This is a genomic window from Pseudomonas putida (assembly GCF_050989985.1).
Lineage (GTDB): Bacteria > Pseudomonadota > Gammaproteobacteria > Pseudomonadales > Pseudomonadaceae > Aquipseudomonas > Aquipseudomonas putida_AI.
In genome coordinates, this window is sequence record NZ_CP158815.1 from 2,217,967 (window position 1) to 2,333,309 (window position 115,343).

The 115,343-nt window shown below is 61.0% G+C and carries 98 protein-coding genes (2 of these 98 only partly in view); 39 read left to right on the forward strand and 59 right to left on the reverse strand.

Annotated features, from left to right (window positions below):
- A protein-coding gene (locus ABTV29_RS10355; protein WP_433769977.1) for an isovaleryl-CoA dehydrogenase crosses the window boundary here: on the reverse strand, positions 1 to 755 show its 5' portion. It extends 409 nt beyond the left edge of the window; 755 of the gene's 1,164 nt are visible here — the first part of the coding sequence; its start codon is at positions 753 to 755; its stop codon lies beyond the left edge, outside the window.
- Positions 756 to 1,049: 294 nt separating this feature from the next.
- On the opposite strand from ABTV29_RS10355, the gene ABTV29_RS10360 reads away from it, so the two are divergent.
- Positions 1,050 to 2,747, forward strand: coding sequence for an AMP-binding protein (locus tag ABTV29_RS10360; protein WP_433769978.1), 1,698 nt, complete (start codon positions 1,050 to 1,052; stop codon positions 2,745 to 2,747).
- A gap of 678 nt (positions 2,748 to 3,425) precedes the next feature.
- Here the strand turns inward: ABTV29_RS10360 and ABTV29_RS10365 are convergent.
- From ABTV29_RS10365 to ABTV29_RS10375, 3 genes are all read right to left on the reverse strand, one after another.
- A complete protein-coding gene (locus ABTV29_RS10365; RefSeq protein ID WP_433769979.1) occupies positions 3,426 to 4,325 on the reverse strand; it encodes a hydroxymethylglutaryl-CoA lyase in 900 nt (299 codons plus the stop codon).
- 147 nt (positions 4,326 to 4,472) lie between these two features.
- On the reverse strand, positions 4,473 to 4,874 hold the full coding sequence (locus ABTV29_RS10370) for a MerR family transcriptional regulator (protein ID WP_110963769.1): 402 nt from the start codon (positions 4,872 to 4,874) through the stop codon (positions 4,473 to 4,475).
- Between the two features lie 206 nt (positions 4,875 to 5,080).
- On the reverse strand, positions 5,081 to 6,010 hold the full coding sequence (locus ABTV29_RS10375) for a LysR family transcriptional regulator (protein WP_433769980.1): 930 nt from the start codon (positions 6,008 to 6,010) through the stop codon (positions 5,081 to 5,083).
- Positions 6,011 to 6,186: 176 nt separating this feature from the next.
- Between ABTV29_RS10375 and ABTV29_RS10380 the strand changes: the two genes are divergently transcribed.
- Entirely contained in the window at positions 6,187 to 7,416 is a 1,230-nt protein-coding gene (locus tag ABTV29_RS10380; RefSeq protein WP_433769981.1) for an acyl-CoA dehydrogenase, read from the forward strand.
- A 155-nt stretch (positions 7,417 to 7,571) separates the two neighbouring features.
- On the opposite strand, the gene ABTV29_RS10385 is transcribed toward ABTV29_RS10380, so the two are convergent.
- Positions 7,572 to 8,912 carry a substrate-binding domain-containing protein gene (locus tag ABTV29_RS10385; RefSeq protein ID WP_433769982.1) on the reverse strand — a complete coding sequence of 447 codons (1,341 nt, stop codon included), beginning with the start codon at positions 8,910 to 8,912 and terminating at the stop codon, positions 7,572 to 7,574.
- 195 nt (positions 8,913 to 9,107) lie between these two features.
- On the reverse strand, positions 9,108 to 9,920 hold the full coding sequence (xthA, locus tag ABTV29_RS10390) for an exodeoxyribonuclease III (RefSeq protein ID WP_433769983.1): 813 nt from the start codon (positions 9,918 to 9,920) through the stop codon (positions 9,108 to 9,110).
- Positions 9,921 to 10,233: 313 nt separating this feature from the next.
- Between xthA and ABTV29_RS10395 the strand changes: the two genes are divergently transcribed.
- From ABTV29_RS10395 to ABTV29_RS10425, 7 genes are all read left to right on the forward strand, one after another.
- Positions 10,234 to 10,884, forward strand: coding sequence for a GNAT family N-acetyltransferase (locus ABTV29_RS10395; protein ID WP_433769984.1), 651 nt, complete (start codon positions 10,234 to 10,236; stop codon positions 10,882 to 10,884).
- A gap of 77 nt (positions 10,885 to 10,961) precedes the next feature.
- Positions 10,962 to 12,689 carry an autotransporter assembly complex protein TamA gene (locus tag ABTV29_RS10400; RefSeq protein WP_433769985.1) on the forward strand — a complete coding sequence of 576 codons (1,728 nt, stop codon included), beginning with the start codon at positions 10,962 to 10,964 and terminating at the stop codon, positions 12,687 to 12,689.
- The gene (locus tag ABTV29_RS10405) at positions 12,686 to 16,360 is read left to right on the forward strand and encodes a translocation/assembly module TamB domain-containing protein (RefSeq protein ID WP_433769986.1); all 3,675 of its coding nucleotides are present in this window, start codon (positions 12,686 to 12,688) and stop codon (positions 16,358 to 16,360) included. The genes ABTV29_RS10400 and ABTV29_RS10405 overlap by 4 nt, the downstream gene beginning before the upstream one ends.
- Positions 16,361 to 16,580: 220 nt before the next feature.
- Positions 16,581 to 17,063 carry a MarR family winged helix-turn-helix transcriptional regulator gene (locus ABTV29_RS10410; protein WP_433769987.1) on the forward strand — a complete coding sequence of 161 codons (483 nt, stop codon included), beginning with the start codon at positions 16,581 to 16,583 and terminating at the stop codon, positions 17,061 to 17,063.
- Complete coding sequence (locus tag ABTV29_RS10415; protein WP_433769988.1) at positions 17,053 to 18,525, forward strand: efflux transporter outer membrane subunit; 1,473 nt, start codon at positions 17,053 to 17,055, stop codon at positions 18,523 to 18,525. The genes ABTV29_RS10410 and ABTV29_RS10415 overlap by 11 nt, the downstream gene beginning before the upstream one ends.
- A 15-nt stretch (positions 18,526 to 18,540) precedes the next feature.
- A complete protein-coding gene (locus ABTV29_RS10420; RefSeq protein ID WP_433769989.1) occupies positions 18,541 to 19,755 on the forward strand; it encodes an efflux RND transporter periplasmic adaptor subunit in 1,215 nt (404 codons plus the stop codon).
- Positions 19,756 to 19,893: 138 nt separating this feature from the next.
- Entirely contained in the window at positions 19,894 to 21,426 is a 1,533-nt protein-coding gene (locus ABTV29_RS10425; protein ID WP_433769990.1) for a DHA2 family efflux MFS transporter permease subunit, read from the forward strand.
- A gap of 130 nt (positions 21,427 to 21,556) precedes the next feature.
- Here ABTV29_RS10425 and lpxH read toward each other — a convergent pair whose 3' ends face one another.
- Entirely contained in the window at positions 21,557 to 22,309 is a 753-nt protein-coding gene (gene lpxH, locus ABTV29_RS10430) for a UDP-2,3-diacylglucosamine diphosphatase (RefSeq protein WP_433769991.1), read from the reverse strand.
- Positions 22,306 to 22,809, reverse strand: a complete 504-nt coding sequence (locus ABTV29_RS10435) for a peptidylprolyl isomerase (RefSeq protein ID WP_085718299.1) — start codon at positions 22,807 to 22,809, stop codon at positions 22,306 to 22,308. Before ABTV29_RS10435 ends, lpxH begins: the two co-directional genes overlap by 4 nt.
- 248 nt (positions 22,810 to 23,057) lie before the next feature.
- Here ABTV29_RS10435 and ABTV29_RS10440 point away from each other — a divergent pair, with 248 nt between their 5' ends.
- Positions 23,058 to 24,755: a glutamine--tRNA ligase/YqeY domain fusion protein gene (locus ABTV29_RS10440; RefSeq protein ID WP_433769992.1), complete on the forward strand. Its 1,698-nt coding sequence runs from the start codon at positions 23,058 to 23,060 to the stop codon at positions 24,753 to 24,755.
- A 20-nt stretch (positions 24,756 to 24,775) separates the two neighbouring features.
- Positions 24,776 to 26,158, forward strand: a complete 1,383-nt coding sequence (cysS, locus tag ABTV29_RS10445; RefSeq protein WP_433769993.1) for a cysteine--tRNA ligase — start codon at positions 24,776 to 24,778, stop codon at positions 26,156 to 26,158.
- 132 nt (positions 26,159 to 26,290) lie between these two features.
- Here the strand turns inward: cysS and ABTV29_RS10450 are convergent, their stop codons facing one another.
- Positions 26,291 to 28,141: a sigma-54-dependent Fis family transcriptional regulator gene (locus ABTV29_RS10450; RefSeq protein WP_433769994.1), complete on the reverse strand. Its 1,851-nt coding sequence runs from the start codon at positions 28,139 to 28,141 to the stop codon at positions 26,291 to 26,293.
- A gap of 365 nt (positions 28,142 to 28,506) precedes the next feature.
- Here ABTV29_RS10450 and ABTV29_RS10455 point away from each other — a divergent pair, with 365 nt between their 5' ends.
- The 6 genes from ABTV29_RS10455 to ABTV29_RS10480 are packed head-to-tail and all read left to right on the forward strand — an operon-like array spanning position 28,507 to position 34,463.
- Positions 28,507 to 29,601: an ABC transporter ATP-binding protein gene (locus tag ABTV29_RS10455; protein WP_433769995.1), complete on the forward strand. Its 1,095-nt coding sequence runs from the start codon at positions 28,507 to 28,509 to the stop codon at positions 29,599 to 29,601.
- Entirely contained in the window at positions 29,601 to 30,716 is a 1,116-nt protein-coding gene (locus tag ABTV29_RS10460) for an ABC transporter ATP-binding protein (RefSeq protein WP_433769996.1), read from the forward strand. The genes ABTV29_RS10455 and ABTV29_RS10460 overlap by 1 nt, the downstream gene beginning before the upstream one ends.
- Positions 30,713 to 31,579, forward strand: coding sequence for a carbohydrate ABC transporter permease (locus ABTV29_RS10465; protein WP_175377395.1), 867 nt, complete (start codon positions 30,713 to 30,715; stop codon positions 31,577 to 31,579). Before ABTV29_RS10460 ends, ABTV29_RS10465 begins: the two co-directional genes overlap by 4 nt.
- Before the next feature lie 10 nt (positions 31,580 to 31,589).
- A complete protein-coding gene (locus ABTV29_RS10470) occupies positions 31,590 to 32,390 on the forward strand; it encodes a carbohydrate ABC transporter permease (protein WP_175377394.1) in 801 nt (266 codons plus the stop codon).
- A gap of 10 nt (positions 32,391 to 32,400) precedes the next feature.
- Positions 32,401 to 32,673, forward strand: coding sequence for a DUF2160 domain-containing protein (locus tag ABTV29_RS10475; protein WP_433771821.1), 273 nt, complete (start codon positions 32,401 to 32,403; stop codon positions 32,671 to 32,673).
- A gap of 47 nt (positions 32,674 to 32,720) precedes the next feature.
- Positions 32,721 to 34,463, forward strand: a complete 1,743-nt coding sequence (locus tag ABTV29_RS10480) for an ABC transporter substrate-binding protein (RefSeq protein WP_433769997.1) — start codon at positions 32,721 to 32,723, stop codon at positions 34,461 to 34,463.
- Between the two features lie 226 nt (positions 34,464 to 34,689).
- On the opposite strand, the gene ABTV29_RS10485 is transcribed toward ABTV29_RS10480, so the two are convergent.
- The 24 genes from ABTV29_RS10485 to ABTV29_RS10600 all read right to left on the reverse strand — a co-directional run bounded on the left by ABTV29_RS10485 (position 34,690) and on the right by ABTV29_RS10600 (position 61,891).
- On the reverse strand, positions 34,690 to 35,067 hold the full coding sequence (locus ABTV29_RS10485; RefSeq protein ID WP_433769998.1) for a type II toxin-antitoxin system VapC family toxin: 378 nt from the start codon (positions 35,065 to 35,067) through the stop codon (positions 34,690 to 34,692).
- Complete coding sequence (locus ABTV29_RS10490) at positions 35,064 to 35,495, reverse strand: type II toxin-antitoxin system Phd/YefM family antitoxin (RefSeq protein WP_433769999.1); 432 nt, start codon at positions 35,493 to 35,495, stop codon at positions 35,064 to 35,066. The genes ABTV29_RS10485 and ABTV29_RS10490 overlap by 4 nt, the downstream gene beginning before the upstream one ends.
- A 207-nt stretch (positions 35,496 to 35,702) precedes the next feature.
- Positions 35,703 to 37,166 carry an NADH-quinone oxidoreductase subunit NuoN gene (nuoN, locus tag ABTV29_RS10495; RefSeq protein WP_433770000.1) on the reverse strand — a complete coding sequence of 488 codons (1,464 nt, stop codon included), beginning with the start codon at positions 37,164 to 37,166 and terminating at the stop codon, positions 35,703 to 35,705.
- Between the two features lie 7 nt (positions 37,167 to 37,173).
- Complete coding sequence (gene nuoM / locus ABTV29_RS10500) at positions 37,174 to 38,706, reverse strand: NADH-quinone oxidoreductase subunit M (protein WP_433770001.1); 1,533 nt, start codon at positions 38,704 to 38,706, stop codon at positions 37,174 to 37,176.
- A 39-nt stretch (positions 38,707 to 38,745) separates the two neighbouring features.
- Positions 38,746 to 40,599: an NADH-quinone oxidoreductase subunit L gene (gene nuoL, locus ABTV29_RS10505; protein ID WP_433770002.1), complete on the reverse strand. Its 1,854-nt coding sequence runs from the start codon at positions 40,597 to 40,599 to the stop codon at positions 38,746 to 38,748.
- Entirely contained in the window at positions 40,596 to 40,904 is a 309-nt protein-coding gene (nuoK, locus tag ABTV29_RS10510; protein WP_007946416.1) for an NADH-quinone oxidoreductase subunit NuoK, read from the reverse strand. Before nuoK ends, nuoL begins: the two co-directional genes overlap by 4 nt.
- A 2-nt stretch (positions 40,905 to 40,906) precedes the next feature.
- Positions 40,907 to 41,410 (reverse strand): NADH-quinone oxidoreductase subunit J, encoded by a 504-nt coding sequence (gene nuoJ / locus ABTV29_RS10515; protein ID WP_085718312.1) that lies wholly within the window; start codon positions 41,408 to 41,410, stop codon positions 40,907 to 40,909.
- 9 nt (positions 41,411 to 41,419) lie between these two features.
- Positions 41,420 to 41,965 (reverse strand): NADH-quinone oxidoreductase subunit NuoI, encoded by a 546-nt coding sequence (nuoI, locus tag ABTV29_RS10520; RefSeq protein WP_178132024.1) that lies wholly within the window; start codon positions 41,963 to 41,965, stop codon positions 41,420 to 41,422.
- Between the two features lie 12 nt (positions 41,966 to 41,977).
- Positions 41,978 to 42,985: an NADH-quinone oxidoreductase subunit NuoH gene (gene nuoH, locus ABTV29_RS10525; RefSeq protein ID WP_433770003.1), complete on the reverse strand. Its 1,008-nt coding sequence runs from the start codon at positions 42,983 to 42,985 to the stop codon at positions 41,978 to 41,980.
- The gene (gene nuoG, locus ABTV29_RS10530; RefSeq protein ID WP_433770004.1) at positions 42,982 to 45,696 is read right to left on the reverse strand and encodes an NADH-quinone oxidoreductase subunit NuoG; all 2,715 of its coding nucleotides are present in this window, start codon (positions 45,694 to 45,696) and stop codon (positions 42,982 to 42,984) included. Before nuoG ends, nuoH begins: the two co-directional genes overlap by 4 nt.
- A 137-nt stretch (positions 45,697 to 45,833) precedes the next feature.
- Positions 45,834 to 47,189, reverse strand: coding sequence for an NADH-quinone oxidoreductase subunit NuoF (gene nuoF, locus ABTV29_RS10535; protein WP_433770005.1), 1,356 nt, complete (start codon positions 47,187 to 47,189; stop codon positions 45,834 to 45,836).
- Positions 47,186 to 47,683 (reverse strand): NADH-quinone oxidoreductase subunit NuoE, encoded by a 498-nt coding sequence (nuoE, locus tag ABTV29_RS10540; RefSeq protein WP_008020715.1) that lies wholly within the window; start codon positions 47,681 to 47,683, stop codon positions 47,186 to 47,188. The genes nuoF and nuoE overlap by 4 nt, the downstream gene beginning before the upstream one ends.
- Before the next feature lie 2 nt (positions 47,684 to 47,685).
- Positions 47,686 to 49,470 carry an NADH-quinone oxidoreductase subunit C/D gene (gene nuoC, locus ABTV29_RS10545; protein ID WP_110963737.1) on the reverse strand — a complete coding sequence of 595 codons (1,785 nt, stop codon included), beginning with the start codon at positions 49,468 to 49,470 and terminating at the stop codon, positions 47,686 to 47,688.
- 72 nt (positions 49,471 to 49,542) lie between these two features.
- A complete protein-coding gene (locus tag ABTV29_RS10550) occupies positions 49,543 to 50,217 on the reverse strand; it encodes a NuoB/complex I 20 kDa subunit family protein (protein ID WP_110963736.1) in 675 nt (224 codons plus the stop codon).
- A 10-nt stretch (positions 50,218 to 50,227) separates the two neighbouring features.
- Entirely contained in the window at positions 50,228 to 50,641 is a 414-nt protein-coding gene (locus ABTV29_RS10555) for an NADH-quinone oxidoreductase subunit A (RefSeq protein WP_077045930.1), read from the reverse strand.
- 559 nt (positions 50,642 to 51,200) lie between these two features.
- Positions 51,201 to 52,526 carry an isocitrate lyase gene (gene aceA / locus ABTV29_RS10560; RefSeq protein ID WP_433770006.1) on the reverse strand — a complete coding sequence of 442 codons (1,326 nt, stop codon included), beginning with the start codon at positions 52,524 to 52,526 and terminating at the stop codon, positions 51,201 to 51,203.
- Between the two features lie 458 nt (positions 52,527 to 52,984).
- The gene (locus ABTV29_RS10565) at positions 52,985 to 53,761 is read right to left on the reverse strand and encodes a secretin N-terminal domain-containing protein (protein WP_433770007.1); all 777 of its coding nucleotides are present in this window, start codon (positions 53,759 to 53,761) and stop codon (positions 52,985 to 52,987) included.
- Positions 53,762 to 54,023: 262 nt separating this feature from the next.
- The gene (locus ABTV29_RS10570) at positions 54,024 to 54,449 is read right to left on the reverse strand and encodes a GNAT family N-acetyltransferase (protein WP_110963733.1); all 426 of its coding nucleotides are present in this window, start codon (positions 54,447 to 54,449) and stop codon (positions 54,024 to 54,026) included.
- Positions 54,442 to 55,611, reverse strand: a complete 1,170-nt coding sequence (locus tag ABTV29_RS10575) for a JmjC domain-containing protein (protein ID WP_433770008.1) — start codon at positions 55,609 to 55,611, stop codon at positions 54,442 to 54,444. The genes ABTV29_RS10570 and ABTV29_RS10575 overlap by 8 nt, the downstream gene beginning before the upstream one ends.
- Positions 55,612 to 55,699: 88 nt before the next feature.
- Positions 55,700 to 57,070 carry an adenylosuccinate lyase gene (gene purB / locus ABTV29_RS10580; RefSeq protein WP_433770009.1) on the reverse strand — a complete coding sequence of 457 codons (1,371 nt, stop codon included), beginning with the start codon at positions 57,068 to 57,070 and terminating at the stop codon, positions 55,700 to 55,702.
- 127 nt (positions 57,071 to 57,197) lie between these two features.
- The gene (gene hflD / locus ABTV29_RS10585; RefSeq protein ID WP_433770010.1) at positions 57,198 to 57,821 is read right to left on the reverse strand and encodes a high frequency lysogenization protein HflD; all 624 of its coding nucleotides are present in this window, start codon (positions 57,819 to 57,821) and stop codon (positions 57,198 to 57,200) included.
- A complete protein-coding gene (gene mnmA, locus ABTV29_RS10590) occupies positions 57,818 to 58,963 on the reverse strand; it encodes a tRNA 2-thiouridine(34) synthase MnmA (RefSeq protein ID WP_433770011.1) in 1,146 nt (381 codons plus the stop codon). The genes hflD and mnmA overlap by 4 nt, the downstream gene beginning before the upstream one ends.
- Before the next feature lie 59 nt (positions 58,964 to 59,022).
- Positions 59,023 to 59,469: an NUDIX hydrolase gene (locus tag ABTV29_RS10595; RefSeq protein WP_433770012.1), complete on the reverse strand. Its 447-nt coding sequence runs from the start codon at positions 59,467 to 59,469 to the stop codon at positions 59,023 to 59,025.
- Positions 59,470 to 59,665: 196 nt separating this feature from the next.
- Complete coding sequence (locus ABTV29_RS10600) at positions 59,666 to 61,891, reverse strand: NADP-dependent isocitrate dehydrogenase (protein WP_433770013.1); 2,226 nt, start codon at positions 61,889 to 61,891, stop codon at positions 59,666 to 59,668.
- A gap of 506 nt (positions 61,892 to 62,397) precedes the next feature.
- Between ABTV29_RS10600 and icd the strand changes: the two genes are divergently transcribed.
- Entirely contained in the window at positions 62,398 to 63,654 is a 1,257-nt protein-coding gene (gene icd, locus ABTV29_RS10605; RefSeq protein ID WP_433770014.1) for an NADP-dependent isocitrate dehydrogenase, read from the forward strand.
- A gap of 84 nt (positions 63,655 to 63,738) precedes the next feature.
- Here the strand turns inward: icd and cspD are convergent, their stop codons facing one another.
- Entirely contained in the window at positions 63,739 to 64,008 is a 270-nt protein-coding gene (gene cspD / locus ABTV29_RS10610; protein WP_433770015.1) for a cold shock domain-containing protein CspD, read from the reverse strand.
- A 224-nt stretch (positions 64,009 to 64,232) separates the two neighbouring features.
- Between cspD and clpS the strand changes: the two genes are divergently transcribed.
- Both clpS and clpA read left to right on the forward strand, forming a co-directional pair.
- Positions 64,233 to 64,616, forward strand: coding sequence for an ATP-dependent Clp protease adapter ClpS (gene clpS, locus ABTV29_RS10615; protein WP_433770016.1), 384 nt, complete (start codon positions 64,233 to 64,235; stop codon positions 64,614 to 64,616).
- A 30-nt stretch (positions 64,617 to 64,646) separates the two neighbouring features.
- Positions 64,647 to 66,917 carry an ATP-dependent Clp protease ATP-binding subunit ClpA gene (clpA, locus tag ABTV29_RS10620; RefSeq protein WP_433770017.1) on the forward strand — a complete coding sequence of 757 codons (2,271 nt, stop codon included), beginning with the start codon at positions 64,647 to 64,649 and terminating at the stop codon, positions 66,915 to 66,917.
- Positions 66,918 to 67,175: 258 nt separating this feature from the next.
- Here the strand turns inward: clpA and infA are convergent, their stop codons facing one another.
- The 4 genes from infA to trxB form a co-directional block, all read right to left on the reverse strand.
- Complete coding sequence (gene infA / locus ABTV29_RS10625; RefSeq protein WP_002553999.1) at positions 67,176 to 67,394, reverse strand: translation initiation factor IF-1; 219 nt, start codon at positions 67,392 to 67,394, stop codon at positions 67,176 to 67,178.
- Between the two features lie 112 nt (positions 67,395 to 67,506).
- Positions 67,507 to 68,214: an arginyltransferase gene (locus tag ABTV29_RS10630; protein ID WP_110963723.1), complete on the reverse strand. Its 708-nt coding sequence runs from the start codon at positions 68,212 to 68,214 to the stop codon at positions 67,507 to 67,509.
- A gap of 56 nt (positions 68,215 to 68,270) precedes the next feature.
- Positions 68,271 to 68,951, reverse strand: coding sequence for a leucyl/phenylalanyl-tRNA--protein transferase (aat, locus tag ABTV29_RS10635; RefSeq protein ID WP_433770018.1), 681 nt, complete (start codon positions 68,949 to 68,951; stop codon positions 68,271 to 68,273).
- Positions 68,952 to 69,013: 62 nt separating this feature from the next.
- Positions 69,014 to 69,973 carry a thioredoxin-disulfide reductase gene (gene trxB, locus ABTV29_RS10640; protein ID WP_433770019.1) on the reverse strand — a complete coding sequence of 320 codons (960 nt, stop codon included), beginning with the start codon at positions 69,971 to 69,973 and terminating at the stop codon, positions 69,014 to 69,016.
- A 316-nt stretch (positions 69,974 to 70,289) separates the two neighbouring features.
- On the opposite strand from trxB, the gene ABTV29_RS10645 reads away from it, so the two are divergent.
- From ABTV29_RS10645 to cysG, 6 genes are all read left to right on the forward strand, one after another.
- Entirely contained in the window at positions 70,290 to 72,698 is a 2,409-nt protein-coding gene (locus tag ABTV29_RS10645) for a DNA translocase FtsK (RefSeq protein WP_433770020.1), read from the forward strand.
- 65 nt (positions 72,699 to 72,763) lie between these two features.
- Positions 72,764 to 73,387, forward strand: coding sequence for an outer membrane lipoprotein chaperone LolA (lolA, locus tag ABTV29_RS10650; RefSeq protein WP_433770021.1), 624 nt, complete (start codon positions 72,764 to 72,766; stop codon positions 73,385 to 73,387).
- Positions 73,388 to 73,533: 146 nt separating this feature from the next.
- Positions 73,534 to 74,856 carry a replication-associated recombination protein A gene (locus ABTV29_RS10655; protein ID WP_433771823.1) on the forward strand — a complete coding sequence of 441 codons (1,323 nt, stop codon included), beginning with the start codon at positions 73,534 to 73,536 and terminating at the stop codon, positions 74,854 to 74,856.
- On the forward strand, positions 74,856 to 75,233 hold the full coding sequence (gene crcB / locus ABTV29_RS10660; RefSeq protein ID WP_433770022.1) for a fluoride efflux transporter CrcB: 378 nt from the start codon (positions 74,856 to 74,858) through the stop codon (positions 75,231 to 75,233). The genes ABTV29_RS10655 and crcB overlap by 1 nt, the downstream gene beginning before the upstream one ends.
- Before the next feature lie 12 nt (positions 75,234 to 75,245).
- Positions 75,246 to 76,526 carry a serine--tRNA ligase gene (gene serS / locus ABTV29_RS10665; protein ID WP_433770023.1) on the forward strand — a complete coding sequence of 427 codons (1,281 nt, stop codon included), beginning with the start codon at positions 75,246 to 75,248 and terminating at the stop codon, positions 76,524 to 76,526.
- The gene (gene cysG / locus ABTV29_RS10670; RefSeq protein WP_433770024.1) at positions 76,527 to 77,921 is read left to right on the forward strand and encodes a siroheme synthase CysG; all 1,395 of its coding nucleotides are present in this window, start codon (positions 76,527 to 76,529) and stop codon (positions 77,919 to 77,921) included. It abuts the gene before it with no gap.
- A 115-nt stretch (positions 77,922 to 78,036) separates the two neighbouring features.
- On the opposite strand, the gene ABTV29_RS10675 is transcribed toward cysG, so the two are convergent.
- The 8 genes from ABTV29_RS10675 to ABTV29_RS10710 form a co-directional block, all read right to left on the reverse strand.
- Entirely contained in the window at positions 78,037 to 79,038 is a 1,002-nt protein-coding gene (locus ABTV29_RS10675) for a glutathione S-transferase family protein (protein WP_433770025.1), read from the reverse strand.
- Between the two features lie 90 nt (positions 79,039 to 79,128).
- The gene (locus tag ABTV29_RS10680) at positions 79,129 to 80,130 is read right to left on the reverse strand and encodes a glycosyl transferase family protein (RefSeq protein WP_433770026.1); all 1,002 of its coding nucleotides are present in this window, start codon (positions 80,128 to 80,130) and stop codon (positions 79,129 to 79,131) included.
- The gene (locus tag ABTV29_RS10685) at positions 80,127 to 80,462 is read right to left on the reverse strand and encodes a TusE/DsrC/DsvC family sulfur relay protein (protein WP_433770027.1); all 336 of its coding nucleotides are present in this window, start codon (positions 80,460 to 80,462) and stop codon (positions 80,127 to 80,129) included. The genes ABTV29_RS10680 and ABTV29_RS10685 overlap by 4 nt, the downstream gene beginning before the upstream one ends.
- Positions 80,459 to 80,752 carry a sulfurtransferase complex subunit TusB gene (gene tusB, locus ABTV29_RS10690; RefSeq protein WP_433770028.1) on the reverse strand — a complete coding sequence of 98 codons (294 nt, stop codon included), beginning with the start codon at positions 80,750 to 80,752 and terminating at the stop codon, positions 80,459 to 80,461. Before tusB ends, ABTV29_RS10685 begins: the two co-directional genes overlap by 4 nt.
- Complete coding sequence (gene tusC, locus ABTV29_RS10695) at positions 80,752 to 81,114, reverse strand: sulfurtransferase complex subunit TusC (protein ID WP_433770029.1); 363 nt, start codon at positions 81,112 to 81,114, stop codon at positions 80,752 to 80,754. Before tusC ends, tusB begins: the two co-directional genes overlap by 1 nt.
- A 1-nt stretch (position 81,115) precedes the next feature.
- On the reverse strand, positions 81,116 to 81,508 hold the full coding sequence (gene tusD / locus ABTV29_RS10700; protein WP_433771825.1) for a sulfurtransferase complex subunit TusD: 393 nt from the start codon (positions 81,506 to 81,508) through the stop codon (positions 81,116 to 81,118).
- A 205-nt stretch (positions 81,509 to 81,713) separates the two neighbouring features.
- A complete protein-coding gene (locus ABTV29_RS10705) occupies positions 81,714 to 82,418 on the reverse strand; it encodes a YoaK family protein (RefSeq protein WP_433770030.1) in 705 nt (234 codons plus the stop codon).
- A 25-nt stretch (positions 82,419 to 82,443) separates the two neighbouring features.
- Complete coding sequence (locus ABTV29_RS10710; protein WP_433770031.1) at positions 82,444 to 82,773, reverse strand: DUF6388 family protein; 330 nt, start codon at positions 82,771 to 82,773, stop codon at positions 82,444 to 82,446.
- A 91-nt stretch (positions 82,774 to 82,864) separates the two neighbouring features.
- Between ABTV29_RS10710 and ABTV29_RS10715 the strand changes: the two genes are divergently transcribed.
- The gene (locus tag ABTV29_RS10715) at positions 82,865 to 83,215 is read left to right on the forward strand and encodes a hypothetical protein (RefSeq protein WP_433770032.1); all 351 of its coding nucleotides are present in this window, start codon (positions 82,865 to 82,867) and stop codon (positions 83,213 to 83,215) included.
- A 127-nt stretch (positions 83,216 to 83,342) separates the two neighbouring features.
- Here the strand turns inward: ABTV29_RS10715 and ABTV29_RS10720 are convergent, their stop codons facing one another.
- Positions 83,343 to 83,768: a GNAT family N-acetyltransferase gene (locus tag ABTV29_RS10720; RefSeq protein WP_433770033.1), complete on the reverse strand. Its 426-nt coding sequence runs from the start codon at positions 83,766 to 83,768 to the stop codon at positions 83,343 to 83,345.
- A gap of 145 nt (positions 83,769 to 83,913) precedes the next feature.
- Between ABTV29_RS10720 and ABTV29_RS10725 the strand changes: the two genes are divergently transcribed.
- Positions 83,914 to 84,351, forward strand: a complete 438-nt coding sequence (locus ABTV29_RS10725) for a hemerythrin domain-containing protein (protein WP_433770034.1) — start codon at positions 83,914 to 83,916, stop codon at positions 84,349 to 84,351.
- A gap of 159 nt (positions 84,352 to 84,510) precedes the next feature.
- Here the strand turns inward: ABTV29_RS10725 and ABTV29_RS10730 are convergent, their stop codons facing one another.
- Entirely contained in the window at positions 84,511 to 85,032 is a 522-nt protein-coding gene (locus ABTV29_RS10730) for a methylated-DNA--[protein]-cysteine S-methyltransferase (protein WP_433770035.1), read from the reverse strand.
- A 146-nt stretch (positions 85,033 to 85,178) separates the two neighbouring features.
- On the opposite strand from ABTV29_RS10730, the gene ggt reads away from it, so the two are divergent.
- Both ggt and ABTV29_RS10740 read left to right on the forward strand, forming a co-directional pair.
- Positions 85,179 to 86,906, forward strand: coding sequence for a gamma-glutamyltransferase (gene ggt, locus ABTV29_RS10735; protein WP_433770036.1), 1,728 nt, complete (start codon positions 85,179 to 85,181; stop codon positions 86,904 to 86,906).
- Between the two features lie 67 nt (positions 86,907 to 86,973).
- Positions 86,974 to 87,507, forward strand: a complete 534-nt coding sequence (locus ABTV29_RS10740) for a cysteine hydrolase family protein (protein ID WP_433770037.1) — start codon at positions 86,974 to 86,976, stop codon at positions 87,505 to 87,507.
- 116 nt (positions 87,508 to 87,623) lie between these two features.
- Here the strand turns inward: ABTV29_RS10740 and ABTV29_RS10745 are convergent, their stop codons facing one another.
- The gene (locus tag ABTV29_RS10745) at positions 87,624 to 88,526 is read right to left on the reverse strand and encodes a LysR family transcriptional regulator (protein WP_433770038.1); all 903 of its coding nucleotides are present in this window, start codon (positions 88,524 to 88,526) and stop codon (positions 87,624 to 87,626) included.
- 201 nt (positions 88,527 to 88,727) lie between these two features.
- Here ABTV29_RS10745 and ABTV29_RS10750 point away from each other — a divergent pair, with 201 nt between their 5' ends.
- From ABTV29_RS10750 to ABTV29_RS10765, 4 genes are all read left to right on the forward strand, one after another.
- Positions 88,728 to 90,227, forward strand: coding sequence for a purine-cytosine permease family protein (locus tag ABTV29_RS10750; RefSeq protein WP_433770039.1), 1,500 nt, complete (start codon positions 88,728 to 88,730; stop codon positions 90,225 to 90,227).
- Positions 90,224 to 91,069 (forward strand): nitrilase family protein, encoded by an 846-nt coding sequence (locus ABTV29_RS10755; RefSeq protein WP_433770040.1) that lies wholly within the window; start codon positions 90,224 to 90,226, stop codon positions 91,067 to 91,069. Before ABTV29_RS10750 ends, ABTV29_RS10755 begins: the two co-directional genes overlap by 4 nt.
- Before the next feature lie 87 nt (positions 91,070 to 91,156).
- On the forward strand, positions 91,157 to 91,879 hold the full coding sequence (locus ABTV29_RS10760) for a gamma-glutamylcyclotransferase (protein WP_433770041.1): 723 nt from the start codon (positions 91,157 to 91,159) through the stop codon (positions 91,877 to 91,879).
- A gap of 317 nt (positions 91,880 to 92,196) precedes the next feature.
- Positions 92,197 to 93,450 carry a sterol desaturase family protein gene (locus ABTV29_RS10765; protein ID WP_433770042.1) on the forward strand — a complete coding sequence of 418 codons (1,254 nt, stop codon included), beginning with the start codon at positions 92,197 to 92,199 and terminating at the stop codon, positions 93,448 to 93,450.
- On the opposite strand, the gene ABTV29_RS10770 is transcribed toward ABTV29_RS10765, so the two are convergent.
- The 7 genes from ABTV29_RS10770 to ABTV29_RS10800 form a co-directional block, all read right to left on the reverse strand.
- Positions 93,353 to 94,069: a L,D-transpeptidase family protein gene (locus ABTV29_RS10770; protein WP_433770043.1), complete on the reverse strand. Its 717-nt coding sequence runs from the start codon at positions 94,067 to 94,069 to the stop codon at positions 93,353 to 93,355. The two genes, ABTV29_RS10765 and ABTV29_RS10770, sit on opposite strands and share 98 nt — an antisense overlap.
- The gene (locus ABTV29_RS10775; RefSeq protein ID WP_433770044.1) at positions 94,066 to 94,827 is read right to left on the reverse strand and encodes a M15 family metallopeptidase; all 762 of its coding nucleotides are present in this window, start codon (positions 94,825 to 94,827) and stop codon (positions 94,066 to 94,068) included. The genes ABTV29_RS10770 and ABTV29_RS10775 overlap by 4 nt, the downstream gene beginning before the upstream one ends.
- A 196-nt stretch (positions 94,828 to 95,023) precedes the next feature.
- A complete protein-coding gene (gene glyA / locus ABTV29_RS10780) occupies positions 95,024 to 96,292 on the reverse strand; it encodes a serine hydroxymethyltransferase (protein WP_433770045.1) in 1,269 nt (422 codons plus the stop codon).
- 159 nt (positions 96,293 to 96,451) lie between these two features.
- Positions 96,452 to 99,301: an aminomethyl-transferring glycine dehydrogenase gene (gcvP, locus tag ABTV29_RS10785; protein WP_433770046.1), complete on the reverse strand. Its 2,850-nt coding sequence runs from the start codon at positions 99,299 to 99,301 to the stop codon at positions 96,452 to 96,454.
- Between the two features lie 9 nt (positions 99,302 to 99,310).
- Complete coding sequence (gene gcvH, locus ABTV29_RS10790; protein WP_433770047.1) at positions 99,311 to 99,694, reverse strand: glycine cleavage system protein GcvH; 384 nt, start codon at positions 99,692 to 99,694, stop codon at positions 99,311 to 99,313.
- A gap of 385 nt (positions 99,695 to 100,079) precedes the next feature.
- Positions 100,080 to 101,588 carry a sigma-54-dependent transcriptional regulator gene (locus ABTV29_RS10795; protein ID WP_433770048.1) on the reverse strand — a complete coding sequence of 503 codons (1,509 nt, stop codon included), beginning with the start codon at positions 101,586 to 101,588 and terminating at the stop codon, positions 100,080 to 100,082.
- Positions 101,589 to 101,657: 69 nt separating this feature from the next.
- The gene (locus ABTV29_RS10800) at positions 101,658 to 102,581 is read right to left on the reverse strand and encodes a LysR family transcriptional regulator (protein WP_433770049.1); all 924 of its coding nucleotides are present in this window, start codon (positions 102,579 to 102,581) and stop codon (positions 101,658 to 101,660) included.
- A 151-nt stretch (positions 102,582 to 102,732) separates the two neighbouring features.
- Between ABTV29_RS10800 and speB the strand changes: the two genes are divergently transcribed.
- The 5 genes from speB to ABTV29_RS10825 all read left to right on the forward strand — a co-directional run bounded on the left by speB (position 102,733) and on the right by ABTV29_RS10825 (position 110,024).
- The gene (gene speB / locus ABTV29_RS10805) at positions 102,733 to 103,731 is read left to right on the forward strand and encodes an agmatinase (RefSeq protein WP_433770050.1); all 999 of its coding nucleotides are present in this window, start codon (positions 102,733 to 102,735) and stop codon (positions 103,729 to 103,731) included.
- A 10-nt stretch (positions 103,732 to 103,741) separates the two neighbouring features.
- Complete coding sequence (locus ABTV29_RS10810) at positions 103,742 to 105,250, forward strand: aldehyde dehydrogenase family protein (RefSeq protein ID WP_433770051.1); 1,509 nt, start codon at positions 103,742 to 103,744, stop codon at positions 105,248 to 105,250.
- 219 nt (positions 105,251 to 105,469) lie between these two features.
- Positions 105,470 to 107,038 (forward strand): purine-cytosine permease family protein, encoded by a 1,569-nt coding sequence (locus tag ABTV29_RS10815; RefSeq protein ID WP_433770052.1) that lies wholly within the window; start codon positions 105,470 to 105,472, stop codon positions 107,036 to 107,038.
- A 3-nt stretch (positions 107,039 to 107,041) separates the two neighbouring features.
- A complete protein-coding gene (betA, locus tag ABTV29_RS10820; protein WP_433770053.1) occupies positions 107,042 to 108,730 on the forward strand; it encodes a choline dehydrogenase in 1,689 nt (562 codons plus the stop codon).
- Positions 108,731 to 109,565: 835 nt separating this feature from the next.
- Entirely contained in the window at positions 109,566 to 110,024 is a 459-nt protein-coding gene (locus ABTV29_RS10825; RefSeq protein ID WP_433770054.1) for a GNAT family N-acetyltransferase, read from the forward strand.
- 46 nt (positions 110,025 to 110,070) lie between these two features.
- On the opposite strand, the gene ABTV29_RS10830 is transcribed toward ABTV29_RS10825, so the two are convergent.
- The 3 genes from ABTV29_RS10830 to ABTV29_RS10840 form a co-directional block, all read right to left on the reverse strand.
- A complete protein-coding gene (locus ABTV29_RS10830) occupies positions 110,071 to 111,723 on the reverse strand; it encodes an arylsulfatase (RefSeq protein WP_433770055.1) in 1,653 nt (550 codons plus the stop codon).
- 375 nt (positions 111,724 to 112,098) lie between these two features.
- On the reverse strand, positions 112,099 to 114,195 hold the full coding sequence (locus ABTV29_RS10835; RefSeq protein WP_433770056.1) for an HlyD family efflux transporter periplasmic adaptor subunit: 2,097 nt from the start codon (positions 114,193 to 114,195) through the stop codon (positions 112,099 to 112,101).
- A protein-coding gene (locus ABTV29_RS10840; protein ID WP_433770057.1) for an efflux RND transporter periplasmic adaptor subunit crosses the window boundary here: on the reverse strand, positions 114,195 to 115,343 show its 3' portion. It continues 198 nt past the right edge of the window; 1,149 of the gene's 1,347 nt are visible here — the last part of the coding sequence; the start codon falls outside the window, past its right edge — the gene reads right to left on this strand; it ends in the stop codon at positions 114,195 to 114,197. The genes ABTV29_RS10835 and ABTV29_RS10840 overlap by 1 nt, the downstream gene beginning before the upstream one ends.

Sequence of the window (115,343 nt, forward strand, 5' to 3'; positions counted from 1 at the left end):
GAGAGCACCACGCGCTCGTAGTCGAGGCCACTCATCAGCACTTTCACGCCACCGTTGAGCACGCCGAGGATGTTTTCTTCCGGCACTTCGACGTCATCGAAGAACAGCTCGCAGGTGTTCGAACCGCGCATGCCGAGCTTGTCGAACTTGTTGCTGCGGCTGAAGCCTTTCCAGTCGCGCTCGACGATGAAAGCGGTGATGCCGTGCGGGCCCTTTTCCAGGTCGGTCTTGGCGTAGATCACGTAGGTGTTGGCGTCCGGACCGTTGGTGATCCAGGTCTTGCTGCCGTTCAGCACATATTTGTCGCCACGTTTATCCGCGCGCAGTTTCATCGATACCACGTCGGAGCCGGCGTTCGGCTCGCTCATGGCCAGGGCACCGATGTGCTCGCCGCTGATCAGCTTCGGCAGGTATTTGAGTTTCTGCTCGTGGTTGCCGTTGCGGTTGATCTGGTTGACGCAGAGATTGGAGTGCGCGCCGTAGGACAGTGCCACCGAGGCCGAGCCACGGCTGATTTCTTCCATGGCCACTACGTGGGCCAGGTAACCCAGGCCGGCACCGCCGTACTCCTCCGGAACGGTGATGCCCAGCAGACCCATGTCGCCGAATTTGCGCCACAGGTCGGCGGGGAACAGGTTGTCGCTGTCGATCTGAGCGGCGCGGGGAGCGATCTCTTTGGCGACAAAGGCCTGAACCTGATCGCGCAGCATGTCGATGGTTTCACCGAGGGCAAAATTCAGGGATGGGTAGTTCATGGGGCACCTTTTGGCTTTTTTGTAGGGTGGGGAGGGCAGCGATCCGGCTCTCACCTTTACGTTAACGTAAGCCTGTGACGAATGGCTGTCAATCACCCTTTACGTTAACGTCAACTTGAGCGACAGTAGGGGCAGTTCAAGATAGAACGCGGATGTACTTTGTGGGAGCGAGCCTGCTCGCGAAAGCGTCGGATCAGTTAGCAGTAATGTTGAATGTGACGACCACTTCGCGAGCAGGCTCGCTCCCACAAGGTCACCGCGAGCAGCCCATAAATAAAGACAATAGGGGTCGTCATGGATCAACCCAGTGCAAATCCGCAGCGCAGCTACACCCGTGGTTCCCAGGACAAAGCCTTGCTGGCGATGACCATCGGCCAGGCGTTCGACAACACGGTCGCGCAGTACCCGACCGGGGAGGCGCTGGTCGTGCGCCATCAACAGTTGCGCTACACCTGGCAGCAATTGGCGGAGGCGGCGGACCTGCACGCCAGGGCATTGCTGGCGCTGGGTATGCAGACCGGCGACCGCCTGGGCATTTGGGCGCCGAACTGCGCGCAATGGTGCATCACCCAGATCGCCACCGCGAAAATCGGTGTGATCCTGGTCAACATCAACCCGGCCTACCGCAGCTCCGAACTCGAATACGTGTTGAAGCAGTCCGGCTGCCAGTGGCTGGTGTGTGCCGGGGCCTTCAAGACCTCCAACTATCACGCCATGTTGCAAGGCCTGGCGCCGGAGCTGGCCGAGCACGCCATCGGCAAGTTGCAGAGCGAACGCTTGCCGGACCTGCGGGGTGTCATCAGTCTGGATGCGCAACCTCCAGGCGGTTTCCTGCCGTGGTCGCAACTGGCTGATCTGGCCGCCAGCGTGTCGACGGAGCAACTGCGTGAGCGTCAGGACAGCCTGCATTTCGACCAGGCGGTGAACATTCAGTACACCTCCGGCACCACGGGTTTCCCCAAGGGCGCGACCCTCAGCCACTACAACATTCTCAACAACGGTTACATGGTCGGTGAAAGCCTTGGCCTGACCGCCGCTGACCGCCTGGTGATCCCGGTGCCGCTGTACCACTGCTTCGGCATGGTCATGGGTAACCTGGGGTGCATCACCCACGGTAGCACCATGATTTATCCCAACGATGCGTTCGATCCGTTGCTGACCCTGAACACCGTCGCCGAAGAAAAAGCCACGGCGCTCTACGGCGTGCCGACTATGTTCATCGCCATGCTCGATCAGCCGCAGCGCGCCGAATTCGACCTGTCGAGCCTGCGCACCGGCATCATGGCCGGCGCGACTTGCCCGATCGAGGTGATGCGCCGGGTCATCAATGAAATGCACATGAGCGAAGTGCAGATTGCCTACGGCATGACGGAAACCAGCCCGGTGTCGTTGCAGACGGGCCCGTCGGACGATCTGGAGTTGCGTGTTACCACGGTTGGTCGCACCCAGCCGCAGCTTGAAAGCAAGATCATCGACGAGGCGGGCAACCCGGTGCCCCGTGGCACCATCGGCGAACTCTGCACTCGCGGCTACAGCGTGATGCTCGGTTACTGGAACAACCCGCAAGGCACCGCCGAAGCGATCGATCAGGCGGGCTGGATGCACACCGGTGACCTGGCGAGCATGAACGATGAGGGGTATGTGTGCATCGCCGGCCGCAACAAGGACATGATCATCCGTGGCGGCGAAAACATTTACCCGCGGGAGCTGGAGGAGTTCTTCTTTACCCATCCGGCCGTGGCCGATGTGCAGGTGATCGGTATTCCGTGCTCGCGCTACGGCGAAGAGATCGTCGCCTGGATCAAGTTCCACCCCGGCCACAGCGCCACCGAGCAGGAGCTGCAAGCCTGGTGCAAGGAGCGCATCGCACACTTCAAGACGCCGCGTTACTTCAAGTTCGTGGATGAGTTCCCAATGACCGTGACCGGCAAGATCCAGAAATTCCGCATGCGGGAGATCAGTGTCGAGGAGTTGCGCATCAAGCAGGACTGATGAGTAACACTGTGGGAGCGAGCCTGCTCGCGATGACGGACTGCCATTCAGCACCATTGTTGACTGTGAGGCCCTCATCGCGAGCAAGCTCGCTCCCACAGTGCTTTGCATGATTTTCCAAATCGCAGACAGCACAAAGGGGAGCCGAAGCTCCCCTTTAATTTTCGTTGCGCGTGCTCTTTTTTTATTATTGAGGGTCGGTCTGTTGTTGTTTTTGGCAACCGTTGCCCTTTACCGCTGTTTTTGGCGATCCCCATCCGGGATCAAGAGCAAACGTATTTTTTTGAGCGCTGATCTACTTTTTCGCTAAGCGATCCAACCAGTTCGGGAGCTACCTGAAGGTAGTTTTATTGTTCTCTGCCTGATTGCGGGTAACTCCGGAAAGCACCCTGAAAAGCACATCTTCTCCAAAAAAATCTGTTAGCTGCGTCTCTGCCGTGTTGTTTTTGTTATGTCAGAGTCGTTACGTCTTGTTTTTATTAGTGGTGCCGCATTTTTTATTCTTGTTATGCCATAGAGATAGCAGGAGCCGTGCCAACTTTTAAAAAGCCTTTAAAATCAACAACTTAATATTTTGTAGGATTTTTCCCTCAGGCAAACCCTGACAATTTGTTTCCGTGTTACTCGTTTTTCCCCACGTTTCTGATGTCGCGGTAACACACGGCGGTGTCGTTGCCCTCACTGTGCGCTGAGGGCCTTGGCCACGCGGGAACCGCTCGGCCGACCCAGCACAGCGCTGATTTGCTGGCCGGCGCGGATCAGGGCGTTCAGGTCGATACCGGTCTCGATACCCAGGCCGTTGAGCAGGTACACCACGTCTTCGGTGGCCACATTGCCGCTGGCGCCCTTGGCGTAGGGGCAGCCGCCGAGCCCGGCGATGGAGCTGTCGAACACCGAGATCCCTTCCAGCAGGCTGGCATAGATGTTGGCCATGGCCTGGCCGTAGGTGTCGTGGAAATGCCCGGCCAGCTTTTCCCGGGGTACATCGGCCGAGACCACTTCGAACATCCTGCGGGTGGCGCCAGCGGTGCCGGTGCCGATGGTGTCGCCCAGGGACACCTCATAGCAGCCCATGGCGTAGAGTTCTCGGGCAACCCGCGCCACCTGCTCGGGAGCGACCTCACCTTCATAAGGGCAGCCCAGTACGCAAGACACGTAACCGCGCACAGTCACGCCGTGCTGCCTGGCCGCATCCATGATCGGCACGAAACGCTCCAGGCTTTCGCTGATCGAGCAATTGATGTTGCGCTGGGAGAAGGCCTCGGACGCAGCGGCGAACACCGCGACCTCCTTGACCCCGCTGGCGAGGGCATCCTCGAAACCGCGCAGGTTGGGCGCGAGCGCACCGTAGGTCACCCCGGGCTTGCGCTGGATCTGCGCGAAGACATCGGCGGAACCGGCCATCTGTGGCACCCATTTGGGCGAGACGAAACTGCCGACTTCTATATAGCCCAGGCCCGCGGCCGTGAGCGCATCGACCAGTTGCACCTTGTCGGCGACGCTGATGGGTTGGGCTTCGTTTTGCAGACCATCGCGTGGGCCGACTTCGACAAGGCGTACTTGGGTGGGGAGGGACATGGGGTTCGACCTGTGCTGATTTTCTGAATGCTCGTAGACCCCTGTGGGAGCGGGCTTGCCCGCGATGGCGGTGGGTCAGTCAGCATCAATGTTGAATGTTGTGCCCCCATCGCGGGCAAGCCCGCTCCCACAGGGTGCGTTGTTGATCTACTGGATTGATTCCTGGCTCTTGAGGGTTTGCTCCAGCGCCTGCACGCAGCGCTCTTCGGCGGTATCGAGCTCCAGTTTCATCTGTTCGATGTCCAGCAGCTGCTGTTCCAGCTGTGCCCGCCGCTCGCTGATTTTCGCCAGCATGCTGTGCAGTTGCTTGGTGTTACCGCTGGACGGGTCGTAGAGCTCGATCAGTTCACGGCATTCGGCCAGGGAAAAGCCGATGCGCTTGCCCCGCAGGATCAGCTTCAGGCTGACCTTGTCACGGGGCGAATAGATACGTTCCTGGCCCCGGCGCTCGGGGCTGAGCAGGCCTTGTTCTTCATAGAAGCGAATGGCCCGGGTGGTGATGTCGAGCTCGCGGGCGAGGTCGGAAATGCTGTAGGTCTGGCTGCTCATGGACGCGCTCACGAAAGGTCATGGCGCTAAGCTAAAGGTAGGTTGACGTATACGTCAAGGGGCGGGTTTTTTCAGTACCCTTGCGGGCCCCATCGCGAGCAGGCTCGCTCCCACAGAGGATCTCTGTCTGACACAAATGTCGTGTTCAGTGAAAATCCATTGTGGGAGCGAGCCTGCTCGCGATGAAGTCGCCGCGGTGTAGCGTCTTACACCTTCTCCAGCTTCTTCTCATGCGCCGTCACCTGCTGGCACAGTTCGATCATCTGCTCGCGCATCCAGCGGTTGGCCGGGTCCTGGTCAGTGCTTTCGTGCCAGTAAAGGTGGGTTTCCACCGGCGGCACATCGTTGACCGGCAGGTTGAAGGCGTGCAGGTCGTTACGCCGGGCGAAGCGTTCCGGCACGGTCATGACCATGTCGGTCTGCTGCATCACCTGGGAGGCCATGAGGTAATGCTGGGAGCGCAGGGCGATCTTGCGCTGGATGCCCATCTTGCCCAGCGCAAGGTCGACATAGCCCAGGCCGCTGCGGCGACTGGAAATATGGATGTGGGTCAGCCCCAGGTATTCATCGAGGCTGAGCTTTTCCTTGCCCGCCAGCGGGTGCCCCTTGCGCATGGCGCACACGTAACGGTCTTCCATCAGCTTGACGTGGCGCACTTGCGGGTCAGTGTTAAGCGGTGCGTCCACGGCGAAATCGAGTCGACCGGCCGCCAGTTCCTTGGTGGTCTCGCGGCGCTTGGACAGGAAGCTTTCGATGATCACGGTGGGGGCCAGGCGGCGCAGGCGCTGGAACAGCGGTGGCAGGATCACCGCTTCGGTGAGGTCGGTCATGCTGATGCGGTAGGTCTTGACCGCCTGCTGCGGGTTGAAGATGCGGCTTTCCTGCACGGAAATGCGCAGCAGCGACAGCGCGTTGCGCACCGGGCCAATGATGTTCTGGGCCATGGGCGTGGGCACCATGCCCTGGGCGGTGCGCACGAACAGCGGATCGTTGAAGGTCTCGCGCAGGCGGGCCAGGGCGTTGGATACCGCGGGCTGGGTAATGCCGACGATCTGCCCGGCGCGAGTCAGGTTGGCTTCGGTGTAGATCGCGTCGAAGACGATGAAAAGGTTGAGGTCGACCTTGCTCAGATTCATGCGCTGCACTCTTGTTATTAGGGCTTTTTGATCGGACCCGGGGGTCTTGGCAATCAGCCGATCATATATCGGTGATGAATGTTAATACACGCCGAGAATAGGCTAGGTAAATTTTCGTAGCTGTTCTAGCATCGATTGCATGATCTAAACAACCTCCCCCAAGAAGGTAACTGCTCATGGATTTCGCTTATTCGCCCAAGGTTCAGGAACTGCGTGAGCGCGTGACTGCGTTCATGGACAATTATGTTTATCCCGCCGAAGCCGTGTTCGAGCGCCAGGTTGCCGAGGGCGACCGCTGGCAGCCGACGGCGATCATGGAAGAACTCAAACTCAAGGCCAAGGCCGAGGGATTGTGGAATTTGTTTCTACCTGAGTCCGAACTCGGTGCCGGCCTGACCAACCTCGAATACGCGCCCCTGGCAGAAATCATGGGCCGCTCGCTGCTGGGCCCCGAGCCTTTCAACTGCTCGGCGCCGGACACCGGCAACATGGAAGTGCTGGTGCGCTACGCCAACGAAGAGCAGAAACAGCGCTGGCTCGAGCCGCTGCTGCGCGGCGAGATCCGCTCGGCGTTCGCCATGACCGAACCGGACGTGGCGTCCTCCGATGCGACCAACATGGCCGCCCGTGCGGTGCGCGATGGCGACGAGTGGGTGATCAACGGCAAGAAATGGTGGACCTCCGGTGCCTGCGACCCACGCTGCAAGATTCTTATCTTCATGGGCCTGAGCAACCCGGATGCACCGCGCCACGCCCAGCACTCGATGATTCTGGTGCCGGTTGATACCCCCGGCGTGAAAATCCTGCGCCCGCTGCCGGTGTTCGGTTACGACGATGCGCCCCACGGTCACGCCGAAGTGCTGTTCGACAACGTGCGGGTGCCGTACGAAAACGTTCTGTTGGGTGAAGGACGGGGCTTTGAAATTGCCCAGGGTCGCCTTGGCCCGGGCCGGATTCACCACTGCATGCGTTCGATCGGCATGGCCGAGCGTGCGCTGGAACTGATGTGCAAGCGTTCGGTGGAGCGCACGGCGTTCGGCAAACCGTTGGCGCGGCTGGGCGGCAACGTCGACAAGATTGCCGATTCGCGGATGGAAATCGACATGGCGCGCCTGCTGACGTTGAAAGCGGCGTACATGATGGACACCGTCGGCAACAAGGTGGCCAGGAGTGAAATCGCGCAGATCAAGGTGGTGGCGCCGAATGTGGCCCTGCGGGTGATCGACCGGGCGATCCAGATCCATGGCGGGGCAGGGGTGTCGAACGATTTCCCGCTGGCCTACATGTACGCCATGCAACGTACCCTGCGCCTGGCCGACGGCCCGGATGAAGTGCACCGCGCGGCGATCGGCAAATTCGAGATCGGCAAATACGTGCCGAAAGAGATGCTGCGCAGCGGGCAGTAAAACCTCTGTGGCGAGGGAGCTTGCTCCCGCTGGGTCGCGAAGCGGCCCCATTTCCAACAATCCGGTCGTATAAGTGGTACTTGATTGTCTGGTTTGCGACTGCTTCGCAGTCGAGCGGGAGCAAGCTCCCTCGCCACATTGGATCTCAGTTCAACTCAATACACCCAAACCTCAACCCGCCGATTCTTGATCCTTCCTTCGTCCTCGCTATTGGCCGCCACCGGCATTTCGGCGCCGAAGCCGCGAATCTCGCGCAACACCACGCCGCTTTTCACCAATTCCCGCCGTACCGCCATGGCCCGCAGTTTCGACAACAGGTCAGCGCGAGCCGGGTCGCTCTTGGCATCGCCAAAACCCACCAGCGAAACCTGGCGATCGTTTTTGCCATGCTGCTTTATATAGTCGAGCACCCGCGACAGATCCTGCCGGGCCTTGTTGTCGAGGCTGGCGCTGCCTTCTTCGAAACGGAAATTCACCGACAAGCGCTGGGCATGACGGCTCAGGCCCTGATAGCCCTCGGGCATCAGCGCATTCGGCGTGACGGACATGGCTTGCACGGTCTGGGCGATGAAGCCGTTGGCAGCGACAATCGCCTGGCCCTGGCTGCTTTGGGCGAACGCCACCAGCGCCTCGGCCCAGGGGTTATTCCCCGCGGGCGGGAGATACAGGAACAGGCGGCGGGACAAGGGATAGTCTTCGGTGGCGATCAGATTGCCCTGCGGGAGCATGGCCTGGGATTGGCCATCGACAATCGCCACCGCCTTGGCCTGGCGCACGTAGGGTAAGCCAATGAAGCCGATGCCTTGCGGGTCGAGGCTGATCGCGTCGGACAATTGTTCGCTGGATTCGAAGCGTTTCGCCGCGCTGCTCAGGGTTTTCCCGCGTCCGCTGAGGACCAGCTCCTTGAAAGTGTCATAAGTGCCGGACTGATCATCCCGCGCATAAAGATGAATCGTCCCGCCGCTGCCACCGACTTCTTCCCAGGTTTTGACTTCACCGCTGAAAATCCGCGCCAGTTGCACGGTGTCGAGCTGGTTCAGCGGGTTTTGCGGGTGAAGAATGATCGCCAGGCCGTCGATGGCGATGACCTGTTCGGCACCGGGGCTTTTCAGATCGCCCAGGGCTTGCAGGTCAGTCACTTCGCGATCCTTGATCGGCCGCGATGAAGCGGCGAGATCGGCAGTACCGGCTTTCAGCGCAGTGAAGCCGGTGCTGGAACCATGGGCCGCCAGCTCCACTTCGACCCGGCGTCCCTGGGCGGTTTCGCCGACAATGCGCAGCTCATTGGCCGAGTCCGGGGTTTCGCTGTGGATCTTGACCAGGCCCTGTTGGCGCATCAGCCCCTGGACCAGCGCGGGGCCCAAGGCTGCACCGATGGTGTTGGAACCGTGGATGCGCAGCACTGGGCCTTGTTCGGAGGTCGGCAAAACACTGGCCGAAGCCGTCAGCGGCAGCCACGCGCAGATCATCAACAGGAACAACACGCGCAGCGTCATGCCGGCACCTTATATAGCCAAAGGGAGTGCCGGCAGATTAAGTCAGTAAGATGTCCGAAATATGACAGATTGCAGTGGTGATCCATTGTGGGAGCGAGCCTGCTCGCGATGGCGGTTATACAGTCACTTCATCTGTGGCTGGTATACCGCTATCGCGAGCAGGCTCGCTCCTACAGGTGCGGGCTGTAGATCAGATCAGCTCAATTCAAGCCAGATCGGCGCATGGTCCGAGGGTTTTTCCATGCCCCGCAGTTCATAGTCCACACCCGCATCCTTGACCCGTGGCAACAACCCATGGGACGCCATGATCAAGTCGATGCGCAGGCCACGCTTGGGCTCGTCTTCAAACCCGCGGCTGCGGTAGTCGAACCAGCTGAAACGATCGGCCACCTCCGGGTTGAGGTGGCGGAAGCTGTCCACCAGGCCCCAGTTTTTCAGGCGCGCCATCCACTCGCGTTCTTCCGGCAGGAAGCTGCATTTGCCGGTTTTCAGCCAGCGCTTCATGTTGTCCGGGCCGATGCCGATGTCGCAGTCTTCCGGGGAAATGTTCACGTCGCCCATGACCACCAGCGCTTGATCGTTCTTGAACTGGCTTTCCAGCAAAAGCTGCAGATCGCTGTAGAAACGCTCCTTGGCCGGGAATTTGGTCGGGTGGTCGCGGCTTTCGCCCTGTGGGAAGTAGCCGTTCATGATGGTTACCGGCACGCCATTGGCGTCGGCGAAGGTACCCCAGATGAAACGCCGCTGGGCGTCCTCTTCGTCGGTGGCAAAGCCCTTGTGCACGGCAATCGGTTCCTGGCGCGAGAGCAGGGCGACGCCGTAGTGACCTTTTTGCCCGTGGAAATACACGTGGTAGCCCAGAGCCTTGATTTCATCGAGGGGGAACTGGTCGTCGTGGACCTTGGTTTCCTGCAACCCGATCACATCCGGCTGATGCTTTTCGATCAGCGCCGCCAACTGATGGGGACGGGCGCGCAGCCCGTTGATGTTGAAGGAGACGATCTTCATGGTCGGCAGTCCTGGCAAAAGGGCGATGCTAGCTGACCTGTAGGAATGGGGCCAGTGGTCAGTCAGATCTTCATCGACAGATCGGGCCTCATCGCGGGCAAGCCTTGCTCCCACAGGTAAAGCGAGACCGAGAACCTGTGGGAGCAAGGCTTGCCCGCGAAGAGGCCCGATCTGTCACAGCTGTATCGGCTGACAGAACCTGTTCCCACAATGAATGAGTCTGGTCTATACCTGTGGGGGAACTGTGTCGTCGCTCAATGCCTCTACCAACAAGAGCGCAGCCACTCGAGCTGTGCCGGGGAGATCAACCGTCATGCCCGAAACCTCCACCGCCATCGCCGATATCCACATGCTCGACAGCGGTTATTCCCGCGAAGCGCGTTCCTTGTTGTACCAGGCGTACCGGCATGAGCCGACATTCAGTTACCTGTTCGAAGCCGAACGCCCGGGCTATGAACAGCGGGTGCGGGCCACGGTGCGGGAACTGGTCACCCAGCACTTTCTGCAGGACTTGCCGGCGATCGGCCTGCTGCTCAACGACCGCCTGATCGGCATCGCCCTGATCGCACCACCGCAACGCCGTCTCGGTATCACTGAAAGCTGGGCCTGGCGTCTGCGCATGGTGCTCAGCACCGGTTTCCGTTGCACCCGTCGATACCTCGAATATCACGAGGCGGTCGCCGCCTGTGCGCCGTCCGACTCGGTGCACGTCCTGCCATTGCTGGGGATTCATCCGCAATTTCAGGGCAAGCATTTTGGCGAACAGCTTTTGCAGGCGGTGCATAACTGGTGCGCGGTGGATGAAAGCTCTCAAGGAGTGATGCTTGATACCGGCGATCCGCGCTATCTCGAGTTTTACAAGCGCCAGGGCTATGAGGAAATTGGCGAGGTGGCGGTAGGGCCTGTGCGCGAACACGTGTTTTTCCACCCCAACCCTCAGGTGGTCCAGAGCGCGACGGCCTGAACGCGAACTTTCCGGGCACGCAAGGCTCTATCACGCTCCCATGATCATGATCCACGCACGTGATAGCATCCGCGCCTATGAAGTTTCCAGGAAGAATTACCAGTGGCGTGCTCCTGCTGATCAGCAGTTGCACGGCACTGGCCCAAAGTGAATTGGATGTGCGGATCAAACCGTCCAACGATGCACTCAAAGCCAATATAGAAGGCTATATCGGCAGTCTCGGCGATCGTGATGAAGAAGCCCTCTTGCGCTTCAGTCGCGGCGCCGAAGAACAGGCGCGCAAGGCCGCCCAGGCCCTGGGTTATTACCAGCCGCAGATCGACAGCACCGTCACCGGCGGCAAAACCCCGCACCTGATACTCAATATCGAGCCCGGCGAGCCGGTGCATCTGCGTAATGTCACCATCCGCATCGACGGCCCGGCGGCCTCGCTCAAATCCTTTCGTGTGCCCAAGAGCCATGCACTGAAAACCGGCGCCGTGCTCAACCATGGCCAATACGATGACGCCAAGCGGCTGATCCAGAACCAGGCCTCGCGCTTCGGCTTTTTCAGCGGTCGCTTCACCCGCTCGAAACTGTCTGTCGACCCGCGGGCGGGTGTGGCCGACATCGAACTGATCTACGACAGCGGCCCGCGTTATTCCATGGGCAAGGTCAGTTTCGAAGGTGACACACCCTTCGACGAAGACCTGCTGCAACGCATGGTGCCGTTCAAGGCCGGTACGCCCTACGACTCCGAACTGATCGCCGAACTCAACCAGGCACTGCAATCGAGCGGTTATTTCGAGGGCGTGCGGGTCGATGCCGCGCCCACGGCGGCGAAAAACGAGGTGATCCCGGTGGAGGTCAAGCTTGAGACCCGCAAGCCGCGGACCATGGGCCTGGGGCTTGGCTATTCCACCGACGTCGGTCCGCGGGTCAAGGCCAACTGGACCCGGCACTGGGTCAACCCCCAGGGGCACAGCTATGGTTGGGAGACCGAAATCTCGGCACCCCGGCAGAACGTCGGGGTGTTCTACGACATCCCGCTGGACCCGCCGCTGACCGACAAGCTGCGTTTCGCCGGTGGTTACCAGAACGAGGAAATCGCCGACAAGGACAGCCTCAGCAAGCTGCTGACCCTGGGCCCAGAGTGGCACAGCAAATTGCCCAGCGGCTGGCAGCGCGTGGTGTCGCTCAAGTGGCAGCGCGAGGAATACCGGCTTGGCGATGACTCCGGGCTCAGCACCTTGCTGATGCCGGGGGTGAGTTACTCCTACCTCAAAAGTGACAACCGCATCGACCCGCACAACGGCTATCGCCTGGCCTTCGAAACCAAAGTGGCCAAGGAAGGTTTGGGCTCGGACAGCAACGTGCTGTGGGGAACAGCGCTGGTCAAAGGCCTGACCACGGTGTTCGACAAGCACCGTTTCCTCGGTCGGGTGCAGGTTGGCGGCAGTGCCACCAACGGCTTCAACTCGATACCGCCTTCGCTGCGCTTCTTCGCCGGTGGCGACCAGAGCGTGCGCGGCTACGACTATCAGAGCCTGTCCCCGGAGAACAATCAGGGCGACCGCATCGGCGGCCGCTACATGGTGGCCGGCAGTGCCGAGTACCAATACTCGGTCGCCGAGAAATGGCGGGTCGCGACCTTCGTCGACCAGGGCAACTCTTTCAATAATCTCGAATTGCCGAGCCTCAAGACCGGTGTCGGTATCGGCGTGCGCTGGGTGTCGCCGGTGGGGCCGATCCGCCTCGACCTGGCCCACGCGCTGGACGACGATGGCGGTATCCGATTGCACTTTTCCATGGGGCCTGAATTGTGAAGCGTGGTTTGAAGATAACGCTGCTGGCCATCCTGACGTTGGTGCTGCTGGTGGTCCTGACCCTGGCCACAGTACTGGGTACGGCGACGGGCAGCCGCTGGGCGCTCGGGTTTGTGCCGGGACTGACGCTGGACAATTTCCAAGGTCGTTTGGGTGGACAGTGGAGCGCAGACCATGTGCTCTGGCAGCAGGACGCCAGCAGGGTCGAGTTGAACAAGGTGATCTTCGCCTGGTCGCCGTTGTGCCTGACGCGCATGACCCTGTGCATCGAACAATTGAAGGCCGATCAGGTCAGCCTGCAGTTTCCGCCTGGTGCCGAAGAGGAAAGCAGCGGGCCGATCAGCCTTCCGGATTTACAGCTGCCCGTGGCGCTCGAATTGGGTGATGTCCAGGTCGGCAGCCTGCTGTTCAACGGCAGCGAACAACTCAAGGGCCTGCAACTGGCGGCGCACTGGACGACCAGCGGCTTGCAGATCGACTCGGTGAGCCTGCAACGCGATGAGCTGAGCCTGAATCTGTCCGGCCTGCTGCAACCCACCGGCAACTGGCCGCTCAAGGCCGAAGGCAAACTGACCCTGCCAGCACCCGGCACCGAGCCCTGGACGCTGGCCCTGAAAGTCGACGGCGATCTACTGAAAACCCTGAACCTGAAGGCCGACAGCAACGGTTACCTGAACGGCCAACTGACCGGCGAGCTGCAAGCCCTGGCAGAAAACCTGCCAGCCAAAGTGCGCATCACCGCTGATGGCTTCAAGCCAGACGCGGATCTGCCGGACACCTTGCAATTCAATCAGCTGGTACTCACCGGTGAAGGTGACCTGAAAAACGGTTACCAGTTGCTCGGTAACGCGACGCTGCCCGCCGAACAAGGCCCGGTAGCGCTGGCGCTACAAGGAAAGGTGGACGCCAATGGCGCGCAGATCGCCGCGCTGGACCTGACGGCCAGCGACAAGCAAAGCCTCAAACTCACCGGGCAGCTGGACTGGAGCAAGGGTTTGAGCGCAGAGGCGAAAGTCGACTGGCTGGATTTCCCCTGGCACCGTCTCTATCCGTTGATCGACGAGCCTGAAGTGACTTTGCGCACCTTCAAGGGCGAAGTCTCCTACACCGACGGTAAATACCTCGGTCATTTCGACGCCGCGGCGGACGGCCCGGCCGGGGCCTTCAGCCTGAGCAGCCCGTTCGCCGGCGACCTGACGAAAATCTACCTGCAACAGGTTCAACTGATTGCCGGGCAGGGCAAGGCCGAAGGGCACCTGAACCTGCAATTCGCCGATGGCATTGCCTGGGACACCGCGCTGGACCTGTCGGCGATCAACCCGGCGTACTGGGTTGCCGAATTGCCGGGCACCCTCGCCGGACCCTTGCGCAGCAAGGGCGAGATGAAGAATGAGAAACTCAGCCTCACCGCTGACCTGGATCTGAAAGGCAAGCTGCGGGGCCAGCCGGCCGTGCTGCAAGCCAAGGCCGATGGCGGCGGGGAGCAGTGGAACCTGAATGCACTGCAAATCCGCCTTGGCGACAACAGCATCAATGGCAAGGGCAGCCTGCAACAGAAGCTCGCCGGGCAGATCGATATCAAGCTGCCGCGCCTGGCTCAGCTCTGGCCGCAACTGCGCGGCCAGATCAATGGTCGGGTTGATGTCGCCGGCACGCTCAAGGCGCCACAGGGCAAGCTTGATCTGCAAGGCTCGCAACTGGCGTTCGCCGACAATCGCCTGCAAAGCCTGAACCTGGACGCCAATCTCGACAGTGCGCAACGGGCGAAAATCGAGCTCAAGGGCAGCGGTATCCAGACCGGCGACACTTCGCTGGGCACCCTGACCGCCAGTGGCCAGGGCGACATCAAGAACCAGAAACTCAACCTCGACCTGCAAGGGCCGAAGCTGAAACTGGCTCTGGGGCTTGACGGTGCACTGGACAAGGGCAACTGGCGCGGGCGCCTGGCCAGCGGCGATATCCAGGCCGGCGGCCAGGACTGGAAGCTGCAAGGCCCGGCCAAATTGGAGCGGCTGGCGGACGGCAAAATCAACTTCGGCGCCCATTGCTGGATGTCCGGCGCGGCCAGCCTGTGTGGCGAGGATCAGCGCCTGATGCCTGAACCGAAGCTGCGTTATCACCTCAAGCAATTCCCCATCGACAGCCTTGCCCAGTGGCTTCCCAAGGATTTCGCCTGGCAGGGCCGGCTCAATGCCGACGTGCAACTGGACGTGCCGGCCAGCGGTCCGAACGGCCAGATCAGCGTCGACGCCAGCGGCGGCACCCTGCGGATCAAGGAAAAGGACCAGTGGCTGGACTTCCCGTACCAGACCCTGAACCTCACCAGCAAACTCACGCCTAAGCGGATCGACACCACCCTCAATTTCGTCGGTGGCAAGCTCGGCGAGTTGATGGTGCAGGCACAGATCAACCCGCTGCCGAAAAACAAACCCCTGACCGGTTCATTCCGTCTGACGGGCCTGGACCTGTCGGTGGCGCGTCCCTTCGTGCCCATGGTCGAGAAAATCAGCGGGCGCCTGAACGGCAGCGGCACGATTGCAGGCACGCTGCTGGCGCCGCAGGTCAACGGCAATCTGCTGCTCAGCGACGGCGAAGTGTCCGGGCCTGAGTTGCCGATGGAGATTCAAGCCTTGCAGTTGCGGGCGGTGATCGCCGGCGAGACCGTGCAGCTCAACGGCGACTGGAAAAGCGGCAAGACCGGGCAGGGCAGTCTCAACGGCGATATCGCATGGGGCCAGGCGCTGGCCATGAATCTGGCACTCAAGGGGTCGCAGTTGCCGGTCACCGTCGAGCCCTACGCCAAGCTCGAAGTGGCGCCGGACCTGAAAATCTCGATCAAGGACGACAAATTGGCCGTCGCCGGCAAAGTGCATGTGCCCAAGGGCAACATCACCATTCGCGAGTTGCCGCCGTCGACGGTCAAGGTCTCCGATGACACGGTGATCGTCGGCCAGCAGACCGAGGAGGGTAAGCCACCGATGGCCACGGTCATGGACATCGATGTGGTGGTGGGCGAGGACAAACTGGCCTTCGCCGGGTTTGGCCTGACGGCAAACCTGCAAGGCCATGTGCACATCGGCGACAACCTCGACACCCGAGGCGAGCTGTGGCTCAACGACGGGCGTTACCGCGCCTACGGCCAGCGCCTGACCGTGCGTCGCGCGCGCCTGCTGTTCGCCGGTCCCATCGACCAGCCGTACCTCGATATCGAAGCCATTCGCCAGACCGACGACGTGATTGCCGGCATTCGCTTGAGCGGCAGTGCCGAGCAGCCGACCACGCAGATATTCTCCGAACCGGCCATGAGCCAAGAGCAGGCGTTGTCCTACCTGGTGCTGGGCCGTCCGCTGAGCAGCAACGGCGAGGACAACAACATGCTCGCCCAGGCGGCACTCGGCCTGGGCCTGATGGGCAGTTCCGGGGTAACCGGCGGGCTGGCGAAGAATCTCGGCATCGAGGACTTCCAGCTCGATACCCAGGGCAGCGGCAACACCACCAGCGTGGTCGCCAGCGGCAATCTTTCCGAGAAGCTCAGCTTGCGTTATGGCGTGGGCGTGTTCGAACCGGCCAACACCATCGCCTTGCGCTACAAGCTGAGCAAAAAGGTCTACCTCGAAGCCGCGGGCGGCGTGGCCAGTTCGCTGGACATCTTCTACAAGCGGGATTTCTAGATCCCGTTTCCTCTCTAAACCGCATCGCCTCAATCGCGAGCAGGCTCGCTCCCACAGGGATCTCACTGGACCTTGTGGGAGCGAGCCAGTGCGGTCGCATAAAACCCGACACCGTTGGTCAACTATTTAGCAAGCAACCTAACTATTACGTTGACATTGGCTGCCTAGGCAGTAACATCTCGACATACATTCCCTGCCTAGGCAGTTAATTGGTGATCAGATGAAGCATTTCACCCCGGACAACTTCCACAATTGCCATCTCGGTCTATTGCTCGGACGCGCCGCGCTGCTCAAGGACCGGATTCTCGACACGCACATGGAACCCCACGGCATCACCGCCGCGCAGTTCAAGGTGTTGATCATCATGGCCCAGTTCGGTGTCGATTCCCCGGGCGAGCTGTGCCGGCACCTGTCCCTGGACAGCGGCTCAATGACCCGCATGCTCGATCGTCTGGAACAGAAAGGTTTCCTCGCTCGCCAGCGCTCCGAGGCGGACCGCCGCCAGGTGCGACTGGTGCTCACGCAGGAGGGCCAGCAGTTGGCCGATCGCCTGCCGCACATCGGTGCCGACGCCATGAACGAACTGGCGGGGGCGGTGACGCCCGAAGAACTGAAAACCCTGGAACAGATCCTGAAGAAAATCCTGGTGGCAGCCGGTGACTCGATCACCCTGCTGCGGGTAGGTGGTAACGATGAACAGTAAGACCTTGCGCAGCGGATTGAGCCTGGTGCTGTTGGCCATGACCCTGGCCGGTTGCGCCAATTACAGCGGCCTGAACACCGAAGGCGTGAGCCTCGATGCGAAAAGCCTCAAGGCCGGGCAATCCCTCAACGGCGTAACCCTGTCGCCGGCGGCCTGGCCGAAAAGCGACTGGTGGAAAAGCCTCGGCGATCCGCAGCTCGACGGACTGATCCGTGAAGCTCTGCACGACAGCCCGGACATGCAAATTGCCGACGCCCGTGCCCATCAGGCCACTGCTGCTGCGTCCGCCGCCGATGCCGAACGGATGCCAACCCTCGATGCCAGCGCCGGTATCAGCCGTTCGCGACTGGCCCGGGATCAGGATCCGAGCGGCCAGGGCGGCCGTTACGCGACGTTGCGCAGCCTCGGCGCAAACTTCAATTACAACTTCGATCTCTGGGGTGGTCAGCGTGACGCCTGGGAAGCCGCGTTGGGCGAAGCCCGCGCCGCTGAGGTCGACCGGCAGGCCGCGCAATTGACCCTGTCCGCCGACGTGGCCCGCGCCTACAGCGATCTGGGCCAGGCGTACATCGTCCATGACCTGTCGGCCGAGGACCTCAAGCGCACCCGGCAAATGCTCGATTTGAGCAAGCGTCGCCTGGGTGCCGGGATCGACAGTCAGTATCAGTTCCAGCAGACCGAAAGCCTGGAAGCCACCTCGCAAGCCAACCTGATCGACGCCGAAAAGCGCCTGAACAGCGCGAAAATCGCGTTGGCCGTGTTGCTTGGCAAGGGGCCGGACCGCGGCAATGAAATCGCCCGGCCGCAAATCCTCAAGGCCAGCGCCGTGGCCTTGCCGTCGGTACTGCCGGCCGAGTTGCTCGGTCGGCGTCCGGACCTGGTGGCCGCGCGCTGGCGAGTCGAGGCGGCGAGCAAGAACATCGACGCCGGCAAGACCCGCTTCTATCCCAACTTGAACCTCAGTGCCGCTGCCGGTGCCGAATCCTTGTTGGGCGACGCGATGTTCGGTTCGGCGAGCCGCTTCTTCAACATCGCCCCGACCATTTCCGTACCGATATTCGACGGGGGCCGCCTGCGCGCCGACCTCGATTCGCGCGACGCCGACTATGACCTGGCGGTGGCGCAGTACAACAAAAGCCTGGTCAGGGCGCTGGGGGATGTGAGTGACAGCATCAACCAGTTGAGTGACATCGGCCGGCAGATCGCTGCTCAGCAGCACGCCACCGACATCGCGCAAGAGTCTTACAACACCGTGGTCCAGCGGTACGGTTCCGGCATCGGTAACTACCTGGACGTGCTCAGCATCGAGCAGCAATTGCTCCAGGCCCAGCGTCAGCTGGCTGACCTGAATGCCGAGCAGATCGACCTGTCGATCCAACTGATGCAGGCGCTGGGTGGCGGTTTTCAGCCCGAGGCCATCGCGGCCTCGACCGCAGCCGCTCCAGCCACGCTGACTCACTAATTCAAGGTATTTGCCATGGCCACTGCCGATACAACCCCAAACGAAACAACCCCAGCTGAGACAAGCCAGCGCAATCCCAACGCGGGCAAGCGCAAGTTCATGCTGTTGATCCTCGCCGTCGCGGTCGCGTTGAGCGGCGCGGGTGTCTGGGCTTATCACGAGTTTTATGGTCGTTGGAGCGAAAGCACCGACGACGCCTACGTCAACGGCAACGTGGTGGAAATCACCCCGCTGGTCACCGGTACGGTGGTGAGTATCGGCGCCGATGATGGCGATCTGGTGCAGGAAGGCCAGGTGCTGGTGAACTTCGACCCCAACGATGCCGAGATCGGCCTGCAAAATGCCCAGGCCACGCTGGCGCGCACGGTGCGTCAGGTACGCGGTCTGTACAGCAACGTTGATGGCATGAAGGCCCAGGTCAATGCGCAGCAGGCTGAAGTGCAGAAGGCCCAGGAGAACTTCAACCGGCGGAAAAACCTTGCCGCCGGCGGGGCGATTTCCCAGGAAGAACTGTCCCACGCCCGTGACGACCTGACCTCGGCTCAAAACGCCCTGGCCAACGCCCAGCAGAAACTCAAGACCACCAGCGCACTGGTGGACGATACCGTGGTTTCTTCGCATCCGGACGTGATGGCCGCCGCCGCGCAGTTGCGCCAGGCCTACCTGAACAATGCTCGCAGCACCTTGATCGCGCCGGTCACCGGTTACGTGGCCAAGCGCACCGTGCAACTCGGTCAGCGGGTGCAGCCGGGCACTGCGCTGATGGCGGTGATCCCGCTGGATCAGCTGTGGATCGACGCCAACTTCAAGGAAACCCAGCTGCGTGACATGCGCATCGGCCAGCCGGTGGAGATCGAAACCGACCTCTATGGCAGCAGCGTGAAATACAGCGGCACCATCGACAGCCTCGGCGCCGGTACCGGCAGCGCGTTTGCCTTGCTGCCGGCGCAGAACGCCACCGGCAACTGGATCAAGATCGTGCAGCGGGTGCCGGTGCGGGTTCACGTGGATGCCCGGGAGCTGGCCAAACACCCACTTCGGGTCGGCCTGTCGACCGTGGTGAATGTGGACCTGCATGACCAGAGCGGCCCGGTGCTGGCGCAACAACCGCCACAAAAGGCGTCGTTCAGCACCAGCATCTATGACCGTCAGCTGGCCGAGGCAGACGCCATGATCACGCAACTGATCCACGACAACAGCGCTTCGGTCAGCAAGACCGCGAACCGCTGATAACAGCCCTGTGGGAGCGAGCCTGCTCGCGATAGCGGACTGACATTCAATATCAATGTCGACTGAACTGACGCAATCGCGAGCAGGCTCGCTCCCACAGAGGGCTAGCTGCGATTGTCTGGTTTCATAGGAATTGCGATGAGCAATAACGCGTCATTCAGCCCGCCCAGCCTGGTGCTCAGCACCATCGGCCTGTCGCTGGCGACCTTCATGCAGGTGCTCGACACCACCATCGCCAACGTGGCGTTGCCGACGATTTCCGGCAACCTGGGCGTGAGTGCGGAGCAGGGCACCTGGGTCATCACCTCGTTTGCGGTGAGCAACGCCATCGCCTTGCCATTGACCGGCTGGCTCAGCCGGCGCTTCGGCGAGGTGAAGCTGTTTGTCTGGGCCACGCTGCTGTTCGTGCTCGCGTCGTTTCTGTGCGGGGTTTCCACCTCGATGCCGGAGCTGGTGGGCTTCCGGGTCCTGCAAGGGGTGGTGGCGGGGCCGTTGTACCCGATGACCCAGACCCTGTTGATTGCGGTCTATCCGCCGGCGAAACGGGGGATGGCCCTGGCGCTGCTGGCGATGGTAACGGTGGTGGCGCCGATTGCCGGGCCGATCCTCGGTGGCTGGATCACCGACAGCTACAGCTGGCCGTGGATCTTCTTCATCAACGTGCCGATCGGGCTGTTTGCCGCCTGGGTAGTGACGCAGCAGATGAAGAAAAGGCCGGTGGTGACCAGCCGCCAGCCCATGGATTACGTCGGCTTGATCGCGTTGGTCATCGGCGTCGGCGCCTTGCAGATCGTCCTCGATAAAGGCAACGACGCGGACTGGTTCGAATCGAGCTTCATCATTATTGGTTCGGTGATTTCCGTGGTCGCCCTGGCGTTCTTCGTGATCTGGGAAATGACCGACGAGCACCCGGTGGTGAATCTGCGGCTGTTTGCCCACCGCAACTTCCGCTACGGCACCATCGTGTTGATCCTGGGCTACGCCGGGTTCTTCGGGATCAACCTGATCCTGCCGCAGTGGTTGCAGACACGTTTGGGCTACACCGCGACCTGGGCCGGTTTCGCCGTGGCGCCGCTGGGCATTCTGCCGGTGCTGCTGTCGCCGTTCGTCGGCAAATACGCCCCGCGCTTCGACATGCGGGTGCTGGCGGGCGGGGCGTTCCTGGCCATCGGTCTGAGTTGCTTCATGCGCGCCGGCTTCACCAATGAAGTGGACTTCCAGCACATCGCTTTGGTGCAGCTGTTCATGGGTATTGGCGTAGCGCTGTTCTTCATGCCGACCCTGACCATCCTGCTGTCGGATTTGCCTCCGCACCAGATTGCCGACGGTTCGGGCCTGGCCACGTTCCTGCGGACCCTGGGCGGCAGCTTCGCGGCCTCGCTGACCACCTGGATCTGGATCCGCCGCGCCGACCAGCACCACGCCTACCTGACCGAAAGCATCACCCCGTTCGACCCGGCCACCCGCGAGGCGTTGACGCATCTGGGCGGGGCAGGGGCCAAGGCCTATACGCAGATGGAGCAGATGGTGGTCAGCCAGGCGTACATCATGTCCACGGTGGACTACTTCACCTTGTTGGGCTGGATGTTCATGGGCCTGATATTGATCGTGTGGCTGGCCAAGCCGCCGTTTACCGCGAAGGCCGGGCCTGCGGCGTCTGCCGGCCACTAAGCCAAACACTGTCCCCTGTAGGAGCGAGCATGCTCGCGATGAACCTGAGAACGACGCGGAGTATCAGGCCCCAAGCGTAATCGTTGACGTCCATCGCGAGCATGCTCGCTCCTACAGGGGGGGGTGAGTGTTAGAGGGTGGGCGCAGCCAATTGCGGCGGCGGGGCGAAATCAAACGGCGCCAGCGCAAACCCCTGCTCATCCACCTGCAACGCCCAACCCTGGCGATCCCAATCCCCCAGCACAATGCGTCGTGCCGCCTGGTCGCCAAGCTGCAACTTGTGGATGGCGGGCCGATGGGTATGGCCGTGGATCAGTGTTTTGACCCCGTATTGCTGCATGATCCGCGGAATTTCCTCCGGCGTGACATCGACGATGTCATTGGCCTTCATCCGCGTTTGCGCCCGGCTTTCACTGCGTAGCTTGCGCGCCAGTTTATGCCGCGTGCCCAGCGGCAGATGGCGCAGGATGAACAGGGTGACGGGGTTGCGCAGGTAGCGCCGCAGCTTCATATAGGCTTCGTCGCGGGTGCACAGGCTGTCGCCGTGCATCAACAGCACCGGCTCGCCGTTGAATTGCACGACACTCGGATCCTTCAGCAGGGTGCAGCCGGCCTGTTTGCAGAAGGCCTGGCCGAGCATGAAGTCGCGATTGCCGTGCATCAGAAAGATGGCCGTGCCGCTGTCGCTCAATTCGCGCAGGGCCTGGCAGATGGAGCGCTGGAAGGGCGTCATGGCGTCGTCGCCGATCCATGCCTCGAAGAAGTCGCCGAGAATGTACAAGGCACTCGCCGAGCGGGCGCGTCCGGCGAGCAAATCCAGAAACGCCCGGGTAATGTCCGGGCGCTCCTCTTCCAGATGCAAGTCTGAAATCAGCAATATCACTCAATGATCTCGGCTTTCTCGATGATCACGTCGTCTGCTGGTACGTCCTGGTGGCCGGCCTTGGAAGTGGTGGCCACGCCTTTGATCTTGTCGACAACGTCGGTGCCTGCGGTCACTTTACCGAATACCGCGTAGCCCCAGCCTTGAACGTTCTTGCCGCTGTGGTTCAGGAAGCTGTTGTCGGTCACGTTGATGAAGAACTGCGCCGAAGCCGAATGCGGCTCCATGGTGCGGGCCATGGCGATGGTGTATTTGTCGTTGGAAAGACCGTTGTCGGCTTCGTTCTGGATGCTTGGACGCTTGTCTTTCTTTTCTTTCATGCCTGGCTCGAAACCGCCGCCCTGGATCATGAAGTTACCGATGACACGGTGGAAAATGGTGTTTTCGTAGTGACCGGCTTTGACGTACTCGACGAAGTTGGCCACGGTGATCGGGGCTTTTTCGGCGTTCAGTTCCAGAACGATTTCGCCAAAGTTGGTAGTCAGTTTGACTTGGGTCATGATCGGTACTCTTTATAGGGAATTCGTGGGTATTGGAACATTTCGCTCCGCTACCGGTTCAGCCTGATCGGCCAAGGTGCGCAGTTTAGCGTGACAGGCGCGAATTTCGAGGCTGTTTTTTCTTTTGCCGCCGATTAAATGCGACCGATTGCCAGGCACGCTCTGTCAGGTACTTGACGGCATCGGCTATGATAGCGGCTTTGTTTTGTCCGGCCTCCACCCAGGCCACGCACTTCGCCAAGGATTCTATGAGCAAGCCCACTGTCGACCCTACCTCGAATGCCAAGACCGGCCCTGCCGTGCCGGTCAATTTCCTGCGGCCGATCATCCAGGCGGACCTGGACTCGGGTAAGCACACGCAGATCGTCACTCGTTTCCCGCCTGAGCCCAACGGTTACCTGCACATCGGCCATGCCAAGTCGATCTGCGTGAACTTCGGCCTGGCCCAGGAGTTCGGCGGCGTCACGCACCTGCGTTTCGACGACACCAACCCGGCCAAGGAAGACCAGGAATACATCGACGCGATCGAAAGCGACGTCAAGTGGCTGGGCTTCCAGTGGGCCGGCGAAGTGCGCTATGCCTCGCAATACTTCGACCAGTTGCACGACTGGGCGGTCGAGCTGATCAAGGCCGGCAAGGCCTATGTCGACGACCTGACCCCCGAGCAGGCCAAGGAATACCGTGGCAGCCTGACCGAGCCTGGCAAGAACAGCCCGTTCCGCGACCGTTCGGTCGAAGAGAACCTGGACTGGTTCGCCCGCATGCGCGCCGGCGAGTTCCCGGACGGCGCACGCGTGCTGCGGGCGAAGATCGACATGGCTTCGCCGAACATGAACATGCGCGACCCGATCCTGTATCGCATCCGTCACGCCCACCACCACCAGACCGGTGACAAGTGGTGCATCTACCCGAACTACGACTTCACCCACGGTCAGTCGGACGCCATCGAAGGCATCACCCACTCGATCTGCACCCTGGAGTTCGAAGGCCACCGTCCGCTGTACGACTGGTTCCTCGACAACCTGTCGGTGCCGGCGCATCCGCGCCAGTACGAGTTCAGCCGCCTGAACCTGAACTACACCATCACCAGCAAGCGCAAGCTCAAGCAGCTGGTCGATGAAAAGCACGTCAACGGCTGGGACGATCCGCGCATGTCCACGCTGTCGGGCTTCCGCCGCCGTGGCTACACGCCAAAATCGATCCGCAACTTCTGCGAGATGATCGGCACCAACCGTTCCGACGGCGTGGTCGACTTCGGCATGCTCGAGTTCAGCATCCGTGACGACCTCGACCAGAGCGCACCGCGCGCCATGTGCGTGCTTCGTCCGCTGAAAGTCGTGATTACCAACTATCCGGAAGGCCAGGTCGAAAACCTCGAACTGCCGTGCCACCCGAAAGAAGACATGGGCGTTCGCGTCCTGCCGTTCGCCCGCGAGATCTACATCGACCGTGAAGACTTCATGGAAGAGCCGCCGAAGGGCTACAAGCGCCTGGAACCGGCCGGTGAAGTGCGCCTGCGCGGCAGCTACGTGATCCGTGCCGACGAAGCGATCAAGGACGCCGATGGCAACATCGTCGAACTGCGTTGCTCCTACGATCCGGACACCCTGGGCAAGAACCCTGAAGGCCGCAAGGTCAAGGGCGTAATCCACTGGGTACCGGCCGCAGCCAGCGTCGAGTGCGAAGTGCGCCTGTACGACCGTCTGTTCCGCTCCGCCAACCCGGAGAAGGCCGAAGACGGCGCCAGCTTCCTGGACAACATCAACCCTGATTCGCTGCAGGTACTCACCGGTTGTCGTGCCGAGCCTTCGCTGGGCAACGCACAGCCGGAAGACCGTTTCCAGTTCGAACGCGAAGGTTACTTCGTCGCGGATATCAAGGACTCGAAACCGGGCGCCCCGGTATTCAACCGTACCGTGACCCTGCGTGATTCGTGGGGCCAGTGATTCAGCGTCAAGGAAATAACGTGCTTACGATCTACAACACGCTCACCAAGAGCAAAGAAGTCTTCAAGCCGCTCGATGGCAACAAGGTGCGCATGTACGTGTGCGGGATGACCGTGTACGACTACTGCCACCTGGGCCACGGCCGCAGCATGGTCGCCTTCGACCTGGTGACCCGCTGGCTGCGGTTCAGCGGCTACGACCTGACTTATGTGCGCAACATCACCGACATTGACGACAAGATCATCAACCGGGCCAACGAGAACGGCGAGTCGTTCGAAGCCTTGACCGAGCGCATGATCGCGGCGATGCACGAAGATGAAGCGCGCCTGAACATCAAGAAGCCGGACATGGAGCCGCGTGCCACGGACCACATCCCCGGCATGCACGCGATGATCCAGACTCTGATCGACAAGGGTTACGCCTACGCCCCGGGCAATGGCGACGTGTACTACCGCGTCGGCAAGTTCATGGGCTACGGCAAGCTGTCGCGCAAGAAGATCGAAGATTTGCGCATCGGCGCCCGCATCGAAGTCGACGAGTCCAAGCAGGACCCGCTGGACTTCGTATTGTGGAAAGCCGCCAAGCCGGGCGAACCGAGCTGGGAATCGCCGTGGGGCGCCGGGCGTCCGGGCTGGCACATCGAATGCTCGGTGATGTCGACCTGCTGCCTGGGCGAGACTTTCGACATCCATGGCGGCGGCAGTGACCTGGAGTTCCCGCACCACGAAAACGAAATTGCCCAGAGCGAAGCGGCCACCGGCAAGACCTACGCCAACGCGTGGATGCATTGCGGCATGATCCGGATCAACGGCGAGAAGATGTCCAAGTCCTTGAACAACTTCTTCACCATCCGCGACGTGCTCGACAAGTACCACCCGGAAGTCGTGCGTTACCTGCTGGTGTCGAGCCACTACCGCAGCGCCATCAACTATTCGGAAGACAACCTCAAGGACGCCAAGGGCGCCCTGGAGCGTTTCTACCACGCGTTGAAAGGCCTGCCGAACGTGGCCCCGGCTGGCGGCGAAGCCTTCGTCGAGCGTTTCACCCAGGTGATGAACGACGACTTCGGCACGCCGGAAGCCTGCGCGGTACTGTTCGAGATGGTGCGTGAGATCAACCGTCTGCGCGAGACCGATCTCGCGGCGGCGGCCGGTCTGGCGGCGCGCTTGAAGGAACTGGCCGGTGTGCTGGGTGTGTTGCAGCTCGAAGCCGAAGACTTCCTGCAGGCCGGTGCCGAAGGGCGCGTGGATGCGGCTGAAGTCGAGGCGCTGATCCAGGCTCGCCTGACTGCCCGCGCCAACAAGGATTGGGCCGAGTCCGACCGCATCCGCGACCAGCTCACCGCCATGGGCGTGGTGCTGGAAGATGGCAAGGGCGGCACGACCTGGCGTCTGGCTGACTGATTGCTGTGTTAGCTGCAAACAAAACCCGCCTTGTGCGGGTTTTGTTTTGAAGATCAAAAGATCGCAGCCTTCGGCAGCTCCTACATTGGCAAGGCGTACACCCTGTAGGAGCTGCCGAAGGCTGCGATCTTTTTATCCCTCTGACTGGCGCAACCGCTTGTACAGGGTATTGCGACTAACCCCCAACCGCCGCGCCAGATGGGATATGTTCCCCCCCACCGCCTGCAACTGCCGATTCAGATCCTCGGCATCATCCAGATCCACCGCCAACGGTTCCGGCGTCTCCACCGGTTCCATCTCCAGATCGACAAAAAAATCATCCGGCAAATGCTCCGGCCGCACCGGTTGTTCCTCGGCCATGGCCAGCGCCACCTGCATCACGCTGCTGACCTGTCGCAAATTCCCCGGCCACGGATGGCGGTCGAACAGCTCCAGTACCTCACGGCTCAAACCGGCCCACTGGCTGGTCTCGCGGTGTTGTTCCCACAAACGCTTGAACAGCGCTTGTTTGTCACTGCGCTCGCGCAACGGCGGCAATTCCAGGGTCAGGCCGCCGATGCGGTAGTACAAGTCTTCGCGGAAGCGCCCCAACTGCACCTGCTCGCGCAACGAACGGTTGGTCGCGGAAATGATGCGGATGTCCACCGGGAACAACTCGCTGCTGCCCACCGGCTGCACGCAACGCTCCTGCAATACGCGCAGCAATCGGGCCTGGGTCGGCAGCGGCATGTCGCCGATTTCGTCGAGGAACAGCGTGCCTTTGTCGGCCTTGCGGATCAGGCCGATGCTGCCTTTCTGGTTGGCGCCGGTGAACGCGCCTTTTTCGTAGCCGAACAGCTCTGACTCCACCAGTTCGGCGGGGATCGCCGCACAGTTGACGGCGATCAGCAACTGTTTGTTGCGAGAGCTGGCCTGATGCAGGGCCTTGACGAAGACTTCCTTGCCGACCCCGGTTTCCCCATGGATCAGCAACGGAATGTCCTTCTCCAGCAGACGCTCAGCCTGACGCACGGCCTTTTCCACGCGGCTGTCGCCAAAGTGCAGGGTGCTGAGGCTGATGGTGGCCGGCGCCGCCGCGACGGGTTCGGCGTTTTTGCTTTCAACAAACAACCTGGGCTGAATCGATGCCTGCTTCGGCCGTTTCAGCAGGCACTGAAAACGATTGCGCCCCGAGGCCTGGAGCGAGAAGGGCAGGCCTTCGGGTTGATTGAGCAGTTCCAGCAACGACACCTTGAACAGGCTCTCGACACTGACCCGAGACAAACGTACACCCAGCAGATTATCGGCGCGGCGATTGGCGGACAGCACCTGGCCACTCTCGTCGAATATCAGTAACCCGGCCCACTGACTGTCGAGGTTGTTCAGGCCGGTGTTGAACGTCAGTTGGAAATGCTGGCCGTGGAACAGGTTGAGGATCAGCCGGTTTTCCACGGTCTGGCTCATCATCTTGACCATGCCCAAGGTGTGCGATGGCGGCAGGTAACTGTCGCTGGACACATCCAGCACGGCGATGACCTTGCGCTCGGCATCGAAGATCGGCGCGGCGGAGCCGGTCATGAAACGGTTGGCCTTGAGAAAGTGTTCATCGTGTTCGATGTGCACCGCCTGCTCGCAAGCCAGTGCGGTGCCGATGGCGTTGGTGCCGCTGCAACGCTCCATCCAGCTGGCGCCGGCGCTGAACCCCCGGGCCAGGCCAGGCTCGATAAAGCGCTGGGTGCCCCAGGACGTCAGCACCTGGCCCTGATTGTCGGCGAGCATGATCAGGCAATTGGAATTGCTCAGGATGTTCTCGTAGTACGGCAGCACTTCCTGGTGGGTGGTCTGCACCAGTGAATGCTGGCTTTCCAGCAAATGCGCGATGTCGGCGGCCGGCAATTGATCGAACGCCGGAGTGCTTTGATGGCTCAGGCCGAACGCACGGCAACGGGACCAGGAGTCCTGGATGATGGCGTCGTGGGATAACGCGGGGGCAGGTGCGGCCATGGCAGTTGATCTCTGAACCAGCTCTTTTTGTTTTTATTTTTTTCATTCGCGGCGAAACAACACCTGTAGGAGCTGCCGAAGGCTGCGATCTTTTGATTTTTTGAAACAAGATCAAAAGATCGCAGCCTTCAGCAGCTCCTACAAGGGGCGCGAACAGTTCATAGATTGTTGTTCACTAATGTTCATTGTCAATCGCCGGGGTGTTCAATTGTTCAGTCTCGATTGTTCATTTGTGTTCAGCATCGAAAGCGAACAGCGCTCAGTTTTCAATAATCTTCATGTTTATCAATGACATGTGATTTCTGGCACGAATGTCGCTTTATTGCTCCGGTCGCTTGACTCCAAAAAATAAAAAAGGCCGAGCCATGTCATTAACCCTGGAGCATGTCAGCCGCACCGTCGAGGGCCAGACCTGGATTGACGATGCGTGCCTGCGTTTCGAACCTGGATCCTTCAACGTTTTGCTTGGGCGCACGCTGTCCGGCAAAACCAGTCTCATGCGTCTGATGGCCGGGCTGGACAAGCCTGACAGCGGTCGCATCCTGATGAATGGCGTCGACGTCACGCAACGCCCGGTGCGTTTGCGCAACGTATCGATGGTGTATCAGCAGTTCATCAATTACCCGACCATGACCGTCTTCGACAACATCGCCTCGCCGCTGCGCCAGGCCGGTGTGTCCAACGAGCAGATCCAGAGCAAGGTGCTGGAAACCGCGAAGATGTTGCGCATCGAGAAATTCCTCAAGCGCTATCCCCTTGAACTCTCCGGCGGCCAGCAACAGCGCACGGCCATGGCCCGGGCGCTGGTCAAGGATGCCGAGCTGATCCTGTTCGACGAGCCGCTGGTCAACCTCGACTACAAATTGCGTGAAGAGCTGCGCCAGGAAATGCGCGAGCTGTTCAAGGCTCGCCATACCATCGCCATTTACGCGACCACCGAACCCAACGAAGCCCTGGCTCTGGGAGGCACCACCACCATTCTTCACGAAGGGCGGGTGATTCAGAGCGGCCAGTCTTCCGAGGTCTATCACCAACCGCAGACCGTGTTGGCGGCCGAGCTGTTTTCCGAGCCGCCGATCAACCTGATGCCAGGCCGTATCGCCGGCAACGAAGTGAGTTTCGCCAATTTCGTGCACTTCCCGTTGAACGTCGATCTGCGTCCGGTGGGTGAGGGCGAATTTCGCTTCGGTGTGCGCCCCAGCCATATCTCGCTGGTGCCGAGCAATGACGATGACCTCGAATTGGCGGTAACCGTCGAAGTCGCCGAAATCAGCGGCTCGGAAACCTTCCTGCACGTGCGCAACGAGCATTTCCTGCTGGTGCTGCACCTGCCCGGGGTTCACGAATACGACGTCGATGCGCCGATCCGCATCTATATCCCGACCCATAAACTGTTTGTGTTCGATACGCAGGGGCGCCTGGTCCAGGCGCCGGGCCGGCGTGTCGCGAGGGTTGCCTGATGGCCGAAATCCGTTTGCAGAACCTCGCCCACAGCTACACCAAAACGCCGAACGGCCCTGAGGATTACGCGATCCGCGAGATGGACCATATCTGGGAGCAGGGTGGCGCCTACGCCTTGCTCGGCCCCTCGGGCTGTGGCAAGTCGACCTTGCTCAATATCATTTCCGGGTTGCTCAGCCCGTCCCAGGGGCATGTGCTGTTCGATGGCAAGGCGGTCAACGACCTGACGCCGGAGAAGCGCAACATCGCCCAGGTTTTCCAGTTTCCGGTGGTCTACGACACCATGACGGTGTTCGACAACCTGGCCTTTCCGTTGCGTAACCAGGGCATGGCCGAAGCGAAAATTCACACCAAGGTGCAGGAAATCGCCGAAGTCCTCGACCTGCAGAACCTGCTGAACAAAAAGGCCCGCAACCTCACCGCCGACGAAAAACAGAAAGTCTCCATGGGCCGCGGTCTGGTGCGCGATGACGTGTCGGCGATCCTGTTCGACGAACCGCTGACGGTGATCGACCCGCACCTGAAGTGGAAGCTGCGACGCAAGCTCAAGCAGATCCACGAGCAGTTCAACATCACCATGGTCTACGTCACCCACGATCAGCTGGAGGCCTCGACCTTCGCCGACAAGATCGCGGTGATGTATGGCGGGCAGATCGTGCAGTTCGGTACGCCACGGGAACTGTTCGAGCGGCCGAGTCATACCTTCGTCGGGTATTTCATCGGCAGCCCCGGCATGAACCTGATCGACGTACAGCCGCAACCGGGTGGCGTCGGCTTCGCCTCGACCCATTTGCCGCTGTCCGAAGCCATGCAGAAGCGCATCGCCGAGACCTCCTGGCAAACCCTGAAGGTCGGCATTCGCCCGGAGTTCGTCCACGTGTGGGAAGAACCGTTCGATGACGCACTGCGGGCAAAAGTCGTACACGTCGAAGACCTCGGTACCTACAAGATCATGACCCTGAACCTCGACGGCGTGCCGTTGAAGGTACGCCTGGCCGAAGACAAGCCGGTGCCCGAAGGCACGGCCTATATCAGTTTTCCGGCGCAGTGGCTGATGGTCTATGCCGACGAATTCTTGCTGGAGCCACAGGCCATGGGAGAGGTGCAGCCATGAACAAGGTGCAGAACAACAAGGCCTGGTGGCTGGTGTTGCCAGTGTTCCTGCTGGTGGCATTCAGTGCGGTGATCCCGATGATGACCGTGGTCAACTATTCGGTGCAGGACATCTTCGATCAGTCCAGCCGCTACTTCGTCGGTGCCGACTGGTACAAGCAGGTGCTGCTCGACCCGCGCCTGCATGATTCGCTGCTGCGTCAGTTCATCTATTCGGCTTGCGTGCTGCTGATCGAAATCCCCCTCGGGATCGCAATCGCCCTGACCATGCCGACCAAGGGGCGCTGGTCGTCGGTGGTGCTGATCGTGCTGGCGATTCCGCTGCTGATTCCGTGGAACGTGGTGGGCACTATCTGGCAGATCTTCGGGCGTGCCGACATCGGCCTGCTCGGTTCGGCCCTCAACGCCATGGGCATCAGCTACAACTATGCGGCCAATACCATGGACGCCTGGGTCACCGTACTGGTGATGGACGTCTGGCACTGGACTTCGCTGGTGGCGCTGCTGTGCTTCTCCGGCCTGCGGGCGATTCCGGACGTGTACTACCAGGCGGCACGCATCGACCGGGCCTCGGCCTGGGCGGTGTTCCGGCACATCCAGCTGCCCAAGCTCAAGAGCGTGTTGCTGATCGCGGTGATGCTGCGCTTCATGGACAGCTTCATGATCTACACCGAACCGTTCGTGCTGACGGGCGGCGGACCGGGCAATGCCACGACCTTCCTCAGCCAGACCCTGACACAGATGGCGGTAGGACAGTTCGACCTGGGGCCGGCGGCTGCGTTTTCGCTGGTGTATTTCCTGATCATCCTGTTGGTGTCCTGGCTGTTCTACACAGCCATGACTCACTCTGACGCCAACCGTTGAGGCCCGCGCCATGAGCAAGAGAAAGCTGATTCCATTGCTGCTGTACATTCTGTTTGTGCTGGTGCCGATCTACTGGCTGCTGAACATGTCCTTCAAGAGCAACACCGAAATCCTCGGCGGCCTGACGCTTTTCCCACAGGATTTCACCCTGGCCAACTACAAGGTGATCTTCACCGATCCGAGCTGGTACACCGGTTACATCAACTCGGCCTACTACGTGACCCTGAACACGATCATCTCCCTGACCGTGGCGTTGCCGGCGGCCTATGCGTTTTCGCGCTATCGCTTCCTGGGTGACAAGCACCTGTTCTTCTGGCTGCTGACCAACCGTATGGCGCCGCCGGCAGTGTTCCTGCTGCCGTTCTTCCAGCTGTATTCCTCGATTGGCCTGTTCGACACCCACATCGCGGTGGCGTTGGCCCATTGCCTGTTCAACGTGCCGTTGGCGGTGTGGATTCTGGAGGGCTTCATGTCCGGTGTTCCCAAGGAAATCGACGAAACGGCCTACATCGACGGCTACAGTTTTCCGAAGTTCTTCGTGAAGATTTTCATCCCCCTGATCGGCTCCGGCATCGGCGTGACGGCATTTTTCTGCTTCATGTTTTCCTGGGTCGAGCTGCTGCTGGCGCGAACCCTGACGTCGGTGAACGCCAAGCCGATCGCGGCGGTGATGACCCGTACGGTCTCGGCGTCCGGTATCGATTGGGGCGTGCTGGCGGCGGCGGGGGTATTGACCATCCTGCCGGGCATGCTGGTGATCTGGTTTGTTCGCAACCATGTGGCCAAGGGCTTTGCCCTGGGCCGGGTATGAGGAGCTGATGATGGAATGGATGAGCTGGACCGTCCCCACGGCGGCATTCTTCAGCGTGATCGCCGTGATCCTGGCGGTCATGACGACTTGGGAGTTGCGTTCGCCGAGCATTCTTCGGCGTGGTTTCTTGCCGATTGCCACCACCCGTGGCGATCGGTTGTTCATCGGTCTTCTCGGCAGCGCCTACCTGCATCTGCTGGTAATTGGCGTGACCGACTGGAGCATCTGGGTAGCGTTCGCGTTGTCCCTGGTGTGGCTGTTGGTGGTGATGCGTTGGGGCTAGTCGAATCGCTCGGCAATGTTGCTCCGAAAATTAAACAGGAGGTCTCTATGTTCGACAAAAACAATAAGCTGCGACATAGCATTTCATTGGCAGCCCTGCTGGCACTCAGCGGTTTGAGCGCTTCGGCCTGGGCCGACGCTTATGAAGAAGCTGCGAAGAAATGGATTGGAAGCGAATTCAAGCCGTCCACGCTGACGGCCGATCAACAGCTGGAAGAACTGAAGTGGTTCATCAAGGCGGCCGAGCCTTTCCGCGGGATGAACATCAAGGTGGTGTCGGAAACCATCGCGACTCACGAATACGAGTCCAAGGTGCTGGCCAAGGCTTTCAGCGAGATCACCGGGATCAAGCTGACCCACGACCTGCTGCAGGAAGGCGACGTGGTGGAAAAGCTGCAGACCGTGATGCAGTCGGACAAGAGCATCTATGACGGCTGGGTCAACGACTCGGACCTGATCGGTACGCACTTCCGCTACGGCAAGACCGAATCGATCACCGACCTGATGGCCAACGAAGGCAAGGACTTCACTTCGCCAACCCTGGATATCAAGGATTTCATCGGTATCTCGTTCACTACCGCACCGGACGGCAAGATCTATCAATTGCCTGACCAGCAGTTCGCCAACCTGTATTGGTTCCGCGCCGACTGGTTCGAGCGCCCGGAACTGAAAGCCAAGTTCAAGGAAAAGTACGGTTACGAGCTGGGTGTGCCGGTGAACTGGTCGGCCTATGAAGACATTGCCAAGTTCTTCAGCGAGGACGTCAAGGAAATCGACGGCAAGCGCGTCTACGGGCACATGGACTACGGCAAGAAAGACCCGTCCCTGGGCTGGCGCTTCACCGATGCCTGGTTCTCCATGGCCGGTGGCGGCGACAAGGGCATTCCCAACGGCTTGCCGGTGGACGAGTGGGGCATCCGGGTCGAGGATTGCCATCCGGTGGGTTCCAGTGTGACTCGCGGTGGCGACACCAACGGTCCGGCAGCAGTGTTCGCCACCACCAAATACGTGGACTGGCTGAAGAAGTACGCGCCGCCGGAAGCAGCGGGCATGACCTTCTCCGAATCCGGTCCGGTGCCGTCCCAGGGCAACATCGCCCAGCAGATCTTCTGGTACACCGCGTTCACGGCCGACATGACCAAGCCTGGCCTGGCGGTGATGAACGCCGATGGCACGCCGAAATGGCGCATGGCGCCTTCGCCACGCGGACCGTACTGGGAGGAGGGCATGAAGCTGGGGTATCAGGACGTGGGTTCCTGGACCTTCCTCAAGTCCACGCCTGAGAAGCAGAAACTCGCGGCCTGGCTGTACGCGCAGTTCGTGACCTCGAAAACCGTATCGCTGAAGAAAACCATCGTCGGCCTGACGCCAATCCGCGAGTCGGACATCAACTCGCAAGCGATGACCGACCTGGCGCCGAAACTCGGTGGCCTGGTGGAGTTCTACCGCAGCCCGGCCCGCGTGCAATGGACCCCGACCGGGACCAACGTGCCGGACTATCCACGTCTGGCGCAACTGTGGTGGAGCCACATCGCCGAAGCCGCCAGTGGCGAGAAAACTCCACAAGCAGCACTGGACGGGCTGGCCAAGGATCAGGACGCAATCATGTCCCGCCTGGAACGCTCGAAGGCCCAAGCCACCTGCGCCCCGAAAATGAACCCCGAGCGCGATGCGCAATACTGGTTCGACCAGCCGGGCGCTCCGAAACCAAAACTGGCCAACGAGAAGCCGAAAGGCGAGACCGTGGGCTACAACGAACTGCTGAAGTCGTGGGCGGAGGCGCGCAAGTAAAGCGCTGGACTGTGAAAGGCGAACGGCACCGGAAGGTGCCGTTTTTTTTGGTGTCTGTACCACCGTCTTCGCGGGCAAGCCCGCTCCCACAGTTGATCTGCGGCGAACCCGACATTTGTGTCTGATGCCGATCCATTGTGGGAGCGAGCCTGCTCGCGAAGATGGCATTCGGAACGACTAGGTTGTCTCGTCGAACAAACGTTCAGGTTTTACCGTAGCTGGAGAATCAAACCAAAACAGCCAAGTCCGTGTACTTGGCAATCAATGGGTCGGCGGTAAGTAGCTTCATGGGTTCTGTCATTGCGGTAGCAATGATGAGGCGATCAAATGGATCACGGTGATGATGTTCAAGGTCTTTCACGGCGATGGCATGTTCTGAGGTCACCGGCAGTTCGATGAACCCACTGTCGAGGCAATAACGGCGGATTTCTTCCAGATCAACATTGAGTTTTCCCAATCCGACCTTGATCGCCATCTCCCAGAATGTTGCCGCACTCACATAGATGTCGGCTGCGCTCTCAATGAGCTTCCTGGCTTTGCCGGACAATCTCGGATCGTCGCTGAGCGTCCACAGCAAAATATGTGTGTCGAGCAGTAGCCTCATGACTGGATACCCTCGAACGCATCGAGTACGTCGTCCGGCAGTGAGGCGTCAAAGTCTACAGGAAGCACCAGCTTGCCTTTCATCGCGCCGATGCGTTGCCCGCAAGGTTTTCCAACAGGAACCAGGCGAGCAAGGGCGCGACCATGTTTGGCAATTGTGATTACCTGGCCGGCGGCTGCGTCATCGACGAGTTTGGACAGATTGTTTTTTGCTTCGGCCAAAGGAACCACGATCATTTTATCTCTCCCATATTCTGGACAAATATAGCCAGAATTTATTAACGGGGCAAAGTTACGTAGCGCTTCAGTGCAGGAGAGTGGCAGTGCAGAGGGCTGTGCTTTATAGGGGAGTTGCATGACTTTACTTTGGCGTTCCGCCACCAAGGCATCAAAGCCCTCTATCAGTTCGGAAAAGCTGTCACGTTTCATTAGAACGTTCTCGTGTTGATTTAACTATCCAGATGTCATTCAAGATAAAACCTGGTGCTCAATGCTGGATGTAGGAGCGAACGGGTAATCACGCGAGAGCTTTCGGGAATTCTTGGAGGAGGGGAGAGCAGCAGTAACAAATCCCACAAAAACAAAAACGGCACCCGAAGGTGCCGTTTCTGTTTGTTACCGAGAGTACTTAAGCGATCAACCCGCCAGACCCGATTGCTGAACCAGGTTCAGCAGCGGTTGTGGGTACAGGCCGAGGAAGAAGGCCAGGACCGCGATGGCCAGCAGCATCACGCCGCCTGCACGTTGTTCCCAGTGCAGTTGCGCATCGTGGCGACGCAGGTTCGGTTCGATCAGGTACAGGGTGACCATGACGCGCAGGTAGTAGAACACGCCGATGGCGCTGCCCAGTACCAGGGAACCGACCAGCCACCATTGGTGCGACTCGACACCGGTGGCGATGATGTAGAACTTGCCGATGAAGCCCGCGGTCAGCGGGATACCGGCCAGGGACAGCATCATCACGGTCAGTACGGCGGTCAGGTACGGACGGCGCCAGAACAGGCCGCGGTATTCGTACAGGGCATCCGCGTCACGCCCGTTGTACGGCGAGGACATCAGGGTGATCACACCGAAGGCGCCGAGGCTGGTGATCACGTAGGTGACCAGGTACACGCCGATGGCTTCCACGGCCAGACCCTTGCTCGCCACCAGGGCGATCAGCAGGTAACCGAAGTGGGCGATGGACGAGTAACCCAGCAGACGCTTGAGGTTGCTCTGGGTCAGGGCCAGCAGGTTACCGAACAGGATCGACGCGATGGCGATGATGGTCAGCACGTTGCTCAGCACGCCGCTGCTGGCAGCAGGGGAGATCTGGAACAGACGCACCATCACTGCGAACACTGCCACTTTGGAAGCGGTCGCCAGGAACGCGGCCACCGGTGCCGGAGCACCTTCGTAAACGTCCGGGGTCCAGAGGTGGAACGGAACCAGCGACAGTTTGAACGCCAGGCCGATCAGCATCATGCCCAGGCCCAGTTGGGCCAGCGAGCTCGGCATGCCGGTGGCCGCCAGGGCCTGGCCGATACCGACGAAGCTCAGGGAGCCGGCGTCAGCGTAGAGCAGGGCCATACCGAACAGCAGGAACGCGGAACCGGCAGCCGACAGCACCATGTACTTGATACCGGCTTCCAGCGAGCGCTTGTTGAAGAAGGCGTAGGCCACCAGGCCATAGACCGGTACCGACAGCAGCTCCAGGCCAACGAACAAGCCAGCCAGGTGTTGCGCGCTGACCAGAACCAGGCCACCGGCGGCGGCCATCAGGATCAGCAGGTACAGTTCTTCACGGTTGCCCGGGTAACCCGAACCGCCATCGCCGAGGTAGGCGTGGGCGAGGGTTACGCAAGCCAGGGTGGCGACCAGGATCAGCGCCATGTACAGGCAGGCGAAGGTGTCGATCTGCAGCAATGGGGTCACGGCCAGAGGCGCGACTTTCAGGGCTGGCAGGATCGACAGCAATGCCAGGTTCAGACCCGCCACCGACAGCAGGAAGGTCTGGGAGTGGTTGCGGCGCCAGGCGATGGCCAGCATCACCACGATGACCGTGGCGCTGGTGATCAGCAGCGGCCCCAGCGCAATAAAGTGTTGAAGTGTGAATTCCATAGCGCTCTTACCGGGCCGAAGCGAGTTGAGTGAAGGCGGTGCCGAGCCATTGCTGCACGCCATGCATCGTAGCTGCAGAGGTATCGAGGAACGGTTGCGGGTAGACGCCGATGTAGATCAGCAGTGCTGCCAGACCGACCACCATGATCATTTCGCGGCCGTCCATGCCATGCATTACCGCGTCCGATTTGGCCGGACCGAAGTACGCACGGTGGATCATGATCAGCGAGTAGACCGAACCGAACACCAGGCCGGTCGTCGCGATGACGGTGACCCATGGGGCGAACGGGAAGGTGCCGATCAGGATCAGGAACTCGCCGACGAAGTTACCGGTACCCGGCAGACCCAGGGAGGCGGCTGCGAAGAACAGGCTCAGGGCCGGCAGGTAGGCGATCTTGGACCACAGGCCACCCATTTCACGCATGTCGCGGGTGTGGGTGCGTTCGTACAGCTGGCCACTCAGGATAAAGAGTGCGGCAGCGGACAGACCGTGCGCCAGCATCTGCATCACTGCGCCCTGCAGCGCCAGTTGGCTGCCGGAGTAGATGCCGATCAGTACGAAGCCCATGTGGGAAACGGACGAGAAGGCGATCAGACGCTTGATGTCGGTTTGTGCGAACGCCAGGAACGCACCGTAGAAGATCCCGATCAGACCCAGGGTCATGGCGATTGGCGCGAACTCGGCCGAAGCGTTCGGGAACAGCGGCAGGGCGAAACGCAGCAGACCGTAGGCCGCCGTTTTCAGCAAGATACCGGCCAGGTCCACGGAACCTGCGGTCGGCGCCTGGGCGTGAGCGTCAGGCAACCAGGAGTGGAACGGTACGACAGGCAGTTTCACCGCGAATGCGATGAAGAATCCGAGCATCAGGATGTACTCGGTGGTCGTCGACATCTTGGTTTTCAACAGGTCGGCGTAGTTGAAGGTAATCACGCCGGTGTCGTTGAAGTTGACCAGTACCAGGCCCAGGATCGCCACCAGCATGATCAGGCCGGAAGCCTGAGTGAAGATGAAGAACTTGGTCGCCGCGTAGATCCGGGTTTTCTTGCCGTCCGAAGAACTGTGACCCCAGAGCGCGATGAGGAAGTACATCGGCACCAGCATCATTTCCCAGAAGAAGAAGAACATGAACAGGTCGAGGGCGAGGAACACGCCGACGACGCCGCCCAGGATCCACATCAGGTTCAGGTGGAAGAAGCCAACGTGACGCTGGATCTCTTTCCACGAGCAGAGTACCGAGAGGACACCCAGCAGACCGGTCAGCATGATCATCAGCAGCGACAGGCCGTCGAGGGCCAGGTGCACGCTGATGCCGAAACGCTGGATCCAGATGTGCTTGAACTCAAGCACCCAGGTAGGGTCGGCGCCAGGTTTTGGTGCAAACGAATAGTCGCCGTGGGCCCACAGCCAGAGGCCGAGGGCGAGCAACAGGGACATGGTGATCAGCGCAATCCAGCGGGGGAGGGTGGCGCCGAAGCGCTCACCCAGCCAGCACAGCAGGCCGCCGATGAAGGGGATCAGGATTAGCCAAGGCAGAATCATGACGGGCTCAATTCCTTTCGCAAGTTCGCAAGGTTCATATCAGACCGCTACCAGCACGACGGCGCCAATTACCAGCACGGCACCAGCAGCCATCGAGGCGGCATACCAACGCAGTTGACCGGTCTCGGTACGGCTCAGGGCGGTGTGACCGCCTTTGGCCATGCGCGGGATCAGACCGATGGTCTGGTCGAGCGGGTCTTTGCGCAGGATGTGGCTGATCGCCAGGTATGGCTTGACGAACAGTTTGTCGTAGATCCAATCGAAGCCCCAGGCAGCGAACCACCAGGCCGACAGGATACGGCCGATGCCGCTGTTGGCGACGGCGGTAACGAAGCGACGCTTGCCCAGGAACAACAGGGCAGACAGCAGGATACCGGCCAGGGCGATGGCGCCCGAAGCGATTTCCAGGCTGTGCTTGGCTTCGCCGCCGGCATGGCCGACGCTTTCCGGCAGCACGCCGTGCAGTGGTGGAACGATCATCGCGCCGATGGCGGTGGACAATACGATCAGCACCGACAGTGGCAGCCAGTGGGCAATGCCGTGACCGGCGTGGGCTTCGGTCTTCGCTTCACCGTGGAACGCGATGAAGATCAGGCGGAAGGTGTAGAGCGAGGTCATGAACGCGCCGACCAGACCTGCGTAGAGCAGACCGTGGTTACCGCTGGCAAACGCTTCCCAGAGGATTTCGTCCTTGGAGTAGAAGCCTGCGGTCACCAGTGGCAGGGCCGCCAGGGCCGCGCCGCCGACGATGAAGCTGGCGTAGGCCAGAGGCAGTTTCTTCCACAGGCCACCCATCTTGAAGATGTCCTGCTCGTGGTGGCAGGCAACGATCACCGCACCGGAAGCAAGGAACAGCAGGGCCTTGAAGAAGGCGTGGGTCATCAGGTGGAAGATCGCGCCGTCCCAGGCACCAACGCCCAGGGCCAGGAACATGTAGCCGATCTGGCTCATGGTCGAGTAGGCGAGGATACGCTTGATGTCGGTCTGAACCAGGGCAGCAAAACCGGCCAGGACCAGGGTCACGCCGCCAACGATGCCCACCAGGTGCAGGATTTCCGGCGCCAGGGTGAACAGGCCGTGGGTACGGGCGATCAGGTAGACACCGGCGGTCACCATGGTTGCGGCGTGGATCAGTGCCGAAACCGGGGTAGGACCGGCCATCGCGTCCGCCAGCCAGGTTTGCAGCGGCAGCTGTGCGGATTTACCAACGGCACCACCGAGCAGCATCAGGGTGGCCAGGACCATCCATGGGTTGCCGGCCTGGAATTTCTGCGGAGCCAGCACCAGCAGTTCCTGAACGTTCAGCGTGCCCAGCTGGGCGAACAGAATGAACAGGCCGATGGCCATGAACACGTCACCGATACGGGTCACGATGAAGGCCTTGAGTGCGGCGTTACCGTTGTTGCGGTTGCTGTAGTAGAAACCGATCAACAGGTACGAGCACAGGCCCACGCCTTCCCAGCCGAAGTACAGGAACAACAGGTTATCGCCCAGCACCAGGAACAGCATGCTGGCGATAAACAGGTTGGTGTAGGCGAAGAAGCGCGAGTAACCGGCTTCGCCACGCATGTACCAGGAGGCGAACAGGTGGATCAGGAAGCCGACGCCAACCACTACACCGAGCATGGTCAGGGACAGACCATCCAGGTACAGGGCAAAGTTCGGCGTGAAGCCTTCCACCGCCATCCACTGCCACAACACCTGGGTGTAGTGACCGCCTTCAGGCGGGGCGACGTTGAATTGCCAGATCACATAAGCGGCAACGATCGCCGACAGGCCGATGGAGCCGACGCCGATAAGGGCCGCGAGGTTTTCCGAGATGCGTCCACGGGAGAACGACAGCAGCAGGAAACCGATCAGAGGGAATACGAAAGTCAGAAAGAGTAGGTTCATCCGCGCATCTCACTGGCAGCGTCGATATCGAGCGTGTGGAAGCGGCGATACAGTTGCAACAGAATCGCCAGGCCGATACTGGCCTCGGCGGCTGCCAGGCTGATCACCAGGATGAACATGATCTGTCCATCCGGCTGCGCCCAGCGGCTACCGGCAACGATGAACGCCAGTGCGGAGGCATTCATCATGACCTCCAGGCTCATCAGCACGAAGAGAATGTTGCGGCGGACCATCAGGCCAACCAGACCGAGGCAGAACAGGATGCCGGCGACCGCCAGACCATGCTCCATAGGGATAGCAGGCATCGTCATTGCTCCTTGGCTTCGTTGCGGCCCAAGTGGAACGCCGTGACGGCTGCGGCGAGCAGCAGCATCGAGGCGAGTTCGACCACCAGCAGATAAGGACCGAACAGGCTGATGCCCACGGCCTTGGCGTCTACGGTGGTGTGGCCGACGGCCTGACCGCTCTGGTGGGAGAACAGCACATACAGCAGTTCAACCAGCAGCAGCGCGGCGAGGGCGACCGGGCCGCCCCATATACCGGGCTTGAGCCAGACGCGCTCCTGCTGAACCGAGGCCGGGCCCAGGTTCAGCATCATGACCACGAACACAAACAGCACCATGATGGCGCCAGCGTAGGCGATCACTTCCAGAACACCGGCAAACGGTGCGCCGAGGGCAAAGAACGTCATGGCCACGGCGATCAGCGAAATGATCAGGTAGAGCAGGGCGTGCACAGGGTTGGTGTTGGTGATCACGCGAAGCGTGGACACCACAGCGATACCCGATGCGAAATAGAAAGCGAATTCCATCTTTCTTCCTTAAGGCAGCAAGCTCTTCACGTTGATCGGTTCGGCTTCATTCTGCGCGGAGCCTTTCGGCTTACCGGCAATCGCCATACCTGCAACACGATAGAAGTTGTAATCAGGGTTTTTGCCGGGGCCGGAGATCAGCAGATCTTCTTTCTCGTAAACCAGGTCCTGACGTTTGAACTCGGCCATTTCGAAATCCGGCGTCAGCTGGATCGCGGTGGTCGGGCAGGCTTCCTCGCAGAGGCCGCAGAAAATGCAGCGCGAGAAGTTGATGCGGAAGAAGTCCGGGTACCAGCGACCGTCTTCGGTTTCGGCTTTCTGCAGCGAGATGCAACCGACCGGGCAAGCCACGGCGCACAGGTTGCAGGCTACGCAACGCTCTTCACCGTCGGGGTCGCGGGTCAGGACGATACGGCCACGGTAGCGCGGCGGCAGGTAGACCGGTTCTTCCGGGTACTGCAGCGTGTCGCGCTTGCGGAAGGCGTGGCCGAAAATCATCACCAGGCTGCGAAGCTGGGTGTAGAGGCCATGCACGATGTCAAAAATGTACTTCATGATTCTCTATCCTCACTGAGCCGCGACGGCGGACGTGTTGAGCAACACGATCGCAGCGGTCACCAGCATGTTGACGAGGGTCAGCGGCAGGCAGAACTTCCAGCTGAAATCCATCACTTGGTCATACCGTGGGCGCGGAATCGAGGCGCGCAGCAGGATGAACATCATGATGAAGAAACCGGTTTTCAGTGCGAACCAGATGAACGGGATCTGCGGCAGGATGCCGAACGGACCGTGCCAGCCACCGAAGAACAAGGTCACCAGCAGTGCCGAAATCAACACGATGCCGATGTACTCGCCAACGAAGAACATGCCCCATTTCATGCCGGCGTATTCAATGTGGTAACCGTCGGCCAGTTCCTGTTCCGCTTCCGGCTGGTCGAACGGGTGACGGTGAGTCACGGCCACGCCAGCGATGAAGAAGGTCAGGAAACCGAAGATCTGCGGGATGATGAACCACAGGTGCTGGGCCTGATAGTCGACGATGTCGCGCATGTTGAACGAGCCGACCTGAATCACGATACCCATCAGCGACAGGCCCATGAACACTTCGTACGACACGGTTTGCGCCGAGGCACGCAAGCTGCCCAGCAGGGCGAACTTGTTGTTACTCGACCAGCCGGCGAACAGCACCGCGTAGACCGACAGACCGGCCATGGCGAAGAAGAACAGGATACCGATGTTCAGGTCCGCGACACCCCAGGTCGGGGTGATCGGGATGATCGCGAAGGCAATCAGCAGGGCGCTCATGGCCACTACCGGTGCCAGGGTGAAGATCATCTTGTCGGCGAACGGCGGGGTCCAGTCTTCCTTGAAGAACATCTTGATCATGTCGGCGGCGATCTGGAACGCACCGAACGGACCGACACGGTTCGGACCGTAACGGTCCTGCCAGAGGGCGAGCAGACGACGCTCGACCCAGCTGAGCAGGGCGCCGCAGATCACCACGGCAAGCAGAATCACCACGGCCTTGAGGACCGCGATGATGATGTCGATCACTTCAGGAGTGAACCAGGTCATTGAGCTGCCTCCTGCAGACCGTCAACGGATTTGCCAAAGATTGCTGGCGGAATGCCGGCGATGCCCGCAGGCAGTGCCACCAGACCGGCGCCCAGCTCTTCATTGATACGCAGCGGCAGACGCAGGGTCTGGCCAGCCACGTTGAAGCTCAGCATGGCACCGTCGTTGACGCCCAGGCGGTCGGCTTCGGACTTGGCCAGTGCGACGTAGGCAGCTGGAATGCGTTCCTGAACCGGAGCGGCTTTCGAAGAGTTCTCTTCGCTGCCGAACAGGTGGAAGAACGGCACGACTTGCCAGGTACCCTGGGCCGGGTTGAACGCGCGCGGAACGCTGGCGAACCAGTTCAGCGAGTCACCGGCGCTTTCGATCAGGCGGGTGCCCGGGTCGCCAGCGCGGATGTGACCGCCGACTTCGTCCTGGAACTTGTTCCAGGCTTGCGGCGAGTTCCAGCCCGGAGACCAGGCGAATGGCACTTGCTGACGCGGTTCGGCCGAACCCGAGTAACCTTCCATGGAGAAGGCGAACGCGGTGTCCTTGTCTTGCGGGGTACGCGGTTCGTGCACGCTGATGTCGGCGCGCATGGCGGTACGACCGGAGTAACGCAGCGGTTCACGGGCCAGTTTCAGACCCTTGATGCGGAACGCGGCAGACGGCGCGGCGTCGACGATGGCCGCCAGTTGCGGGGTGCTCGAAGCGACCGCAGCGGTGACGTGGTCCAGCTGGGTCCAGTCGATTGCCTGGTTCAGCAGGGTTGCGCGCAGGGCATGCAGCCAGCGCCAGCCTTCGTGAACCAGGATGCTCGCGTCCATGTATTGCGGGTCGAATACCTGGAAGAAGCGCTGGGCACGGCCTTCCTGGCTGACCAGGGTACCGTCGCCTTCGGCGAAGCTGGCAGCTGGCAGGATCAGGTGAGCACGGTCAGTGGTAGCGGTCTTCTGATGGTCGGCGACAATCAGCACTTTCGCAGCGTTGAGGGCTGCGTCGACACGGGCCTTGTCGGTACGGGTGTACAGATCGTTTTCCAGCACGACGATGGCGTCGGCCTTGCCGTCGATGACTGCTTGCAGTGCGGCGTCAACCGATTCGCCACCGAGCATGGCCAGGCCGAGGCTGTTGGCCTCCGGCACGATCAGGCTGATGGAACCGTTCTTCTCGCGCAGCTTCAGAGCCTTGGCGATGTTCGCGGCGGCCTCGATCAAGGCTTTGGAGCCCAGGGAAGTGCCGGCGATGATCAGCGGACGTTTCGCGGCGAGCAGGGCGTCGGCGATGCGCTTGGCCAGTTCGAGGGCTTCGGCGTCCAGGCCTTCGACGGCAGGCGCGCTGGCATCGAGGGCGTGGGCCACGGCGAAACCGATGCGTGCCAGATCGTCGGGCGCTGCGTGAACGCATTCCTCGGCGATGTCGTCGAGCTTGGTTTCAGCCAGGCTGGCGATGAACAGCGGGTTCAGCGCGTGTTGACCGATGTTCTTCACCGCGGCGTCGAGCCAGGGCTGAACGCGCATGGCGTCGGCCATGTCTTCGGCCTTGCCCTTGACCGATTGACGCAGGGCCAGGGCCATGCGGGCTGCGGTCTGGGTCAGGTCTTCGCCGAGGACGAACACGGCGTCGTGATCTTCGATGTCGCGCATGTTCGGCACAGGCAGCGGGCTGTCTTTCAACACCTGCAGGACCAGACGGATGCGCTCCAGTTCAGAGGCTTCGATGCCGGAGTAGAAGTGCTCGGCACCGACCAGTTCGCGCAACGCGTAGTTGCTTTCGAGGCTGGCGCGGGGCGAACCGATACCGACGATGTTGCGACCACGCAGCAGGTCGGCGGCTTTATCCAGCGCTTCGTCCAGGCTCAGCTTGGCGCCGTTGGCGAGCAGTGGCTGGCGTGGGCGGTCGGTGCGGTTGACGTAGCCATAGCCGAAGCGGCCACGGTCGCACAGGAAGTACTGGTTCACCGAACCGTTGTAACGGTTTTCGATGCGACGCAGCTCACCGTAGCGTTCGCCCGGGGAGATGTTGCAACCGCTGGAGCAGCCGTGGCAGATGCTCGGCGAGAACTGCATGTCCCACTTGCGGTTGTAGCGCTCGGAGTGAGTCTTGTCGGTGAACACACCGGTCGGGCAGACCTCGGTGAGGTTGCCGGAGAACTCGCTTTCCAGGGTGCCGTCTTCAACGCGACCGAAGTACACGTTGTCGTGGGCGCCGTAGACGCCCAGGTCGGTGCCGCCGGCGTAGTCCTTGTAGAAGCGTACGCAGCGGTAGCAGGCGATGCAGCGGTTCATTTCGTGGGAAATGAACGGGCCCAGTTGCTGGTTCTGGTGGGTACGCTTGGTGAAGCGGTAACGGCGCTCGTTGTGGCCGGTCATTACCGTCATGTCTTGCAGGTGGCAGTGACCGCCTTCTTCACAGACCGGGCAGTCGTGAGGGTGGTTGGTCATCAGCCATTCGACAACGCTGGCGCGGAAGGCCTTGGATTCTTCATCGTCGATGGAGATCCAGGTGTTGTCGGTGGCAGGGGTCATGCAGGACATGACGATGCGACCACGGGTGTCGTTCTCGTCGGTGTACTGCTTGACCGCGCACTGGCGGCAAGCGCCAACGCTGCCGAGGGCAGGGTGCCAGCAGAAATAAGGAATATCGAGGCCTAGCGACAGACATGCCTGTAACAGGTTGTCTGCCCCGTCGACTTCGAGCGCTTTGCCGTCTACGTGGATAGTGGCCATGGTTCAAAGTTCTTCGTTGGCCCGGTGTCAGCGGGCGTGGCTAATGGAATCTTGTTATCCGCGCGAATCAACACAGCCGGTAAAGGCGTCATCGCACGAAAAGCGAAGGGCACGGACCCTTCGCTTTTTTTAAGCGTTTACGCGCCGACTACGATCGGCTTTGCCAGAGGCGGGACGGCTGCGCTGGTGGGCGCGATGCCGGCTTCGAACTCGTGGCGGAAGTATTTGATTGCGCTGCCCAATGGCTCCACGGCGCCCGGTGCGTGAGCACAGAAGGTCTTGCCCGGGCCGAGGAAACCGACCAGACCCAGCAGGGTCTCGATGTCGCCGGCCTGGCCTTGACCGTTCTCGATCGCCATCAGGAGCTTGACGCTCCATGGCAAGCCATCACGGCATGGGGTGCAGAAGCCGCAGGATTCGCGAGCGAAGAACTGCTCCATGTTGCGCAGCAGGGACACCATGTTGATGCTGTCGTCCACCGCCATGGCCAGGCCGGTACCCATACGGGTGCCCACTTTGGCAATGCCGCCGGCATACATTTGTGCATCCAGGTGCTCCGGCAACAGGAAACCGGTACCGGCTCCGCCTGGCTGCCAGGCCTTGAGCTTGTAACCGTCGCGCATGCCGCCGGCGTAGTCTTCGAACAGCTCGCGCGCGGTCACGCCGAACGGCAGCTCCCACAGGCCCGGATTCTTGACCTTGCCGGAGAAGCCCATGAGCTTGGTGCCCATGTCTTCACTGCCTTCACGAGCCAGCGATTTGTACCAGTCCACGCCGTCGGCAATGATTGCCGGCACATTGCACAGGGTCTCGACGTTGTTCACGCAAGTCGGCTTGCCCCACACGCCAACGGCGGCAGGGAAGGGCGGCTTGGAGCGCGGGTTGGCGCGGCGGCCTTCGAGGGAGTTGATCAACGCGGTTTCTTCACCGCAGATGTAACGCCCGGCGCCGGTGTGGACGAACAGCTCGAAATCGAAGCCGCTGCCCAGGATGTTCTTGCCCAGCAGGCCTGCTGCCTTGGCTTCTTCCACTGCACGGTTCAGGTGCTTGGCGGCGGTGGTGTACTCGCCACGCAGGAAGATGTAGCCACGGTAGGTTTTCAGTGCGCGGGCACTGATCAGCATGCCTTCGATCAGCAGATGGGGCAGTTGCTCCATCAGCATGCGGTCTTTCCAGGTGTTGGGCTCCATTTCGTCCGCGTTGCACAGCAGGTAGCGGATGTTGATGGATTCGTCCTTGGGCATCAGGCCCCACTTCACGCCAGTGGGGAAGCCTGCACCGCCGCGGCCCTTGAGGCCGGAGTCTTTCACGGTCTGGACGATGTCGTCCTGGGCCATGTCGGCGAAGGCCTTGCGCGCAGCGGCGTAACCGTTCTTGGCCTGGTACTCGTCGAGCCAGACGGCTTCGCCGTCGTCACGCAGACGCCAGGTGAGCGGGTGAGTCTCGGCCGAACGCTTGATGCGGTTGGCGGGACCGAAGGAAGTCAGGGTCATACGTAGCCCTCGAGCAATTTGGCAACGCCTGCTGGCTGCACATCACCGAAAGTGTCGTCGTCGATCATCAACGCCGGCGCCTTGTCGCAGTTGCCGAGGCAGCAGACAGGCAGCAGGGTGAAACGACCGTCGGCGGTGGTCTGACCCAAGCCGATGCCCAGCTTGCTCTGGATTTCGCTGACTACGGACTCGTGGCCGCCGATGTAGCAGACCATGCTGTCGCAGACGCGAATGATGTGGCGACCCACCGGTTGACGGAAGATCTGACTATAGAAGGTCGCAACGCCTTCGACGTCGCTGGCCGGGATGCCAAGGATCTCGCCGATGGCATACAGGGCGCCGTCCGGCACCCAGCCACGTTCCTTCTGAACGATCTTCAGGGCTTCGATCGAAGCCGCGCGCGGGTCTTCGTAGTGATGCAACTCGTGCTCGATGGCCGAGCGCTCGGTTTCACTCAAGGTGAAACGGTCTGTCTGGATAAGCGTGCTGTTCATGCTTAGCGGTCCACGTCGGCCATAACGAAATCGATACTACCCAGGTACGCGATCAAGTCCGCGACCATGCTGCCTTTGATCACCGAAGGGATCTGCTGCAGGTGGGCGAAGCTTGGGGTACGGATCCGGGTGCGGTAGCTCATGGTGCCGCCATCGCTCGTCAGGTAATAACTGTTGATACCCTTGGTCGCTTCGATCATCTGGAAGGATTCGTTGGCCGGCATGACCGGGCCCCACGAAACTTGCAGGAAGTGCGTGATCAGGGTTTCGATGTGTTGCAGCGTGCGCTCTTTCGGCGGCGGCGTGGTCAGCGGGTGATCCGCCTTGTACGGGCCTTCCGGCATGTTGCGCAGGCACTGGTCGATGATCTTGATGCTCTGGCGCATTTCTTCCACGCGCACGATGCAACGGTCGTAGGCATCGCCATTGGCAGCCAGCGGTACTTCGAATTCGAAGTTCTCGTAGCCCGAGTACGGACGCGCTTTACGCAGGTCAAAGTCGCAACCGGTGGAACGCAGGCCGGCACCGGTGACACCCCATTCCAGGGCTTGCTTGGTGTTGTAGTCGGCGACGCCGATGGTACGGCCACGCAGGATGCTGTTGTCCAGGGCGGCCTTCTGGTATTCGTCCAGACGCTTTGGCATCCACTCGACGAAATCCTTGACCAGCTTTTCCCAGCCGCGTGGCAGGTCGTGGGCGACGCCACCGATGCGGTACCAGGCCGGGTGCAGACGGAAACCGGTGATGGCTTCGATCACGGTGTAAGCGCGCTGACGGTCGGTGAAGGTGAAGAACACCGGGGTCATGGCGCCGACGTCCTGGATGTAGGTACCCAGGAACAGCAGGTGGCTGGTGATCCGGAAGAACTCGGCCATCATGATGCGAATGACGTCGACCTTCTCCGGCACCTTGATGCCGGCCAGCTTCTCGACCGAGAGCACGTACGGCAGGTTGTTCATCACGCCGCCGAGGTAGTCGATACGGTCGGTGTACGGAATGAAGCTGTGCCAGGACTGACGCTCGGCCATCTTCTCGGCACCACGGTGGTGGTAGCCGATGTCCGGTACGCAGTCGACGATCTCTTCACCGTCCAGCTGCAGGATGATGCGGAACGCACCGTGCGCCGAAGGGTGGTTCGGACCCAGGTTGAGGAACATGTAGTCCTCGTTCGGGCCGGAACGTTTCATGCCCCAGTCTTCCGGCTTGAAGCGCGCGGACTCTTCTTCGAGCTGCTGCTTGGCCAGGTTCAGGGTGAACGGATCGAACTCGGTGGCACGGGCCGGGAAGTCCTTGCGCAGCGGGTGACCTTCCCAGGTCGGCGGCATCATGATGCGCGACAGGTGCGGGTGGCCTTTGAAGTCGATGCCATACATGTCCCAGACTTCACGCTCGTACCAGTTGGCGTTTGGCCAGATGCTGGTGACGGTCGGCAAGCTGAGGTCGCTCTCGGACAAGGCGACCTTGATCATCACGTCACTATTACGCTCGATCGACATCAAGTGATAGAAAACGGAGAAGTCGACGCCGTTGGGCAGCCCTTGACGCTTGGTGCGCAGACGCTCGTCCACGCCGTGCAGGTCATAGAGCATGACGTACGGCTTGGGCAGGTTGCGCAGGAAGGTCAGGACTTCGACGAGTTTGGCGCGGGCAACCCAAAGCACCGGCATGCCGGTGCGGGTAGGCTGGGCGGTGAATGCCTCGGGGCCAAAACGGTTGTTCAGTTCGACGACCACATCCTGGTCGTCTGCCTTGTAAGGCGGGATGTACAGAGCACTGCCTGTAGTCATGGTTATTTATCGCTTTCGGTCAACGTAAAGAATGAAGCCAGTTTTTCGTTTCTTTGAAACAGCGGAACTGGATCAGACTTCGTCGGGGCTGCGCAGGTTGGTTACCTGAATACGCTGTTCGCGGCGCTTTTCCTTTTCCGATGGCATGTCGGCGCGATAAACGCCTTGATCGCCAACGACCCAGGAAAGTGGGCGACGCTCCTGGCCAATCGACTCCTGCAGCAGCATCAAGCCTTGCAGGAAAGCCTCAGGGCGAGGCGGGCAGCCAGGCACGTAGACGTCCACGGGCAGGAACTTGTCCACCCCTTGAACCACGGAGTAGATGTCGTACATGCCACCAGAGTTGGCGCACGAACCCATGGAGATAACCCATTTCGGTTCGAGCATCTGCTCGTAGAGACGCTGGATGATCGGCGCCATCTTGATAAAGCAGGTACCGGCGATAACCATGAAATCCGCCTGACGCGGTGATGCCCGGATAACCTCGGCGCCAAAGCGCGCGATGTCGTGGGGCGCCGTGAAGGCGGTGGTCATTTCCACGTAGCAGCACGAAAGACCGAAGTTATACGGCCACAGGGAGTTCTTGCGACCCCAGTTGATGGCGCCGCTAAGCACGTCTTCGAGCTTGCCCATGAAAATGTTTTTGTGGACTTGATCTTCTAACGGATCGGAAACGGTTTCCCGTTGGCCGATCGGATACTGCTCGTTAGGAGCATCGGGGTCGATCCGGGTGAGATTGTATTGCATTGCCAAAGCCTCATTGTTTCAGCTTCGCTTGCCGCTTGCGCCGAGCTTCCGGAGCCCAGTCAAGGGCGCCCACTCGGAATAGGTAGACAAGACCTGCCAACAGAATTGCTATGAAAACGAGAGCTTCGACGAATCCGGTCCAGCCGCTTTCGCGGACGGACACAGACCATGCAAAGAGAAAGAGGGCTTCGATATCGAAGATCACGAAGAGCATCGCGACCAGATAGAATTTGGCTGAGAGCCGCAAGCGGGCGCCACCTGTAGGTAGCATGCCGGACTCGAACGGTTCGTTTTTGCTGCGGCCCCAGGCTTTTGACCCGAGGAGGCTGGAGACGCCCAGCATGAAGGCACAGAGGCCGATGACGCCTAGAAGGAAAATGGCAAAGCCCCAGTTGTGGGCCATGAGTCCTGTCGCTTCGGGCATGCTGGTAATCCTTAAGAGAGAGCAAAGGTCTCTGAGCTTGAAAAGAAACAATGCAGTGACGATATGTCGCAGCAATCAATCCCGCTGATTTTATGGCTAAACACCCTGCAAGTAAAATTCCTATAGCGAAATTATTTATAGGAATAAGGACATAGCGATCCCCCAAAACCCCTGTAGCCCTTGCGTTGCGGGCATTAGCCGGCTTTTCGGGAAATATGTTTTGTAGGGAATGTAACGAACATAGTTTTTGTTAAATGATAATCAGTATTGTTTGGGTTGGTTTTTAATCTGTTTATCCGGCTGGGAGTTGGAAAGTTGCCTTATATGGGGATTTCTGTAGGAGCTGACGAGTGAAACGAGGCTGCGATCTTTTGATCTTGCTTCTAAGAAAAATCAAAAGATCGCAGCCTCGTTTCACTCGTCAGCTCCTACAGGATTTGGTGGTGTTTGTTGAGGCGCAGGCAAAAAAACGCCCCGAACCAGTCGGGGCGTCAGATGTGCAGCGTTGCGGTTAGCTTTCTATTCAGTCCGCAGCGGCCGTTGACTCAGGCGAAGCAGATCAGTGGAACTGTTCTTCTTCAGTCGAACCGGTCAGCGCGGTTACCGAAGACGAGCCACCCTGGATCACGGTGGTCATGTCGTCGAAGTAGCCGGTGCCCACTTCCTGCTGGTGAGCCACGAAGGTGTAGCCTTTGGATGCGTCCGCGAATTCCTGCTCTTGCAGCTTCACGTAGGCAGTCATGTCGTTGCGGGCGTAGTCGTGCGCCAGGTTGAACATGCTGTGCCACATGTTGTGAATGCCGGCCAGGGTGATGAACTGGTGCTTGTAGCCCATGGCGGACAGTTCGCGCTGGAACTTGGCGATGGTCGCGTCGTCCAGGTTTTTCTTCCAGTTGAAGGAAGGCGAGCAGTTGTACGACAGCAGTTGGTCCGGGTATTCCTTTTTGATCGCTTCGGCGAAGCGACGGGCTTCTTCCAGATCCGGCTTGGCGGTTTCGCACCAGATCAGGTCGGCGTACGGCGCGTAGGCCAGGCCGCGAGCGATGGCCTGGTCGAGGCCGGCGCGTACTTTGTAGAAGCCTTCCTGGGTGCGCTCGCCAGTCACGAATGGCTGGTCGTACGGGTCGCAGTCGGAGGTCAGCAGGTCAGCGGCGTTGGCGTCGGTACGGGCCAGGATGATGGTCGGAGTACCGGCAACGTCAGCTGCCAGACGGGCAGCGACCAGCTTCTGCACTGCTTCCTGGGTAGGAACCAGTACCTTGCCGCCCATGTGGCCGCATTTCTTCACGGAAGCCAGTTGGTCTTCGAAGTGAACGCCGGCGGCGCCTGCTTCGATCATGCTCTTCATCAGCTCGTAGGCGTTCAGTACGCCGCCGAAACCGGCTTCGGCGTCAGCCACGATTGGTGCGAAGTAGTCGATGTAGCCTTCATCGCCCGGGTTCTTGCCGGCTTTCCACTGGATCTGGTCGGCACGACGGAACGAGTTGTTGATGCGCTTGACCACGGTCGGAACCGAGTCCACCGGGTACAGCGACTGGTCCGGGTACATCGATTCGGCGGAGTTGTTGTCCGCAGCCACTTGCCAGCCCGACAGGTAGATTGCCTGGATGCCGGCTTTGACTTGTTGCACGGCCTGGCCGCCGGTCAGGGCGCCCATGCAGTTGACGAAATCTTTCTCAGGACGGAAGGCCGGCTTGGCACCCTGGGTTACCAGGTTCCACAGCTTCTCGGCGCCCATTTTTGCAAAGGTGTGCTCAGGTTGAACCGAGCCACGCAGGCGGACGACGTCAGCAGCAGAGTAGGTGCGTGTCACGCCTTTCCAGCGCGGGTTTTCAGCCCAGTCTTTTTCAAGGGCTGCAATTTGCTGTTCGCGTGTCAGTGCCATGGAGATAAACCTCGTCGCGTCTTTATGAAAAGTTGTTCTGCGGTGGAATATTCATGCGCTCGCTGACCAGAAGCTTAAGCGGTCAAGTCGGTTTCGGCGGGGTGGCGACGGGATGAACGATGGGCTCGAGGGGAAGTGAGCAGGTAAAGGCGAAACTGCGGGCGCATTCGGGCGTCGTGGGCCTTGGTACGAACATCAGTGTGGTGCCGGGTTACCTAATTACGCTTCCGTCCCTCGGGACAACTTCGTTCCAGTCGGCAACCTCGTCAAACACACCTTGTGGGCGGTACAGACACGAAGCGGTTCGCGGGGTAGGTGCGAACATCGCCTCGAAGGCCCTTGCCAGGGCCCCTGATTAGCGGGAGCGAGGCCATCATGCCTTCGCTTTTTTGCGTCGTCAAACAATTTGTAGTGCTTTTTTTTCAGCACTACATCTTTGGTCTAATACGACTTGCCAGTCAGTTTTTGGTGTCTGAGTCCAAAGTATCGACTTTCACCCGCAGGGTCATGTCGTTACGGCTCTGGGTAGAGTAGCTGCGGGCCAGCCCCTGTTTGTCGGCCTGTGTTTGGCCATTCACGCCGGCCAGCAGGATCCATTCACCCAGGCGGCCGGTGACGGTTGTGTCGGTACTTTGCACGTTCACTACATCGGGACGTTCCTGGCTCATGCGGTCATGGTTGGTACTGATCGATAGGTGGACGATCTCGCCGGTGACGTTGGCGGTGACGTAGAAACCCTGGGTGACGTTGCGGTATTCGGTCTGGCTGCTGTAACCGCCATAGGAATCACTCTGGCTGCTGGTGATCGGCACGCTCTGGCCAACCTGGATCAGTGCCGGCATGCCATCGGTGGCCTGCACTTGCTGGATGCCGCCGTCCCGGCTGTCGGTGCTGCGATTGATGATGCGGACCTGGCTCGGTTTGGCGCCGTTCACCGAATAACCCTGGTCGCCCTGAAAGTTGTTTTCGTTGGTGTCGACGGTGATCAACAGGCGTTTGGGGGCGGTGTCGAGTTGACCTATCAGGGCCTTAAGTTCGTCGATCTTGCGTTGATCGGCATTGACGATGAGTTGATTGCCGTAGGCGCTGACCTGGCCATCCTTGCCGATGAAATTCTGCGCCACCGGCAACATGTCGGCGCTGGTGTGGTAATTCAATGGCACGATCTCGGTGGCCGCCATGACTGAAAAACTGCATGCCACCAGCAACGTGGTGAGCAGGGTGCGTAGGGACATATCCGTTATCTCCGACTTCGAATTCTTGATCTGTAGGAGCGAGCATGCTCGCGATGGTCGTGAACGATTACGTTTGAAGCCTGACACCCCGCGGTGCTCTCAAGTGCATCGCGAGCATGCTCGCTCCTACAGGTGAATGTGTTGATAGTGCCAGTTTGTCGGCCCGTGTTGGCGCTAGTTGAATCCTAGACAGCAAAACGCCCCGGCATCCGAAAATGGCGGGGCGTTTTGTGGTGTGCTTCACAGCCTGTTCGCGATGGTCTCAGGCCGAATGGCGAACCATGTCGACATGGGGAATCCCTGCTTCCAGGAACTCCTCGCTGACCATGCTGAAGCCCAGGCGCTCATAGAACGCCGTGGCCTGAACCTGGGCGCTGAGCATTTGCTGCTTGAGCCCGCGCTTCTCGGCTTCGTCGATCACCGCGTGCATCAGCGCATCGCCGACTTTCAGGCCGCGCCAGTCCTTGAGGACCGACACTCGGCCGACGTGGCCGTCAGGCAGCAGGCGTGCGGTGCCAATCGGAAAGTCGCCTTCGAGGGCGAGGAAATGCACGGCCGTCACGTCGTCGGCATCCCATTCCAGTTCAGGCGGAACGGACTGCTCGGCGACGAACACCGCTTCACGAATGCGCCGGATCTCGGCGTTGTCCTTTTGCCAGTCTGCGACACGTACGTGAATCTTATTCATCGGCAAACCCCAGGCTTCCTTGCTTGACCAGTTCACACAGCAGGCCGCGGCCATCTTCGTCGCTCAGCCATGGGCCAAGGTTGTCGACGTGCAGGGCGTCGGCGGCGCAGATCATCTTCAGCAGCTCGCGCAGTTTGCCCGGCAGATAACGGCTCTGGCCACTGGCGAACAGCAGCAGGTCGTCATCGACTTCGGACCAGGCCAGGCGCGCGCTCGGGTTGCGGATCAGCACGGCGCCATCTTCCAGGGCGCTGAGGAAGTCGTCTTCCTCGACTTCTTCCGGACCAACTACCAGTTCCGGGTAGCGCGGCTCGGTCATGAACTGGCCGAACCAGGTCAGCAGCAGGCGCTCGTCGCTCATGTGCTCGGCCAGCAGGCTTTTCAGGCGGTCGAGGGCGTCGCGCTGGATCTGGTGCGGGTCGGCCACAGGCTGGGCGTCGGCATCGGTGTAGCGCTCTTCGTCCGACAGGAACTGGCTGAGGAAGTCGGTGAAGTGGGTCAGCACTTCGGAAGCGCTTGGCGCGCGGAAGCCCACGGAGTAGGTCAGGCAGTCATCGACCGCCACGCCGCAGTGAGCAAGGCGCGGTGGCAGGTAGAGCATGTCGCCCGGTTCCAGTACCCACTCATCGGTGGCTTCGAATTCGGCCAGGATGCGCAGGTCGGCGTGCTGCAGCAGCGGGCTTTCGGTGTCGCACATCTGGCCGATTTTCCAGTTGCGCTTGCCGTGACCTTGCAGCAGGAACACGTCGTAGTTATCGAAGTGCGGACCCACGCTGCCACCAGGTGCGGCGTAGCTGATCATCACGTCATCGATGCGCCAGCTCGGCAGGAAGCGGAAGTTTTCCAGCAGTTCGCTGACTTCCGGCACGAACTGGTCGACCGCTTGCACCAGCAGGGTCCACTCGCGTTCCGGCAGCTTGCTGAATTCGTCTTCGGCAAACGGGCCGCGGCGCAGTTCCCAAGGGCGTTCGCCGTTCTCGATCACCAGGCGCGATTCGACTTCTTCTTCAAGGGCCAGGCCGGCCAGCTCGTCGGCGTCGATCGGGCTTTCGAAATCAGGGATTGCCTGACGGATCAGCAACGGTTTTTTCTGCCAGTAGTCGCGCAGGAACTCCCGTGCCGTGATGCCGCCCAAGAGTTGAAGAGGGATGTCAGGATTCATGTGTAACCTATTGAAAAAATGCACTTTTCATACGGGAATAAAAACGCCCGGCGCGGCCGGGCGTCTTTTTAAAGGGTCTTGCGATGAATCAGATGCGTTTGGCTTGCGCCACGGCGTTGCCGATGTAGTTCGCCGGGGTGAGCAGTTTCAACTCGGCCTTGGCGGCGGCAGGCATTTCGAGGCCGTCGATGAAAGTTTGCAGCGCCTCAGGGCTGATGCCCTTGCCGCGAGTCAGTTCTTTCAGTTTTTCGTACGGGTTCTCGATGTTGTAGCGGCGCATCACGGTCTGGATCGGCTCGGCCAGGACTTCCCAGCAAGCATCCAGATCTTCGGCGATCTTCTGGGCATTTAGCTCCAGCTTGCTGATGCCTTTGAGGCTCGCTTCGTACGCGATCACGCTGTGGGCGAAGCCGACACCGAGGTTGCGCAGGACGGTGGAGTCCGTCAGGTCGCGCTGCCAGCGGGAGATCGGCAGCTTGCTCGCCAGATGCTGGAACAGTGCGTTGGCGATACCCAGGTTGCCTTCGGAGTTTTCGAAGTCGATCGGGTTGACCTTGTGCGGCATGGTCGACGAACCGATTTCGCCAGCGATGGTGCGCTGTTTGAAATAACCCAGGGAGATGTAGCCCCAGATGTCGCGGTCGAAGTCGATCAGGATGGTGTTGAAGCGTGCGATCGCGTCGAACAGCTCGGCAATGTAGTCGTGCGGTTCGATCTGGGTGGTGTACGGGTTGAAGCCCAGGCCCAGCTCGTCTTCGATGAAGGCGCGTGCGTTGGCTTCCCAGTCGATCTCGGGGTAGGCCGACAGGTGCGCGTTGTAGTTGCCGACGGCGCCGTTGATCTTGCCCAGCAACGGAACGGCAGCGACCTGAGCGATCTGGCGCTCCAGGCGGTAAACCACGTTGGCCAGTTCCTTGCCCAGGGTGGTCGGCGAAGCCGGTTGACCGTGGGTGCGCGACAGCATTGGCACGTCAGCGAAGCGCTGGGCCAGTTCGCGAATGGCGTTGGCGGTCTGGCGCATCAGCGGCAGCATCACGTCATCGCGGCCTTCACGCAGCATCAGGGCGTGGGACAGGTTGTTGATGTCCTCGCTGGTGCAGGCAAAGTGGATGAATTCGCTGACCTTGGCCAGTTCCGGCAGCTTGGCCGCTTGCTCTTTGAGCAGGTATTCGATGGCTTTGACGTCGTGGTTGGTGGTGCGCTCGATCTCTTTGACGCGCTCGGCGTGTTCCAGAGAGAAGTTTTCCGCCAGGGCATTGAGCACAGCGTTGGCTTCGGCGGAGAACGCCGGCACTTCGCTGATGGCAGGGTGAGCGGCCAGGCGCTGGAGCCAGCGCACTTCAACCAGAACGCGGGCACGGATCAGGCCGTACTCGCTGAAAATTGGGCGCAGGGCCTGGGTTTTGCCGGCGTAGCGGCCGTCAACAGGGGAAACCGCAGTGAGCGAAGAGAGCTGCATGGGGTGTTCTCGGACAGTCGGGCAACGAAATGGGGCGCGTATCATACATGAAAAAATCCGCTGGTCCGTTGCCAACTGACCAGCGTATTACGCGTTACAGGCTACAAAACGGTGTTGCCAATGCGTTTCAGCTGCTGCGCATCAACGGATAAAGCTCTTTGAGCAGTTTGCGGCGACTGATCACCAGCTGCCAACGGTGACCACCCAACTGCCGCCACAGGCGTGCCGAGCGAATGCCGGCCAGCAACAGGGCGCGAATTTTCGAGGCGTTGCTCGGTTGCTGCAGGTTGCGCATGTCGCCATGAACCTGAATGCGTTGGCGCAGGGTGCTCAGGGTGTCCTGGTACAGCGCGCCGCAAGCGGCGACCACGTTTTCGTGGGCCGGGCCGAAATGGTCGACCTGGGACTGAATCTGCGGCAGGCGCTTGCCGATGATTTCGAGCATGTCATCGCGCTTGGCGAGCTGTCGCTCTAGGCCGAGCATCGACAGGGCGTAGCGCAGTGGTTCGCGCTGCAGGGCGCTCGGGTCGCGTTCAAGGGCGCCGATCAATGCGCGGTAACCTTCGCGCAGATTGATGTCGTCGCCGCCGTAGACTTCCAGGGTGTCCTTGGGGTCGCGGATCAGCAGGCTGCCGAGCATGCAGCTCAGGCCAGCTTCGTTGGTCTGGCCGGTCTTGGCGATCCTGTCGACCAGCACGGCGGCGAGAAACACGCCGCCCAGTGCCGTCAGTTGCTCCTGAATGGGGCTCATTGCTGTTCGCCTTTGAGAGCGCCTTTGCTGGTCCATGGCTCGGCCACTTCGATCACACCGCCACCGAGGCAGATTTCGCCATCGTAGAACACCACGGACTGGCCTGGGGTGACCGCGCGTTGCGGGTCATCGAAGGTTGCGCGGTAGCCGGTGGCGGTTTTTTCCAGCGTGCAGGGCTGGTCGCTCTGGCGGTAGCGGACCTTGGCGGTCAGCTTGCGCGGCTGGCTCAGGTCGATCGGGTTGACCCAATAGATGTCCGAGGCGAGCAGCGCACGGGAGAACAGGTACGGATGGTCATTGCCCTGGCCAACGATCAGTTCGTTGTGTTCCAGGTCTTTGATCAGGACGTACCACGGTTCGTCGCCGGCATCTTTCAAGCCGCCGATGCCCAGGCCCTGGCGCTGACCGATGGTGTGGTACATCAGCCCGTGGTGACGGCCGATGACTTCTCCTTCGGTGGTTTTGATTTCGCCCGGTTGCGCCGGCAGGTACTGCTTGAGGAAGTCGGTGAAACGACGCTCGCCGATAAAGCAGATCCCGGTGGAATCCTTTTTCTTTGCGGTCGCCAGTTCGTACTTCTCGGCAATCGCACGCACCTGGGGTTTTTCCAGTTCGCCGACCGGGAACAGAGTCTTGGCGATCTGCTCGCCGCCGACAGCGTGCAGGAAGTAGCTCTGGTCCTTGTTCGGATCCAGGCCCTTGAGCAGTTCGGTGCGACCGTCGATGTCACGACGGCGCACGTAATGGCCGGTGGCGATCAGGTCGGCACCGAGCATCATCGCGTAGTCGAGGAACGCCTTGAACTTGATCTCGCGGTTGCACAGGATGTCCGGGTTCGGCGTGCGGCCGGCCTTGTACTCTTCAAGGAAGTGCTCAAACACGTTGTCCCAGTATTCGGCGGCGAAGTTGGCGGTGTGCAGCTTGATGCCAATCCTGTCGCAAACAGCCTGGGCGTCCGCCAGGTCATCCATGGCGGTGCAATATTCGGTTCCGTCGTCTTCTTCCCAGTTCTTCATGAACAGGCCTTCCACCTCGTAACCCTGCTCGATCAGCAGGAGAGCGGAAACGGAAGAGTCCACGCCGCCGGACATGCCGACAATGACGCGCTTCTTTTGTGTATCAGAAGGGGCTGGATCACGCATAGGAGTTCAATGAGTGTCTTGAAAAAGGACGCGATTCTAACAGGCTCGCGCGCGCAAGGCTAAAGGGAAGGGCGGATCAATTCGAGGCTGAAGTGATTGCCGGCCAGATAATCATCGATACAACGGATGATCAGCTCACTGCGCCAGTTGTCGCGCTGCTCGATTAATTCTTCGCGGGTCAACCACTTGGCGCCGACGATGCCGTCGTCCAGTTGATGCTCGGGGTGGTGTTTCAGTGCCTTGGCGATGAAACAGACCCGTTGATAGGTTACGCCGTTGCTGGGGGCGGTATAGAGGTAAATCCCCAGTACGCCGGTCGGCTCGACGTCCCAGCCGGTTTCCTCGAGGGTTTCGCGCACCGCGGCTTCGATCAGGGTTTCGTCCGGATCCAGGTGGCCGGCGGGCTGGTTGAGCACGTGACGGCCGCCCTTGGATTCTTCGACCATCAGGAAGCGGCCGTTGTCCTCGACGATGGTGGCGACGGTGATGTGGGGTTGCCAGTCCATGGGGTTCCTCAAGTGCAGAGTTATAGAAATCACTGTGGGAGCGAGCCTGCTCGCGATAGCGGTGGGTCAGTCGACATCAATGTTGAATGATAAACCGCTATCGCGAGCAGGCTCGCTCCCACAGGTAGCCCGGTTTTGGCAGGCAAAAAACAGAAACCCCGGCACGGGGCCGGGGTTTCTTTACATCTCTACAACCTTACACCAACGCAGCAATCGCCGCGTTGAGCGTGGCGCTCGGGCGCATGGCCTTGCTGATCAGCTCGGCATCGGCGTGGTAGTAACCACCGATGTCCACTGGCTTGCCCTGAACGGCGTTGAGTTCGGCAACGATGGTTGCTTCGTTCTCGGTCAGGGTCTTGGCCAGGGTCGCGAACTGCGCTTGCAGTGCAGTGTCTTCGGTCTGGGCGGCCAGGGCCTGAGCCCAGTACAGCGCCAGGTAGAAGTGGCTGCCGCGGTTGTCGATGTTGCCGACTTTACGCGATGGCGACTTGTTGTTGTCCAGGAACAGGCCGGTGGCCTGGTCCAGGGTCTTAGCCAGAACCAGCGCCTTGGCGTTGTTGTAAGTCACGCCCAGGTGTTCCAGGGAAGCGGCCAGGGCCAGGAACTCGCCCAGGGAATCCCAGCGCAGGAAGTTTTCTTCCAGCAACTGCTGAACGTGCTTCGGAGCCGAACCGCCGGCGCCGGTTTCGAACAGGCCACCACCGTTCATCAGCGGCACGATCGAAAGCATCTTGGCGCTGGTGCCCAGTTCCATGATCGGGAACAGGTCGGTCAGGTAGTCACGCAGAACGTTACCGGTGACCGAGATGGTGTCCTTGCCTTCGCGGGTGCGCTGCAGGGTGTACTTCATCGCGGCGACTGGCGCCATGATCTGGATGTCCAGGCCGGCAGTGTCGTGATCCTTCAGGTAAGCCTGGACTTTCTCGATCACTACGCCGTCGTGGGCGCGCATCGGGTCCAGCCAGAAAATGGCTGGAGTGGCGCTTGCGCGGGCACGGTTGACGGCCAGCTTGACCCAGTCCTGGATCGGCGCGTCCTTGGTCTGGCACATGCGGAAGATGTCGCCGGCTTCAACAGCCTGCTCCATCAGCACGGTGCCTTTGCTGTCGGTTACGCGAACCACGCCATCGGCCTTGATCTGGAAGGTCTTGTCGTGGGAGCCGTACTCTTCGGCTTTCTTCGCCATCAGGCCAACGTTTGGCACGCTGCCCATGGTGGTTGGGTCGAAGGCGCCATTTGCCTTGCAGTCTTCGATCACTGCCTGGTAGATGGTGGCGTAGCAACGATCCGGGATCACGGCCTTGGTGTCGTGCAGCTGGCCGTCGGTGCCCCACATCTTGCCGGAGTCACGGATCATGGCTGGCATCGAGGCGTCGACGATGACGTCGCTCGGCACGTGCAGGTTGGTGATGCCCTTGTCGGAGTTGACCATCGCCAGCGAAGGACGAGCGGCGTAGACCGCCTGGATGTCGGCTTCGATGGCAGCTTGCTGCTCGGCCGGCAGGGCCTTGATGCGGGCGTACAGGTCGCCGATGCCGTTGTTCAAGTTGAAGCCGATCTGTGCCAGCACGTCAGCGTGCTTGGCCAGGGCGTCTTTATAGAACTCGGCTACGATCTGGCCGAACATGATCGGGTCGGAAACCTTCATCATGGTGGCTTTGAGGTGAACCGACAGCAGCACGCCTTGTTGCTTGGCGCTTTCGATTTCGGCGGCGATGAAGCTGCGCAGAGCATTTTTGCTCATTACGGCGCAGTCGAGGATCTCGCCAGCCTGAACGCTGGTTTTTTCTTTCAGGACGGTGGTGGTGCCGTCTTGCGCGATCAGCTCGATCTTCACGGCGTCAGCGGCTTCGATCAGGGCGGCTTTCTCGCTGCCGTAGAAGTCACCGGTGCTCATGTGCGCTACGTGGGACTTGGAGTCCGCAGCCCAGGCGCCCATTTTGTGCGGGTGCTTGCGCGCGTAGTTCTTGACCGACAGTGGGGCGCGGCGGTCGGAGTTGCCTTCGCGCAGAACCGGGTTCACGGCGCTGCCCTTGACCTTGTCGTAACGGGCCTTGGCTTCTTTGTCGGCGTCGCAGGTCACGGTTTCCGGGTAGTCCGGCAGGTTGTAGCCCTGGGCTTGCAGTTCCTTGATCGCGGCTTGCAGTTGCGGAACCGAGGCGCTGATGTTCGGCAGCTTGATGATGTTGGCTTCAGGCGTAACGGCCAGTTCGCCCAGTTCGGCGAGGTGGTCGGCTACGGCTTTGTCGCCCAGTTGCTCGGGGAAGCTGGCCAGGATGCGCCCTGCCAGGGAGATATCGCGGGTTTCCATGGCGATATCGGCGGAGGCGGTGAAGGCCTCTACGATTGGCAGCAGTGAATAGGTGGCGAGGGCGGGAGCTTCGTCGGTGAAGGTATAGATGATCTTCGAGCGGGTGGGCATATTCGGATTAACTCTCTCTTCTTTGCTAAAGCGTGCGCAGAAACTCGAGGGGCGCCGGGTAAGCGCGTTCGTTCAAAGTCATCCATGAGCCGAATATCGAGGTTTCTATGCGGTGATGTTGGGTGCATCAGTCGAGCGTCAAGCAGTTGGGCTGAGGTAACAGCCCGGCTTTTGGCGGAAAGTCTCGGCTACGTTTTCCGGTAGCAGGAGAGGTCAGCCGTTGTGACCCGATGGTCAGCGGGCGGCATTATACATAGGTAGCTGGCAATCTGCCGATGGTTCATGCGGATCGATTCTCGTCCATTGGTCTAAAGGTCGCAGGGGCGACCCGAAAGCGGCGTCATCCGTCGTGCTTGAGAATGGCGGTTTTCCCTTTGATTTCAGGCTTGTAGCTCGCCAATCAGCGGGCTTTGCGGAAGATCGACGGAACATAGGGTTTGCGCGTTGATTTAACTGGGTTACGCTCGAACCAAGCCAGATGTTCAATCCAATCGATGGAGTTCAGCATGGGTTACAAGAAGATTCAGGTTCCAGCCGTCGGCGACAAAATCACCGTCAATGCAGACCATTCTCTCAATGTTCCTGACAATCCGATCATCCCGTTCATCGAAGGCGACGGTATTGGCGTCGACGTCAGTCCCGTAATGATCAAAGTGGTTGATGCTGCCGTGCAAAAGGCCTATGGGGGCAAGCGCAAGATTTCCTGGATGGAAGTCTATGCCGGCGAGAAAGCCACCCAGGTCTATGACCAGGACACCTGGCTGCCCCAGGAAACCCTGGATGCCGTGAAAGATTACGTCGTTTCCATCAAGGGGCCGCTGACTACGCCGGTCGGTGGTGGTATCCGTTCCCTCAACGTTGCCCTGCGCCAGCAGCTGGACCTGTATGTCTGCCTGCGTCCGGTGGTGTGGTTCGACGGTGTACCAAGCCCGGTGAAAAAGCCTGGCGACGTCGACATGGTGATTTTCCGCGAGAACTCCGAAGACATCTATGCCGGTATCGAGTGGAAGGCCGGCTCGCCTGAAGCCAATAAAGTCATCAAGTTCCTGAAGGAAGAAATGGGCGTCACCAAGATCCGTTTCGACCAGGACTGCGGCATCGGCATCAAGCCGGTTTCGAAAGAAGGTACCCAGCGTCTGGTGCGCAAGGCCTTGCAGTACGTAGTGGACAACGACCGCAAGTCGCTGACCATCGTGCACAAGGGCAACATCATGAAATTCACCGAAGGCGCCTTCAAGGATTGGGGCTATGAGGTAGCGAAGAACGAATTCGGCGCCGAGCTGCTCGATGGCGGCCCATGGATGAAGTTCAAGAACCCGAAAACCGGCCGCGAAGTCATCGTCAAGGATGCCATCGCCGACGCCATGCTCCAGCAGATCCTGCTGCGTCCGGCCGAATACGATGTGATCGCCACTCTTAACCTCAACGGTGACTACCTCTCCGATGCTCTGGCGGCGGAAGTGGGCGGTATCGGTATCGCACCAGGTGCCAACCTGTCCGACACCGTGGCCATGTTCGAGGCCACCCATGGCACCGCGCCGAAGTATGCCGGCAAGGACCAGGTCAACCCGGGCTCGGTGATCCTTTCCGCAGAAATGATGTTGCGTCATCTGGGTTGGACCGAGGCGGCGGACCTGATCATCAAGGGCACCAACGGCGCGATCAAGGCCAAGACCGTGACCTATGACTTCGAACGTCTGATGGATGGCGCCACTCTGGTTTCCTCTTCCGGATTCGGTGAGGCCCTGATCAAGCACATGTAAGCCCGTTCAGGCAGCCAAAAAATACGCCCGGCTCAAGCGATTGAGCCGGGCGGTTTTTTTATGACTGGATAACGGTCGGGTCGGTCAGCTCAGGGCTGTGTCATGGGCGCTGTTAGGCGCCGCGACTGCCGCCGCATCAGCACTCTTGACCGCAGCGTCATTAATCTCGACCGCATGCAGGCCCTTGGGCCCTTGAATAATATTGAAGGTGACAGCCTGTCCAGCCTTCAGGGTTTTGTAGCCGTCCATCTTGATGGCCGAGTAGTGGGCAAACAGGTCTTCTGTCTTGCCATCCTCGTTGATGAAGCCATATCCCTTGGCATTGTTGAACCATTTCACCTTGCCGAACGCCATGCTCATATCCCTCTGCAACAGACCCCATCACTGGAGTATCATCCAGTCCATCCGCAGTCGCTTCTTCGAAAAAAGTTGACTCCGCGGATCTTTTTTACCCACTGTGGGCTCTATTGGTTGTAACACCGTTTTGCCGATAGTCAAGTTGACTCGGCAGTCGGAGTTGAAATCGCCCAGGACCGCCCCCACCACTGTATTTGCACAACTGACGAACCTTTCTTTCCATGCATGCAATCAGCCAGATTCGACTAACATTCAATCAGGATCGCCCGTTTCTCCAAAAGGATCTTCCAGAGGAACACGACGACGATTCCGCAGGCGTTGCTGTTCAGGAGGCCAAGCCTGCTTTACAGGCGCCGCCGATGTACAAGGTTGTTTTGTTCAATGATGACTACACACCGATGGATTTCGTCGTCGAAGTGCTCGAGGTGTTTTTTAACCTGAATCGCGAGCTGGCGACCAAGGTCATGTTGGCCGTCCATACAGAAGGACGGGCAGTATGTGGAGTGTTTACCCGCGACATCGCCGAGACCAAGGCCATGCAGGTCAACCAGTACGCCAGGGAAAGCCAGCATCCGCTACTCTGTGAAATCGAGAAGGACGGTTAATCGCCGGACACTTGGGTATGAGGTGAAGCTATGTTAAACCGCGAGCTCGAAGTCACCCTCAATCTTGCCTTCAAGGAGGCACGTTCGAAGCGTCATGAATTCATGACCGTCGAGCATCTCCTGCTGGCCCTATTGGACAATGAGGCTGCCGCCACCGTTCTGCGTGCGTGCGGCGCAAACCTCGACAAACTCAAGCATGACCTGCAGGAGTTCATCGACTCCACCACGCCATTGATCCCCGTCCATGACGAGGACCGCGAAACCCAGCCAACCCTGGGCTTCCAGCGTGTCCTGCAACGTGCTGTGTTTCACGTACAGAGCTCGGGCAAACGCGAAGTGACTGGCGCCAACGTGCTGGTTGCGATCTTCAGTGAGCAAGAGAGTCAGGCAGTGTTCCTGCTGAAACAGCAGAGCGTTGCCCGTATCGATGTCGTCAACTACATCGCCCACGGCATTTCCAAGGTGCCAGGGCACGGCGATCATTCCGAAGGTGAGCAAGATATGCAGGACGACGAGGGCGGTGAGTCTTCTTCTTCAGGCAATCCGCTGGATGCTTATGCCAGCAACCTTAATGAACTCGCGCGCCAGGGTCGAATCGATCCGTTGGTGGGGCGTGAGCTGGAAGTCGAGCGCGTTGCGCAGATCCTGGCGCGTCGTCGCAAAAACAATCCGCTGCTGGTGGGCGAGGCGGGCGTGGGTAAAACCGCGATTGCCGAAGGCCTGGCCAAGCGCATTGTCGACAACCAGGTGCCGGACCTGCTGATCAACAGCGTTGTCTATTCCCTGGATCTCGGCGCTCTGCTCGCTGGTACCAAATACCGCGGTGATTTCGAGAAACGCTTCAAGGCGTTGCTCAACGAGCTGAAAAAACGTCCGCAGGCCATCCTGTTCATCGACGAGATCCACACCATCATTGGTGCGGGTGCTGCGTCCGGTGGTGTCATGGATGCCTCGAACCTGCTCAAGCCGCTGCTGTCGTCCGGTGACATTCGATGCATTGGCTCGACCACCTTCCAGGAATTCCGCGGGATCTTTGAGAAGGACCGTGCCCTGGCCCGGCGTTTCCAGAAGGTCGATGTGACAGAGCCTTCGGTGGAAGACACCATCGGCATTCTGCGCGGCCTGAAAGGGCGTTTCGAGACCCATCACAACATCGAATACAGCGATGAAGCCCTGCGCGCCGCAGCTGAACTGGCGTCGCGCTACATCAATGACCGGCACATGCCGGACAAGGCCATCGACGTTATCGACGAGGCGGGCGCCTACCAGCGTCTGCAGCCGGTCGAGAAGCGCGTGAAGCGTATCGACGTGCCTCAGGTCGAAGATATCGTCGCGAAAATTGCACGGATCCCGCCAAAACACGTCACCAGCTCCGACAAGGAACTGCTGCGTAACCTTGAGCGCGACCTGAAGTTGACCGTGTTCGGTCAGGATGCAGCCATCGACTCGCTGGCTACCGCGATCAAGCTGTCCCGCGCGGGCCTCAAGTCGCCGGACAAACCGGTCGGTTCGTTCCTGTTTGCCGGACCAACCGGTGTCGGTAAAACCGAAGCGGCGCGGCAACTGGCCAAGGCGTTGGGTGTCGAACTGGTTCGATTCGACATGTCCGAGTACATGGAGCGTCACACCGTATCGCGTCTGATCGGTGCGCCTCCGGGTTATGTCGGGTTCGACCAGGGTGGGCTGTTGACCGAAGCCATCACCAAGCAACCACATTGCGTGCTGCTGCTCGATGAAATCGAGAAGGCGCATCCGGAAGTCTTCAATCTGCTGTTGCAGGTCATGGATCACGGTACGCTGACCGACAACAACGGGCGTAAGGCGGACTTCCGTAACGTGATCGTCATCATGACGACCAACGCCGGTGCCGAAACCGCGGCGCGTGCTTCGATCGGCTTCACTCTTCAGGATCACTCGTCCGACGCGATGGAAGTGATCAAGAAGAGCTTCACGCCTGAATTCCGTAACCGTCTGGATACCATCATCCAGTTTGGTCGCCTCAGTCACGAGGTCATCAAGAGTGTGGTGGACAAGTTCCTTATCGAACTTCAGGCGCAACTGGAAGACAAGCGCGTATTGCTGGAAGTCACCGACGCTGCCCGCAGCTGGCTGGCAGCCGGTGGTTACGATGCAATGATGGGAGCTCGACCAATGGCGCGCCTGATCCAGGACAAGATCAAGCGTCCGCTGGCGGAAGAGATCCTCTTTGGCGAGCTGGCCGAACATGGCGGTGTGGTACACATCGACATCAAGGACGGCGAACTGACCTTCGACTTCGAGACCACGGCTGAAATGGCCTGACGTTCAGAAGCAAAACAAAAAGGCGCCGAGAGGCGCCTTTTTGCTGTCTATCAAATTGAGTGTCTCGCTCCTGTCAGTCGGGCAAATTCAGTACAAACAAAAACGCCCGGCAATGCCGGGCGTTCTGTATTGACTTGATTAGCGAGCGGGCTCTGCCTTTGTAGGAGCGAGCTTGCTCGCGATGGTCGTCAACGATGATGCGGGAGTCTGGCTTGACGCGGTGCCCTCAGGTTTTTCGCGAGCAAGCTCGCTCCTACCTTAGCGAGCGCGGTAAGTGATACGCCCTTTGCTCAAGTCATAGGGCGTCAGCTCGACGCGCACTTTGTCACCGGTAAGAATACGAATGTAGTTCTTGCGCATCTTGCCGGAGATATGCGCGGTTACGACGTGCCCATTTTCCAATTCCACGCGAAACATGGTGTTTGGCAGGGTGTCGACGACAGTGCCTTCCATTTCGAAGCTGTCTTCTTTCGACATGCAGTAAAGCCCTCGGTGTCCAGTGAATGGCCCGGTGCAACTGCGCCAGGCAAAAGCGGCGTGCATTGTGCCCGAAAAGTGGGGGGCAAGCCAAGGGGTTTAAGGGGCTGTGCTAGTTCAGGACGACCCAGCGCTGGTTTACCAGCAGCTCGATGGGGCGATATTGGGTCTTGTAGCTCATTTTTTTGCAGTTTTTGATCCAGTAGCCCAAATAGACCGCTTCCAGCCCCAGGCGTCGGGCCTCGGCAATTTGCCAGAGAATGGCGAATCGTCCCAGGCTGCGCCGCTCTTCATCGGGTTCATAGAAGGTGTAGACCGCCGACAGGCCGTTCGGCAAAAGGTCGGTGACGGCAATCGCTACCAGCCGTCCATCGAGTCGGAATTCGTAGAAGCGTGAAAACGGCAGGTCGCGTACCAGGAACGTGGAAAACTGATCGCGACTGGGCGGGTACATGTCGCCGTCGGCGTGCCGCTGTTCGATATAACGCTGATAAAGATCGAAGTACTCTTCGCTGAAACCGGGCCTGGCAGGGCGCACCTGCAAGTCTGCGTTGCGCTTGAAAATGCGTTTCTGCTGGCGGTTGGGCGTGAATTGCGCCACAGGGATGCGCGCCGGTACGCACGCATTGCAGTTCTGGCAATGAGGTCGATACAGATGGTCGCCACTGCGACGAAAACCCATTTCCGACAGGTCTGCATAGACATGCACATCCATGGGCTGGCTGGGGTCCAGGAACAGGGTCGTGGCCTGCTCCTCAGGCAGATAGCTGCAAGAGTGGGGCTGAGTGGCATAAAACTTCAAACGCGCCAACTCGGTCATGATCAACCCTCGGGATAAGCTTTTGATTAATTGTAAGCCACGCTGGGAAAAGTCGCTCAGCAAACCCAGGTCGCGCGATTGGGGCGATCCAGGTACTGCGCCAGGTAACCGGCGAACGCGCTACGTGGAATTGCCCGTGCGCCCAGGCTGTGCAGATGATCGGTCGGCATCTGGCAGTCGATCAGCACAAAACCCGACTCCTTGAGATGTCGCACCAGTGTCGCAAAACCATATTTGGAGGCATTGTCGGCTCGGCTGAACATGGATTCACCGAAAAACAGTTGCCCCATCGCCAGGCCATACAGCCCGCCGACGAGCACGCCATGGTCCCAGACTTCCACCGAATGCGCATACCCACGCTTGTGCAAATGCAGGTAAGCGTCCTGCATGGCGCCGGTGATCCAGGTGCCATCTGCGTATTCCCGCGGTGCGGCGCAGGCGTGGATGACTGCGGCAAAATCCCGATCGAAGGTCACCTGGAAGCGTTGTTGGCGCAACAATTTGTTCAGGCTGCGGGAGACGTGTAGTTCGTCGGGAAACAATACCGTGCGCGGGTCCGGCGACCACCAGAGGATCGGCTGGCCTTCGGAAAACCACGGAAAGCAGCCATGACGATAGGCCTGGATCAAGCGATCGGCAGACAGGTCGCCGCCTGCGGCCAGCAACCCATTGGGGTCGCGCATGGCTTTTTCCAGCGGCGGGAAAGTCAGGGAGTTGCGTTGTAACCAAGTCAGCATGGCGTCCGGGCTTGCAGAAGGGGAGGGGAGTGGCGGGCTCAAGGCCCGCCACCAGTTTGCCGTCAAGCGACGGGAATGTCGTCGAGGTATTTTTCCGCGTCAAGGGCCGCCATGCAGCCCGCGCCGGCGGACGTCACTGCCTGGCGATAAACATGGTCGGCCACGTCCCCGGCGGCAAACACACCGGCGATGGCGGTCGAAGTGGCATCGCCTTCGCTGCCACCCTTGACCAGCAGATAGCCATCGCGCATTTCCAGTTGGCCGACGAATAGATCGGTATTGGGCTTGTGGCCGATGGCGATGAACACGCCGGCCACCGCCAGCTCGCTGAGTTCACCGGTGTGACTGTCGCGCAGGCGGGCGCCGGTCACGCCGCTGGCATCGCCCAGCACTTCAGCGAGGTTCTGGTTCCAATGCAGGCGGATATTGCCGTTGGCGGCCTTGTCGAAGAGTTTGTCCTGAAGAATCTTTTCCGAGCGCAACTTGTCGCGGCGGTGGATCAGGTGAACTTCCTTGGCGATGTTTGACAGATACAAGGCTTCTTCAACCGCAGTATTGCCGCCACCGACCACCGCGACGATTTGATTGCGATAGAAGAAGCCATCGCAGGTTGCGCAGGCGGAAACCCCTTTGCCGGCAAAAGTTTCTTCCGACGGCAATCCCAGATATTGCGCGGATGCACCGGTGGCGATAATCAGTGCATCGCAGGTATAAGTGCCACTATCGCCGGTCAACTCGAACGGGCGCTGTTGCAACTTGGCAGTGTGGATGTGGTCGTAAACGATCTGTGTATCGAAGCGTTCGGCGTGCCGTTGCATGCGGTCCATCAGGACCGGGCCGGTGAGACCTTCGACATCACCCGGCCAGTTGTCGACTTCGACCGTGGTGGTGAGCTGGCCACCTGCCTGTATGCCGGTGATGACAACGGGTTTGAGGTTGGCGCGGGCGGCATATACGGCTGCACTGTAACCGGCGGGGCCGGAGCCGAGAATGATCAGGCGATGATGTTGCGCTGCGCTCATAAAAACACCTCATAAGCCTTTGTCACAAAAGAAAATGCATGCTCAAATTGAGCCGCATGTAATTGGCTTTTGACTATGCTGCATACAGTGTTTCAAACATGGCATCGGGCGAACAAACCCGTACAATGCCGGGTTGTAACAGTGTTTGTAACAGCGGTCGTAGCAAGAATAGCGTTGCGTCTCGTGTTTATAAATGCAGGGGCGCAGTGTTAAAAGTAGTCCCAGTTGAGCGTGTTCACTTTTTTACCTGCCTGGATTGGGCAGTTTTTAGACATTCATCAGATGGACGCGCCATTGGCGCAGGAATAGAAGCGTTTTGAAGAAATCCACCGAAGCACCCAAGACAGTCGTTCCGCTCTGGCGCCAGCAATTGCACTACCGCCTCAAGGAAGGTGCATTGATCGCCATCGGTGCCTTGTGCCTGTTCCTGATGATGGCCTTGCTGACCTATGGCAAGGACGATCCGGGCTGGAGCCATAACAGCAAGATCGACGACGTGCAGAATTTCGGTGGGCCGGCGGGCTCCTACAGCGCCGACATCCTGTTCATGGTGCTGGGTTACTTCGCTTATATCTTTCCGTTGTTGCTGGCGATCAAGGCCTATCAGATCTTTCGTCAGCGCCACGAGCCATGGCAGTGGAGCGGCTGGCTGTTCTCCTGGCGCCTGATCGGCCTGGTATTCCTGGTGCTGTCCGGCGCCGCTCTGGCGCATATTCATTTCCATGCCGCGACCGGCCTGCCTGCCGGGGCTGGCGGTGCGCTGGGCGAAAGCCTTGGCGATCTGGCCCGGAACGCCCTGAACATTCAGGGCAGTACGCTGCTGTTCATCGCCCTGTTCCTGTTTGGCCTGACGGTGTTCACTGACCTGTCCTGGTTCAAGGTGATGGACGTCACCGGCAAGATCACTCTCGACCTGTTCGAACTGTTCCAGGGCGCCGCCAATCGCTGGTGGGCGGCTCGTACCGAGCGCAAGCAGCTGGTCGCACAATTGCGTGAAGTCGATGATCGCGTGCATGACGTGGTCGCGCCGACCGTCACCGACAAGCGCGAGCAGGCCAAGGTCAAGGAACGTTTGATCGAGCGTGAGCAGGCCCTGAGCAAGCACATGTCCGAGCGCGAGAAACAGGTGCCGCCGGTGATTGCCCCGGCACCGGTCAAGCCGGCAGCGCCGAGCAAGCGCGTGGAAAAAGAGAAACAGGCGCCGTTGTTCGTCGATAGCGCCGTGGAAGGCACCTTGCCGCCGATCTCGATTCTCGACCCGGCGGAGAAGAAACAACTCAATTACTCGCCTGAATCCCTGGCCGCGGTCGGCCATTTGCTGGAAATCAAGCTCAAGGAATTCGGTGTCGAAGTCACTGTGGATTCGATCCATCCGGGTCCGGTGATTACCCGTTACGAAATCCAGCCGGCGGCCGGGGTCAAGGTCAGCCGCATCGCCAACCTGGCCAAGGACCTGGCGCGTTCCCTGGCCGTGACCAGCGTGCGGGTGGTGGAAGTGATTCCGGGCAAGACCACCGTCGGTATCGAGATTCCCAACGAAGACCGGCAGATCGTGCGATTCTCCGAGGTACTGTCGACCCCCGAGTACGACAACTTCAAGTCTCCGGTCACCCTGGCCCTGGGCCACGACATCGGCGGCAAACCGGTCATCACCGACCTTGCGAAAATGCCTCACCTGCTGGTGGCCGGTACCACCGGTTCCGGTAAGTCGGTGGGTGTGAACGCGATGATCCTGTCGATCCTGTTCAAGTCCGGCCCGGACGACGCCAAGCTGATCATGATCGACCCGAAAATGCTCGAATTGTCGATCTATGAAGGCATTCCGCACTTGCTGTGCCCTGTGGTCACCGACATGAAGGACGCGGCCAACGCCCTGCGCTGGAGCGTCGCGGAGATGGAGCGACGCTACAAGCTGATGGCGAAGATGGGCGTGCGAAACCTGTCTGGCTTCAACGCCAAGGTCAAGGAAGCCATCGAAGCGGGCGAGCCGTTGAGCGATCCGCTGTACAAGCGCGAAAACATCCACGACGAAGCGCCGCTGCTGCAGAAGCTGCCGACTATCGTCGTGGTCGTCGATGAATTCGCCGACATGATGATGATCGTCGGCAAGAAGGTTGAAGAGCTGATCGCCCGTATCGCCCAGAAGGCGCGGGCGGCGGGTATCCACCTGATTCTCGCGACCCAGCGTCCGTCGGTGGATGTGATCACCGGTCTGATCAAGGCCAACATCCCGACCCGTATGGCGTTCCAGGTGTCGAGCAAGATCGACTCGCGGACCATCATCGACCAGGGCGGCGCGGAACAACTGTTGGGCCACGGTGACATGCTGTACATGCCACCGGGCACCAGCCTGCCAATCCGGGTTCACGGCGCTTTCGTTTCCGACGATGAAGTGCATCGGGTGGTGGAAGCCTGGAAACTGCGCGGTGCGCCGGAGTACAACGACGACATCCTCAACGGTGTCGAAGAGGCCGGCAGCGGCTTTGAAGGCAGCAGCGGTGGCGGCGACGGTGACGACCCCGAGGCTGACGCGCTGTATGACGAGGCGGTGCAGTTCGTTCTGGAAAGCCGCCGCGCTTCCATTTCCGCGGTTCAGCGCAAGCTGAAAATCGGCTACAACCGCGCCGCGCGCATGATCGAGGCCATGGAAATGGCCGGGGTCGTGACGGCCATGAACACCAACGGTTCGCGTGAAGTCCTGGCCCCAGGCCCGGTGCGCGACTGAGCGGATTTTGAAAGGGTGGTGCCCCCGGCGCCACCCGCACTCCCACGAATGTTATGAGGACTCCCATGCGTCTTATCCGCATGTTGTTGCTGCCGGTACTGGCTTTGACCACGCTCTCGGCCCACGCCGATGACAAGGACGTGGCGCGTCTGACTCAACTGCTGGAAAAATCCCAGACGTTGACTGCGCGTTTCTCCCAACTGACCCTCGACGGCACCGGCACCCAATTGCAGGAAACCGCCGGGCAGATGTCGCTGCAGCGCCCTGGCCTGTTCTACTGGCACACCGACGCACCCCAGGAGCAATTGGTCGTGTCCGATGGCGCCAAGGTCACCCTGTGGGACCCGGACCTGGAGCAGGCGACCATCAAGAAGCTGGACGTGCGCCTGACCCAGACCCCGGCGCTGTTGCTGTCCGGTGATGTGTCCAAGATCAGCCAGAGCTTCGACATCAGCGCCAAGGAAGCCGGCGGCGTGATCGACTTCACCCTCAAGCCGAAAACCAAGGACACCCTGTTCGACAGCCTGCGCCTGTCGTTCCGCAACGGCCTGGTCAATGATATGCAACTGATCGACAGCGTCGGCCAGCGCACCAACATCCTGTTCACCGGCGTGAAGGCCAACGAGCCGATCCCGGCGTCCAAGTTCAAGTTCGACATTCCCAAGGGTGCGGACGTGATTCAGGAATAAAACGCAGACCCCTGTAGGAGCGAGCATGCTCGCGAAAAACCCGAGCACGCCGCGGGGTGTCAGATTCCCAACGTTATCCTTGACGACCATCGCGAGCATGCTCGCTCCTACAGGAGTTCGAACCAAGTGAGGTTTCAACAGTTGTGATGGACCTGTTTCGCAGCGCCCCGATCTCCCAGCCCCTGGCCGCCCGCTTGCGTGCGACCAACCTGGACGAGTACGTCGGTCAGGAGCATGTGCTCGCTCGCGGCAAGCCCTTGCGCGAAGCCCTGGAGCAGGGTGCCCTGCACTCGATGATTTTCTGGGGGCCGCCGGGCGTGGGCAAGACCACCCTGGCGCGGCTGCTGGCGGAGGTCTCGGACGCGCACTTTGAAACGGTCTCGGCAGTGCTGGCGGGGGTCAAGGAAATCCGTCAGGCGGTGGAAATCGCCAAGCAGCAGGCCGCACAGTACGGCCGGCGCACGATCCTGTTCGTCGACGAAGTGCACCGTTTCAACAAATCCCAGCAGGATGCGTTCCTGCCCTATGTCGAGGACGGCACGCTGATTTTCATCGGCGCGACCACGGAAAACCCCTCGTTCGAACTCAATAACGCCTTGCTCTCCCGTGCCCGCGTCTACGTGCTGAAAAGCCTCGACGAAACGGCGCTGCGCAAACTGGTGCACCGCGCCTTGACCGAAGAGCGGGGCCTGGGCAAGCGCAATCTGAGCCTCAGCGATGAAGGCTTCCAGATGCTGCTGTCGGCCGCCGATGGCGATGGCCGGCGTCTGCTCAACCTGCTGGAAAACGCTTCCGACCTGGCCGAAGACAATAGCGAGATGGGCGTCGACCTGCTGCAAAGTCTGCTGGGCGACACCCGTCGCCGGTTCGACAAGGGTGGCGAAGCCTTCTACGACCAGATTTCCGCCCTGCACAAATCGGTGCGCGGCTCCAACCCCGACGGCGCGTTGTACTGGTTTGCCCGGATGATTGACGGCGGCTGCGATCCGCTCTATCTGGCCCGGCGCGTGGTGCGCATGGCCAGCGAAGACATCGGCAATGCCGATCCGCGGGCGCTGAGCCTGTGCCTGGCAGCGTGGGAAGTGCAGGAGCGGCTCGGCAGCCCCGAAGGTGAGCTGGCGGTGGCCCAGGCCATTACTTATCTGGCCTGCGCGCCAAAAAGCAACGCGGTGTACATGGGCTTCAAGACTGCGTTGCGTGCCGCCGCCGAACACGGTTCGCTGGAAGTGCCGCTGCACCTGCGCAACGCGCCGACCAAGCTCATGAAACAGCTGGGCTACGGCGACGAATACCGTTACGCCCACGACGAGCCGGATGCCTACGCCGCCGGGGAAGACTATTTCCCGGAAGAACTCGACCCGATACCGTTTTACCAGCCAGTGCCTCGCGGCCTGGAACTGAAGATTGGCGAGAAGCTCAACCACCTTGCTCAACTCGATCGTCTAAGCCCCCGGCAGCGGAGAAAATAGTGGTTCCCTTGATCATTGCGGTTTCCGCCGGCGGGATAGCCGGCACCTTGTTGCGCTTCGCCACGGGTAACTGGATCAACGCTAATTGGCCGCGGCACTTCTATACCGCGACGCTGGCCGTTAATATCGTGGGCTGTTTGCTGATCGGCGTTCTATACGGCCTGTTTTTGATTCGCCCGGAGGTACCGATCGAGGTACGCGCCGGGTTGATCGTCGGCTTCCTCGGAGGGCTGACGACGTTTTCATCCTTTTCACTGGATACGGTGCGCCTGCTGGAAAGCGGGCAAGTGCCGCTGGCCCTGGGCTATGCGGCCATCAGCGTATTCGGCGGGCTGCTCGCCACCTGGGCCGGCCTGTCCTTGACCAAACTTTATTAACGAGAAACCGACATGCTCGATTCCAAACTGTTACGTAGCAACCTTCAGGACGTAGCGGACCGCCTGGCATCCCGTGGCTTTGCCCTGGACGTCGCGCGCATCGAAGCGCTGGAAGAACAGCGCAAGACCGTCCAGACCCGCACCGAAGCACTGCAGGCTGAACGTAACGCGCGCTCCAAATCCATCGGTCAGGCCAAGCAGCGCGGCGAAGACATCGCGCCGTTGATGGCTGACGTCGAGCGCATGGCGGGCGAATTGGCTGCCGGTAAAACCGAACTGGACGCGATCCAGACCGAACTGGACGCGATCGTGCTCGGTATCCCCAACCTGCCGCACGAATCGGTGCCGATTGGCGACGACGAAGACGGCAACGTCGAAGTGCGTCGCTGGGGCACGCCGACCGCCTTCGATTTCCCGGTCCAGGACCACGTCGCCCTGGGCGAGAAGTTCGGCTGGCTGGACTTTGAAACCGCCGCCAAGCTCTCCGGCGCACGTTTCGCCCTGCTGCGTGGCCCGATCGCCCGTCTGCACCGCGCCCTGGCGCAATTCATGATCAACCTGCACGTGACCGAGCACGGCTATGAAGAGGCCTACACGCCTTATCTGGTCCAGGCCCCGGCCCTGCAAGGCACCGGCCAGTTGCCGAAATTCGAAGAGGACCTGTTCAAGATCGGTCGCGAAGGCGAAGCCGATCTGTACCTGATCCCGACCGCCGAAGTGTCGCTGACCAACATCGTGGCCGGCGAGATCGTCGATTCGAAACTGCTGCCGATCAAGTTCGTCGCCCATACCCCGTGCTTCCGCAGCGAAGCCGGTGCTTCGGGTCGCGATACCCGCGGCATGATTCGCCAGCATCAGTTCGACAAGGTCGAGATGGTGCAGATCGTCGAGCCATCGAAGTCGATGGAAGCGCTGGAAAGCCTGACCGCCAACGCCGAGAAAGTCCTGCAACTGCTGCAACTGCCTTACCGCACCCTGGCGCTGTGCACAGGCGACATGGGCTTCAGCGCGGTCAAGACCTACGACCTGGAAGTGTGGATTCCGAGCCAGGACAAGTACCGCGAAATCTCATCGTGCTCCAACTGCGGCGACTTCCAGGCCCGTCGCATGCAGGCGCGTTTCCGCAACCCGGAAACCGGCAAGCCGGAACTGGTACACACCCTGAACGGTTCCGGCCTGGCGGTCGGTCGTACCCTGGTGGCGGTGCTGGAAAACTACCAGCAGGCCGACGGTTCGATCCGCGTACCAGAGGTATTGAAGCCGTACATGGGTGGCCTCGAGGTCATCGGCTAAATGAAATATCTGCCGCTGTTCCATAACCTGCGCGGCAGTCGTGTGTTGGTCGTCGGTGGGGGGGAAATTGCCTTGCGCAAATCCCGCCTGCTGGCCGATGCCGGTGCGCTGCTGCGGGTGGTCGCACCTGAAATCGAACAGCAACTGCGCGAACTGGTGGCCGCCAGCGGTGGCGAGTGCCTGTTGCGTGGCTATGTCGAAACGGATCTGGACGGTTGCGGGCTGATCATTGCCGCGACCGATGATGAAGCCTTGAATGCGCAAGTCTCCGCCGATGCCCATCGACGTTGCGTGCCGGTCAACGTGGTGGATGCGCCGGCCCTGTGCAGCGTGATCTTCCCGGCCATCGTCGACCGCTCGCCATTGATCATTGCCGTGTCCAGCGGCGGCGACGCGCCAGTGTTGGCGCGCTTGATCCGCGCCAAGATCGAAACCTGGATTCCTTCCACCTACGGTCAACTGGCCGGTCTGGCGGCGCGTTTCCGCAATCAGGTGAAGAACCTGTTCCCGGATGTCCAGCAGCGCCGGGCGTTCTGGGAAGACGTGTTCCAGGGCCCGATCGCCGACCGGCAACTGGCCGGGCAGGGCGCCGAAGCCGAGCGTCTGCTGCAAGCAAAAGTGGATGGCGAAGCACCGGTCGCCACCGGTGAGGTGTATCTGGTGGGCGCAGGTCCCGGTGATCCGGACCTGTTGACCTTCCGTGCCTTGCGCCTGATGCAGCAAGCCGACGTGGTGCTGTATGACCGCCTGGTGGCGCCGGCCATCCTGGAGTTGTGCCGTCGCGATGCCGAGCGGGTCTACGTCGGCAAACGCCGCGCCGATCACGCCGTGCCGCAGGACCAGATCAACCAGCAACTGGTGGACCTGGCCAAGGCCGGCAAACGCGTGGTGCGCTTGAAGGGCGGTGATCCGTTCATCTTCGGCCGTGGCGGGGAAGAGATCGAGGAACTGGCGGCCCATGGCATCCCGTTCCAGGTGGTACCGGGCATCACGGCAGCCAGCGGTTGCGCGGCTTATGCCGGGATTCCGCTGACCCATCGCGATTACGCGCAGTCGGTGCGGTTCGTCACCGGTCACCTGAAGGACGGTACGACCGATCTTCCGTGGGCCGATCTGGTAGCTCCGGCGCAAACCCTGGTGTTCTACATGGGCCTGGTCGGCTTGCCGATCATCTGTGAGCAGCTGATCAAGCACGGTCGCGGCGCTGATACCCCGGCGGCCTTGATCCAGCAGGGCACCACCGTCAATCAGCGGGTGTTTACCGGCACCCTGGCGGACCTGCCAAAACTGGTGGCGGAGCATGAAGTGCATGCGCCGACGCTGGTGATCGTGGGTGAAGTGGTGCAACTGCGCGAGAAACTGGCGTGGTTTGAAGGGGCTCAGGGGCAGGTCTAGATCGAGTTGCCCTCTATCGCGAGCAGGCTCGCCCCCACAGGGGATTTGTGAACGACACAAATCAATTGTGGGAGCGAGCCTGCTCGCGATGGGGCCTTCAAAACCTGTATCAATCTCAAGCCCTGCGCCAAACCCCTTTCCCACTCAACCGCGCCCGATCATGGGCTGCCGTAAAATCCTGTTCCGGCCCTTTCGGCACGACACCCGTCGGATTGATGGTCTTGTGGCTGCCGTAGTAGTGGTTCTTGATGTGAGTGAAGTCCACCGTCTCGGCAATCCCCGGCCACTGGTAAAGCTCCCGCAGCCAGTTCGACAGGTTCGGATAATCGGCAATCCGCCGCAGGTTGCACTTGAAGTGGCCGTGGTACACCGCATCAAAGCGAATCAGCGTGGTGAACAGGCGGATATCCGCTTCGGTCAGGTATTCGCCTGCCAGGTAGCGATTGGCACCCAGCAACGATTCCAGATGATCCAGCTCCGCAAACACCTCATCGAAGGCTTCTTCATAAGCCTGCTGTGACGTGGCAAACCCGGCGCGGTACACGCCGTTGTTCACCGCCGGATAAATCCGTTCGTTCAATGCGTCGATCTCGGCTCGCAACGGTTGCGGATAGAAATCCAGGTCGTTACCGGTCAGGTCGTCGAAGGCGCTGTTGAACATGCGGATGATTTCCGACGATTCATTGCTGACGATGCGATTCTGTTGTTTGTCCCACAGCACCGGTACGGTGACGCGGCCGGTGTAGTCGGCAGTATCGGCGGTGTAGCGCTGGTGCATGAAGTCGAAGTGATCGAGTTTGTCGCCGGTGGAGCCGAGGGTCTTGTCGAAGGTCCAGCCGTTTTCCAGCATCAGCCAACTGACCACCGACACGTCGATCAGGCTTTCCAGGCCCTTGAGCTTGCGCAGGATCAGCGTGCGATGAGCCCATGGACAGGCCAGGGACACGTAGAGGTGATAGCGGTCGGCTTCGGCAGCAAAGCCACCGATACCGCTCGGGCCAGGCTGGCCGTCAGCAGTTACCCAGTTGCGCCGTTGTGCCTGTTCACGCTGGAACGCGCCGTCCTTGCTGCTTTCGTACCACTTGTCCTGCCATTGACCTTCGACGAGCAAACCCATGTTCAAGACTCCTAAACCAGTAAGCGTTGGAGAGGAGTCTATTCCTATAGGTTCGATAAAAAAGCGCAAATACTAAAGAGTCATTATCGATTAAATCGATTTGTCTCGAGCGTCCCAGTATTGCTGGGCGGTTTCAAAGGCCTGCTCGCGGGGCTGGCCAAGGCCGCGCAAGGCCAGGGCCATGGTCGAAATCAGCGCCATTTGCGGATAGCTGTCGATGACATCGCCGCGCCAAACGGCTTTCAGGTGTTCGATCTCCAGCGAAGCGGGCTTGACGTGGCGCTGGCTCGACAGTTGCGGCCATTCTTCATCCCAGCTTTCGCCGCCGGTGGTGCCGTACAGATGGCTGTCGGCGTCCGGGTTGATTTCGATCTCGCCACCATCGCCCTTGATCACGATGGCCGTGTCGCCGAGCAGGCCGCTGGCCTCGCGATGCACCGCCTGATAACCGGGGTGGAAAATGCTCTGCAGGCCGCAGCGGGCACCCAATGGATTGAGGATGCGTGCCAGGGAATGGATCGGCGAGCGCAGGCCCAGGGTGTTGCGCAAGTCGATCATGCGTTGCAGTTGCGGCGCCCAGTCCACCAGTGGCATGAAGGCCAGGCCCCCGTTATCCAGTGCCGTGCCCACTTGCTGCCAGTTGCGGCACAGCGGGATGTGCAGCGTCTCGAGCAATTGCTCGCTGTACAGCCGGCCCGCCGTGTGTGCGCCGCCGCCATGCATGAAGATTCGCACGCCGTTCTGCGCCAGGCACTTGGCCGCCAGCAGATACCACGGCAGATGACGTTTCTTGCCGGCATAGGTCGGCCAGTCCAGATCGACATGCAATGCCGGTGTCTGCAAGCGCTCACGCAGGGCCTCGGTGAACCCGGCCATTTCCTCGGCGCTTTCTTCTTTATGACGCAACAGCATCAGGAACGCGCCCAGTTGGGTTTCCTCGACCTGTTCATCGAGCACCATGCCCATGGCGGCGCGGGCTTCTTCACGGGTCAGGTCGCGGGCGCCGCGCTTGCCTTTGCCGAGGATCCGTACGAACTGGGCGAAAGGATGTTCGGCGGGCGTTTCGAGGGTCAGTGCTGGGTAGTCGGTCATAGACAATTCGTCGGTTTGGGCAGGCCCGCCAGTTTTGCGGCGAGTTTGGCGGGGGTGCCTTTGAACAGTTGGTTCAGGTGCAGGCTATTGCCCTTGTCCGGGCCGAGCTTCAAGGCGGTGTACTTGATCAGCGGGCGCGTGGCCGGTGATAGCTGGAATTCGGCGTAGAAACTGCGCAGCAGTTCGAGCACTTCCCAGTGTGCCGGGGTCAGCTCGATGTCTTCGGCGGCGGCCAGGGCGCTGGCGACGTCCGCGGACCAGTCGCTCAATTCAACCAGGAAACCGTCCTTGTCCAATTCGATGGCGCGGGCGCCGACCGTCAATACGTTCATAGCCAGCTGTTGACCTTGTCGTGGTGGATCGACAGCTCGACGAAGGCCGGGTAATCGATGGCTTCGGCCCAGGCCGGAACCGCAATGGCCCGGGCTTCGGCGTCTTCGGCCAGGATGTAGAGTTTCAGGCCGCGGGTCTCGAGTGTCTTGAAAGGCTCGGTACCCGGCTGCAGGGCGTAGGCCGCGTCGCCGGTCAGCAGCAACGCGTCGGAAGCGCCGATCAGCCGCAGGCAGCTGCCCAGGCGATCGTCGCCGAATGGGGAATGAGACAACACATGCAAAGTCGACATCAGAGGGTGATCACCTGGTCGTAACGGTCAATGAGTGCGGTGATTTCAGCGCCAGACAGTACCCGGGCTTCTTCCAGCGACAACCCGCTCGGGTCCAGGCCACGCTGCGCCACGCTGTCGGCGCAGGCAAAGAGTTCTTCGACGCCGAACATCGGCAAGGCCTGCAAATTGGCGCTGAGGTCTTTCTGTTGCAGGGCCCTGGCGTTCTGGCGGGGTGCGAGCTGGAACACGCCGTCATCTAGAAACAGCAGGCCGATCGGCAGATCGAAGGCGCCGCCGGCCAGCACGATGTCCAGCGCTTCCCGTGCAGAGGTGCCGGACCACGGCGCCTGACGGCTGATAATCAACAGGGATTTGGACATTTCAAACGCCTCCGAAACAGATCAGGCGGTCGGCGTCCTGCACCGCGTCATGCAACTGACCGAGGCCGGACAGTTCCCATGGCTTGTCGACGGCCACGGCTTCACGCTGATAACGCCGGGCTTCTTCCTCGTTCAACACACCACGGCGCAGGGCGGCGGCGATGCAGACCACGCCATCCAGCTGGTGATCGTCGACGAAGGTACGCCACTGCCTGGGCAGGTCCAGCTCATCCTGGGGCGTGACCACGCTGTTGGACGCGTTGTAGACGCCATCCTGATAGAAAAACAGCCGGACAATCTCATGCCCGCCGGCAAGCGCGGCCTGGGCGAACAGCAAGGCGCGGCGCGAGGAGGGCGCATGGGCGGCGGAAAACACGGCGATGGCGAACTTCATGACGGACTCGATCAGCGAAACTGCGGCCATGATAAAGCTTTATCGGCGGGGCGGCTAAGTGGGTTTATGCGTTAACCCAATCGCTCCCTTCGCGAGCAAGCCCGCCCCCTCATTTATCCACATTCCATCTGCAGAAATTGGTCAAATGTGGGAGCGGCGGTGCGACGATTTGAATTGCTCGCGAAGGCGGACTGACAGGCGCCGCTTAGCGGGGCATGTAACCCAGCTGCCAGCGTCGCGGGATCTTCAGCGACAACAGCCCCAATGCGGCAGCGAGTGCACCACTGGCGTACAGCGCCTTGAGCCCCAGGTGATGCTCCAGTACGGCGCCGAGTACCGCCCCGACAAACATGCCGGCCCAGGGAATCAGTTGCACGCGCCAGCCGTTGCGTCTTTCGCCGAGTAACCAGCGTCCCAGGCCACGGCCGAAGCGCGACAGGGCGCCAGTGACGTAGGTCAGGCCCACCGGTAGGCCATTGACCTCTTCCACGGCCGCATTGAGCATGCCCATGGCAATGATTGCCGCCAGCAGGGCCGGAAGCTGCGACTCGAAGGGCCAGGTCGCCGCGGTGCACAGCAGGGCAGCGATACTGAGCAGCAAGGGCAGCGCCCGGCGTCCACCGAGTCGACTGACGATAACTCCCAGCGCGTTACCGAGGATAAACGCGGTCACGAGGATCACCAGGCGCACGGTCAGCGTCAGGTCACCGACACTGATCGCGACGGCCATCCGCGTGGTGTTGCCGCTCATGAACGACACAAAATCACCGCTGGCCATGAAACCGATGGCATCGGTCATGCCGGCCAGCACCGAGAGCATTGCCACCAGGCTCAAGCCAATGCGCCCACGCCATTTTTGCGTGTGCAAATGACCTGAACTGGCGTGGCTACTGGAGGAAGAAGGCAGCATCGATGGAAGCATCCCTGGGGTGACGTTATGGGTTCAAGCCATATAACTCGCAATACTCCAGCCAATCCATCCGGGCCATTTGCGCCACTTCCCGGTGCACTTCCCGGCGCTGGGCTTCGTAGTCCTCGGGGGATTCGGCAGTCAGTTGCAGGGTCAGTTCCCAGGCAAACAGGCCAAGGCGTTCGGCTTCGGCTTCGAAGGCTTCGTGCAAGCGCTCGTCACGAAACTGCGCGAGGGTTTCGCCCTTGGCCTGGGCGAGCAAGGGGTTGAGGTTGTCGAGCTCGGCGCGCAACTCGGGACGCTCATCGAGAAAGCGCTTCAACGCCAGTTCATGGTGTTCTTCGGGTACTGCCATGGCTGCTCCTTCGGTAGATCCATGCAGTAAAGCAGAACGATATCGGCTGCCACAGTGATACAGTCCGCTTTTTTTCTGATGAGCGAATGCAATGCGAATTCTGATGGTGGCGCTGGCCGTGACAATGCTGGCCGGGTGCGCAGGCTCGGTGATGAGCGACGCCCGCAGCAAACCTCCGTACAAGACCCTCAACTCGGACAAGCCGGAAAAAGTGGTCGCCCAGTGCGTGCAGTTTTCCTGGCAGGACGAAGCGGTGTTTGGCGTTGACGCCAGCGGCTACCTGGAGCCTCGCGAGAAGGGCGGCACGACGGTGTACACGCGCTCGGCGGAATCCTTTGTGGACGTGACCACCGATGCCTCGGGCACCGTGTTGAGCTACTACGCGCAGCACGACGATTTCGTCGCCAAGCGCCGGCTGGCGGCGTTGGCGACTTGCCTCTGATCTGCTGGCTTGAAGCGATACCCCTGTGGGAGCGAGCTTGCTCGCGATGGCGGCGGATCAGTCGACATCAATGTTGAATGACAGTCCGCAATCGCGAGCAGGCTCGCTCCTACAGGTACAGAGGGCGTCAGTAAATCAAACGCTTCTGGAAGAAAAAGTGTTTATGCCCCGGCGGGTAATCGGCGATGTGCCCGATCTCGCTATACCCGCATTTCCTGTAGAACTCCGGCGCCTGGAATTCGAAGGTGTCGAGCCACAATCCAACGCATTTTCTCTCCCGCGCCAAGTCCTCCGCCATCTGCATCAGCCGGGTGCCCATGCCTTGTCCCCGGGCCTGTTCCGGCACGGAAAGCAGGTCGATGAACAGCCATTGGTAAAACAACCGGGCGTAGAGCCCGCCGAGGATCTGGTCGTTTTCATCGCGCACCAGCAAGGCGACGTGCTCGGGGATCGCACCGTCGGCCTTCGACGCGTTGTACGCGCGCAGCGGCATCAGGATGGCCTGGCGCTCTTCTTCCGTGGGGGTGGGCGAGAACTCTATTCGCAGGGTCATGGCGATATCCTTATTGCTGTGAGTGCGCAGCCTATCGCGCCGGCAGCCAATGTTCCATCAGCAAAAGCGGGTGGAACCCTCGTCAGCGCACAGCGGTCATTTGTTGTGACGCGCCATTCCAGAGTGCGACCGATGAGGACACACCGTGAATATCTTCGAGGCCCTGCGTGAAAGCCATGAACGCCAACGTACCTATGCCAAGGCGCTGATCAAGACCAGTGGCGACACCCCGGAACGGGTCGACGCCTACCAGCAGCTCAAGGCTGAATTGCAGGCCCATGCAATCGCCGAAGAACGGCATTTCTACATCCCGCTGATGGAGTTCGACAACGGCGTTGACCTCAGTCGCCACGCGATCGCCGAACATCACGAAATGGACGAAATGATGGAGGAGCTGGACGAGACCGAAATGTCCAGCCCGGCCTGGCTGGTGACGGCGAAGAAACTCTCGGAGAAAGTCCACCACCACCTCGAGGAAGAAGAGCAGAAGTTCTTCCAGATGGCGGGCAAGCTGCTCGACGACAAACAGAAAGAGACGCTGGCGAACCAGTACCTGAAGGAATACAAGGCGCAACTTGCCTGAGCCAAAGTGCAACTTGTGCTGTTTGCATCTCACTGTGGGAGCGAGCCTGCTCGCGAAAAACATCCGGACAACGCGGTCATTCAGGCCGCACGCGTTACCGTTGACGTCCATCGCGAGCAGGCTCGCTCCCACAAGGGGGAGAGCAAACTGCCCCAGCGATTATTCCGAAAACAGATCGCCCGTCCTGCCTGCCTCCGACAATTCGCATCCCTCAAGCGTCAGCAACAACTCCTTCGCCTCCAGCCCCCCGGCAAACCCCGTCAGTTTCCCCGAAGCACCGATCACCCGATGACAGGGCGCAATGATCGAGATCGGGTTCCTGCCGTTCGCCGCACCCACCGCCCGCACTGCGCTGGGGTTGCCGATCTGTTCGGCGATCTGGCCGTAGCTGCGGGTCTCGCCGTAGGGAATGGTCAGCAGCGCCGCCCAGACTTTTTTCTGAAATTCCGTGCCGGCGAAATCCAGTTCCAGTTCGAAATGATTGCGGGTTCCGGCGAAGTATTCGCGTAGCTGTTGAGCCGTGCGCACCAGGATCGGATTGTCCGGCGCTTCGCTCATCGGACCGAGACGCACCCGACCGGGCTTGTCGTTTTCCCAGAGGATGGCTGCGAGTCGCGAGCCGTTCGCCACCAGCTTCAACTCGCCGACCGGGGAGGCGAGGGTGGTACAGGTATAAGTCATGCCGGGGCCGCGCCGAATTGTTGAACAGGTGTTAAGGATACTGCCTCGTCGGGGAGGCGCAATACGCATTCTTGACCATACTTCGTACTGCTCTTGAAGCGTTCCCTCTGTTTTGACAGAGCCCTAAAACAAAAAGAGACCGACTCATGAAGTACGAACCTTTTGCCAAATCGCTGATTGCGACCTCGTTGGCGCTCAGCTGCCTTGCTGCACATGCGGCTTCTGTCGCCCCGGTCGCGGGGGAGAACGGCATGGTGGTCACGGCCCAGCATCTGGCCAGCCATGTGGGTGTGGATGTGCTCAAAAGTGGTGGCAACGCCGTGGATGCCGCCGTCGCGGTGGGTTATGCGCTGGCGGTGGTCTATCCCGCGGCAGGCAACCTGGGTGGCGGCGGTTTCATGACGATCCAGCTGGCGGACGGGCGCAAGACGTTCCTCGATTTCCGTGAAAAGGCGCCCCTGGCCGCCACCGCCAACATGTACCTCGACAAGGAGGGCAATGTCGTTCCGGAATTGAGCACCCGAGGTCACCTGGCTGTCGGTGTGCCCGGCACCGTCTCGGGCATGGAGCTGGCGCTGTCGAAGTACGGCACCAAACCGCGCAAGGAAGTGATCGCCCCGGCCATCAAACTCGCCGAAGACGGTTTCGAGCTGGACCAGGGTGATGTCGATTTGCTGCATGAAGGCACCGACATGTTCAAGAAGGACATTAAGGATTCCGGATCGATTTTCCTGAGCAATGGCGAGCCGATGCAGGTCGGGCAGAAGCTGGTGCAGAAAGACCTGGCCAAGACTCTGCGGGAAGTCTCCGAGAAGGGCGCCGACGGCTTCTATAAAGGCTGGGTGGCGGATGCCATCGTCACCTCCAGCCAGGCCAACAAGGGCATCATCACCCAGGCCGATCTCGACAAGTACAAGACCCGCGAACTGGCGCCGATCGAATGCGACTACCGCGGTTATCACGTGATCTCGGCACCGCCACCCAGCTCCGGCGGCGTGGTGATCTGCCAGATCATGAACATCCTCGAAGGCTACCCGATGAAGGATCTGGGCTATCACTCGGCCCAGGGCATGCACTACCAGATCGAAGCGATGCGTCACGCCTATGTCGACCGCAACAGCTACCTGGGCGACCCGGATTTCGTGAAAAACCCGATTGCCCACCTGCTCGACAAAAACTATGCGACCAAGCTGCGCGAAGCCATCCAGCCGCAAAAGGCCGGCAACTCCAAGGAACTCAAGCCCGGCGTGGCGCCCCATGAAGGCAGCAACACCACCCATTACTCCATCGTCGACAAGTGGGGCAACGCGGTGTCGGTGACCTACACCCTCAACGACTGGTTCGGTGCCGGGGTCATGGCCAGCAAGACCGGCGTCATTCTCAATGACGAAATGGATGACTTCACCTCGAAGATCGGTGTGCCGAACATGTACGGCCTGGTGCAGGGCGAAGCCAACGCCATCGCCCCCGGCAAGGCGCCGCTGTCGTCCATGAGCCCGACCATCGTGACCAAGGACGGCAAAGTGGTAATGGTGGTCGGCACCCCCGGCGGCAGTCGCATCATCACCGCGACCTTGCAGACCATGCTCAACGTGATCGACTACGGCATGAACATCCAGGAAGCGGTCGATGCGCCACGTTTCCACCAGCAATGGCTGCCGGAGGAAACCAACCTGGAGAGATTCACCACCAGTCCCGACACGGTGAAGATCCTCGAAAGCTGGGGCCATAAATTTGCGGGTCCCCAGGATGCCAACCACCTGGCGGCGATCCTCGTCGGCGCGCCTTCGCTGGAAGGCAAGCCGGTGGGCAAGAACCGCTTCTACGGGGCCAACGATCCACGCCGCGGCACCGGGTTGTCACTGGGCTATTGAGTGTTGTGTTTGAACGGGGACGGGCATATGTTCGTCCCCTGATTCACTCAACTCTCAAGGAAGGATCATGACCACCGCATTGCTGATCATCGATGTTCAACAAGCCCTGTGCTCGGGCGAGTACGAGTGCCATGAGATCAAACGGGTCATCGACACCATCAATGGCTTGAGTACCAGGGCCCGCAGCGCCGGGCTGCCGGTGGTGCTCATCCAGCATGAAGAAGAGGGCGAACTGTTCAAGCATGGCGCCCCGGGCTGGCAACTGGCCGAAGGGCTGCAAACCTCGCCCAAGGATCATCGGGTACGCAAGACCACCGGCGATTCGTTCTACCAGACCAACCTGCAACAACTGCTGCCGGTTGAAGATTTCGAGCGCCTGATCATCTGCGGCCTGCAAACCGATTACTGCGTCAACGCCACCCTGCGCCAGGCGCATCAGCTGGGCTACGACGTGGTACTGGCCGCCGACGCGCATTCCACCGTCGACAATGGCAACGTGAAGGCCGAAGACATCATTGCCGAACACAACAGCAATTGGGCGGACCTGAGCAGTTCGGTCGCGCGGATCGATGTGATCCCGGCCGCCAACATCCGATTCTGAAATCCCCACCGCCCCTGTAGGAGCGAGCTTGCTCGCGATAGCGGTTTACCAGACAAAGATGATGTCGCCTGACACTCCGCAATCGCGAGCAGGCTCGCTCCTACAGGGGATAAATGTCAGGGCGAACCGAAAATATCGATCAACTCATTCAAAAACGCGCTGACCAGATCCCGCTGCCGCGCCGAATGCCGCACCGCCGCGTGAAACCCCACCTCATAACGTAACAACTGCGGATTGAGCGGATGCAACTGCCCCAGTTGTTCATGCCGGGCCGCATAGTGCTGCGGCAGAAACCCCAGGTGCTGGCCGGACAGAATCAGCAGGGCCGCACCGTCCATGCTGTCGGTAAGCACGCTCAGGCGTTCGATGGATGTAGGCGCCGGCATCTCCGGCAAAGGATGGCTCGGCCAGACCCAGTCATAGTGGCTGACGTCTTCCCGGGTCAGCGCCCCCACTTGCCCGAACAGCGGGTGTGACGGCGCGCAGTAGGCAATCTGGGTTTCCTGGAACAACGGGAAGTAGTCGATGTTGGGCAAGCGGTGCCAGAAGTAACCGATGGCCAGGTCGATATGGCCGTTGATGATTTTCTCTTCCAGCAGCGACGACGACAGCTCGGTGAAGTGGAAATACAAACCCTCGTGTCGGGCCCTGAGGCGCGCGATCGCCAGGCCGATTTTCTTGTTCTCCACCGGGTCGATCTGCCCGAGCAGGCCGACGTTGATGTTGCCCGAGACCTTGCGATTGATGTGCTGGACCTCGACACGAAAACCCTCGGCTGCCGCCAGCAGTCGGCGGGCCGCCTCGACGAACTGGCCGCCTTTTGGCGTCACCGAAAACCCGCCCCGGCCCCGTTCGCACAGGCGAAAACCGACCCGCGCCTCGAGCGTCGCCAGTTGCGCGCTGATGGTCGGTTGCGTGGTGTTGAGGGCGGTTTGCGCCGCCGATATCCCGCCCGCCTCGACGACGGTGAGAAAGACCCGGATCAAGCGCAGATCCAGCTCCGTTACAGTTCCCAGCATGGGGGCTCCCGATGTGCAATCACATAGACGTGGATCTATGTAAACAGTGTGCCTGCGATATTTTATCGCCCTGATCAACGCCATACATTGCAGGGAAACCGGGGGCATCGTCAGCTTTTTCTGGAGTTTTACCTGATCCGGACGTCGAAACGACCGCTGTACCCACAACAAAAACAACATCAACTGCATAGGAACTATCGTATGTCAGGGTCTCCACTTTCTGCACACGCAGCCCAGGACAGCAGCGGGTTGGCCATCGAAGGCCACTCCATCGATTACATTCCCGAAAACGAGCGACACGCCAAACTCAGCAGCCAGGGGCCGTTCTGGTTTCTCGGCAACTTCCACTTCTTCACCATCTCCATCGGTTTTGTTGGCCCGAGCCTGGGCTTGTCGGCGCTGTGGACCATGCTGGCCGGTGCGCTGGGCATCATGTTCGGCACCATTTTCATGGCGTTCCACGGCTCCCAGGGGCCGGAAATGGGCCTGCCGCAAATGATCCAGTCCCGCGCCCAGTTTGGCTATCGCGGGGTGATCCTGGCATTGATGGCGACCATGTTTGTGTTCGTCGGCTTCAACGTGGTCAACATCTCCCTGATCATGAACGGGCTGGAGCATGTGTTCGGCATCAACCCGACCATCGTTGCCGTGGCGGTGGTGGCCATCGGCGCGTTGCTGTCGATCTACGGCCACGACCTGATGCACAAGGCCTTCAAATGGGCATTGCTGGCGACTTTGCCGTTGTATGCGCTGGTGACCATCGCCCTGATGTTCGGCGCGGGCACTGAAGGCGTCGTCCCGGCGACCGATCTGGGCTTCAACTGGATTGCCTTTGCCACGCTGTTCGCCATCGGCGCCAGCTACAACATTTCCTACGCGCCCTATGTGTCCGACTACTCGCGCTACCTGCCGAAAAACACCAGCCGGCCGAAACTGATCGCGGCGGTGTTCATCGGCGCGTCTTTGTCCGGCAGCTGGATGATCGGCCTTGGCGCCTGGCTGGCCCAGGAACTGAAAGCGGCGGACGCGCTGGTGGCGCTGAACCAGGTCGGCTCTTCGATGATGCCGGGGCTGGGCAGCCTGCTGGTGATCATCTCGGTGGCCGGTTTCCTGCCGATCATCGCGCTCAACACCTACAGCGCCATGCTGACCCTGCTGACCGGTGTCGACTCGATCCGGAAAATCAGCCCGACACCCCGCGCCCGGGTCCTGTCGATCAGCGCGATCAGCATCATCCTGTTGACCTGCGTGCTTTCGATCAAAGGTGACGGCATCGCGCTGTTGAACACCTTCCTCGTCCTGCTGCTGTACTTCCTCGTGCCATGGACCGCGGTCAACCTGGTGGACTACTTCTTCGTACGCAAAGGCCGCTACGCGATCCCGCATTTCTTCACGCCGAAGGGCATCTACGGCGCCTGGCAATTTCGCGGCATCGTCTCGTACCTGATCGGCTTTGCCGCGATGGTGCCGTTCTTCTACATCTTCGACGCCGCCGCCGGCAAAGAGGTGTTCGTCGGGCCGCTGGCGCGCCTGCTTGAAGGTGTCGATATCGCCTGGCTGGTGGGACTGGTGGTGTCAGGCCTGACCTATTACCTCCTCAGCCGTACTTTGGATCTGGACGCCGAGCGCCGGGTCATCGATACCATCACTGAAAAGGACATCGTCGCCATGGCCCATTCATCTGCGGAGACGGTGCGTTGAACACTGCAAAAAACACGCTGGTCGCCTGCTGCCAGCTGGCACCGAAAATCGGCGACCTCGCTTACAACCGCACCCTGACCGAGCGTGCCATCCGCTCGGCCGCCTTGCAGGGCGCCCAGGTCGTTGTGCTGCCGGAGCTGGTGCAGAGCGGTTACGTGTTCGAAGACCGCAACGAAGCCCTGGCCCTGGCGGAAACCCGTGAAGGTCCGACCCTGCAACTGTGGCAGGCCTTGGCCCGGGAGTTGAACATTGTCGTGGTGGGCGGTTTCTGCGAACGCCTGGACGGCGACGAACTGGCCAACAGTGCGGCGCTGATCGATGCCCAGGGTGTGCGAGCGGTGTACCGCAAGGCGCATCTGTGGGATGCCGAGAAGGAAATCTTCAGCGCCGGCGATGAGGCACCGCCCGTCATCGACACGGTCCACGGGCGTATCGGCATGCTGATTTGCTACGACCTGGAATTCCCCGAATGGGTGCGCCTGCCGGCGCTGGCCGGGGCGAACCTGCTCTGTGCGCCGGTCAACTGGCCGGACGGCCCACGGCCGCTCACCGAACGCCCGGCGGAAGTCCTGCGCGTGCAGGCCAACGCCTCGGTGAACCGGATGTTCATCGCTGCCTGTGACCGTCATGGTCATGAGCGTGGCGTGAGTTGGGTGCAAGGTTCGGTGATCGTCGATGCCGACGGCTACCCGTTGGCCGGGCCGGCGGAGCAGGGCGGCGCGCAGATGCTGCTGGCCACCCTGAACCTTGCCGAGGCACGCAACAAGCGCATCAGCGAGCGCAATGACCTGCACCAGGACCGCCGCCCGCACTTGTACGGGATGGACAGTTCGCTCGACTGACGGTCGGTTCCTGTGGCAGCCCCTTCGCCACACGCTGCTAGTCTTCAGGGTTGATCCACTGTTTGGGATCCATGTTGAGAGGCGGATATGGACGCGGGCAAATTCCGGGCATCCGGCAGACGCAGCCTGACGGCGGAACTGGTCGCGCACGTCGAACGGTTCGAGCCTGATCCCGGGCCCGAACCCGGCACCCTCGAACACACTCCGGCCGAATTCGAGGCGATGGCCGCGGACCTGCTGCGGCAGTACACACCACGGGATCTCTGGGTGTTCGCTTACGGTTCGCTGATCTGGAACCCGGAATTCGAGTTCGACGAGCGTCGCAGTGCCACCGCCTATGGTTGGCACCGCTCGTTCTGCCTGACCCTCACCCGCTGGCGCGGCACCCGCGAATTGCCGGCGCTGATGCTGGCCCTCGACCGGGGCGGCAGCTGCCAGGGCGTGGCCTTCCGCCTGCCGGCGCAGGACCATTTCAAGCAAATCGCTTTGCTGCTGGCCCGGGAAATCGACGCCAACCCACCCACCAATGTCGCTCGCTGGATCACGGTGAAAACCGAATCCGGGCCGTTGCGCGCCCTGGCCTTTGTCGCCACGCGGGACGGCAAGGCCTATGCCGGCAAGTTGCCGATGGACCAGGTTGCCCAAGTCCTGGCGCGTGCGGCGGGGCATTGGGGCTCGGCGGCGCAATACCTGTTCCGCACTGTGACCATGCTGCGCGAGCAGGGCATTCGCGATCGCAACATGAACCGCATCGAGAGCCTGGTTGCCCAGGAAATCGAAGCGGCGATGCTGGCGGCCAAGGCGCCCTGAGCAACTTCGCTGTATCTGCAGTCGACTCCCATTCCTGTTCCCGACCGATGGTCGTGCATTTCGGCGGTGTGGACGGGGTGTGAACAAGAAACATACGCAATAACCACTACACTCGCTGTTACAATCGGCGCCACTCCCCTGTAGGAGCGAGCCTGCTCGCGATGGTCGTTAACGATGACGCGGGAAACCGGATGCCCTGCGGTGTTCTGAAGACCATCGCGAGCAAGCTCGCTCCTACAGTAATCCAGTCATCCCGTAGTCCTGTTTTCGGTACTCAAGTTGTCAGATTTGCAGATCATCTCCGGGGGCAGCCTTTGATGGACGTGCTCACACCGCTCTATCAATACCTGTTCAGGTGGGTGATCGCGCCTGTCAGCGAGCAGTTCCTGGGCCTGTTCGATCTCAATGGCCGCCTCTGCCTGGCCTTTCTCTTCACCTCTTACGCCGTTGCCTATGGCCTGTTCCGCTATCGCAAAGCCCGCGGGCTGACCGATGCGCCGACGTTCTGGCAGTTCATTGGCGGCAGCCAGGTGCATTTTCATCCATCGGCGCTGCTCGATTGCCGCTACTACTTCGTGCGCGCGATCCTCAAGGTCGTGCTGGTGGTGCCGGTCGTGGGGCTGGTGGATCCCTATGTGCTGCGCTCCGGCGATTACGTGCGCTTTTTCACCCACCTCTGGGGCGCGCGGGTTCAGGTCGAGGAACACCTGGGGCTGTCCCTGCTGTATGGCATGGGCGTGTTCCTGTTGCAGGACTTCCTGCATTACTGGGCCCATCGCGCCTACCATTCGCGTTACCTGTGGGCCTTCCACAAGGTTCATCATTCGGCGCCGGTGCTGGTGCCGGTCACCGCCAGCCGGGTGCATTTCGTGGAAAAGATGATCGAGCGCCTGGTCGACATCGTGTTTCTCGGCGCCTTCGCCGGGATTTTCTGGTACGCCTGTGGCGGCGAGATCAGCCGCTATACGCTGTTCGGCGTGACCTACATGGTGTTCATCCTCAACGCCCTGGCGGCCAACCTGCGCCACAGTCATGTGTGGCTGTCGTTCGGGCCGGTGGTCGAGCATGTGCTCAACAGCCCGGCGCAACACCAGATCCATCACAGCGATGCGCCACGGCATCACGACAAGAACTTCGGGATCAATCTGTCACTCTGGGACTGGATGTTCGGCACGCTCTACGTCACACAGTCCAGGCCCGAGGCCATTCGTTTCGGCACCGGTGAGGCGGATCAGGAGCGTTATCTGACGCTCTACGGCCTGATCGTGACGCCCTTTGTTGAAACGGCGCGCAAGCTCCGCCCGGGCAAACGCCGGCCAATGGCTCCACTGACTATTCATGTGAATGACAAAACCTGTGGGAGCGAGCCTGCTCGCGATAGCGGGGGGGCAGGCAACAGAGATGTTGTCAGTGCCACCGCCATCGCGAGCAGGCTCGCTCCCACAGTTTCTTCACCGCTGAGCAGGGTCACGGTCAACGTTCGGGAAGGTGCCAGCGTTCACGCAAACGGTCGTATTCGGCCCCGGGCAGTTGCACCAGGCGCGGCGATAGGCGTGGATCGAGCCAGTTGAACAGACGCTGGATATCCTCCGGGGCCATGGCGGTACACCCACGGGTCGGCGTCGTCGGGCCGCGCCAGATGTGGAAGAAAATGCACGACCCGGCGTTCGGCGATGCCGGCGTGTTGTGCTCGATGAAAATGCCCTGGCGGTACAGGTCATCATTGCGTCGCATGCGTTCGGAACTGTTCCAGTCCCGGATGACTGTCGAGCCGTCGAGCAGTTGGTTGTAGCGCCCGGACTGGCTGTCATCCACGCATTCGATGGCCGTTGTCAGCTCAAGGTAGGGCAGTCGGGTTTGCGCGGTCGGGGCGTAGCCAAACGCCGTTGCCAGTTTGAACATTCCGGCTGGGGCCCGGCCATCGCCTTCCTGCTTCAGTGGCCCTGCAATCTCATCCATGGGCTCGAGTCCCTTGCCCCAACCCATTCCGTTTTTGCCGAGCACCACCGTAAAGGGCGCTTCGAATTTTTCAAAGGTGGCGCCGTGGCGTTCATAGCGCTGGGCGACGGCCCCGGTGGCGTCCCACTCCTTGCTGGTGACCACGATCAGTTGTTGGCTGTCGTCGAGTCCTCGAGCCATAGCGGTGGCGGGCAACAACAGCAGGGCGCAGGCCTTGAACAGTCGGTTCATGGTTTGGGAGCAAGCGGAGTAATGGGGAAGTCCATCACGGTCTTCAACGAAGGGTCCCGCGTATAGGTGAAATGCCACCACTCGGCGGAATAGCCGGTGAAGCCTTCCTGCTCCATGGCACGGGTGAGTCGTTGGCGGTTCTCCATGGCCGTGGCATTGATCAGGGTTGTGTCGGTATGGGCGCGATCGTCGAAGCAATCGAAGCCGGTGCCCATGTCGACAGCGCCATCGTGCCAGCGCTCAGCGTATGGGGCAGTGCAGTCGACGGGACTGGCCGAGGGCGTCCAGTGGTCGGCGGGCAGGGCGCCGGGACCGGTCATGGTCAGGTCCACGGTGCTGCCTTTTGAATGATTGGATACCCGCGCCACGTAGCCCAGGCGCCAGAAGTCCTGCTTGGCCACTTGCGGGTAAAACTCGGCTTTGCGAGGGTCGCCCGGTTCCGTGGCGAAGCGCCCCATGTCCGCCACTGCCCGGGCGGGTCGATAGCAGTCGAAGACCTTCAGGCCATAACCGTGCGCTTTCAGCGCCGCTTGCACCCGTGAAAGCGCCTTGGCCGCATCCACCGACAACAGGCACTCCGCCGCTGTGTAGCCGTCGAGCGGGTGCCCGGTGAAGTTATGGGCGCTGGCGTAGCGGATGTCCTGCTCGATGGTGGGGTCGATTGCGCGCAGGTAGACCATGTGATCAGGGCGGTCTTCAGCATTGGCCAGCACAGGCAGGCAAAGGAGCAGGAGCAATGAGCGAGGTGCAAGTGGCATCGTGCCGGGTCTCCATGAATGCATGACAAGTCAGCTCATCATGGCTGGAAAACCACTACACCTCCATCTGTAGGAGCGAGCAGGCTCGAGATGGACGTTAACGATAACGCGGGAAACCTGATACCCAGCGGCGTCCTGGCGTCCTGGCGTCCATCGCGAGCAAGCTCGCTCCTACAGAAGAGCAATGCAATGCAGATCAGTCGCGGTACACCGGGAAATCACTGCACATCGCCGCCGCCTGCCGCGCAACCTGGGCCTCGACATCGGCATCGCCCAAGTGGTCGAGGATGTCGCAGATCCAGCCCGCCAGTTCAATGCTCTGCGCTTCCTTGAAACCACGGCTGGTAATGGCCGGGGTGCCGATGCGCAGACCGGAGGTCACGAACGGCGATTGCGGATCGTTGGGCACGGCGTTCTTGTTCACGGTGATGCCAGCGCGGCCGAGGGCGGCATCGGCGTCCTTGCCGGTCAGGCCCTGGCGGATCAGGCTGACCAGGAACAGGTGGTTGTCGGTGCCACCGGAAACCACGTCGTAGCCGCGTTCGATAAAGACCTGCGCCATGGCCTGGGCATTGCGGATCACTTGAGCCTGATACGCCTTGAACGCCGGCTCCAGAGCTTCCTTGAAGCACACGGCCTTGGCCGCGATCACGTGCATCAGCGGGCCGCCCTGGCCACCGGGGAACACCGCCGCGTTGAGTTTTTTCTCCAGCTCCGGGTTGGCTTTGGCCAGGATCAGCCCGCCACGGGGACCGCGCAGGGTCTTGTGGGTGGTGGTCGTCACCACATCGGCAAACGGAATCGGGTTGGGGTACAGACCGGTCGCCACCAGCCCGGCGACGTGGGCCATGTCGACGAACAGATACGCGCCGACCTTGTCGGCAATTTCGCGAAAGCGCGCAAAGTCCAGGGTCTTCGAATAGGCGGAGAACCCGGCGATGATCATCTTCGGCTGGTGCTCGAGCGCCAGGCGCTCCACTTCGTCGTAGTCGATCAGCCCGGTTGCGGTGTCGATGCCGTATTGCACCGCGTTGTAGAGCTTGCCGGAAAAACTCACTTTGGCGCCGTGGGTCAGGTGCCCGCCATGGGCCAGGCTCATGCCCAGCACGGTGTCGCCGGCTTGAAGCAACGCCAGATACACCGCAGCGTTGGCCTGGCTGCCGGAGTGCGGCTGGACGTTGGCGTAGTCGGCGCCGAAGAGCTGTTTGGCGCGGTCAATCGCCAGTTGCTCCACCACATCGACGTGCTCGCAACCGCCGTAATAACGCTTGCCCGGGTAGCCCTCGGCGTACTTGTTGGTCAGGCCGCTGCCCTGGGCCTGCATGACGCGTTGGCTGGTGTAGTTCTCCGAAGCGATCAACTCGATGTGATGCTCCTGGCGCGCGTCCTCGGCGTTCATCGCCGCCAGCAGTTCGTCGTCGTAGCCCTGGATCTGGTCCTGCTTGCTAAAAAGGGTGCTGAACATGGTGCTTTCCTCTGGTTGTTCTTGAATAGGGGGCATTGCTCTTCTGTGGGAGCGAGCCTGCTCGCGATGGACTCCAGAGCGCCGCGGGGCATCTGGTTCCCCGCGTTATCGTTAACGATCATCGCGAGCAGGCTCGCTCCTACAGGAGGGGATGTGTGGTCAGGCGTAATCGGCGATTGAAGGGCAGGCGCAGATCAGGTTGCGATCACCCAAGACGTTGTCGACCCGGCCCACGGGCGGCCAATACTTGGCGTCGATCAATGCCTCCAATGGGTAAACGGCCTGCTCCCGGCTATACGGATGCGACCATTCACCGACCAATTCCGCCGCGGTATGCGGGGCGTTTTTCAGCGGGTTGTCGTCCTTGTCCAGGGTGCCGTTTTCCACCGCGCGGATTTCTTCGCGGATGCGGATCATGGCGTCGCAGAAGCGGTCCAGTTCTTCCTTGGATTCGCTTTCGGTCGGCTCGATCATCAGCGTGCCGGCTACCGGGAACGACATGGTCGGGGCGTGGAAGCCGAAGTCGATCAGGCGCTTGGCCACGTCGTCGACGCTGATGCCGCTGCTGTCTTTGAGCGGACGCAGGTCGAGGATGCACTCGTGCGCCACCAGGCCGTTGCTGCCGGTGTACAGCACTGGGTAGTGCTCTTCGAGGCGACGGGAGATGTAGTTGGCGTTGAGGATCGCCAGCTGCGAAGCGCGTTTCAGACCGGCGCCGCCCATCATGCGGATGTACATCCAGGTGATCGGCAGGATGCTCGCGCTGCCAAACGGCGCCGCGCACACCGCGCCTTCTTTGCGATCCATCTGCGCGTGGCCTGGCAGGAACGGCGCCAGGTGCGACTTGACGCCAATCGGGCCGACGCCCGGGCCGCCACCGCCGTGGGGGATGCAGAAGGTCTTGTGCAGGTTCAGGTGCGACACGTCGCCGCCGAACTTGCCCGGGGCGCAGAGGCCGACCATGGCGTTCATGTTGGCGCCGTCGATGTACACCTGGCCGCCGTTGTCGTGAATGATGCCGCAGATTTCGCGGATGCCTTCCTCGAACACGCCGTGGGTCGACGGGTAGGTGATCATCAGCGCGGCGAGGTGTTCGCGGTGCTCGATGGCCTTGGCGCGCAGGTCTTCGATGTCGACGTTGCCGCGGGCGTCGCAGGCGGTGACGACTACGCGCATGCCGGCCATCTGGGCGGTGGCCGGGTTGGTGCCGTGGGCCGAGGACGGGATCAGGCAGATGTCGCGACGGTCTTCGCCACGGCTCTGGTGGTAGGCACGGATCGCCAGCAGGCCAGCGTACTCACCCTGCGAACCGGCGTTCGGTTGCAGCGAGATCGAGTCGTAGCCGGTGGCGGCGCAGAGCATCGCTTCCAGCTCGTCGGTCAGCTGCTGGTAGCCGGCGCTTTGCGCAGCCGGGGCGAACGGGTGCAGGGCGCCGAATTCGGCCCAGGTCACCGGGATCATTTCGCTGGCGGCGTTGAGTTTCATGGTGCACGAGCCCAGCGGGATCATGGTGCGGTCCAGCGCCAGGTCCTTGTCGGCGAGCTTGCGCAGGTAGCGCATCAGCTCGGTTTCCGAGTGGTAGCGGTTGAACACCGGGTGGCTGAGGATCGGCGACTGGCGCACCAGCGCGGCCGGGATCGTGGCTTGCACCGAAGCGGCGAGAGCGGCGAAATCCGGCAGGGTTTTGCCATCGGCCAGCAGCGCCCACAGGGTTTCCACGTCGGCCTGGGTGCTGGTTTCGTCCAGCGACAGGCCCAGGCGCTCGGCATCCACCACGCGCAGGTTGATCTGCTGGGCATGCGCCTTGTCGTGCAGGGCAGCGGTGTTCGCGCCGGTGTTCACGGTCAGGGTGTCGAAGAAGCTGGCTTGTTCAACCGGCAGGCCGAGGCTGCTCAAGCCCTTGGCCAGGATCGCGGTCAGGTGATGCACGCGGTTGGCGATCTGGGTCAGGCCTTTCGGGCCGTGGTACACGGCGTACATGCTGGCGATGTTGGCCAGCAGCACTTGCGCGGTGCAGATGTTCGAAGTGGCCTTCTCGCGGCGGATGTGCTGCTCGCGGGTCTGCATCGCCAGGCGCAGGGCCGGCTTGCCGAAACGGTCCACCGAGACACCGACCAGACGGCCCGGCATGTCGCGCTTGAACGCATCCTTGGTGGAGAAGTACGCGGCGTGCGGGCCACCGAAGCCCAGCGGCACGCCGAAGCGCTGTGCGCTGCCGATGGCCACGTCGGCGCCGAACTCGCCCGGCGGGGTCAGCAGGGTCAGGGCCAGCAGGTCGGCGGCCACAGCAACAAGCGCGTTGGCGGCGTGGAAACGCTCGGTCAGCTCGCGGTAGTCGAAGACGTCGCCGTTGCTTGCCGGGTATTGCAGCACGGCGCCGAAGAACGCGCTGACGTCCGTCAGTTCACGCTCATCACCGACCACCACCTCGATGCCCAGCGGCTCGGCACGGGTGCGCAGCACGTCGAGGGTCTGCGGGTGGCAGTGCACGGAGGCGAAGAATTGGTGGCTGCCCTTGTTCTTGCTCAGGCGCTTGCAGAAGGTCATGGCTTCGGCGGCGGCGGTGGCTTCGTCGAGCAGGGAAGCGTTGGCGATCGGCAGGCCGGTGAGGTCGCTGATCAGGGTCTGGAAGTTCAGCAGCGCTTCCAGGCGACCCTGGGAAATTTCCGGCTGGTACGGGGTGTAGGCGGTGTACCAGGCCGGGTTTTCCAGGAGGTTGCGCAGGATCGGCGACGGCGTGTGGGTGCCGTAGTAGCCCTGGCCGATGTAGGTCTTGAACAGCTGGTTCTTGCCGGCGATGGATTTGATCAACGCCAGGGCATCGGCTTCGCTCAGGCCGTCTTCGAGGCCGAGCACGCTGGTGCCTTTGATGCTGTCGGGAATGACGCTGGCGCTGAGGGCTTCCAGGGAATCGAAACCGAGGCTGTTGAGCATGGCTTGCTCGTCACCGGCGCGAGGGCCGATGTGGCGGGCGATGAATTCGTTGCGGGTATCGAGAAAAGTGCGCATGGGGCGTCCTCAAGCGTCGGTCTGATCCTGGATCAGACGGTCATAAGCGGCCTGGTCGAGCAGGGTCTGCAGGGCACCGGCATCGTGGGGACGCATGCGAAAAAACCAGCCTTCGCCCGTCGGGTCTTCGTTGACCAGTTCCGGGTTGCCATCGAGCTCCGGGTTCACTTCAACCACTTCGCCATCCAGCGGCATGCCAATGCTGCTGGCGGCCTTGACCGACTCCACCACCGACACTTCGACGCCGGCATCGAAGGTGCCCAGTTCGGCGAGCTGAACGAACACCACATCCCCCAACGCCTGCTGGGCAAACGCGGTAATGCCCACGGTAACCAGGCCATCGCTCTCAAGACGCAACCATTCGTGATCGACGGTAAAACGCAATTCGCTCATATCTACTCCTTATTGTTCTTTGGGCAGGCTCGGGGTGACGAGCTTGGTTGCAGGAGTGATAGCAAGGGTGATGCCAGTTGTATTTATTTGTTTTAAAACAATGGCTTATGGATATTTTCGATGTGTGGGTGCCCAGCTGTCGTATTGAAATCAATACAGGCACACGGGGAGGAAGGGCCAAGGCCCGAGCCAGACGTGTTCGGGATGGTTTGTCTTGAATTCGATACGCCGTATCGATTTACACACAGCTCCTGAAGCCACAAACAAACCCCTGTGGGAGCGAGCCTGCTCGCGATGAGGGAGTGTCAGTCAACATCATTTTGGCTGACACACCGTAATCGCGAGCAGGCTCGCTCCCACAGGGAATTTGTGTTGGCAGTTGAGCTCAGGGCTTGCCGGGAATCCCGTACTTGCGCAGCCGAATGGCAATGGCGCTATGGGAGGTTTGCAAGCGCGCCGCCAGCAAACGGCTGGACGGATAACTGCGGTAAAGCTGCTCCAGCAGGTTCTTTTCAAACTCGCCGACAGCGTCTTCAAGGCTGCCGACTTCGCCATCGTTCCGGCGCTCCACAGCGGTCCGGGCGATGTCGAGATCGTCAATGTCCACCAGCGGATTTTCGCAAATCGCTGCCGCACGGAAGATTACGTTTTGCAGTTGCCGCACATTGCCCGGCCAGCGGTTGCCGAGCAGGGCGGGGAAGGTGCTCGGCGCCAAGCGACACACCGGGCGCTGGATCTGCGCGCAGGCGTGCTGCATGAAGTGCTGGGCCATCAGCAGGATGTCATGGCCGCGTTCGCGCAGCGGCGGCACTTGCAGGTTGAGGACGTTGAGACGGTAGAACAGGTCTTCGCGAAAATGCCCTTCGCTGACCATCTTTTCCAGGTCACGGTGGGTGGCGCTGAGAATCCGCACGTTGACCTTCACTTCGCGATCACCACCCACCCGGCGAAAACAGCCATCGCTCAAAAAGCGCAGCAACTTGGCTTGCAAGTAGGGCGACATTTCCCCCACTTCATCGAGAAACACCGTGCCCTGATCGGCCAGTTCCAGCAGCCCCAGCTTGCCGCCGCGTTGTGCACCGGTGAAGGCGCCGGTGGCGTAGCCGAACAGCTCGCTCTCGGCCAGGCTCTCCGGTAGCGCCGCGCAGTTGAGCGCCAGGAACGGCGCGTCACGCCGGCCGCTGATGGCATGACAGGCACGGGCCACCAGTTCCTTACCGGTGCCGGTCTCGCCCTGGATCAGCAGCGGTGCATCGAGCGCCGCCACACGTTGCGCCCGGGCCTTGAGCGCGCGGATCGGCGGCGACTCGCCCAGCAGCGCGTCGAAGCCTTCGGCGTGGTCATGGTGCAGGGCCGACAGGCGCTCGCCGATGCGGTTCGGTTGATACAGGGTGAGCAGGGCGCCGGCCTCGGTGATGGGCATGGCATCGAGCAACAGTGTGTGCCCGGCGAGGCTGACCTCGCGCATGGGCAGGCGAAAGCCATGCTCGATCAGCTCGGGCAGCAAGTCGGAATCATCGAACAGCGCGCTCAGTGATTCATCCGCCGGTTCGCGGCCGCACAAGGCGATCAGCGCCGGGTTGGCCAGCAGCACGTAGCCGCGATCATCCACCGCCAGCACGGGGTCGGAACTGGCGGCAAGCAAGGCATCCAGTTGCAGGCGCCGGCGTTGCCCCGGAAGGATGTCGACCAGGGTCACCGCCTGCACGCCCTTGACCTCCAGCAGCGCCTCGCGCAACTCCTCCAGCACCTCGGCGCCGAGGGTCGGGGCGTCGATGTAGACGTTGGGCGGCACCATCTCGACCGCGTCCAAATTGAAGCTGCGCCGACCGAGCAATGCCAGGACTTCCTGAGTGATGCCGACGCGGTCGATGAAGGTGACGTGGATGCGCATAGGTGGCCTGAAAAGTGGTGAAGCGGATGAACGCTTGAATGAGTATGTCGAATTTGCCGAACGTCGTCGTCAGGGCTTTTTCGCCGCCGGCGCTTTGTGCGAGCAGGCCTCCAGGTCTTCGAGAAAGGCCTGGAGAATCGGTGGCGGCGCCGTGCCGCGGCGGGTAATCACGTCGAACGGCGACATCAGTTGCAGGCTCTGCGGGGCAAGCTGGTGCATTTCGCCGGTCTTGATCCACTGGGCGGCGAAGTGCGCCGGCAGGAAGCCCAGATAGGCACCGGAGATGATCAGGATCGCCAGCGCCTCGATGTTGTCCACGGTGGCCGCGGCCTTGCTGACGCCCAGGTGTTCGAGGTCGTATTGCTGCATGTAGCCGCGCACCACGATGCGGCTGGTGCTGATCTCTTCGAGCAGTTCATCGCCCTCGGCCTTGCTGCCGAACAGCGGATGCCGGCGCCCGCAATACAGCCCCAGGGCTTCTTGATACAGCGGCGATTGTTGCAGTCCCGGCACATGGATCGGGAAGTGTCCGATGGCCAGGTGCAAGCGACCGTCGAGCACCCGTTCCTCCAGTTCCGCAGGTTCACCGACGTACACGCTCAGGTGCACATCGTGCCCCCGCGAGACGAAGCGCTGGGTGGTGCGCGGGATCGGCGAATCGGGGTCGGTGATGGTGCTGTCGATGATCCCCAGGTTCAGCTTGCCGCTGATGTGCTGCTTGAGCACGTCAGCGTCCATGCAGAAATTTTCCACCGCCGAAAGCAGGCGCTGGGTGGCTTCATGAATCGCCACCCCTTGTTCGGTGAGGCGAAAGCCACTGCGCCCGCGCTGGCAGAGCTTGACCCCGAGCCGGGTCTCCAAATGGGTCATCTGTTCGCTGATGGTCGACTGCCCGGCATTCAACGCCGCCTGTGCGGCCGAGAAGCCCCCGCAGCGGACAATCGTGGCAAACACCCGAAGCAGTTTCAGGTCGACATCGTGCAGCTGGATCATCGGGGACCTCCGGCATGGGGATGCATCGGTAATGCCGATATGAGTATCTGATGTTTAGCATTTTTTCCACGAAAATCTGCGCCCATAGTCTCTCCAACGGCGGTCGCCTTGCAGTCCGCCAAGCCGATAACAAGAAGTGGAGAGGCTTGAAATGTCGAACAACGGTTATGAATCCGGACGCCTGAACCTGCCATTCGTGGGTCATTGCACCTTTGGCAAATCCCCGGTGTGCACCGACTGGGATGCGCTGGACGCGGACGTGGCGGTACTTGGCGTGCCCAACGACATGGGCACCCAATGGCGCTCCGGCGCACGCTTCGGGCCACGGGGCATTCGCGAGGCATCGACGCTGTTTTCCTTCGGCCATGCCGGCGCCTACGACCACGAAGATGACGTCATGTACCTGACCGCCGCCGACGTGCGCATGGTCGACGTGGGTGATGCCGACATCGTCCACACCGATATGGCCACCAGCAACCAGAACACCGAATACGCCGTGCGCAAGATCCTCGATGCCGGAGTCATGCCGGTGGTGCTCGGCGGCGATCACTCGGTACATGCCCCGGTGATCAAGGCCTTCGAAGGTCGCGGCCCGATCCACATCATCCACTTCGATGCGCACCTGGATTTCGTCGACGAGCGCCACGGCGTGCGCTACGGCCACGGCAACCCGCTGCGCCGCGCCTCGGAAATGAACCACATTGTCGGCATGACTCAGATGGGCATCCGCAACGTGTCGTCGTCCAACCGCGATGACTACGAAGCCGCCCACGCGGCCGGTTCGAAAATCCTCTCGGTGCGCGATGTACGTCGCCTGGGTGTCGACGGGGTGCTGGCGCTGATCCCGCAGAACATCAACTACTACATCACCATCGACATCGACGGTTTCGACCCGTCCATCGCCCCTGGCACCGGCACCCCCAGCCACGGCGGTTTCCTCTACTACGAAGTGCTGGAAATCATCCAGGCGCTGGCCAAGCGCAGCCGGGGCAACATCGTCGGCATGGACCTGGTGGAGGTTGCACCGGTGTACGACCCGACCGGCATGACCTCGATCCTCGCCGCGCAGCTGCTGCTCAACAGCATCGGTTTCATCTTCCACGAACGTGCCCAGGCGCGGCAGACCACCCACGAAGCCACCCCGGCCTGAGGAGAGGAAAATGGACACGATCGTCAAAAGCTACTTGCAGAAATTCGGCGTCAGCGAAGCCACCCAGACCTTCCTCGGCAAGGTGCAGAAAATGTTCATCGGCGGGGCCTGGGTCGAGGCCAGCGACGGTGGGGTTTCCGAGGTCATCGAACCTTCGACCGAAGGCCTGCTCACCCGCATTCCCATGGGCACCACGGATGATCTGGACCGCGCCGTGCAAGCGGCCCGCGCGCAGTTCGACGGCGGCGCCTGGAGCCAGGCCAAGCCGGCAGAGCGCGAACGCCTGATCCATCGCCTGGCCGACCTGATCGAAGACAACGCCGAGGAACTGGCGCAAATCGAATCCATCGACATGGGCAAGTCGGTGGTCTTCGCCAAAGGCGTCGACATCCAGGGCACCATCGACACCCTGCGGTATTTCGCCGGCTGGGCGACCAAGCTCCACGGCCGCACCGTCGAGCCGTCGCTGCCCGGCAATTACCTGGCCTATACCCGCAAGGAAGCGGTGGGCGTGGTCGGCGCCATCGTGCCGTGGAATTTCCCGCTGCAAACCATGGCCTGGAAGCTCGGCGCGGCGCTGGCCACCGGTTGCACCGTGGTGGTCAAACCCGCCGAACTGACCTCGCTCTCGGCCCTGCGCTTTGCCGAGCTGGTGCAGGAAGCCGGCATACCGGACGGCGTCATCAACATCGTCACCGGGCGTGGCAGCGTGGTCGGCGCGGCCATGGCTACCCACCCCGGCATCGACAAGCTGACCTTCACCGGTTCGACCCCGGTAGGCCGCACCGTGGGCCGCGCCGCGCTGGACGAAATGAAGCGACTAACCCTGGAACTCGGAGGAAAATCACCAGTAATCGTGATGGCCGATGCGGACATTCCAGCGGCTGCGCAAGCGGTCGCCAACGGTGTGTTCTTCAACTCGGGGCAGGTGTGCGACGCCGGTACGCGGGCCTATGTGCATCGCAGCGTCTACGACGAATTCCTGCGCGAGCTGATCGCCTACACCCGGACCCTGAAGATGGCGCCGGGACTGGATCCGGACTGTTTCATCGGGCCGCTGGTGTCGGCGTTGCAGAAGCAGCGGGTGACCGAGTACATCGAAACCGGCAAGGCCGAAGGCGCCGAACTGGTGTATGGCGGCCAGCCCGTGGAAGGCCCGGGCTACTTCGTCGAACCGACCATCTTCGCCCACTGCCGCAACGACATGCGCATCGTCCAGGAGGAGATCTTTGGCCCGGTTCTGGTGACCGCGCCTTTCGACGATGAAGAAGAGGCGCTGGCCCTGGCCAATGACTCGCCCTATGGCCTGGCGGCGGCCCTGTACTCCAACGACCTGGGCAAGGTGCACAGCCTGATTCCACGGTTGAAGGCCGGTTCCGTCTACGTCAACGCCCACGGCACCCTCGACCCGTCGATGCCGTTCGGCGGCTACAAGCAATCGGGTTTCGGCAAGGATCTGGGCGCGGAGCAGCTGGATTACCTGCTCGAAACCAAGGCGGTGTGGATCACGCTGCCCTGATTCACAGCTCATGCCTGCCGGCACCATGGACAATGCCAGGCAGGCAAAGGGACACCCTGTGGCGAGGGAGCTTGCTCCCGCTGGGTCGCGAAGCGGCCCCGGCTCTTCTCCTGAAAAGCAGGGAGTGCTGCGCACTCCAGCGGGAGCAAGCTCCCTCGCCACAGGCACCCGAAACAATGCGGTTATCTCGTCATGATCTTCCAATAACAAGAGTCCATCATGAACATTGACGCCAAGCCTGCTGCGAACGTATCCATCCTCGACGACAAATCCGTGGTCGAGAGTCATTCCATCGACTTCATCCCCGAGAGCGAACGCACCGACAAGCTGTCGAGCCAGGGCCCGTTCTGGTTTCTCGGCAACTTCACCTTCTTCACCATGACCATCGGCTTCGTTGGCCCGAGCGTCGGCCTGACCGCGCTCTGGACCACGCTCGCTGGCACGCTGGGCATCATGTTCGGCACGCTGTTCATGGCTTTTCATGGCTCCCAGGGGCCACACCTGGGCCTGCCGCAGATGATCCAGTCCCGCGCGCAGTTCGGTTATCGCGGGGTGATCCTGGTGCTGCTGGCGACGCTGTTCGTGTTCGCCGGTTTCAACATCGTCAACCTGGTGTTGATGATGCAGGGCCTGCACACGCTATTCGGTTTCAACCCCGCCGTGATCGCGATAGCGGTGACGGTGCCGGCGACGGTGCTGGCGATCCTCGGCCATGACTGGATGCACCGCAGCTTCAAATGGGCGTTGTACCTGTCGCTGCCGCTGTACGGCCTGGTGACCCTGGCGGTGCTGATGGGCTGGGTGCCGGATGCGGTGTTGCCACCGCTGGCCGCAGGCGAAGTGGCCCCGGCACCGCTGGGCTTCAACTGGACCGGTTTCATTGCCCAGTTCGCGGCGGCCGCCAGCTACAACATCGCTTACGCACCCTATGTGTCCGATTACTCCCGTTACCTGCCCAAGAACACCTCCAGCGGCAAGTTGATTGCGGTGGTGTTCCTCGGTGCGTCGCTGTCCGGTGCGTGGATGATTTCCGTGGGTGGCTGGCTGGCCGATCACCTGCATTCCACCGATGTGCTGGTGGCCCTGGGGCAGGTCGGCAATACCGTGTCGCCGCTGATGGGCACGGCGGTGGTGGTCATCACCATCCTGGCGTTCCTGCCGGTGATCGCGATGAACATCTACAGCGCCAAGCTGACCACCCTGACCTGCGTCGACTCCATCAAGCACATCGAACCGACCCGCAAGGCGCGGATCCTGGCGATCCTGTTCGTGATCCTGCTGCAACTGGGCGTGGCCATGAGCATCCAGAGTTCCGGCAAAGGCCTGTCGGTGCTGGGGATCTACCTGGTGGTGATGCTGTACTTCCTGGTGCCCTGGACCTCGGTCAACCTCACCGACTACTTCTTCGTGCGCAAGGGCCGCTACGCCATCCCGCACTTCTTCATGCCCCACGGCAACATCTACGGCAGTTGGGGCCTGCGCGGCATCCTCGCGTATGCCATCGGCTTCGTCTCGATGATTCCGTTCTTCTACATCTTCGACGGCGTCGAGCAGCGCGAAGTGTATGTCGGCCCGCTGGCCAAGGCCCTGGGCAGCATCGACATCGCCTGGCTGGTCGGGCTGATCGTCTCGGGGCTGGCGTACTACTGGCTGAGCCGCTCGATCGACCTCAAACGTGAAGAAACCGTGATCCAGCACATCGAAAAAACCTGTCCGCAATACACCACCGGCGACTCGTTGACCAAACCAAAAATGCCCGTCTTCAACGAATCGGCGGTCCGGAGATAAATCATGGCTACGCAAAAATACGACTACATCATCATTGGCGCAGGCTCGGCAGGTTGTGTGTTGGCCAACCGCCTGAGCGAAGATCCGGCGACTTCTGTACTGGTGCTGGAATTCGGCGGCAGCGACAAGAGCGTGGTGATCCAGATGCCCAGTGCGTTCTCGATCCCGATGAACACCAAGAAGTACAACTGGCGCTACGAAACCGAGCCGGAACCCTTCCTCGACGGCCGTCGCATTCACTGCCCACGGGGCAAGGTGCTGGGTGGTTCGTCGTCGATCAATGGCCTGGTGTACATCCGTGGCCACGCCTATGACTTCGACGAATGGGAATCCCTCGGCGCCCAGGGCTGGGGCTACAAGAACTGCCTGCCGTACTTCAAACGCGCCGAGAGTTACGAGGACGGCGGCGACAGCTACCGCGGGCAGAGCGGGCCGCTGCACACCACCAACGGCAATCACATGAAAAACCCGTTGTATGGGGCATGGGTCGAAGCCGGCGCCGAGGCGGGCTACATCAAGACCGATGACTGCAACGGTTTCATGCAGGAAGGTTTCGGCGCGATGCACATGACCGTGAAAAACGGCGTGCGTTGCTCCACCGCCAATGCCTACCTGCGCCCGGCCATGGGGCGGCCGAACCTGACCGTGATCACCCACGCGATGACCCGGCAGATCATCCTCGAAGGCAAGCGTGCGGTAGGGGTCATGTATGACCACGATGGCCAGACCCACCAGGTGTATTGCAACCGTGAAGTGCTGATCTCGTCCGGCCCGATCGGTTCGCCGCACCTGCTGCAACGCTCAGGCATCGGCCCGGCCGAAGTCCTGCGCAAGGCCGGGGTCGAGGTGCGTCACGACCTGCCGGGCGTCGGGGAGAACCTGCAGGATCATGCCGAGGTGTACATCCAGTTCGGCTGCAAGGAGCCAGTGACCCTCAACAGCAAAATGGACCCGCTGAGCAAGTTGATGATCGGTTTGCGCTGGCTGCTGTTCAAGGACGGGCTGGGCGCCACCAACCACTTCGAGGCCGGCGGTTTCATCCGCTCCGACAAGGGCCTGCGCTGGCCGGACATCCAGTTCCACTTCCTGCCCGCCGCCATGCGCTACGACGGCAACAAACCGATCAAGGGCCATGGCTTCATGGTGCTCACCGGGCCGAACAAACCGAAAAGCCGCGGATACGTGCGGGTGCGTTCCGCCGATCCGTACGAGCATCCGGAAATCCGCTTCAACTACCTGCAACGCGAAGAAGACCGCGAAGGTTTCCGCCGCTGCATCCGCCTGACCCGCGAGATCATCGGCCAGAAAGCGATGGACCGCTTCCGCGACGGCGAAATCGCCCCCGGACCGCTGGTACAGACCGATGAGCAAATCGACGCCTTCGTCCGGGAAAACCTCGAAAGCACCTACCACCCTTGCGGCTCGTGCCGCATGGGCGAAGACGACATGGCGGTGGTGGATTCCGAATTGCGGGTGCATGGCATTGCGGGGCTGCGGGTGATCGATTCCTCGGTATTCCCGACCGAGCCGAACGGCAACCTCAATGCCCCGACCATCATGCTGGCCGAACGGGCTTCGGACCTGGTACGCGGCAAGAAAATGCTGCCGGCAGCGGAGGTGCCGGTGGGGCTGGTGGAGAACTGGGAGAACAGTCAGCGCTCGTCGTTGCCGGGGCGCAATGTGCGGGTTTGACTTGATTTCGCGGGCATCCCCAATCCCCTGTGGGAGCGGGCTTGCCCGCGAAGGCGGCCTTTAAGCCAACCTGATTTCGCGGACACCCCAATCCCTTGTGGGAGCGAGCCTGCTCGCGATGGCTTCGTGTCAGGCGATGAATTTTTTGATGGTGTACATATCCATTGCTGCGGTAACGGCTACTTATGGTTTCGCCCTTACGGCGAGTCCCTTTTTCAAACGCCAAAAAGGAACCAAAAGGCTTTGCCCCAGCGTCCGGCCCCTCGCCGGGGCTCGGGGTTCCTTCGCTCCGGCATTCATCCGGGGGCATCGCCTCCGGTTTGCTTCGCTGCACCTCCTCTCGATGTGTGCGGCTTCGCCGCACGGCGCTACGCGCCTGCCCCCCGGATGAACGCCTCCGCTCAGCCTCCCGAAGGGGCGGGTGGATCAAGATCAAAAGCTTGCAGGCGAGCTAACGCTCGTCTGATGGTTGGCGCGGTTCTCTGTAGGAACTGCCGCAGGCTGCGATCTTTTGATCTTGCTTCTGAAAATCAAAAGATCGCAGCCTCGTTGCACTCGACAGCTCCTACAGGTCCGCAAGTGGACGCATACCTGTGGGAGCTGGCTTGCCAGCGATGGCGGCCTGACAGCCGACCTGATTTCACGGATGTACCCAATCCCTTGTAGGAGCGAGCCTGCTCGCGATGGTCGTCAACGATAACGCTGGCAGCCTGACACCCCGCGGTGTTCTGTCGTCCATCGCGAGCAGGCACGCTCCTACAGGTGATCACGGTCGGGAAAAGTGTTGTATCCATTGCTAGGCTGTAAGTCCCTGAGCCCCCAATGGATTACCCTCATGCCCATCCAGGCCCTGCGCGCCGACGCTTCCCACATCGACACCATCGCCCCGTTGTTCGACGCCTATCGCGGCTTCTACGGCCAAGCGCCAAACCTGCCGCAATCCCGCGCCTTTATTGCCGAGCGCATTTCCCGTGACGAGTCGGTGATTTTCCTTGCCGTGGACGACAGCGGTGAAGCCCTGGGTTTCGTGCAGATGTTCCCGACCTTTTCCTCCATCGATGCGCACCGCACCTGGCTGCTGGGCGATCTGTTCACTACGCCCGCGGCCCGTGGCAAAGGGGTCGGGACGCTGCTGCTGAACACCGCCCGCGATTTTGCGCGGTTGATGGGCGCCAAGGGCATGACCCTGGAAACCGCCACCGATAATCACAGTGCACAGCGTCTGTATGAGTCCCTTGGCTGGGTGCGCGATGCGGGTTACTACACCTATTGCCTGGATTTGAAACAGGGCTGACTGCGACTCGAAAAGTGGCAGCCCCGGCGGGGCCGCCACCCAAGGGCTAGTTAGGGATCGGGATGTTCACGCCTTCCTTCTGCAGGTCTTCGCGTACCGACTGGAATTTCTGGTACTTGGAAATTTCAACCGGGCCGTCGTAGGTCATGCTCTGCATTTTGCGAGGCGGGTATTTGATGTAGGTCTTCATGAGTTTGTCGATGGACTGGCTGATCGGAACCATGGTCCAGGTTCGTTCGGTGACGTTGCTCATGAAAATGTCATAACGCTCCTGCGGGTCCTGATACAGGTCGAAGACCTGCGGTACCGTCGCCACGTATTTTGCGGCGCCTTTCCAGCCCAGGTTGGTGTCTACGGCCAGGCCGCCGGTCGGGGCGCCATCGTCGCCACGCAGGTTGAACACGGCTTTGTAGTTGCCCACACGGGCAGCCCCCGGGGACAGTTCGTTTTCGGTGAAGTAGAACCACTCTTTGCGTGGGTCGGGGCCGGTGCCCTTCAACACCGGGGTCATGTCATAGCTGTCGAAGATGATCGGCTGACCTTCGCGATCTTTCTCCGGCAGTTTGATCCCGGCTACCGAGGCGAATGTCGCCATCAGGTCCAGGCCACCGATGATGTCGTGGTTTTTGGCGTTCGCCTTGATCTGGCCGGGCCAGACCATGATCGCCGGCACCCGGTTGCCGCCTTCGCGCACCGTGCCCTTGGTGCCCCGGAACGGCGTGTAGCCGGCATCCGGATAGACGTCCTGCCAGGCGCCGTTATCGGTGGTGTAAACCACCAGGGTGTTCTTATCCAGCCCGAGCGCTTTCAGCTTGTCCATGATGTGCCCGATACGGGTGTCGAGCTCGACGATCGAGTCGGCGTACTTGCTCTTGGAGATCGACTTGTGGACGAACTCCGGAGCGGGCAGGTTGGGTTGGTGCACTTTCATGAAGTTGACGTTGATAAAGAACGGCTTGTCGGATTTGGCCGCCGTGTCGAGGAACTCCAGTGCCGCTTTCTCGACATAGCTGTCGAAGAACGGAATCCCGACCACACCCGGCTTGCCATCCACCACTGGCGTATCCACGTATTGCCCATTGATCTTGAATTCCTCGACCGCTTTTTCCCCCGCCTTGCCGGACAACGCGCCTTTGGTCACTTGGGCGAACATGGCGCGGGTTTCCGGGTCCATGTCCGGGAACCAGGTGGGATCGGCGTAGGTGTAGGCATTGAGGTGATAAAGGCCGGCGTATTTCATGACGTCGTAGCCTTGCGCATTGGGCAGGGCGTAATCGGCTTCGCCCAAGTGCCATTTGCCGGTGAAATACGTCTCGTACCCCCCCGTCTTGAGCACCGAGGCCAACGTCCATTCAGCCGCCGGCAAGCCGCCGCCCTGACCCTGGAAGGCCACCGTGGTCATGCCGCTGCGGTTGGGGATGCGTCCGGTTTGCATGGCGACCCGGCCCGGGGTGCAGCTGGGCTGGGCGTAGAAGGAGAAAAAGGTGGTGCCATCGGCCGCCAGCTGGTCGATGCTGGGTGTCGGCATGCCGCGACCGACACCGCCACCATAGGGACCCAGGTCACCGTAGCCGGTGTCATCGGAGACGATGAACAGGATGTTGGGTTTTTCTGTCTGTGCTGCCTGAGCTATGCCGTTGAGTGCCATGATCAATGAACACGCAACGTAAAACCTGATGCGGTGCGAGTGCCTATTCATACCCGGTTTCCTCTTGAAAATTGCTGCCAGACCACTCATCGGGAGGCAAAACAATCAGGATCCTGGTGTGTGATCACCCAAGCATGCGTCTGGATAGTTCGAGGAAGGTTTCTAACGGCAGAATGGAAATCTTGTTCGCTATTCAAGGCGGCGGTGGAAGATTAGTTCGACAAACTGTGCGGCGCGTTGCCGTACGCCGCGTAATTGGCATCGTTCGTCGATTTTCTGGCGTAAACACTACTGTGGGAGCGAGCTTGCTCGCGATAGCGGTGTGTCAGTCGACATCAATGTCGAATGTGCCGCCGTCATCGCGAGCAGGCTCGCTCCCACAGGTTTGTCACCTTCAATCATCGGTATTGGCCTTACAGGCGATTTTCAGAACCCGCTTTCGCGCATCAGCACCGCGAGAAAGTGGGTCGTCACATCCGCCAGCACACTGCGTCGTTCACCTTCGATTTTCAGATGGCCACGGGTTTCGCGCAGGCTCGGCAACGGCTCGTCGAGCTGGATCAGCACCTGGAACAGTGCCGCGCTCGGCACCAGCTCATGCTCCTGTGAGGTGGTCGGCACCGGGCCGCCAAAGCGCGACGACAGCATGCGGTGGGACAACTGGCTGGCGCGGGTGCTACCGATCACCAATACCTTGCCGCCCAGCGGCGTGGTCTGGCCATCGGGATAGAAACGCACCCGGCCGCCGGTGACCAGGCGATGCACCTGGTCCTGGGCGACGTAGGCGTCGACCTGCCAGCTGCGCGGGTCGATCAGGATCCCCAAGGCGTCCTGGCGGCCGATCCACTGGCCGCTTTTCCAGTCCGGGTTGACGTCCAGCCACAGGCCGGCGAACGGGGTTTGCAGGTTGAGCCGGGCGATTTCCGAGCGGGCGGCCCGGGCTTCCTCGAATTGCACGTTCAGGCGCTGGCGGGTGACGGCGTCTTCGGCCAGGCCGCCGGGGTCGGCGAGCAGGCCGGACAGGCGCGCTTCATAGCTGCGGGCATTGGCTTCGCTGCTGTGCAGGCGCGAGGCGATGTCCGGCTCGTCGAGCACCACCAGCACTTCGCCGGCCTTGACCGGGCCTTCGCCATGGATCGATTGCAGCCGCGCCGGGTAGGGCGCGTAGACCCGCAACTGGTGTTCGGCGCGGGCCACGCCGACGGCGTCGATCTGGATGCGCCAGGGCAGGGCGAGGCCGATCAGGATCAGGCCCAGCACCGAATAGAACAGCACCTTGCGCAAGCGTGGAATGCCCGCGCGATGGCTCCACCAGTGGCCCAATTCGCGCACCACCGGCATGGCGATAAACCAGGACAGTTCGACCATGAACAGAATGATCCCGAGCAATTTGAAGAAGAACAGGTAGACCGCCAGGGCGATCCCCAGAAACAGCACCAGCCGATAGAACCAGGTGATGATGGCGAAAGTCACCAGCAGCCGGCGCTGGCCGGTGGGGAATACCTCCGGCCAGTCTTCCTGCAACCCCAGCAGGTTGCGCCGCAGGGTGACCCTGGCGAGGGCCGAGGCGCGTTCGTGCAAGTTGGGAAAGTCCAGCAGGTCGGACAGGATGAAATACCCGTCGAAGCGCATGAACGGGCTGGCGTTCAGGGCCAGGGACAACAGCCAACTGGTGGTCGCCAGGTACAGCAGGGCATTGCGCAATGCGCCCGGATCACACAGCGCCCAACCCAGGGTCGAAAGCCCGGCCAGGGACAACTCGGTGACGATCCCCGCCGAGGCGATGGCCAGCCGCTGGCGCGAGCGGCTGAGCTTCCAGCTTTCGCCGGTGTCGGTGTAGAGCATCGGCCACAGCACCACGAAGGCGATGCCCATGTGCCCGACGCGCAACCCAAGGCGCGTCGCCACCAGCGCGTGCCCCAGTTCATGCAGGGTTTTGGCGACGATCAGCGCCAGGGCAAAACTGAACAGGCCCTCGGTGGAGAACGACTCGACCACCGCGTTGGTGAAGCTGTCCCACTGTTGCAGGACCAGAATCACCCCCAGCACGCTCAGGCTCACCACCAGCATCGCCGTCAGTGGGTGGAACAGCCAGCGCAAGGCGTGCGCCAAATGCTGCAACGGTTGCTGGGGTCGCAGCAGCGGAATGCGAAAAAACAGATAGTGGTGCAGCCACCAGCGCCAGCTCAGCCAGCTGCCTTCCTCACCCTTGGCCTGCAAGCGCGCCAGGGCCGCGGGCTCGGCGCGTAGCAGCTGGTGTTGTTCGAGAAACTGGCGGAAGTCGAGGATTTGCTCGACGTCGGGCTTGAGCGCGGTGCCTTCGGCGATCTGCTCGCTGATCTGCCGGGGTGACTGGCCCCAGCGCAGCAGGCATTCGAATTCCAGCCAGCCGATGCGGTAGAAACGGTTGATCACCGTATCCTGGATCACCCACGCCGGCTCGCCGCTGCTGCCATGGGCGGCTTCGCTCAGGCGCAGGTCTTCGCGCAGCGGGGGCAGGGGAATGTCGGCGGGATCGAGCATTACCAGCCACTCCAGGCGCGCAACGTCGCCAGCGGCCGGCGCAGCAGGTAATAACCGAGCATCACCCGGCCGCCATAGAGTTTGGCGGTGCCGTGCAGGCCCAGGCGCGCGTGTTCCGGAGTGCCGTCGATGCTCGCCAGCAGCCGATAGGCGACCACGCCTTCATCGCTGGGGCGTGCCTGATAACTGGTCTCGAGGATCTGGCCCTTGAGCGGGGTCAGGGGATACGCGGTGAGGAACAGCGTGACCTCGGCGCCGGGTTCAAGGGCGATGGCGTCCGCGACCGCGAGCTGAATCAGCATCGCCGGCTGGCTCGGGTCGGCCACCTGCATGATCCGTTCGCCAGTCACCACCGGTTTGCCCAGCCAGTCGTTGGGGTCGCTGAACACCGCGACGCCGGCGCGCGGCGAGAGCACCTGGGTGCGCTTGAGTTGCGCCTGCACCGCCGCCAGCTCGGCCCGGCGCTGCTGCGCACGACCTTCGAGCAGGGTCAGCTCGCCCTTGCTCTGCGGGTTGTCGAACGCCCGCTGGCTGGCGGCCTGCAATTCGGCATCGGCCACCGCCACTTCCTTGCCAAGCACTTCGGCGCGGCTGCGCAGGGTGGTTTCGTCCAGGGAAAACAGCGGCGTGCCGGCGTCTACCGGTTGATTGGGACGGACCTGGATGTGTTCGATCACCCCGTCGATGGGCGAGCTGATGATCTGCGCCTGACGGGAGACGATTTCCGTCGGCGCCAGGGCCGTTTGGCGCACCGGCAGCAACAGCAAGGCACCGAGCAGCAGCAGGCCGAACAAGGTCTGTTTGCGGTTGGGCCACCAGCGGCCGAAACGTCGACGCTTGGTCAGCGCGGTCCAGCAATAGGCCCAGGTGTTTATCGGGCCGGCAAGGACCTGACGCAGCAGGGCCGGCGGTTCCTGTTCGAGCAGCAGCAACAGCAGGCCCAGGCGATGCTGCTCGCGATCCTGCACCGGCACGCACCACAGGCCCGTCGGCCACCATTCGCTCCAGCCTTCGGCGATGTCGGCGGGCGGGCTGGTGTTGTCCTGGGTCAGCCAGACCGGTTCGCCGTCCGGTATCTGGCTGGCAATCCAGCGGCTGGCACGCCCTAGCCAGACTAAATAGGGCGAGTCTTCGCTGGGCCGCGACAG

Coding starts and splice junctions, on each gene's coding strand:
- ABTV29_RS10360 (WP_433769978.1), top strand. CDS start 1,050: ATGGATCAACCCAGTGCAAATCCGCAGCGCAGCTACACCCGTGGTTCC.
- ABTV29_RS10365 (WP_433769979.1), bottom strand. CDS start 4,325: ATGTCCCTCCCCACCCAAGTACGCCTTGTCGAAGTCGGCCCACGCGAT.
- ABTV29_RS10370 (WP_110963769.1), bottom strand. CDS start 4,874: ATGAGCAGCCAGACCTACAGCATTTCCGACCTCGCCCGCGAGCTCGAC.
- ABTV29_RS10375 (WP_433769980.1), bottom strand. CDS start 6,010: ATGAATCTGAGCAAGGTCGACCTCAACCTTTTCATCGTCTTCGACGCG.
- ABTV29_RS10380 (WP_433769981.1), top strand. CDS start 6,187: ATGGATTTCGCTTATTCGCCCAAGGTTCAGGAACTGCGTGAGCGCGTG.
- ABTV29_RS10385 (WP_433769982.1), bottom strand. CDS start 8,912: ATGACGCTGCGCGTGTTGTTCCTGTTGATGATCTGCGCGTGGCTGCCG.
- xthA (WP_433769983.1), bottom strand. CDS start 9,920: ATGAAGATCGTCTCCTTCAACATCAACGGGCTGCGCGCCCGTCCCCAT.
- ABTV29_RS10395 (WP_433769984.1), top strand. CDS start 10,234: ATGCCCGAAACCTCCACCGCCATCGCCGATATCCACATGCTCGACAGC.
- ABTV29_RS10400 (WP_433769985.1), top strand. CDS start 10,962: ATGAAGTTTCCAGGAAGAATTACCAGTGGCGTGCTCCTGCTGATCAGC.
- ABTV29_RS10410 (WP_433769987.1), top strand. CDS start 16,581: ATGAAGCATTTCACCCCGGACAACTTCCACAATTGCCATCTCGGTCTA.
- ABTV29_RS10415 (WP_433769988.1), top strand. CDS start 17,053: ATGAACAGTAAGACCTTGCGCAGCGGATTGAGCCTGGTGCTGTTGGCC.
- ABTV29_RS10420 (WP_433769989.1), top strand. CDS start 18,541: ATGGCCACTGCCGATACAACCCCAAACGAAACAACCCCAGCTGAGACA.
- ABTV29_RS10425 (WP_433769990.1), top strand. CDS start 19,894: ATGAGCAATAACGCGTCATTCAGCCCGCCCAGCCTGGTGCTCAGCACC.
- ABTV29_RS10435 (WP_085718299.1), bottom strand. CDS start 22,809: ATGACCCAAGTCAAACTGACTACCAACTTTGGCGAAATCGTTCTGGAA.
- ABTV29_RS10440 (WP_433769992.1), top strand. CDS start 23,058: ATGAGCAAGCCCACTGTCGACCCTACCTCGAATGCCAAGACCGGCCCT.
- ABTV29_RS10450 (WP_433769994.1), bottom strand. CDS start 28,141: ATGGCCGCACCTGCCCCCGCGTTATCCCACGACGCCATCATCCAGGAC.
- ABTV29_RS10455 (WP_433769995.1), top strand. CDS start 28,507: ATGTCATTAACCCTGGAGCATGTCAGCCGCACCGTCGAGGGCCAGACC.
- ABTV29_RS10460 (WP_433769996.1), top strand. CDS start 29,601: ATGGCCGAAATCCGTTTGCAGAACCTCGCCCACAGCTACACCAAAACG.
- ABTV29_RS10465 (WP_175377395.1), top strand. CDS start 30,713: ATGAACAAGGTGCAGAACAACAAGGCCTGGTGGCTGGTGTTGCCAGTG.
- ABTV29_RS10470 (WP_175377394.1), top strand. CDS start 31,590: ATGAGCAAGAGAAAGCTGATTCCATTGCTGCTGTACATTCTGTTTGTG.
- ABTV29_RS10475 (WP_433771821.1), top strand. CDS start 32,401: ATGGAATGGATGAGCTGGACCGTCCCCACGGCGGCATTCTTCAGCGTG.
- ABTV29_RS10480 (WP_433769997.1), top strand. CDS start 32,721: ATGTTCGACAAAAACAATAAGCTGCGACATAGCATTTCATTGGCAGCC.
- ABTV29_RS10485 (WP_433769998.1), bottom strand. CDS start 35,067: ATGAGGCTACTGCTCGACACACATATTTTGCTGTGGACGCTCAGCGAC.
- ABTV29_RS10490 (WP_433769999.1), bottom strand. CDS start 35,495: ATGAAACGTGACAGCTTTTCCGAACTGATAGAGGGCTTTGATGCCTTG.
- nuoN (WP_433770000.1), bottom strand. CDS start 37,166: ATGGAATTCACACTTCAACACTTTATTGCGCTGGGGCCGCTGCTGATC.
- nuoM (WP_433770001.1), bottom strand. CDS start 38,706: ATGATTCTGCCTTGGCTAATCCTGATCCCCTTCATCGGCGGCCTGCTG.
- nuoL (WP_433770002.1), bottom strand. CDS start 40,599: ATGAACCTACTCTTTCTGACTTTCGTATTCCCTCTGATCGGTTTCCTG.
- nuoK (WP_007946416.1), bottom strand. CDS start 40,904: ATGCCTGCTATCCCTATGGAGCATGGTCTGGCGGTCGCCGGCATCCTG.
- nuoJ (WP_085718312.1), bottom strand. CDS start 41,410: ATGGAATTCGCTTTCTATTTCGCATCGGGTATCGCTGTGGTGTCCACG.
- nuoI (WP_178132024.1), bottom strand. CDS start 41,965: ATGAAGTACATTTTTGACATCGTGCATGGCCTCTACACCCAGCTTCGC.
- nuoH (WP_433770003.1), bottom strand. CDS start 42,985: ATGACCTGGTTCACTCCTGAAGTGATCGACATCATCATCGCGGTCCTC.
- nuoG (WP_433770004.1), bottom strand. CDS start 45,696: ATGGCCACTATCCACGTAGACGGCAAAGCGCTCGAAGTCGACGGGGCA.
- nuoF (WP_433770005.1), bottom strand. CDS start 47,189: ATGACCCTGACTTCCTTCGGTCCCGCCAACCGCATCAAGCGTTCGGCC.
- nuoE (WP_008020715.1), bottom strand. CDS start 47,683: ATGAACAGCACGCTTATCCAGACAGACCGTTTCACCTTGAGTGAAACC.
- nuoC (WP_110963737.1), bottom strand. CDS start 49,470: ATGACTACAGGCAGTGCTCTGTACATCCCGCCTTACAAGGCAGACGAC.
- ABTV29_RS10550 (WP_110963736.1), bottom strand. CDS start 50,217: ATGCAATACAATCTCACCCGGATCGACCCCGATGCTCCTAACGAGCAG.
- ABTV29_RS10555 (WP_077045930.1), bottom strand. CDS start 50,641: ATGCCCGAAGCGACAGGACTCATGGCCCACAACTGGGGCTTTGCCATT.
- aceA (WP_433770006.1), bottom strand. CDS start 52,526: ATGGCACTGACACGCGAACAGCAAATTGCAGCCCTTGAAAAAGACTGG.
- ABTV29_RS10565 (WP_433770007.1), bottom strand. CDS start 53,761: ATGTCCCTACGCACCCTGCTCACCACGTTGCTGGTGGCATGCAGTTTT.
- ABTV29_RS10570 (WP_110963733.1), bottom strand. CDS start 54,449: ATGAATAAGATTCACGTACGTGTCGCAGACTGGCAAAAGGACAACGCC.
- ABTV29_RS10575 (WP_433770008.1), bottom strand. CDS start 55,611: ATGAATCCTGACATCCCTCTTCAACTCTTGGGCGGCATCACGGCACGG.
- purB (WP_433770009.1), bottom strand. CDS start 57,070: ATGCAGCTCTCTTCGCTCACTGCGGTTTCCCCTGTTGACGGCCGCTAC.
- hflD (WP_433770010.1), bottom strand. CDS start 57,821: ATGAGCCCCATTCAGGAGCAACTGACGGCACTGGGCGGCGTGTTTCTC.
- mnmA (WP_433770011.1), bottom strand. CDS start 58,963: ATGCGTGATCCAGCCCCTTCTGATACACAAAAGAAGCGCGTCATTGTC.
- ABTV29_RS10595 (WP_433770012.1), bottom strand. CDS start 59,469: ATGGACTGGCAACCCCACATCACCGTCGCCACCATCGTCGAGGACAAC.
- ABTV29_RS10600 (WP_433770013.1), bottom strand. CDS start 61,891: ATGCCCACCCGCTCGAAGATCATCTATACCTTCACCGACGAAGCTCCC.
- icd (WP_433770014.1), top strand. CDS start 62,398: ATGGGTTACAAGAAGATTCAGGTTCCAGCCGTCGGCGACAAAATCACC.
- cspD (WP_433770015.1), bottom strand. CDS start 64,008: ATGGCGTTCGGCAAGGTGAAATGGTTCAACAATGCCAAGGGATATGGC.
- clpS (WP_433770016.1), top strand. CDS start 64,233: ATGCATGCAATCAGCCAGATTCGACTAACATTCAATCAGGATCGCCCG.
- clpA (WP_433770017.1), top strand. CDS start 64,647: ATGTTAAACCGCGAGCTCGAAGTCACCCTCAATCTTGCCTTCAAGGAG.
- infA (WP_002553999.1), bottom strand. CDS start 67,394: ATGTCGAAAGAAGACAGCTTCGAAATGGAAGGCACTGTCGTCGACACC.
- ABTV29_RS10630 (WP_110963723.1), bottom strand. CDS start 68,214: ATGACCGAGTTGGCGCGTTTGAAGTTTTATGCCACTCAGCCCCACTCT.
- aat (WP_433770018.1), bottom strand. CDS start 68,951: ATGCTGACTTGGTTACAACGCAACTCCCTGACTTTCCCGCCGCTGGAA.
- trxB (WP_433770019.1), bottom strand. CDS start 69,973: ATGAGCGCAGCGCAACATCATCGCCTGATCATTCTCGGCTCCGGCCCC.
- lolA (WP_433770021.1), top strand. CDS start 72,764: ATGCGTCTTATCCGCATGTTGTTGCTGCCGGTACTGGCTTTGACCACG.
- ABTV29_RS10655 (WP_433771823.1), top strand. CDS start 73,534: ATGGACCTGTTTCGCAGCGCCCCGATCTCCCAGCCCCTGGCCGCCCGC.
- serS (WP_433770023.1), top strand. CDS start 75,246: ATGCTCGATTCCAAACTGTTACGTAGCAACCTTCAGGACGTAGCGGAC.
- cysG (WP_433770024.1), top strand. CDS start 76,527: ATGAAATATCTGCCGCTGTTCCATAACCTGCGCGGCAGTCGTGTGTTG.
- ABTV29_RS10675 (WP_433770025.1), bottom strand. CDS start 79,038: ATGGGTTTGCTCGTCGAAGGTCAATGGCAGGACAAGTGGTACGAAAGC.
- ABTV29_RS10680 (WP_433770026.1), bottom strand. CDS start 80,130: ATGACCGACTACCCAGCACTGACCCTCGAAACGCCCGCCGAACATCCT.
- ABTV29_RS10685 (WP_433770027.1), bottom strand. CDS start 80,462: ATGAACGTATTGACGGTCGGCGCCCGCGCCATCGAATTGGACAAGGAC.
- tusB (WP_433770028.1), bottom strand. CDS start 80,752: ATGTCGACTTTGCATGTGTTGTCTCATTCCCCATTCGGCGACGATCGC.
- tusC (WP_433770029.1), bottom strand. CDS start 81,114: ATGTCCAAATCCCTGTTGATTATCAGCCGTCAGGCGCCGTGGTCCGGC.
- tusD (WP_433771825.1), bottom strand. CDS start 81,508: ATGAAGTTCGCCATCGCCGTGTTTTCCGCCGCCCATGCGCCCTCCTCG.
- ABTV29_RS10705 (WP_433770030.1), bottom strand. CDS start 82,418: ATGCTGCCTTCTTCCTCCAGTAGCCACGCCAGTTCAGGTCATTTGCAC.
- ABTV29_RS10710 (WP_433770031.1), bottom strand. CDS start 82,773: ATGGCAGTACCCGAAGAACACCATGAACTGGCGTTGAAGCGCTTTCTC.
- ABTV29_RS10715 (WP_433770032.1), top strand. CDS start 82,865: ATGCGAATTCTGATGGTGGCGCTGGCCGTGACAATGCTGGCCGGGTGC.
- ABTV29_RS10720 (WP_433770033.1), bottom strand. CDS start 83,768: ATGACCCTGCGAATAGAGTTCTCGCCCACCCCCACGGAAGAAGAGCGC.
- ABTV29_RS10730 (WP_433770035.1), bottom strand. CDS start 85,032: ATGACTTATACCTGTACCACCCTCGCCTCCCCGGTCGGCGAGTTGAAG.
- ggt (WP_433770036.1), top strand. CDS start 85,179: ATGAAGTACGAACCTTTTGCCAAATCGCTGATTGCGACCTCGTTGGCG.
- ABTV29_RS10740 (WP_433770037.1), top strand. CDS start 86,974: ATGACCACCGCATTGCTGATCATCGATGTTCAACAAGCCCTGTGCTCG.
- ABTV29_RS10745 (WP_433770038.1), bottom strand. CDS start 88,526: ATGCTGGGAACTGTAACGGAGCTGGATCTGCGCTTGATCCGGGTCTTT.
- ABTV29_RS10750 (WP_433770039.1), top strand. CDS start 88,728: ATGTCAGGGTCTCCACTTTCTGCACACGCAGCCCAGGACAGCAGCGGG.
- ABTV29_RS10760 (WP_433770041.1), top strand. CDS start 91,157: ATGGACGCGGGCAAATTCCGGGCATCCGGCAGACGCAGCCTGACGGCG.
- ABTV29_RS10765 (WP_433770042.1), top strand. CDS start 92,197: ATGGACGTGCTCACACCGCTCTATCAATACCTGTTCAGGTGGGTGATC.
- ABTV29_RS10770 (WP_433770043.1), bottom strand. CDS start 94,069: ATGAACCGACTGTTCAAGGCCTGCGCCCTGCTGTTGTTGCCCGCCACC.
- ABTV29_RS10775 (WP_433770044.1), bottom strand. CDS start 94,827: ATGCCACTTGCACCTCGCTCATTGCTCCTGCTCCTTTGCCTGCCTGTG.
- glyA (WP_433770045.1), bottom strand. CDS start 96,292: ATGTTCAGCACCCTTTTTAGCAAGCAGGACCAGATCCAGGGCTACGAC.
- gcvP (WP_433770046.1), bottom strand. CDS start 99,301: ATGCGCACTTTTCTCGATACCCGCAACGAATTCATCGCCCGCCACATC.
- gcvH (WP_433770047.1), bottom strand. CDS start 99,694: ATGAGCGAATTGCGTTTTACCGTCGATCACGAATGGTTGCGTCTTGAG.
- ABTV29_RS10795 (WP_433770048.1), bottom strand. CDS start 101,588: ATGCGCATCCACGTCACCTTCATCGACCGCGTCGGCATCACTCAGGAA.
- ABTV29_RS10800 (WP_433770049.1), bottom strand. CDS start 102,581: ATGATCCAGCTGCACGATGTCGACCTGAAACTGCTTCGGGTGTTTGCC.
- speB (WP_433770050.1), top strand. CDS start 102,733: ATGTCGAACAACGGTTATGAATCCGGACGCCTGAACCTGCCATTCGTG.
- ABTV29_RS10810 (WP_433770051.1), top strand. CDS start 103,742: ATGGACACGATCGTCAAAAGCTACTTGCAGAAATTCGGCGTCAGCGAA.
- ABTV29_RS10815 (WP_433770052.1), top strand. CDS start 105,470: ATGAACATTGACGCCAAGCCTGCTGCGAACGTATCCATCCTCGACGAC.
- betA (WP_433770053.1), top strand. CDS start 107,042: ATGGCTACGCAAAAATACGACTACATCATCATTGGCGCAGGCTCGGCA.
- ABTV29_RS10825 (WP_433770054.1), top strand. CDS start 109,566: ATGCCCATCCAGGCCCTGCGCGCCGACGCTTCCCACATCGACACCATC.
- ABTV29_RS10830 (WP_433770055.1), bottom strand. CDS start 111,723: ATGAATAGGCACTCGCACCGCATCAGGTTTTACGTTGCGTGTTCATTG.
- ABTV29_RS10835 (WP_433770056.1), bottom strand. CDS start 114,195: ATGCTCGATCCCGCCGACATTCCCCTGCCCCCGCTGCGCGAAGACCTG.